Below are 114187 nucleotides of genomic sequence, written 5' to 3' on the forward strand. Positions count from 1 at the left end.
TCACCCAGGACGATTTCCTTGATCGAGCCTTTGAACTGGTTACGAACGTTGATGGCTTTGATAGTCATGATGTTGATTCCTGTCAGTTGGGATGAGGCGTGAGTTATTGCGCCCAACGCAATTGCGTAGGCAATGGTGAAACGGGTTCCGGTTCCGGTGGCTCGCCGGGGAGCGACAACACGCGGTTGAGTACTTCGGTTTCCAGCGCCGCCAGCCGATGCGAGCCGCGCACACGTGGGCGCGGCAGTTCGACGTGGAGGTCGAGGCCGACTTCGCCGTCCTCGATCAGGATTACCCGATCGGCAATCGCCACCGCTTCGCTGACGTCGTGGGTCACCAGCAACACGGTGAAACCGTGTTTTTGCCAGAGCCGTTCGATCAGTTGCTGCATCTCGATTCGGGTCAGCGCATCGAGGGCGCCCAGCGGTTCGTCCAGCAGCAGCAAGCGCGGTTGGTGGATCAGCGCGCGGGCCAGCGCCACACGTTGCTTCTGGCCACCGGACAGCGCCGCTGGCCACTCATTGGCGCGGTCCGCCAGGCCAACCGATTCCAGTGCTTCCAGGGCTTTTGGCCGCCAGTCGCCGCCGAGCCCGAGGCCGACGTTGTCGATGACTTTTTTCCACGGCAGCAAACGTGCTTCCTGGAACATCAATCGCGTGTCTTCGCGGGCGTCGCTGAGCGGCGCCGAACCGGCCAGCAAGTCGCCGCCGGTAGGTTTGTCGAGGCCGGCGAGCAAGCGCAGTAACGTACTTTTGCCGCAGCCGCTACGGCCGACTACAGCAACGAATTGCCCGGCCGGAATGTGCAGGTCAATCTCGCGCAGCACCTGCCGCGCGCCGAAAGTCTTTTGCAGCTTGCGCACCACCAGCGGAATCCCGCGCAGCAGGCGTGGGGGTTGTTGACCAGTGTGTTGCGCGGTGTGTTGAGCAGTCATGCGGCACCTCCCTTGGCGACTTGATACGCCGGATGCCAGCGCAGCCACACACGTTCAAGCCCACGGGCGGCGAGGTCGGCGAGTTTGCCGAGCACCGCGTAGAGCAGAATCGCCAGAACCACGACGTCGGTCTGCAGGAATTCGCGCGCATTCATCGCCAGATAACCGATGCCGGAACTCGCGGAAATGGTTTCCGCGACGATCAGCGTCAGCCACATGAAGCCCAGCGCGAAACGCACGCCGACCAGAATCGACGGCAACGCGCCCGGCAGAATCACCTGCCGGAACAGGCTGAAACCGCTCAAGCCATAACTGCGCGCCATCTCCACCAGCGCCGGATCGACGTTGCGGATGCCGTGATAAGTGTTGAGGTAAATCGGGAACAACGTGCCCAGCGCCACCAGAAAAATCTTCGCCGACTCGTCGATGCCGAACCACAGGATCACCAGTGGAATCAGCGCCAGGTGCGGCACGTTGCGGACCATTTGCACCGAACTGTCGAGCAAGCGTTCGCCCCACTTCGACAGGCCGGTGATGAAACCGAGCACCAGACCGATGCTGCCGCCGATGGTAAAACCGAGGGCCGCGCGCCAGCCGCTGATCGCCAGGTGCGTCCAGATTTCACCGCTGCGCACCAGACTGACGCCGGCCTCGATCACTGCAATCGGCGCCGGCAGAATCCGCGTCGACAACCAGCCCGCCGACACCGACAACTGCCACACCGCCAGCAGCAACACCGGCAACGCCCACGGCGCGAGGTTGTGGATAATTCTCTTCATGACGGCGCCTCAGCTCTGCGACGCGGCTTTGGGGAGAATGTCGTTGGCGACCATCTCGCCGAACGGGCTGACGAAATTGGCCCCTCGCGGCTGTTCCGGGCGCTGCACGTCGATGTGCGGGAACAGTAATTCGGCGACGCGGTAGGCCTCTTCGAGGTGTGGATAACCGGAAAAAATAAACGTGTCGATGCCCAGGTCGGCGTATTCCTGCATGCGCGCCGCGACGGTCGGACCGTCACCCACCAGCGCCGTCCCGGCACCGCCGCGCACCAGGCCGACACCGGCCCAGAGGTTGGGGCTGACTTCCAGGTTGTCGCGGCTGCCGCCATGCAGCGCGGCCATGCGTTGCTGGCCGACCGAATCGAAACGCGACAGTGAAGCCTGAGCGCGCGCGATGGTGTCGTCGTCGACGTGCGAGATCAGTCGATCCGCTGCGGCCCACGCTTCCTCGTTGGTTTCACGCACGATCACATGCAGACGAATGCCGAAGCGCACGGTGCGCCCGAGCTTCGCCGCTTTCGCCCGCACTTGTGCAATCTTCTCGGCCACCGCCGCTGGCGGTTCGCCCCAGGTCAGGACCATTTCCACTTGTTCAGCGGCCAAGTCCTGCGCCGCTTCCGACGAGCCGCCGAAGTACAGCGGCGGACGCGGTTGCTGGATCGGCGGATAAAGCAGTTTGGCGCCCTTCACGCTGATGTGCTGGCCGTCGTAATCGACGGTTTCGCCTTCGAGCACGCGGCGCCAGATGCGGGTGAATTCCACCGACGCCTGATAACGCTCCTCGTGGCTGAGAAACAAGCCATCGCCGGCCAATTCGTCCGGATCGCCGCCCGTGACCAGATTGAACAACGCCCGCCCGCCGGACAGCCGATCAAGCGTCGCAGCCTGCCGCGCGGCGACCGTCGGGGAAATGATCCCGGGGCGCAGCGCGACAAGGAATTTCAGGCGCTGGGTCACCGGGATCAGCGACGCGGCGACCAGCCACGAGTCTTCGCAGGAGCGCCCGGTGGGAATCAACACCCCGCCGAAACCGAGGCGATCGGCTGCTTGAGCGATTTGTTGCAGGTAACCGTGGTCAACGGCGCGAGCGCCTTCGGCGGTGCCAAGGTAATGGCCGTCGCCGTGGGTAGGCAGGAACCAGAAAATATTGAGGCTCATGGAGTGGTCTCCTTGGGGGTTCGAATTACTGCGCTTTGGCAACGGCTGCCGGTGGCGTCCAGATCACGTCTTTGATGCTCAACGGCTTGGGAATCAGCTTGAGCTGATAGAAGCTGTCGGCGATTTTCTGTTGCGCAGCGACCACTTCCGGGGTCAGGAACAGCGCCCCGTAGCCCTGGCGTTTGACCGAAGTCAGGGTGATATCCGCCGGCAAACCGAGCAGCGGCGCGACCTGTTTGGTCACGTCTTCAGGATTGGCTTTGGACCATTCACCGACCGCACGCACTTCTTCGACGAGGGTCTTGATCACCTCAGGATTTTTCTGCGCGTAAGGCTTGGTCGCGAGGTAGAACTGATGGTTGTCGACGATGCCCTGGCCATCGCGCAGGGTGTGCGCTTGCAGTTGTTGTTCGGCGGCGGCCTGGTACGGATCCCAGATCACCCACGCATCGACACTGCCGCGTTCGAACGCCGCGCGGGCATCGGCGGGTGGCAGGAAGACAGTCTGAATGTCGGTGTATTTGAGGCCGGCGTCTTCGAGTGCGCGCACCAGCAGGTAGTGGACGTTTGAGCCTTTGTTGAGGGCGACTTTTTTGCCCTTGAGGTCGGCCACCGATTTGATCGGCGAGTCCTTCGGCACCAGGATCGCTTCGCTGTGCGGCGCCGGTGGTTCGTAGGCAACGTAGAGCAGATCGGCACCAGCGGCCTGAGCGAATACCGGCGGCGTTTCGCCAGTCACGCCGAAGTCGATCGAGCCGACGTTGAGGCCCTCGAGCAACTGCGGGCCACCGGGGAATTCAGTCCATTGCACGTCCACGCCTTGCGCGGCGAGGCGTTTTTCCAAAGTGCCTTTGGCTTTGAGCAGCACCAGGGTGCCGTACTTTTGATAGCCGATTCGCAGAGTCTCGGCCTGTGCTTGAGTAATGGCGCCGAAGGTCACAGCCGCTGCAAACAGAGCGACCAGACCACGACGCAAAATGACAGTGCGCATGGCGCTCTCCTATTTGCTGTTGGGTTTTGGCTGCACCTGCTTGGCCGTTGGCGGCTGAGTAAGGTGAGTACTTCTAATTCTGGGTGAGGCTTATTCGGGGTGAGGCTTATTCGGGGTAAGGCTTAAATGCTCCAGCGAGCACTCAATAAACGTTCGTTGAGCAGGTTCGGGTCGATCGGTTTCGGTCGGCGCGCCATGGCGCTGAGAAACAGTTCCAGCGATTCATCCAGACGTTGTTCCAACTCCGGCGCCAGTTGCGCCTGGGCGCTGCCCTCGGCGTAAGCAATCTGGCTGTCGACGGCGAAAATCCCGTGAAGCATTTCCTGCGCCTTCAGCGCTGACAGCACCGGTTTGAGCGCGTAATCCACCGCCAGCATGTGCGCGATGCTGCCGCCGGTTGCCATTGGCAACACCACTTTGTGATCCAGCGCGCGTTCGGGCAGCAGATCGAGCACGGTTTTCAGTGCGCCGGAGAACGACGCTTTATAGACCGGCGTGGCGATCAGCAGGCCATCGGCGTTGGCAATCTGCTGCAACAGGTCGATCACCTTGGGGCTGTCGAAGCGTGCGTGCAGCAAGTCTTCGGCCGGGAAGTCCCGTACCTGATAACTCACCACTTCCACACCGCGTTCCTGCAACCAGCGTTGCGAGCGCTCCAGCAGCACCCCGGAACGGGAGCGTTGGCTGGGGCTGCCACCGAGTGAGACGACCAGCATTCAGATGATTCCTTGAACAATTCAGGCGATTCGCAATGTGCGATCTCGCTTCGATGGAAGTGACCTTAACAGGTGATTTATATATCCATAAATCATATTTATTCATTTGGTTATTCTTTAAAGAACTATGCAGGAAGACGATTTCCAGGCAAAAAAATAGGCCGTATAAACGGCCTGAAAATCCCCTGCGTTGTGGATACGTTTCACCGCCCTTGTAGGAGCGAGGCTTGCCCGCGAAGGCGTTGTCATGGCCAACATTGGCGTCAGACGTGATGGCCTCTTCGCGGGCAAGCCTCGCTCCTACAGGGGCGGTATTTCAAATCAACGGTTCGGTTGCGGCGTTAGGCGCAGGTACGGTTTGACCGCGCGATAACCCTTGGGAAAGCGTTTATTGATCTCATCTTCATCCTTGAGCGACGGCACGATCACCACTTCATCACCGTCCTGCCAGTTGGCCGGGGTCGCTACTTTGTAGTTGTCGGTGAGTTGCAGCGAGTCGATCACCCGCAGGATTTCATGAAAGTTGCGCCCGGTGCTCGCCGGGTAAGTAATGGTCAGCCGCACCTTCTTGTTCGGGTCGATGACGAACAGCGAGCGCACGGTCAGGGTGTCGTTGGCATTCGGGTGAATCAGGTCGTACAGGTCCGAGACCTTGCGATCAGCGTCAGCGAGGATCGGGAAGTTGACGATGGTGTTCTGGGTTTCGTTGATGTCTTCGATCCACTTGTGGTGCGAGTCCACCGGGTCGACCGACAGCGCAATCGCCTTGACGCCGCGCTGGGCGAATTCTTCTTTGAGCTTGGCGGTAAAGCCCAGTTCGGTGGTGCACACCGGGGTGAAGTCCGCCGGATGGGAAAACAGCACGCCCCAGCTATCGCCCAGCCACTCATGGAAACGAATGGTGCCGGCGCTGGAATCCTGTTCGAAATCGGGGGCGATATCGCCAAGTCTGAGGCTCATGGTGCTGCTCCTGGTGAGTGCGTAATGAGCCCAACTGTGCCTGCAATCGGAATGAATTAAAAAGAATAAATATCGATTTATTTAGACCGTAAAAGAATATTAAAAATCTGTTCACTGGACCTCATCCGCCATCGCCAGCAACATCGCCGACAAGGTTCGAGAAGGCCTTGAGTAGTTGCACATGCGATAACGTTTCGGGATGGGATTACGGGGGTGACTCCGCCCTGAAACGCAAAAGCCCCGCCAGGCGAGATGCCGGGCGGGGCTTTTTTTTACGGATGCTTTTACAGCTATTACAGCTATTACAGCAGTGGGATCGAGTAGCTGACGATCAGGCGGTTCTCGTCCTGGTCGCGTTGACCCGGGATGTCGTTGCGCCACATGGCGTTTTTCCACATTACGCCGAGGTTCTTCAGCGGACCTTCCGGCACTACGTAAGCCAGGGTCAGGTCGCGTTCCCACTCGGAACGGCCACTGCCCGAAACACCGCCACCGCCAGTCACGGTGTCAATGTTGTCGCCACGCAGGTAAACGATGCCAGCAGTTGCGCCTGGCAGGCCAACCTTGGCGAAGTCATACGAGTAGCGTGCTTGCCAGGTTTTCTCGCCGGCACGGCCGAACTTCTGGATCTGCATGTCGGTGATGGTGTAGTTCGACGAACCGTCGCCCTGGTTCAGCCAAGGGAAGTCGCTGCTGCCGTTGCTGTACTGCCAACCGCCACCGAAGGTGTGACCGGCAACGGTGTACAGGAACAGGCCGCTGTACAGGTTGTTGTCGACTTTACCGCGACCGCTTGCAGCGCCCGAGTAGTTACCGCTGCTGTAGTAGGCAGGCGTGTTGCCGTTGGCGCCGTCGTCGGAGCTGTTGAAGTAACGCAGGTCAGACTTCAATACGCCCGGACCGATTGCCCAGTTGTGCACCAGACCCAGGAAGTGTTGCTTGTAGAAGTCTTCCAGGTTGCCGTAGTAGTACTGTGCGGTCAGGTCTTTGGTGATTTTGTAGTCACCGCCGCCGTAGATGAACTTGTTGCTGTCGCGACCGGTGATGGTCGGGCTGTTCGCGCCGCCAATCGACAATTGCTCGGTGTTGCTGGAGTTACGACCTTTGACCGCTTCGATCTGACCGCCAACCAGCGTCAGGTCTTTGATGTCGCCGGAAGTGATCTGGCCACCCTGCCAGGTTTGCGGCAGCAGACGACCGTCGTTGGTCACGATCACTGGCAGTTTTGGCTGCAGGGTGCCCAATTTCAGTTCGGTCTGGGAAATCTTCGCTTTGGCAGTCAGGCCCAGGCTGGAGAAGTTATCCACCGCTTCGCCGTTGGACTTGCTTGGGAACACGGTGCCGCCGTAAGAAGTAGCGGTAGCGCCGTTAGTGCCGCCGCCCGAATCCAGACGCACGCCCAGCAGGCCGATGGCATCGATACCGAAGCCGACGGTGCCTTGGGTGTAACCGGAGATGAAGCGCAGGTCGAAACCCTGACCCCATTCTTCGTTTTTGTTCTGAACGCCGGCGTTGCGGTTGGCCGTGGTGCCAGCCGCGGAATCGCGGTTATCGGTGTTGATGTAGAAGTTACGCAGGCCCAGGGTAGCCTTGCTGTCTTCGATAAAACCGGCGGCGCCTGCCTGCTGCGCCAAAACCCCTACAGCCACAGCCAGGGCCAAGGTGGACTTGTTCATTGTTTCGCTCCTCTCGTTCTAATTCTTGTGTTCCTGGTCCGGGGTCGAATGCCCTGGATCCTAAGATGCGCGATTAGCGCCAGACCGTGACTGACAAGTCAATCGTAACTTTGTGCGTCTACGACCAAGGTCTAATCGCCGCAGATTGGGTCCGTGCAGGGTAATGAATTCTTCATAAACCCAAAAAGAATTATTTCATTCTTTTTCATGCTGCTTTGGAATATGGCCCGCCACCGAAAAACCGCGCCGGGATACCCGGTATCGGCACATAAGCTAATTACTAAATAGTATTTATTAGCCTTTTTTTAGATCGATTAGCTTTGACGCGCTCCAACCACGTCAAACCCTATCGAAAAGGCGACGCCATGATGGCCAAACGCGCACTATCCAGTCAAATTGTTACAGTTGGTGTGTCGGTATTAATTGCTTGTGGCGCGCAGGCGGCCAACCTTACGGTCGGTTATCAAACCGGCATCGACCCAAGCAAAGTCCCGCAAGCGGATGGCGTCTACGAGAAAACCCTCGGCGAGAAAATCGACTGGCGCCGTTTCAACAGCGGCCCGGAAGTGGTCACCGCAATTGCCTCCGGCGACGTGCAGATAGGCAACCTCGGTTCCAGCCCGCTCGCCGCCGCCGCTTCACGCAATTTACCGATCGTCGCGTTCATCGTTTCCGCGCAGATCAACGCCGCCGAAGCCTTGGTGGTGCGCAACGGCAGCGGCATCGATAAACCGCAAGATCTGATCGGCAAAACCATCGCCACGCCGTTCGTTTCCACTTCTCACTACAGCCTGCTTGGCGCGCTGAAGCACTGGGGCCTGGACACTTCGAAAGTCAAAGTGGTGAACCTGCAACCGGCAGAAATCGCCGCCGCGTGGAAACGTGGCGACATTGATGGCGCGTTTGTCTGGTCGCCGGCGCTGGGGGAAATTCGCAAGACTGGCAAGACCTTGACCGACGCCGCGCAAGTGGGCCAGTGGGGCGCTCCGACCTTCGAAGTGTGGGTCGCGCGCAAGGATTTCGCCGAGAAGCACCCGGACGTCGTGGCGAAATTCGCCAAGGTTACCCTGGACTCGTTTGCCGACTATGCCGCGCATAAAGACAGCTGGACCGCCGACTCGGTGCCGGTGCAGAAAATCGCCAAACTGACTGGTGCCAACGCGGCTGATGTGCCGGAGTTGCTCGCCGGCTCAACCTTCCCCGACGCCAAAGCGCAGCAAACCACCGCGTTGCTGGACGGCGGCACGGCGAAGGCGATTGGCGAAACGGCGAAGTTCTTGAAGGAACAGGGGAAGGTGGAGACGGTGCTGCCGGATTATTCGCCGTATGTGAGCGCGAAGTTCGTCACCGAATAGCATCATCTCCTGTAGGAGCGAGGCTTGCCCGCGAAAGCGTCGTCACAGCCACTATCAACGTCGGACGTGATGGCCTCTTCGCGGGCAAGCCTCGCTCCTACAGAGGGTAGCGCCACAGGTCACAGAGTTTTTTCGAAGATCTTCGAATTGCGCTGATAGTTGTACAGCGACGCTCGCGCCGATGGCAGGCGCTCGACGCTGCTGGGTTCAAAACCGCGCTCGCGGAACCAGTGCGCCGTGCGAGTCGTCAGTACGAACAAGGTTTTCAGGCCCTGCGCGCGAGCGCGGGTTTCGATGCGCTCGAGCAATTCATCGCCGCGACCGCCGTGGCGATACTCCGGATTGACCGCCAGACACGCCAGCTCGCCAGCATCCGAATCGGCAATCTGATACAGCGCCGCGCACGCGATGATCATGCCTTCGCGCTCAACCACGCTGAACTGCTCGATCTCGCGTTCCAGCACTTCACGCGAGCGCCGCACCAGAATCCCCTGCTCTTCCAGCGGGCTGATCAAATCGAGCAAACCGCCGACGTCTTCAATCGCCGCTTCGCGCACCAGTTCGAATTGTTCCTGGGCCACCAGCGTGCCGCCGCCGTCGCGGGTGAACAGCTCAGTCAGCAGTGCACCGTCCTCGGCATAACTGACGATGTGGCTGCGCGCCACCCCACCACGACAGGCTTCGGCTGCTGCATCGAGCAATTCGCCTTGATAGTTGTTGCCGAGGCGTTGCAGGTGCGCCGGCACTTGTTGCGGGCGTAATTCGCGCACCAGCCGGCCGTTTTCGTCGATCAAACCAAGGTCGGCGCCGAACAGCAGCAATTTGTCGGCGCCCAGATCGATGGCCGCGCGGGTCGCGACGTCTTCACACGCGAGGTTGAAAATTTCCCCGGTCGGCGAATAGCCCAGCGGCGACAGCAACACAATCGAGCGCTCGTCGAGCAGCCGATTGATGCCTTTGCGGTCGACCCGGCGGACTTCGCCGGTGTGGTGATAATCGACGCCTTCGAGCACGCCGATCGGCCGCGCCGTCACCAGGTTGCCGCTGGCCACCCGCAGGCGCGAGCCCTGCATCGGCGACGAGGCCATGTCCATAGACAACCGCGCTTCGATGGCGATGCGCAACTGGCCGACCGCATCGATCACGCACTCAAGCGTCGCAGCATCGGTGATGCGCATACCGTGGTGGTAATGCGGGATCAAGCCGCGTGCGGCGAGGCGGGTTTCGATTTGCGGACGCGAACCGTGGACCAATACCAGACGCACACCGAGGCTGTGCAGCAGCACCAGGTCGTGGACGATATTGCCGAAGTTCGGATGCTCGACGCCGTCGCCGGGCAGCATGACGACGAAGGTGCAATCGCGGTGGGCATTGATGTAAGGGGACGCGTGGCGAAGCCAATTAACGTATTCGGGCATGAACCTGGGCCTGTAATAAATAGCAGCCAAAAAATGGGCGAAACGGAAATGCACAGCGGGCTGGTGGTTATCGTCGGAACAGGCTTGGCGACACGCGCGCTCTCCTCATGAATACGGGTTGGGGTACCGGCAATTTATCTATTTCTGTAGGAGCAAAGCTTGCTCGCGACAGCGGTGTATCAGCCAACTGTGATGTTGGATTTAATGCCGTCATCGCGAGCAAGCTTTGCTCCTACAGGCGTTGCGTTTAATTGACCGACATTGGTGTTTGGGCCGGTGTCAGGCAGTAATGTTCAATCAGTTGCCGTAATAGATGCACGGTAGGCTGCAAACGTGACATTTCCAGGTATTCCCCCGGTTGGTGCGCGCAAGCGATGTCGCCCGGGCCCAGCACCAGTGTTTCGCAGCCAAGTTGCTGAAGATAAGGCGCTTCGGTGCCGAACGCTACCGCTTCGGCCCGATAGCCGGTGAGCTTTTCAGCAATGCGGACCAATTCGGCATCCTCGGCCTGCTCAAAGGGTGGCACGGCGGGGAACAGCGGCGCGTAATCGATCTTCACTTGATGACGCTCGGCAACCGGCTCGAGCTTCTGCAAAATCGCCGCGCGCAGGGCATTCGGGTCCATGCCCGGCAATGGCCGCAAATCGAATTCCAGCGAACATTGTCCGCAGATACGGTTGGGATTGTCGCCGCCATGAATGCAGCCGAAATTCATCGTCGGCACCGGCACGCCAAATTGCGCATTGCGGAATTCGCGCTGCCACAACAGGCGCAAACCGCGCAGTTCGCCGATCGCATCGTGCATCGCTTCGAGGGCGCTGTGGCCCAGGCGCGGGTCAGAGGAATGGCCGCTCTGACCGAGAATGTCGATGCGCTCCATCATGATGCCTTTGTGCATGCGGATCGGCTTGAGCCCGGTCGGCTCGCCAATCACTGCGGCACGCCCCAGCGGACGCCCGGCTTCGGCCAAGGCCCGCGCGCCGGACATCGAACTTTCCTCATCGCAGGTGGCGAGGATCAGCAGCGGTTGCTTGAACGGTTGATCGAGCAGCGGCAGCACCGCTTCGATGGCCAAGGCAAAAAAGCCCTTCATGTCGCAACTGCCGAGCCCGACCCAGCGGCCATCGACTTCGGTGAGTTTCAACGGATCGGTCTGCCACAACGCGCCGTCGAACGGCACCGTGTCGCTGTGCCCGGCCAGCACCAGGCCACCGGGGCCGGAGCCAAAACTGGCGAGCAAGTTGAATTTGCCGGGGCTGACCTGCTGGATGTCGCAGGCAAAACCCAAATCACCGAGCCACGTCGCGAGCAAGTCGATGACCGGACGATTGGTCTGATCGAGGCTCGCCTGCGTACAGCTGACGGACGGTGCGGCGATCAGCGCAGCGAACTGATCTTTCATGGACGGCAAAGGCATCGCTGACTCCAACTCCCGAATTGAGGCCCATCATAGAACCATCCGCCGACAGGAATAAACCGCCGCGGCACGTAGGAACGTTCACTCCTGTACACTGCACGACCTTGGCAGCCACACATTCCCCCGGCTGCGCTCCCGATCCTGGATTTTCCGGCCATGCAGAAAGAAACCGAAATCAAACTCCGCGTCAGCCGCGAAACCCTCGCCGCGCTGCGCGAGCACCCGCTACTGAAAAAACGCAACAAAAGTGGCTGGGAACGCCGTGAGTTGATGAACCAATACTTCGACACGCCTGAGCGCGACCTGGCCCGCGCCAAGGTTGCCCTGCGCCTGCGCCGCGATGGCGAAGAAGTGATTCAGACGCTCAAGACCCGTGGCCAGAGCGTCGCCGGCCTGTCCGAGCGTAACGAATACGACTGGAACTTGCCCAAAGCCAAGCTCGACGTGAAGAAACTCGACGGCGAATGCTGGCCCGAAGAGCTGGCCGAACTGGACAAGAAAACCCTGAAAGCCATTTTCACCACCGATTTCGTCCGCGAACGCGCGGAAATCGCCTGGGGCCGTGGCAAGACCAAAGTGGTTATCGAAGCCGCGCTGGACTTCGGCCATGTCGTGGTCGGCAAACAGAAAGAAGAGATCTGCGAACTGGAACTGGAATTGCGCGAAGGCGAGCCTGCCGCGCTGCTGGAACTGGCCGCCGAACTGGCCGCAACCCTGCCGTTGATGCCGTGTGACATCAGCAAAGCTGAGCGCGGTTACCGTTTGTACGACGCCAACAGCTACTCGCTGAGCCTGCCGGCGCCGCAAATCACGGCCGAAATGCCGCTCGACGACGCGTTCGCCGCGCTGAGCTGGCACTTGTTGGGCAGCAGCCAGCGTCTGGCCGAGCAATATCGTTTCAATGGCCACTGGCGTCTGTTGCAGGACTGGGTGGAAAACCTGGTCGAACTGCGCGCCTTGCTCAGCAGCCTCGGCCAAGCCGCACCGCGTCAATCGACGCACGATTTGCGCGTGGCGCTCGACGCTTTGCTGGAAGACTGGCGCCCGCTGGTGCAGGCCGGTCAGGACGACGAGGACGTGCGCAAAGCCGCGCCGGAGCAGTTCCTCGAAGAGTTGCAGGATCCGCGTTGGGGCCTGTTCTCGCTGAACACTTCACGCTGGTTGCTGGCCCGCACCTGGGCTGCCGATCGCAACGTTCGCGGCAATCGCCAAGGCGCTGCGCAACTGGCCAACTGGCTGCCGCGCCTGCTTGGCGAAGAAGCCACGTCCCTGCAATTGCAGCGTTATCAGCAGCAGCCGGAAGATTTGGCCGAGCAACTGCCGCGCATCGAGCGCATCCAGTCGTGGCTGCACCATGCCCGTGGCGTGCTGGACATCCCGGAAATGGATCGCCTGTACGGCGAGCTGAACAAACTGGCGCAACTGGCCAACGAACCGATCACCGAAGAAGCGCTGGATGCGCGTAAGCAGCAGGCGATCGCCGTGTATCAGAACCGCGCGTGGAAAATGTTGCTGCGCATGTAATAACGCCTTCGCGGGCAAGCCTCGCTCCTACAAGGATCACCATCCCCCTGTAGGAGCGAGGCTTGCCCGCGAAGAGGCCTGCACGGTCACCGCAAAACCTCAGACCGGCAAACTCGTCGTGGACTTGATCTCCGACAACGCCACTATCGAGTTCACCTCCTGAATCCCCGGCACCATCGACAGCTTCTCAAAGAAAAACCGCTCATACGCCTCGATGTCTGCTGTAACAATCCGCAGCAAAAAATCCACCGACCCCATCAGCACATAACATTCCAGCACTTCGGGAAAACCGCGAATCGCCTCGGTGAACTCAGTGAAGTTCGACCGCCCGTGCGCATTGAGTTTGATCTCGGCAAAAATCTGCGTGTTCAGGCCGATTTTCTTGCGATCCAGCAACGTCACCTGCCCGCGAATGATCCCCTCCTCCTTCATCCGCTGAATCCGCCGCCAGCACGGCGACTGCGAAAGCCCGACCTGCTCGGCAATCTGCGCGCTGGAAAGCGAAGCGTCCTCTTGCAGCAACGCGAGGATCTTGCGGTCGTAGCCATCCAGCTCGGCATGCATAGAAAAACCCTCAGATGATCATTTGTTGAATCAAACGATTCGATAAATCGCCAATACGCCCGATCATAGCCAAGAAATGCCTGCCACCGAATGTAAAAATTTCTCCACTGATTTGGAGAACGACCCATGCCGCATCTGGAAGCCGTAAACACCCTCACGACCCGCGCCGATGTGTGGAACGTCAGCAACGCCCATTGCCGCGTGCAATATCAACTCTTGGCCGAGGCCGAACCGGATTTGCTCTGCCGCACACTCAATCTGTTCGCCCTGCAGTTTTTGACGCCGGAACAGGTCAACGTGCAGCGTCTGGACGATCTGCTGTCGGTCGACATCGTCATCGATGGATTGAGCTGGCACCGCGCCGAGGTCATCGCGGAAAAACTTCGTAACCTGATCAGCGTCTGCTCGGTGAACCTGCAAAGCGCCGATTCGGCGTGGCAGGCGCAGGCGCAAGCGGCCGGTTGAAAGACCTGGAAACGCCTTCGTCGGGTAGTGGCCCAACGGTCTGCGCCTGCGCGACTATCCTTTGCACACTGCGGTCTAGATCGCTGTTTGCAGGATTGTTCAAAAGGAAACCGCATGTCCGTTCAACTTGCCACTCAGGACCGTTGGCTGGATCTCAATGATTTGCTGCGAGAACTGGTCGCCCAAGGCTTCATCAACCAGGATTCGGCGGAACTCGCCCTCAATGCGCGACGGCGCAACGCCACCAGCGTGCAATTGCACCCGCTGGAGTTTATCGCCAGCCAGCACCTCGACGACCTCAGCCGTCCGGGCAAACACCTCGATCTCGAAAGCCTGACCCTGTGGCTGTCGCAACAGGCCGGCCAGCCTTATTTGCGCATCGATCCGCTGAAGATCAACGTCGCGGCGATCACCCCGCTGATGTCCTACGCCTTCGCCCAACGGCACAAGATTCTCGCCGTTTCCATCGACCGCGACGCCGTCACCGTGGCCAGCGCCCAGCCCTACGTCACCGCGTGGGAAGCCGACCTGACCCACGTTTTGAAGCTGCCGATCAAACGCGTAGTGGCCAACCCGGCAGACATCCAGCGCTTCAGCATCGAGTTTTTTCGCCTGGCCAAATCGGTCAGCGGCGCGACCAACGCCGATCAGCAGACCAATACCCTAGGTAACTTCGAACAGCTGCTCAACCTCGGCGCCAGCGATCAGGAGCCGGACGCCAACGACGCGCACATCGTCAATATCGTCGATTGGCTGTTCCAGTACGCGTTCCAGCAGCGCGCCAGTGATATCCACATCGAGCCGCGCCGCGAGCAGGGCACGGTGCGTTTTCGCATCGACGGCGTGTTGCACAACGTCTATCAATTCCCGCCGCAGGTGACCATGGCCATCGTCAGCCGCCTGAAAAGCCTGGGCCGGATGAACGTTGCGGAGAAACGCAAACCGCAGGACGGCCGGGTCAAAACCAAAACCCCGGACGGCGGCGAAGTCGAACTGCGGCTATCGACCTTGCCCACGGCGTTCGGCGAAAAAATGGTCATGCGAATCTTCGACCCGGAAGTGTTGCTCAAGGATTTTGATCAGCTGGGTTTTTCCGCCGATGATTTGCGGCGCTGGCAGGACATGACGCGTCAGCCCAACGGCATCATTCTGGTGACCGGGCCGACCGGTTCGGGCAAGACCACCACGCTCTACACCACCCTGAAAAAACTGGCGACACCGGAGGTCAACCTCTGCACCATCGAGGACCCGATCGAGATGGTCGAGCCGGCCTTCAACCAGATGCAGGTCCAGCACAACATCGACCTGAACTTCGCCGCCGGCGTGCGCGCATTGATGCGGCAAGACCCGGACATCATCATGATCGGCGAGATCCGCGACCTCGAAACCGCCGAAATGGCGATCCAGGCTGCGCTCACCGGCCACCTCGTACTCTCGACCCTGCACACCAACGACGCCCCGAGCGCAATCAGCCGTCTGCTGGAACTCGGCGTGCCGCATTACCTGATCAAAGCCACAGTCCTCGGCGTCATGGCCCAACGTCTGGTGCGAACCCTGTGCCCGCACTGCAAAGCGCCGCTGACCCTGGGCGAAGAAGACTGGCAAACCCTGACCCGCCCCTGGCAAGCACCGCTGCCGAACAACGCCCACCGCGCCATCGGCTGCCTCGAATGCCGCGACACCGGTTACCGCGGCCGCGCCGGGGTCTACGAAATCATGCAACTGAGCGACAGCGTCAAAGCCCTGATCACGCCAGATACAGACTTGCTGGCGATACGGCGTCAGGCGTTCAAGGAAGGCATGCGCAGCCTGCGCCTGTCCGGCGCCCAAAAAGTCGCGGCGGGGCTGACAACGATCGAGGAAGTGTTGCGGGTTACGCCGCAGAGTGAGCAGAAGTAGCGTTGCTGCCTAAAGCTTGTCCCAGATTGCCGACTTGAACCAGGCTGGAATTTGCTCCGTTCGCAATTCCAGTTCCTCGCCGTTCGTGACTTCTGCCAACCAAGTACTTTCGTGGCTGGAGTTATCGAAAATGTACGCGCGATCACTGTAGCGAATGGCCTCAAGGAGCAAATCCAAAGAGCGCCCGTATCGACTGACGATTTTGTCTTCCGGCACAGGATGCCCGCCGAGACGAACCCTGTTCTGTACGCGAGAAATATTGATCAGTGGGTCATCAGTTGCTACGAAATACAGATAGGTCCGAAAACCCCGTTCCTGAGCTTTACGCAACAGCTCCACTTTGTCGGGAGAGGACATGACTGTTTCAAAGGTAAAAGAGGTGCCGATATCCAATAGCTTATGGCGCAAGAAATCAGATATGACAGAAGCGTAATAGGAATTGACGGTAATTCCGGAAAAGTCCAAGACATTGTTTTTCAGTCGGACTTGTTGAGACTCGGCAACCAGGCCAGCCTTTCGCAGTAACGTCGATTGCTCGAAAAAACCCAGTGCTTCCTGGCCCGTATCGCTCACGCCGAATTCTTTAAGGTCTAGATAACCGGTAGCTCGAATATCTTTCTCGATCTCATCCGGATTGATGTAGATACCCAAAAGCTCCGAGCTGATAACCGACTTGATCGTGCTTTTACCAGAACCGTTCGGACCGGCAAACATCCGCATCCGGGGTACGGCAGTCATTTCAAACGCCGCTTTTCACCGCGAACCACCGCCGTTGGCGCGGCGATGTTTTTCAGTTTCTTGCGTGAGCCATCTGGTGAAATCTCATACAGCGCACCGTTCCTGCTTTCCAGCACCTTATTGCCGGAAGCCAGAGCCTGCCAGTACGCCTGAGTAACGGCGGACGCCGCCATTTCAGGAATGTGCGACTCCAGATAACTAAGCGTTTCTTCTTGCTTGATCATGCGTGCGCCCTCAATCAGGCAGTCAAAATAGCCGATACGCTCAGCTATATGCCAGACATGGTTACATTTTGCCGAAGATGAATTGCCCTCGCGCCATTCTTCCAGACATTCGCCCTATGCCGTCTGACTCAGCAGTCACGGAACTCGATCGGCTATATGACGATCCAACGCCGTAGTTAACCCCAGTGGAGTCACCCCTATGCGTCTCAAACTTGCTGTCGCTACCCTTGCCTTGCTGTCCCTTCCTGTTGGTTCAGCCATGGCCGACAGCTTTTGGCGTAACGTGCTGTCTTCCGGTGCAACCACCGGTTCGACTTACCTGACGTTCAAGGATCACAAGTTGATGGTTGCGGCTCAGGACGATGCCGGCAGTTTCGTCGCCAGTGACGGCGGCATCCGTGGCCCGTACCTGGAAGCGGCGATGCAGAAAGTTCGCGCAGACAATCCAGGCCTGCAGGCTACGGACATGGAGCTGGCAAACGCGATTCTGGCGAAGAATGCCGTTGCTTCTGAATAAGCCGTAACGTTGAACAAAATGCCGCTCCCATGAGCGGCATTTTTTTGCCTTCCACAACCTCTGTAGGAGCGAGGCTTGCCCGCGAAGGCGATCTGAGATTCAACATTTTCGTCGACGGATACAACGCTTTCGCGGGCAAGCCTCGCTCCTACAAGGGCTGGGGGTTTCAGCGGTAATCGTCTACCGGGACGCACGCGCAGAACAGGTTGCGGTCGCCGTAGACGTTATCGACGCGGTTCACCGCTGGCCAATATTTGTGCGCTTTGGTGTGCGCATCCGGGGTCACCGCTTGCTCGATGCTGTACGGCCGCTCCCACACTCCGGTGATGTCGGCGAGGGTGTGTGGCGCGCGTTTCAGCGGATTGTCTTCGGCGTCCCAATTGCCGTTTTGCACTTCGGTGATTTCTGCGCGAATGCTCAGCATGGCGCCGATAAAACGGTCCAGCTCGGCTTTCGATTCGCTCTCGGTCGGCTCGACCATCAACGTGCCGGGCACCGGGAACGACATGGTCGGCGCGTGAAAACCGTAATCCATCAAGCGCTTGGCGACGTCTTCTTCGCTGATCCCGGTCTGTGCCTTGAGCGGTCGCAAATCCAGAATGCACTCATGCGCGACCCGCCCGTTGCGCCCGGTGTAGAGCACCGGAAAGGCGCCAGACAGATGCTGCGCGAGGTAATTGGCGGCGAGGATCGCCACTTCGCTGGCATCGGCCAACTGCGGGCCCATCATCGCGATGTACATCCAACTGATCGGCAGAATGCTCGCGCTGCCCCACGGCGCGGCGCTGACCGCACCGTTCTGCGGTTGCGGGCCGTCGAGCGGCACCACCGGGTGATTGGCCACAAACGGCGCCAAATGTGCGCGCACACCAATCGGGCCCATGCCCGGACCGCCGCCACCGTGGGGAATGCAGAAGGTTTTGTGCAAGTTCATGTGCGATACGTCGGCGCCGATATCCGCCGGCCGGGTCAAGCCGACCTGCGCATTGAGGTTGGCGCCATCCATGTACACCTGGCCGCCGTGGCTGTGGATAACTTCGCAGATCTCGCTAATGCCTTCTTCATAAACGCCGTGAGTCGAGGGATAAGTCGCCATCAAACAGGCGAGTTTGTTGCCGGCCGTCGCGGCTTTGTCCTTGAGGTCAGCCAATTCGACGTTGCCCGCCTCGTCACACTCGACGATCACCACGCGCATCCCGGCCATTTGTGCCGAGGCCGGGTTGGTGCCGTGGGCCGAGGACGGAATCAGGCAAATATCCCGCGCACCTTCGTCGCGGCTCTCGTGGTATTTGCGGATCGCCAGCAGCCCGGCGTACTCGCCTTGGGCGCCGGAGTTGGGCTGCATGCAGATCGCATCAAACCCGGTGATCGCGCAGAGCCAGCGCTGCAGTTCTTCAATCATCAAGGTGTAACCGACCGCCTGTTCCCTCGGCACAAACGGGTGCAAATGGGCGAACTGCGCCCAGGTGATCGGGATCATTTCGCTGGTGGCGTTGAGTTTCATCGTGCAGGAGCCGAGCGGGATCATCGACTGGTTCAGCGCCAGGTCTTTGTTTTCCAATTGCTTGAGGTAACGCAGCATCTCGGTTTCGCTGTGATGAGCGCTGAACACCGGATGGCGCAGATACGGCGTGCTGCGCAACAAGCCGTCGGGAATGCCGGAGACGAGGGTTTGCGCGTCCAGTTGATCGACGTTCAAGCCATGATCGGCGCCGAGGAAAATATCCAGCAGCCGGGCCACCGTTGTTTCATCGCAGGTTTCATCAAGGCTCAGGCCCAAGCGCCCGCGCCCGAGAATGCGCAGATTGATTTGCGCTGCTTTGGCACTTTCGATGATCGCGGTTTGCGCGCCGCCGACCTCAAGCGTCAGCGTGTCGAAGAACTGCTGGTTGACCCGGACAATGCCGTTGCGCTCCAGGCCAGCGGCGAGAATGCAGGTCAGCCGATGCACGCGCTGGGCAATCCGTTTCAGCCCTTCCGGGCCGTGATACACCGCGTAGAAACTGGCGATATTTGCCAGCAGAACCTGCGCGGTGCAGATGTTTGAATTGGCCTTCTCGCGGCGAATATGTTGCTCGCGGGTCTGCAGCGCCATGCGCAGGGCCACGTTGCCACGGGCATCTTTCGAGACACCGATGATCCGCCCCGGAATCGCCCGTTTGTATTCATCACGACTGGCGAAGAACGCCGCGTGCGGGCCGCCGTAACCCATCGGCACACCAAAACGCTGCGACGAACCGAACACCACGTCCGCGCCCAATTCGCCCGGCGGCGTCAGCAATAACAGGCTGAGCAAATCCGTCGCAACGCAGGCCAATGCCTGCTGGGAATGCAGATGATCGATCAGCGGCCGCAGATCGCGGATCTCGCCGTGGGTGTCCGGGTACTGCAAAAGTGCGCCGAACACTTGATGCTGTTGCAAGTTATCCACAGCGTCGATGATCAGTTCGAAACCAAAGCCCTCGGCGCGGGTTTGAATCACCGAAATGGTCTGCGGATGGCAGTTCTCGTCGACGAAGAACAGATTGCTCTTGGACTTGGCGACCCGTTTGGCCAGGGCCATGGCTTCAGCGGCGGCGGTGGCTTCATCGAGCAGCGAGGCATTGGCCAGTTCGAGGCCCGTGAGGTCGATGGTCAGTTGCTGGAAATTCAGCAGCGCTTCGAGCCGGCCCTGGGCAATCTCCGGTTGATACGGCGTGTAAGCGGTGTACCAACCGGGATTTTCCAGGACGTTGCGCAAAATGACGGTCGGTGTCAGCGTGCCGTGGTAGCCCATGCCGATCAGGCTGGTCCAGACCTGGTTCTGTTCGGCATAACCGCGCAACTTGGCGAGCGCGGCTTGTTCGTCGAGGGCCGGCGGCAGGTCCAGTTCACGGTTGAGGCGAATGCCCGGCGGCACGGTCTGTTCGATCAGCTCGCTGCGGCTGCCCAGACCGAGGCTGTCGAGCATCGCCTGCTGCTCGGCGGCGTCGGGCCCCAAGTGGCGGCGCAGGAAGGCATTGGGGTCGCGTAACTGGCTCAGGGACGGCAATGGGGACATGACGGGCTCTCTCTTGACTGGCGCTCAACGTCGATGCAACACGGTCAAACCAGCATAGCAGCCGCTGCCGACCGCGAATTTCCGGGCATCGCCGCTGCTCCCTGTGGGAGCGAGCCTGCTCGCGATAGCGGTCTGCTATTCAACAACTATGGTGACTGATACACAGCTATCGCGAGCAGGCTCGCTCCTACAGGGGGTTTATCGTGGGCAATAAAAAGCCCCGACAGGTCGGGGCTTTGGGTAACGCGGGTGGCTTACTCGCCGATGGCAGCCTTGTACGCAGCAGCATCCAGCAACTTGTCCAGATCAGCCGCATTGCTTGGCTTGAGCTTGAAGATCCACGCGCCGTACGGGTCGGTGTTGAGCGCTTCGGGCGAGCCGCTCAAATCTTCATTGATCGCAATCACTTCACCGGCAACCGGCGAATAGATGTCGGAGGCGGCTTTAACCGATTCCACCACGCCCGATTGATCGCCGGCAGCAAACACTTTGCCGACTTCGGTCAGCTCAACGAACACCACGTCGCCCAAGGCTTCCTGAGCGTGATCGCTGATGCCGACGGTAACGGTGCCATCGGTTTCCAGACGCGCCCATTCGTGACTTTCGGCAAAACGCAGGTCGGCAGGGATATCGCTCATGTTCTGTGTCCTCAAAAAAGAATGTCAGCGGTCGATGCCCGCCAGAAAAGTTTTAAATCAAGGTTTTGCCATGGCGTACGAAGGTCGGTTTGACCACTCGGACCGGGTACCACTTGCCACGGATTTCCACTTCTGCGCGGTCGGCAGTCGCCATCGGCACGCGCGCCAGTGCAATCGACTTGCTTAGCGTAGGAGAGAAACTACCACTGGTGATCTCCCCTTCGCCAACATTGGCGATCCGTACCACTTGATGCGCGCGCAAAACGCCGCGCTCTTCAAGCACCAGACCGACCAGTTTGTGCTGCACACCGTTGGCTTTTTCCGCCTGCAGAGCCTCGCGCCCGATGAATTGGCGGGTGGCCGGTTCCCAGGCAATGCTCCAGGCCATGTTGGAGGCCAACGGTGAAATATCTTGATGAATGTCCTGGCCGTAGAGGTTCATGCCAGCCTCGACGCGCAAGGTATCGCGAGCGCCGAGGCCGATTGGCGAGATACCGGCGCCGACCAGATCGTTGAAAAAACCCGGCGCCTGCTCGGCTGGCAGAACGATCTCCAAGCCGTCTTCACCGGTATAACCGGTGCGCGCAATGAACCAGTCGCCATCGGACCGGCCTTCGAACGGTTTGAGCAATTGAATGAGGTTGCCGCGCGACTGGGTCACCAGTTCGGCGATCTTGTGCCGCGCCTGCGGACCTTGAATGGCCAGCATCGCCAGCTCGGAACGCTCCTTGAGCGCTACTTGGAAATCGCCAAGGTGCGCCTGCATCCACGCCAGGTCCTGGTTACGCGTCGAAGCGTTGACCACCAGCCGATAACCTTCGTCGAGACGGTAAACCAGCATGTCATCGACGATGCCGCCGCGCTCGTTGAGCATGGTGCTGTACAACGCACGGCCGGGGCTGTGCAGGCGTTCAACGTCATTGGCCAGCAAATGCTGGAGCCATTCCTTGGCCTGGGGGCCGTGAACATCGATTACGGTCATGTGGGACACATCAAACACCCCGCAATCACGGCGCACCTCATGGTGTTCCTCGACCTGCGAGCCGTAATGCAGTGGCATATCCCAACCGCCAAAATCGACCATCTTCGCGCCGAGGGCGAGATGAAGGTCATACAGAGGCGTACGCTGTCCCATGGGTTTCTCCTTCCGGGCGTGGCGAAGGTGCGGAACGGTGCTAACCAGTGAAAGCCTTGAAATACAAGGCTTGCAGCTGATTTCAGCTACCGGGTCTGTAGGACGGACCGCACCGAATGCCGCGCATTGTAGCCTCAAGGTGTAGGACTGACACCTAGGTGTTTCGATGCGCCGAACGTCGAATCAATCCGATGACCGGTAACAGCCCGACCAAAACCAGGGTCAGCGCCGGCAACGACGCCCTCGCCCATTCGCCTTCGCTGGTCATTTCGAAGATCCGCACCGCCAGCGTGTCCCAGCCAAACGGGCGCATCAGCAGGGTTGCGGGCATTTCCTTGAGCACATCGACAAACACCAGCAACGCCGCGCTCAACGTGCCGGGCAGCAACAACGGCAGATACACTTTGAAAAACAGTCGTGGCCCACTGACGCCAAGGCTACGTGCTGCTTCGGGCAATGAAGGCCGGATTCGCGCCAGGCTGCTTTCCAGTGGTCCATAAGCGACGGCGATAAAACGCACCAGATAAGCCACGATCAGCGCCGCCAGACTCCCCAGCAGCGCCGGTTTGCCCCACAGCGGTACGACCAATTCGCGGTCGAGGTAACTGAACGCGAGCATGATCGACACGGCCAGCACCGAGCCGGGTAACGCGTAACCGAGATTGGCCACGCTGACGCCGGAGCGGATCGCCCGGGTCGGCGCCAGGCGTCGGGCGAAAGCGAGCAGCAGGGCCACGCTGACGGTGATCAGCGCCGCCATGCCGCCCAGATACAAGGTGTGGATGATCAGCCCGGCGTAACGCTCATCCAGATCAAAACGCCCGCGCTGCCAGAACCACACCACCAGTTGCAGCATCGGAATCACGAACGCGCAGACAAACACCAAGCCGCACCAACTCATCGCCGCCAAGGCTTTGAAACCGCGCAAGTGATAAAGCGCCTTGACCCGTGGTCGCTCGTTGCTCGCGCGGTTGGCGCCACGGGCACGGCGCTCGCCGTACAGCACGACCATCACCACCAGCAGCAACAGGCTGGCGAGTTGCGCGGCGGTCGAGAGGCTGAAGAAGCCGTACCAGGTTTTGTAGATGGCGGTGGTGAAGGTGTCGAAGTTGAACACCGACACCGCGCCGAAATCCGCCAAGGTTTCCATCAACGCCAATGCCACGCCGGCGCCAATGGCCGGGCGCGCCATCGGCAGCGCCACGCGCCAGAAGGCCTGCCACGGCGATTGCCCGAGGACCCGCGCGGCTTCCATCAGGCCTTTGCCCTGCGCCAGAAACGCGGTGCGCGCCAGCAGGTAAACGTAGGGGTAAAACACCAGCACCAGCACCAGAATCACGCCGCCGGTGGAGCGCACACGCGGCAAACGCAAGCCGCTGCCGAACCAATCGCGCAGCAGCGTTTGCACCGGGCCGGCGAAGTCGAGCAGGCCGACGAAGACGAAGGCGAGCACGTAAGCGGGTATTGCGAATGGCAGCATCAGCGCCCAGTCGAGCCAGCGCCGGCCGGGGAATTCGCAGAGGCTGGTCAGCCAGGCAAGGCTCACGCCCAACAGCGTCACGCCAACCCCGACGCCGAGCACCAGTGTCAGGGTGTTGCCGAGCAGGCGCGGCATCTGCGTGTCCCAGAGGTGGGACCAGATTTGTTGATCGATGGTTTGCCACGAGAAAAACAGCACGCTCAGCGGCAGCAGGACCAGCGCGGCGATGGCGAAGACCAGTGGATACCAGCGGCGTTGGGCGGGGTGGGTCACGTTAAAGTCTCTGAGACGGTGGGCGTGGTGCATGGGTCAAGATCGCCCCCCTCACCCTAACCCTCTCCCCAAAGGGGCGAGGGGACTGACCGCGGCGTTTAAGTGAAAGGCTGCAACCTGACATTCCAAAGTCGAACTCTGGATTTGAAAAGCGTGAAGATCTGCTCCCTTTCCCCCTCTCCTCAAAGGGGCGAGGGGACTGACCGCGGCGTTTAAGTGAAAGGCTGCGACCTGACATTCCAAAGTCGAACTCAGGATTTGAAATACATGAAGATCTGCTCCTTTCCCCCTCTCCCCAAAGGGGCGAGGGGACTGACCGCGGTGCTTAAGTGAAAGGCTGCGACCTGACATTCCAAAGTCGAACTCAGGATTTGAAATAGATGACGATCTGCTCCCTTTCCCCCTCTCCCCACTGGGGAGAGGGCTGGGGTGAGGGGTGGATCTTCAAGCAAACATGGCAATACCGCCGAACTCAGTTCCAGCCAGCGCGGTCCATCATGCGGATGGCTTCAGCCTGGCGTCTGCCGGCGATTTCCACCGGCAAGGTGTCGGCGACAAACTTGCCCCAGCTCGCCACTTCAGCAGACGGCGGCACGGCAGGGTTGGCCGGGAACTCCTGGTTCACGTCGGCGAAAATCTTCTGCGCCTCAGGCGTGGTCATCCACTCGACCAGTGCCTTGGCCGCTTCCGGGTGCGGCGCGTGTTTGGTCAGGCCGATGCCCGACAGGTTGACGTGCACGCCACGGTCGCCCTGATTCGGCCAGAACAGCTTCACCGCCAGATCCGGTTTCTGCTTGTGCAGGCGCCCGTAGTAATACGTGTTGACGATGCCGACGTCGCATTGGCCGGCGTTGATCGCTTCCAGCACCGCGATGTCATCGGAGAACACGTCGGTGGACAGGTTGTTGACCCAGCCCTTGAGGATTTCCTCGGTTTTAGCCGCGCCGTGGACTTCGATCATGGTCGCAGTCAGCGACTGGTTGTAGACCTTCTTCGCCGTGCGCAGGCACAGGCGACCTTCCCAATTCTTGTCGGCCAGACCTTCGTAAGTGGTCAGCTCGCCGGGCTTCACCCGCGCCGTCGAGTAGGCGATGGTCCGCGCGCGCAGGCTCAAACCGGTCCAGGCGTGGGCCGACGAGCGATATTGCAGCGGGATGTTACTGTCGATGGTTTTCGAGGTGAACGGCTGAAGAATGCCCATTTGCTCGGCTTGCCAGAGGTTGCCGGCATCGACGGTCAGCAGCAGGTCGGCAGTGGCGTTTTCGCCTTCAGCCTTGATCCGCTGCATCAGCGGCGCTTCCTTGTCGGTGATGAATTTCACCTGCACGCCGGTTTTTGCGGTGTAGGCATCGAAGACCGGTTTGATCAGTTCGTCGATGCGCGAGGAGTAAACCACGACCTCGTCGGCGGCCTGGGCGGCGGTGCTGCCGATCAGGGTCAGGGCCAGCGCGGTCAACAGACGCTTGGGTGCCAACATGGTCGTGGTCTCTCGATTGCAAAATGAGGCCAAATGATAAGGACTCACATTTGCCAGCTCAATCGAACAGTTGGCGGAGGAGTTACCAGATGTTGCACAGCCAGAAATAGATGCTGGATTCGCTGGCCTCTTCGCGGGCAAGCCTCGCTCCTACAGGAGAATGCGGTCCCTTGTAGGAGCGAGGCTTGCCCGCGAAGGGGCCATCAGCCCCAGCGAAAATCTCAGGCCTTGGCCAGCGCTGGCAAGTCCCCGGTCAGCCCCAGCGCCTCGCGCACGAACAACGCCTTGGCTTCCGGCATCTGCTCGACCAGCTTCAACCCGGCATTACGCAACCAGCGCACCGGCAGCGGATCGGCCTGGAACAGCCGTTCAAAGCCTTCCATCGCTGCCATCAATGCCAGGTTATGCGGCATGCGCCGGCGCTCGTAGCGGCTGAGGACCTTCACGTCCGCCAGGCGCTCGCCGCGTTCAGCCGCTTGCAGCAACACTTCGGCCAGCACCGCCGCGTCGAGGAAACCCAGGTTGACGCCCTGCCCGGCCAACGGGTGAATGGTGTGCGCCGCGTCGCCGATCAGCGCCAGGCCTTCAGCCACGTAACGCTTGGCGTGGCGCTGACGCAGCGGCACGCACAGGCGCGGGTCGGCGCTGAGCACGGTGCCCAGCCGGCCTTCGAAAGCGCGCTCCAGCTCAGCGCAAAACGCCACGTCATCCAGCGCCATCAGGCGTTCGGCTTCGCTCGGTGTGGTCGACCAGACGATCGAACACCAATCCTGCTGACCGTCGCGTTCCAGCGGCAAAAAGGCCAGCGGGCCGTTATCAGTGAAGCGCTGCCATGCGGTCATTTGATGGGTTTTGGAACTGCGCACGCTGGTGACGATGGCGTGATGCAGATAATCCCATTCGCGCGTGGCCACGCCCGTCAGTCGACGCACCGCCGAGTTGGCGCCGTCCGCCGCGATCACCAACGGCGCGCGCAGCGTGCGGCCATCGGCGAGGGTCAGCAGCCAATCGTCACCGGAGCGGCGCATCTGTTCCAGGCGCGCATTGGCCAGCAGGCCGAGGTCGCATTCGTGCAGACGGTCGAGCAACGCGTCCTGGACCACACGGTTTTCGACGATATGCCCAAGCACGTCAGCGTGCACACTCGCCGCCGAAAAGTGGATTTGCCCGGTGCCGCTGCCGTCCCACACATGCATGTCGGTGTACGGGCTGCTGCGCCGGTTGGCGATGCCGTCCCACACGCCAAGACGTTCGAGAATGCGTTGGCTGGCCGCCGACAAGGCGCTGACTCGCGGCTCGAACGGTGCGGCAGCGTCGAAAGGTTTGACGCTCATCGGGCTGCCGTCCAGCAGCAACACTTCCAGGCCGCTGTCCTGCAACGCCAGCGCCAAGGCACTGCCGACCATTCCGGCCCCGACTATCAGCAGATCTGCGCGCATTTCCATGCTTTAAGCCTGTCTCGCTTGCGGCTTGAGCCGCACGTAAAGGGTTTTTTCGACCCGCGCCACCAAGGTGCCCGCGCCGTCGTGAATATCGACCTGCAACTTCGGCAGGTACTTTGCGCCGCTCGCCGTTTGCCGACGAATCTCGTCGAGCAAGGTCTCGTCGATGTTGAAACGGGCGAACACCGGACCTTTGCCCGGCGCGATGAAATCGATGTCGGCGGCCTTGTCCCAGACGATGTATTGGCGTCCGAGGTTTTCCATCAGCATCAACATGTAGAACGGATCGACCATCGAATACAGGCTGCCGCCGAACTGCGTGCCGACGTAATTGCGGTTGTACCAGCCCAGGCCCATCGACACTTTGATGTCGCGAAAGTCATCGCTGATGTGCCGCACCCGCACGCCCGCGCCGAGGTACGGCGGATAGAGGGTCATGGCCCAGCGCATCAAGCGCGCCTTGCCGAGTTTTGCTGTCAGCCACTTAAGCATCCGGGCGAGTACCCAAACCCATCGCCTGCCGGGCGAACCAGCGTTTGGCCGGCGGCAACAGATCGAGGCCGAGCAGACCGATGTTGCGGCCCAGCGACACCAACGGCTGCGTGCTGCCGAACAGACGCGTGACCTGATCGGAGAAACCGACGGTGAGGTTCTGATCCATGCGCTGGCGTTCGCGATACGCCTGCAACGTGGCGAAGTCGCCGGGGCCGGTTTCGCTGGCGAGCAACGCATCAGCCAAGGCCTGGGCATCGCGCAGGGACAGGTTGAAACCCTGCCCGGCAATCGGATGCAGGCTGTGCGCGGCGTTGCCGAGAATCGCCAAATGTGGACGCACTTGCTCTTCGGCCTCGATCAAGGTCAGCGGATACAGATGCCGCGCGCCGACTTGTTTCAAAGTGCCGAGGCGGTAGCCGAACACGCCTTGCAACTCGCTGAGGAAACTCTTTTCATCGAGCGCCGCGAGCCGTTGCGCGTCCATGCCCAAACGGGTCCAGACCAAGGCGCAACGGTTGTCCGGCAGCGGCAGCAAAGCCATCGGGCCTTCGTCGGTGAAACGCTCGAACGCCATGCCGTTGTGCGCTTCGCTCGGGGTGATGTTGGCGATCAGCGCGCTCTGGTTGTACGGGCGCGTCTTGATGCCGATACCCAGTTGCTCGCGCAGACCGGAACGGCCGCCATCGGCCAGCACCGCGAGGTCGCATTCCAGCGTGGTTTCGTCGTTGAGGGTCAGGCGATAGCCATCGGCCAGCGGCTCCATGCGCGTGACTTCCGCCGGGCAGCGCCAACTGACCACGTCCTTGTCCAGACCTTGCCACAGGCATTGGCCGAGCCAGGCGTTCTCGACGACATAACCGAGCGCCGGCACGCCCTCTTCCATCGCCGACAGCCGCGCCGTGGAAAAACGCCCACGGTCGGACACGTGAATCTGCTTGATCGGCTCGGCGCGGCGGGAGATTTCCTGCCACACGCCCAGCCGTTGATAAATCTGTTTGGCGCCATAGGACAGCGCCGAAGAACGCGCGTCGTAGCTCGGTTGATAAGTGTCGCCGGGGGCGAACGGTTCAATCAGGACGATTTTCCAGCCACGCGCCTTGGCACCGGCCTGCAGGGCCAACGCCAGGCTGGCGCCGACCAGACCGCCACCGATGATTGCCAGATTGACTCGACTCATGCCGCTTGTGTCCGCGCTTGGGCCATCAAAGCCTCGATTTCAGCGACCGTTTTCGGCACGCCTTTGGTCAGGATTTCACAACCGGTCTTCGTCACCACTACGTCGTCCTCGATGCGTACGCCAATGCCGCGCCATTTTTTCGCAACGCTCGTATTGTTCGGGGCAATGTAAATGCCCGGCTCGACCGTCAGCGCCATGCCGACTTCGAGCACGCGCCATTCGCCACCAACCTTGTACTCGCCGACATCATGCACATCCATGCCCAGCCAATGGCCAGCGCGGTGCATATAAAAAGCCTTGTACGCTTCGCTGACGATCAATTCGTCAACGTCGCCCTGCAACAAGCCCAACTCGACCAGCCCGCTGGTTATCACCCGGACCGTGGCTTCGTGCGCCTGATTCCAGTGTTTGTTCGGGGCGATTTGCGCGAACGCGGCTTCCTGTGAAACCAGCACCAGTTCGTAAATCGCTTTCTGTTCCACTGAATACTTGCCGTTGACCGGCCAGGTGCGGGTGATGTCGCTGGCGTAGCAATCGATCTCGCAACCGGCGTCGATCAGCACCAGGTCACCGTCCTTGAGCACCGCGTCATTCTGCTGGTAATGCAGGATGCAGCTGTTGCGCCCGGCGGCGACGATCGAGCCATAGGCCGGCATCTTCGCCCCGCCCTTGCGGAATTCGTAGTCGAGTTCGGCCTCGAGGCTGAACTCATGCAGCCCGACACGGCTGGCCTGCATCGCGCGGATATGCGCCTGGGCGGAAATCCGTGCGGCTTCGCGCATCACCTTCACTTCTGCCGCCGATTTATACAGACGCATGTCGTGCAGCAGATGATCCAACGCAACAAACTCGTTCGGTGGCTGCGCGCCGAGGTGCGCTTTGGAGCGGATCACGTTGATCCAGTCCATCAAATGCCGATCGAATTCGGGGTTGCTGCCCATCGCCGAATACACGCGGTCGCGCCCTTCGATCAGGCCCGGCAGGATGTCGTCGATGTCGGTGATAGGGAAAGCGTCGTCGGCGCCGAAGTCGCGAATCGCGCCTTCCTGGCCGGCGCGCAGGCCGTCCCACAATTCCCGTTCGGCATTGCGCTCGCGGCAGAACAGCAGGTATTCGCCATGCTCACGGCCGGGCATCAGGACGATTACGGCTTGTGGCTCGGGGAAACCGCTGAGGTACTGGAAGTCGCTGTCCTGGCGGTAGACGTGCTCGACGTCGCGGTTGCGAATGGCCACCGCGGCGGCGGGCAGGATGGCGATGCTGTTGGGTTCCATCTGCGCCATCAAGGCCTTGCGGCGACGACTGTATTCCGATTTCGGGATATGAATCATGGGCAGATGGTTATTCCTGGCACGCGATTAATGCAACGACGGCTTGGCCGCAGCTTCGTCGGTTTTCTTGGTTTCGGTGAACAGCAGCAACGGCGCCACGCGCAGGTACTCCATGACTTCCATGTAGTCGCTTTCGCCGTCGTCGGACTCTTCCAGCGCGTCCTGAACCTGAGCGATGGCGGCCAGATCCTGGAGCACTTCGGTGGCTTCAGTGGTCAGCGCGTATTCGCGGCGGGTCAAACCGAAACCGCTGAGGAAGCCCTGGCACCATTGGCCCAGTGCGGCGGCGCGGTCGGCCAGCGGTGCATCGTCGGTGGGCAGCAGCAGGACGACAGTCATGTCGTCGCCGGTCAGTTCGCCTTTGACCATCTCTTGCAGGCCGATCAGGGCATTGCGAACGTTGTCTTGTGGCTCGCCTTCGAGCAGCTCGGCGGCGTCGGCCAGCCAGCTGTCGGCGTCAAAACCGGCGCCGGCGCAACTGCGACCGAGCAGCAGGCCGTGCAGTTCGGCAGGCGAGACGTTATGGCCGCTGGAAGTCAGCAGCGTGGCGAAGGCTTGGTACGGGGAATTCTGAATGGGCATGGGCAGCTAGGCGCCAGACGGCGCTATGTCTAGAATGAAGCCCTGTATCCTACATCGACAGACTCGCCAAGACTATTAAAGGCTGTCCGCCCGTTATTACCCATCAGACATTCTCAGTGGACCCAATGGAAGACACCGATCTGCAAGCGCTGATGGCGAGACTCGAGTTGCTAATTAATCGAGTCGAGCAACTAAAAAGCCAAAATGGACTCCTATTAGCTCAGGAAAAAACCTGGCGCGAGGAACGCGCTCACCTCATTGAAAAAAACGAAATCGCCCGGCGTAAGGTCGAATCGATGATTTCGCGCCTCAAGGCCCTGGAGCAAGACTCATGAGTTCAAGCAATAGCGTTACCGTGCAGATCCTCGACAAAGAATATTCGATCATTTGCCCCCAGGAAGAGCGCAGCAACCTGGTGAGCGCCGCCCGTTACCTGGACGGCAAGATGCGCGAAATCCGCAGCAGCGGCAAAGTCATCGGCGCCGATCGCATCGCCGTAATGGCCGCGCTGAACATTACTCACGACCTGCTGCACAAGGAAGATCGCCCGGACGTAAACGCCAGTGGCTCTACCCGCGAGCAGGTTCGCGACCTGCTGGATCGTGTCGATCTGGTGCTCGCAACCGATCCGGACGTCACCAAGGGCTGAAACGCGAAACCGCTTGGGGTATACTCGCGTCACTCCCTGGGGTGCTTGCCAGTTGACGATGTCCCTGAGCCGATTCGCACTACCCTGGAAGTTGCACGTTGGGCTGGTGTGCATGTCCGCTAGACGGAAAGCCTTAAAGCCTACTGCTTCTTCCACCTTGAACTTTCGGGTTCAAGGGCTAAGTCAGCAGCGGTTCATCCGGGGAGCCTGATTCTTGTCCGATGCCGGTTTAATTACCGGCATCGGCTTTTTTACGGGTAGGCTTTGTGCACCCGACCTGTTGAAGCCCTATTTCATGACCGAACCTGCGCTGCTTCCCCGCCCGCAACTTCGACGCATGCTGCGCAAGGCCCGCCGCGCACTGACACCCAGTCAGCAGCGCCAGGCCGCTCGCGGGTTGTATCAGCAATTGGCTCAGCACCCGCTGTTTCGCCGCGCAAAACACATCTCTCTTTATCTGCCCACCGACGGTGAAATCGACCCGCGTCTGTTGCTGCGCGCCGCACAACGCCGGGGCAAAGCCACCTATCTGCCGGTGCTCAGCGCCTGGCCGCGAACCAAAATGGTGTTCCAGCGGATTCGCCCCGGCGAGAAACTCAAACCCAACCGCTTCCGCATTCTGGAACCGCGCCACAACCTCGCCCGCCAACGCAAAGTCTGGGCACTGGATCTGGTGTTGCTGCCATTGGTCGGGTTTGACGATCTCGGCGGACGCCTGGGAATGGGCGGTGGATTTTACGACCGCAGCCTCGCCTATCTGGCTCGCCGGAAAAATTGGCGGCAGCCGACGTTATTGGGGCTGGCCCATGAATGTCAGAAGGTTGGACGCTTGGCGCAAGCGAGCTGGGATGTGCCGTTGCACGGAACGGTGACAGACAAGGCGTGGTATTTCGCAGGATCCGCACCGTAGGAGCAAAGCTTGCTCGCGATGGCGGCCCTGCAGGTACATAGATGTTGAATGCGACGCCGTCATCGCGAGCAAGCTTTGCTCCTACGGGTGCGGCGTCCGAAGAACAGGATCAGCGCTTGAAGGCCGAAGGCTGTTGTTGCTGGGCGATCTCGATCGGTGCGTCAGTCTTGTTGTTCCACAAGCTTTGGGCATAACCGGTGGTCACGACGCCGAGGCCGAACAAAATAACCAAAATCCATAGTAAATCCGGTTTGCGTTTCATCGATTGCCCCCCAAAGGCACATCAACACGATGACAGCAGCGGTTTCCGTTGTAGGCCGTGCAGCAGCGTCAAGCTAAGAAGGCCGGCATTTTGCGACAACGTGAACCGACACGCAAACGCTGGCGTCAACCGACTGTCGGTTTGTCATAAAATTGCCCGACAACTTGCCCACTCACCCCGCAAGGAGCAAAAAAATGGCCTATTGGCTGATGAAATCCGAGCCCGACGAATTCTCGATCAAAGACCTTGAGAAGCTTGGCAAAGCGCGCTGGGACGGGGTTCGCAACTATCAGGCACGTAACTTTTTGCGGGCGATGGCGGTCGGTGACAAGTTCTTCTTTTACCACTCCAGTTGCCCGGAGCCGGGGATCGCCGGGATCGGCCAGATCGCCCAAGCGGCGTATCCCGACCCGACGGCGCTCGATCCCCAGAGCCATTACTTCGACCCGAAAGCCACGCCGGAGAAAAACGCCTGGAGTGCGATTGATGTCGCGCATGTCGAGACGTTTGCCAAGGTGCTGAAGCTGGATTATCTGAAGCAGCAAACCGCGCTGGCCGAGATGCCGCTGGTGCAGAAAGGTTCGCGGTTGTCGGTGATGCCGGTGACAGCGGAGCAATGGACGGCGATTATCGCGTTGAAGCCTTGATTGATTTGTCGCCTGGAAGGAAGCCTTCGCGAGCAGGCTCACTCCTACAGGGAAATGCGTTCCAATGTAGGAGTGAGCCTGCTCGCGATGAGGCCAGAGCAGGCACCAGAAGTCTTATTGAATGATCAGGTTGTTAAACAACAGATCCTCAACCACTGGTTTACCCGTTTCATCATTCATCACTTGCTGCGTCTGCTTCAGCGCTTCCTGACGCAGTTTTTCCTTGCCCTCGACACTCGCCATCGCATCGCTGGTCTGCTGACTGAACAGCGCCACCAACTGGTTGCGAATCAACGGTTCATTGGCCTTGACCGCTTTGGTCGCCTCTTCACCGGTAACGCGCAACGCCACGTCAGCCTTGAACACCTTCAATTTCGGCGTGCCATCCAGCCCGTAGTTGCCCACGAACGGTGGGTTCAGGGAGATGTAATTGACCTTCGGCGCCTCGCCTTCTTTCGCTTCTTTGGCTTCTTCGGCCATCGCTGCCATCGGCAGAGACAGGGCCAGCAACAACATGATCCACGCTTTCACAATTCGCTCCTTATCCGGTTTGCGGCCTAGCATAACCACCCGCCGCGCAAGCACAAGCTTATGGCTGGCTATCAGGGCCGGGCATGCTCGTTGACCCAACGACTCACACACCTACACTTATCGGCCATCACTCCCAAAGGAATAGCCCTGATGAAAGCCGTGCTGTGCAAAGCCTTCGGCCCTGCCGAATCGCTGGTGCTGGAAGACGTCGCCAGTCCTGTCGCGAAGAAGAACGAAATCCTCCTGGACGTGCACGCCGCCGGGGTCAACTTCCCGGACACGCTGATCATCGAGGGCAAATACCAATTCAAGCCGCCCTTCCCGTTCTCCCCGGGCGGTGAAGCAGCGGGTGTGGTCAGCGCAGTCGGCGAAAAGGTCAGCCACCTCAAGGTCGGTGACCGGGTCATGGCCCTGACCGGTTGGGGCAGCTTCGCCGAACAGGTCGCCGTGCCGGGCTACAACGTGCTGCCGATCCCGCCGTCGATGGACTTCAACACCGCCGCTGCATTCAGCATGACCTACGGCACTTCAATGCACGCGCTCAAGCAACGGGCCCATCTGCAACCGGGTGAAACTCTGTTGGTGCTCGGCGCGTCCGGCGGGGTCGGCCTGGCTGCCGTGGAAATCGGCAAAGCCATGGGCGCCAGGGTGATCGCCGCCGCCAGCAGCGCGGAAAAACTCGCCGTGGCCAAGGCTGCCGGCGCCGATGAACTGATCAACTACAGCGAAACCAGCCTCAAGGATGAAATCAAACGCCTGACCGATGGCCAGGGCGCCGACGTCATTTACGACCCGGTCGGCGGCGATCTGTTTGACCAGGCCGTGCGCGCCATCGCCTGGAACGGCCGCCTGCTGGTGGTCGGTTTCGCCAGCGGCCGCATCCCCGAATTCCCGGTCAACCTCGCCTTGCTCAAAGGCGCCTCCGTGGTCGGCGTGTTCTGGGGCTCCTTCGCCCAGCGCCAACCTCAGGACAACGCGGCGAACTTCCAGCAATTGTTCGGCTGGTTTGCCGAGGGCAAGTTGAAGCCACTGGTGTCGCAGCTTTATCCGCTGAGTGAAGCGGCGCAGGCGATCAATGATCTGGGCCAGCGCAAAGCGGTCGGCAAGGTGGTTGTGCAGGTTCGCTGATCCTGACGAAGCGGTCTGGGCCTGTCTCTGCGGCTATAAAGAAATGCGCAGACCGCCTGCTGACGTCAAACCTAAAGCAGCTTGCGGATATCCGCAGGCAAATGCCTGGAGAACTTGGAAATTGGCGAATTACGGCACTCGCGAACGATATCTGACGCCCGCCTGTTGAGTTTGCTGATCAAATCCAGCCGTTGTTCATTCGGCATGTGCGCGGTCGAATCCGCACTCAACAGATAACCGCGGGTTTTGTAGAACACATCCGAATCGACCCAGGCGTAGTCAGCAATGTCCCGCAGAGACTCGGTAATCTCTCGGCACTTCACCGTTTTAAGCCATTCATTCAAGCCTTCCGGCAAATCCGAATAGAGACGGAAAGCCATTGGCGCCACCACTTCCACTTCGGCCGGTGTGTCGTCGCTGACGCTCCACGGTTGGTATCGCCATTGACGCACGGCGTCAGTGGATGCCCGCGCCAGTTCGGGATGATCGCTTTGCCGAACTCGCACCTTGCTGACCGAGCCATCCGAGTGGGCCGTGAACGCGACTACGACATTGCCGGTTATGCCTGCCCGGACCAAGACCTTGGAGTAAACCGGCTTGGGATTCTTTTGCGCAATCGGGAAACCCTCTGACGCCCAACCCATCGTCGAAAAAACCACTGAAACCACTAACGCAAACCATTGCATGCACTCATCCCTAGGCGATTGAAATTCCAGACCCGACAGCGATCTCAGATTAAGTCACGCTCGCCGTGCACTGGAATGGGATGGCTTCCTGTTTGGTTGAAGGACGTTTCCTAGAAATTTGTCTTACGTTGGACTGACCCGCCGCACAAAGGCTTACCACGCGACATTTCCCACAACGTCCTCCACTTACACCAGAGCGACATGTTCATAAAAGAACACCCCATCTCCAATATTTCCGCTGTTTGGTCAATGCGAACCGGTGCTATTTTCGGTAACGAAACTGTAACATTCGCATCCGCAGTCAAAACAAGAAAACTGGAGCTCTTGAATGTTTGCTTTCTTTCGACCAGCCGCACATCAGGCTGCCTTGCCTGAAGAAAAAATAGACAGCACCTATCGACGCCTTCGCTGGCAGATCTTCGCCGGTATTTTCATTGGCTATGCGGGTTATTACCTGCTGCGCAAGAACTTCTCTCTGGCCATGCCGTACCTGATAGACGAGGGTTACACCCGTGGTCAGCTGGGCCTGGCGATGTCGGCGATCGCGATTGCCTACGGTTTGTCGAAGTTCCTGATGGGCCTGGTCTCGGACCGTTCCAACCCGCGCTACTTTCTGCCCTTCGGCCTGCTGGTGTCGGCCGGGGTGATGTTCATTTTCGGTTTCGCGCCATGGGCGACGTCCAGCGTGACGATGATGTTCATCCTGTTGTTCATCAACGGTTGGGCACAAGGCATGGGCTGGCCGCCGAGTGGCCGGACGATGGTGCACTGGTGGTCGCAGAAAGAACGCGGCGGCGTGGTATCGGTGTGGAACGTGGCGCACAACGTCGGTGGCGGTTTGATCGGCCCGTTGTTCCTGCTCGGCATGGGCCTGTTCAATGACTGGCACGCGGCATTCTACGTGCCGGCAGCGGTAGCGTTGGCCGTGGCGGTGTTTGCCTTTATTACCATGCGCGACACTCCGCAATCGGTTGGCCTGCCGCCGATCGAGCAATACAAAAACGATTACCCGCAAGGCTACGATTCCAGCCACGAAGACGAATTCAGCGCCAAGGAAATCTTCGTCAAGTACGTGCTGCGCAACAAAATGCTCTGGTACATCGCCCTCGCCAACGTCTTCGTTTACCTGCTGCGCTACGGCGTGCTGGACTGGGCGCCGACCTACCTCAAGGAAGCCAAGGGCTTCAACGTGGATAAAACCTCGTGGGCGTACTTCCTTTATGAGTGGGCGGGGATTCCGGGCACGCTGCTGTGCGGCTGGATGTCGGACAAGATCTTCCGTGGCAACCGTGGCCTGACCGGCATGGTGTTCATGGGCCTGGTGACCGTGGCAACGCTGGTCTACTGGTTGAACCCGGCTGGCCACCCGACCATCGACATGATCGCGCTGGTGTCGATCGGCTTCCTGATCTACGGCCCGGTGATGCTGATCGGTCTGCAAGCACTGGAACTGGTGCCGAAGAAAGCCGCCGGTACCGCAGCGGGCTTCACCGGGTTGTTTGGTTATCTCGGTGGTTCGGTCGCGGCCAGTGCAGCGATGGGCTACACCGTGGACCATTTCGGCTGGGACGGCGGATTTGTCCTGCTGATCGGCGCGTGCATCCTGGCGATGATTTGCCTCGCACCGACGCTATGGCACAAACAAATCGCCAGTCAGACTCGCGAAGAAGCTGTCGCCTGATCAGCCTGTGATTGGCAACGCTTGAGCCGCGCCTCCAGATTTCGGTCTGGCATGGCGTGGCTGCGCAGGGCGTTGGCGGTCTGCTCGACATAATCGCGAGTGGTGCCGTAACGCCCGCAAGCGCTCTCGAAGACTTGGCTGAGCACGTGATCCGGCAAGTTGCCGGCGTAGCTCGGCAGGTGCCGCTCCAGGACAAATCCCAACGCCTGAACCTGACTTCCGTCTTCGAGACGGCAGTTGAGCCAATGTGGGCGATAAGACGGGAATGGCATTTCGCGCTGCCACAAGGCATACAGCGACGCTTCGAGTTGCTCTTCCGGCAACCGATAGGCAAACCCGCTGCAAGAACCGCCGCGATCGAGGCCAAACACCAACCCCGGCACTTCCGGCGTGCCGCGATGTTCGTGGGACCACAAATACAAGCCGCGATGGTAACCGTGCACTCGGCCACGAACGCGTTCGACGGCGGCGCATTCCGGGCGCCAGATCAGCGAGCCATAGGCGAACAACCAGACCGGCCCACCCTTGTGGCGCGCCATGGTCGATTGCATCGAGCTGAGCAATTGTTCGTGAGTAAGCTGCGGCCCCAGATCGAGTCGCGGAGGGTAAGGCAAATTCAGCAAAGCAGATTCAATGGCACTCATGGCGAATAGCGTTCAGCTCCCCGCGAATAAAGAATTACTTAATAGAACGCACCGCTGAAACAATAAGGCACATATGTTTTAAGGCAATTTAAGTGCCATGGCACAGTTGTTAATTAATTGCCCGATTGGGATATAACCTACCGGCATTTATATAAATCTATAAATACCGATCGGCTATATGGGGAGTTATAACGATCAAGAACGTGGAGCGTACGCAAACACATCTGCGCGCATCTGATGCGCATCCATTCCCGCGTCGACCAGAGCATCCAGCGTGCCATAGACCATTGCCGGTGAGCCGCTGGCGTAAACGTGCAACGCCTTCAGATCGCTGAAGTCCTCACAGACCGCCGCGTGCAGCATGCCGCAACGGCCTTCCCAGCCGCATTGGTCGCTGACCACTTTGTGCAGGAACAGATTGGGCAACTTCAGCCATTCGTCCCAATGCTCGATTTCGTAGAAATCTTCAGGACGGCGCACACCCCAATACAGATGCACCGGGTGCTTGAAGCCCTGCGCGCGGCAATGTTCGATCAGGCTGTGGATCTGGCCCATGCCGGTGCCAGCGGCGATCAGCACCAGCGGACCGTCCGGCAACTCGGCCAGGTGGGTGTCGCCGAACGGCATCTCGATGCGCACCATCGGATTGCGTTGCAGCTGTTCGATCAGGCTCAGCGCACTGCTTTCGCGCGCCAGCACGTGGATTTCCAGATCGCGCCCGGCGTGTGGCGCCGAGGCCAGGGAGAACGCCGATTTCTCGCCGTTCTCGCGTCCGATCATCAAATACTGCCCGGCGTGATAGCGCGGCGGCTTGCCGGCCGGCGCGCGCAGGTGCACGCGAAACGTGTCGCCGCCGACCTCACGGCATTCAATGACCTGACACGACAAGCTGCGCACCGGCAGTTCTCCCAGCGCGAGCACGCCATCCCACAGCACGATGCAGTCTTCCAGCGGCTCTGCTATGCAAGTGTAGAACTCGCCATGATCGCGCACCGCGCCGGCCTGTTCGACCCGGCCTTCCACCAGCAATGCCGCGCACACGTGGCAATTGCCATTGCGGCAGCTCTGCGGGCATTCATAGCCCAGCCGCCGCGCGCCATCGAGAATCCGCTCGCCGGGCAGAATCTCAAGCACTGCTCCGGAGGGCTGCAAGGTTACGCGCATCAATCTATTCCTAACTGATTCCATATGTCATCGATCCGCTTGGTCACGGCTTCATCCTTGACGATCACCCGACCCCACTCGCGAGTGGTTTCGCCGGGCCATTTGTGCGTGGCATCGAGGCCCATCTTCGACCCCAGGCCGGAGACCGGCGAGGCGAAGTCGAGGTAATCGATCGGCGTGTTCTCGATCATCACCGTGTCGCGCTTGGGGTCCATGCGCGTGGTGATGGCCCAGACCACGTCGTTCCAGTCTCGCGCGTTGATATCGTCATCACAGACGATAACGAACTTGGTGTACATGAACTGTCGCAGAAACGACCAGACACCGAGCATTACCCGCTTGGCGTGGCCCGGATACGACTTCTTCATCGTCACGATGGCCATGCGGTACGAGCAGCCTTCGGGCGGCAGGTAGAAATCGGTGATTTCCGGGAACTGCTTCTGCAGGATCGGCACGAACACCTCGTTCAGCGCCACACCGAGAATCGCCGGCTCATCCGGTGGACGGCCGGTGTAGGTGCTGTGGTAGATCGGTTTGATCCGATGGGTGATGCGTTCGACGGTGAACACCGGGAAGCTGTCGACTTCGTTGTAGTAACCGGTGTGGTCGCCGTAAGGGCCTTCGTCGGCCATCTCGCCGGGATGGATCACGCCTTCGAGGATGATCTCGGCGGTGGCCGGCACTTGCAGGTCGTTGCCACGGCACTTCACCAGTTCGGTGCGGTTGCCGCGCAGCAGACCAGCAAACGCGTATTCGGAAAGGCTGTCGGGCACCGGCGTCACGGCGCCAAGAATGGTCGCCGGGTCAGCGCCCAACGCCACGGACACCGGGAACGGCTTGCCGGGATGCTTCTCGCACCATTCGCGATAATCCAGCGCGCCACCACGGTGGCTGAGCCAACGCATGATCACCTTGTTGCGGCCGATCACTTGCTGACGGTAGATGCCGAGGTTCTGCCGGTCCTTGTTCGGACCTTTGGTGACGGTCAGGCCCCAGGTGATCAGCGGGCCGACGTCGCCGGGCCAGCAGGTCTGCACCGGCAGCATGGCCAGATCGACGTCGTCGCCCTCGATCACCACTTCCTGGCACACCGCGTCTTTGACGACTTTCGGCGCCATGGAAATGATCTTGCGGAAGATCGGCAGTTTCGACCAAGCGTCTTTCAAGCCCTTCGGCGGCTCGGGTTCCTTGAGGAACGCCAGCAGTTTGCCGATTTCGCGCAGCTCGCTGACCGCCTCGGCGCCCATGCCCATGGCCACCCGCTCGGGAGTACCGAACAGGTTACCGAGCACCGGAATGTCATAGCCGGTGGGGTTTTCGAACAGCAGCGCCGGGCCTTTGGCCCGCAGCGTGCGATCGCAGACCTCGGTCATCTCCAGCACTGGAGAGACAGGGATCTGGATGCGTTTCAACTCTCCGCGCTGCTCAAGCTGCTGCACGAAATCCCGAAGATCCTTGAATTTCATTGATGTTGGCACCCGTAAAATAGGCGTACATCCTACCTGCTCTGACGCCCGAACAGCAGCCTGTCAGCGCATGCCAGCGATCAATTGTGCGCCGTACCCAACAGCACCGGCGCAAACAACGGGCTCAAACGCGCACTGCCGACGTCGGACAAATGGTCTTCGTCCTTGTACTGCGAATGGCCGTTGACCTCGATGCTGCAGACCTTGTCGGCACACATCAGCGGCGTCGGGTCGATGACATGCACGCCGGGGTCGGCGGCGCTCATCGAATCAAACAGCGAACTGAGGAAATGCTGACGCGCCAGGTGCTCTTCGAGCGGACGCCCCAGACCCTCGGCCGAACGCCCGACGCGCGCCAGACTGGTCAAGCGGCCAATGGCGCCCTTGCGTTGCAGCGGCACTTCCTTGAACAGCCAGACCTGCGCGCCCGCCGCCCGAATCGCCGCCACACGCGCTTCGATCGCGGCAGCCATGCGTGCTTCCGATTGCGCAATGTTGTCGTGGGAGTTGAGCAGCACTTTTTTATCGCCGTCCTCACGCCCGTAAACGTAGAGACTCCAGTTGGACGCCAGCACCACATCCTTGATCTGCAAGCGGCGCACCTGCTCCATGGTCTGTTCGTTGAAATCCCTGCAGCGCTCGCGCGGGTCATCGCTGAGGATCGGCGGGCAGGCGCTCATGCTGTAGAGCCAGACCGGCCGGCCTTCGCGGGCGGCGTTGGTTTTGATCGCCGGCAACAACGCGGCGGCGTGGCTGTCGCCCCAGACCAGTTGCGTCGCGGGCTCGGTCTGGTTGTCGCCGACCAGACACGCCTTGTCGAACTTCTTGTCCGACGTCACCAGCATGCATTTCATCTGCCCGGCGCGCCATTCACGTGCCTGCGCATATTCCAGCGCTTTGCCGGTCAGGCGTTGCGGAAAACCATCGGAGGAGCGCACCACTGAACCGGTGACGGCCAGCGCCGCCATGGCCAGCAAACCGCCAACCAGCACCGGTTTTCGCCCGGCCAGCAAGCGCTTCTCACGGAACGGCAATTCGACGAAACGCCAGCTCAACCACGCCAGGCCCAGCGCCAAGAGAATCCAGCCAGCCGCTTCCCACGGTTGAATACCGTCGATGGAAATGGCATTGGCGTAGACAAAAACCGGCCAGTGCCACAGGTAAAAGGAATAGGACAGCAAACCGATCCAGACGAACACCCGTGCGCTCAACAGGCGCCCGGCGATTGTCGAACCGTGCGCGCCGGACCAGATCAGCGCGGTCGCGCCCAGCACCGGAAGCAATGCCGCCCAGCCTGGAAACACGGTGCCGCGGTCAAAGGTGAACACCGCCACCAGCACCGCGACCAACCCGGCAACCCCGACCAACTGATAGAGCCACGGCCGAATCGGTTGTTTTGGCGCCGGGACCACGGCGAGCATTGCACCGCAGAGCAATTCCCAGGCACGAGTCGGCAACGAGAAAAACGCGAAGTCGGGTTTGCGCTCGATGTAAGCGATGTTCAAACCGAACGACACCAACAGCACCGCAAAGAGCATCCAGCGCCAATGCCGGACATAGCGCATCAACAACACCATCAGCAGCGGGAAGAAGATGTAGTACTGCTCTTCAACGGCCAGCGACCAAGTGTGCAGCAACGGTTTCAGATCCGACGCGGGTTGAAAGTAACCGTCTTCGCGCATGAACAGAATGTTGGAAATGAACAGCGCCTGATACCGCACCGTCCGGCCCAATTCGGAGAAGTCCTTGGCGGTCAGCAACAGCCAGCCCAGCGCCAACGTCGCCAGCAGCACCACGCTCAGCGCTGGAATGATCCGCCGTGCGCGGCGCGCCCAGAAGTCGACGAAGCTGAACCGTTGCGCGCTGATCTCGCGGAACAGGATGCTGGTGATGAGGAATCCGGAAATGACGAAGAACACGTCAACCCCGACAAAACCGCCGCTGAACGTGCTGAAACCGAAGTGAAACAGCACCACCGGAATAACCGCCAGGGCGCGCAAGCCGTCAATATCGCGGCGATTGCCAAAAGTGTGCATAACGTCCCTTGTCGTTCCCGATACAAATCAGATTGAAATTGCTTTGAAACAGGAACGACCGGACCTCGCGCAACACACGATTGATCCCCCACAAACTGTCTGCAGGATAATAAATACGCGGTTGGCGGGTGGTGGCACCCGAATAATGGGCGCCAGTTTACAGCACAGTAATTTTCAATCCAGATACAAAATCGTCGGCATAAAAAAAGAGCGCCCGTTGCGGGGCGCTCTTTTTTGCAGCGAGCTGCGTGTTACTTGCGCTTCATCGACAAGAAGAACTCGTCGTTGGTCTTGGTCGTCTTCAACTTGTCGACCAGGAACTCGATGGCAGCGATTTCGTCCATCGGGTGCAGCAGCTTGCGCAGGATCCACATACGCTGCAGTTCGTCGTCGGCGGTCAGCAACTCTTCGCGGCGGGTGCCGGAACGGTTGATGTTGATGGCCGGGAACACGCGTTTTTCAGCGATGCGGCGATCCAGAGGCAGTTCCATGTTGCCCGTGCCTTTGAATTCCTCGTAGATCACTTCGTCCATTTTCGAGCCGGTTTCAACCAGCGCGGTGGCGATAATGGTCAGCGAGCCGCCTTCTTCGATGTTCCGCGCGGCGCCGAAGAAACGTTTCGGTTTCTCCAGGGCGTGGGCATCGACACCACCGGTGAGCACTTTGCCGGAGCTCGGGATCACGGTGTTGTAGGCGCGAGCCAGACGGGTGATGGAGTCGAGCAGGATCACTACGTCTTTCTTGTGTTCGACCAGGCGCTTGGCCTTCTCGATCACCATTTCGGCAACCTGCACGTGGCGGGTTGGCGGCTCATCGAACGTCGAGGCAACCACTTCGCCGCGCACGGTGCGCTGCATTTCGGTTACTTCTTCCGGACGCTCATCGATCAGCAGCACGATCAGGTGAACTTCAGGGTTGTTACGCGCGATGTTTGCGGCAATGTTCTGCAGCATGATCGTCTTACCGGCTTTCGGCGGTGCAACGATCAGACCGCGCTGGCCTTTGCCGATCGGGGCGCACAGGTCGATGACACGACCGGTCAAGTCTTCGGTGGAACCGTTGCCGGCTTCCATCTTCATGCGCACGGTCGGGAACAGCGGGGTCAGGTTCTCGAAGAGAATCTTGTTTTTCGCGTTTTCGGGACGGTCGTAGTTGATCGTGTCAACTTTGAGCAGCGCGAAATAACGCTCGCCTTCCTTTGGAGGGCGGATCTTGCCAACGATGGTGTCACCGGTGCGCAAGTTGAAGCGACGGATCTGGCTCGGCGAGACGTAGATATCGTCTGGGCCGGCGAGATAGGAAGCGTCAGCAGAGCGGAGGAAGCCGAAGCCGTCCTGGAGAATCTCCAGCACGCCATCACCGGAGATTTCCTCGCCGCTTTTCGCGTGCTTTTTGAGCAGGGAGAAAATCACGTCCTGCTTGCGCGAACGGGCCATATTTTCTATGCCCATCTGTTCGGCCAATTCGAGCAGTTCGGTAATCGGCTTTTGCTTGAGTTCAGTCAGATTCATATAGGAATGACGTAATCATTTATGGAGGGGGGGAAATTAAGCTTTTGGCTTAATGAGGCCGCGCCGCAGAGAAGGCGACAGGATCGCGTACTTATTCGAAAAGGAGTGCGTCGGCGACGGCTAGCAGGGGGCAGTGGAGAAACCAGTGCGGGGCCGAATGTACCACCTGAGTTTCGGAGCGTCTAGCCCTGAATATGCAAAAAGCCCCGCAATATGCGGGGCTTTTCATACAACGTCGCCGACTCAGATGTTGGCGTCGAGGAATGCAGCCAATTGCGACTTGGACAGCGCGCCAACCTTGGTCGCTTCCACGTTGCCGTTCTTGAACAGCATCAGGGTAGGAATGCCACGAACGCCGTGCTTGGCCGGGGTTTCCTGGTTTTCGTCGATGTTCAGTTTGGCAACGGTCAGCTTGCCTTTGTAGGTTTCAGCAATTTCGTCCAGAACAGGAGCGATCATTTTGCAAGGGCCGCACCATTCAGCCCAGTAGTCGACCAGTACAGCGCCTTCGGCCTTGAGTACATCGGCCTCGAAGCTAGCGTCGCTAACGTGTTTGATAAGATCGCTGCTCATGGAAGTCTCCAGGTTGTAAGCAAAAAAACGTGGCCCATCATAGCCGCCCTTCCCCCGTTCAGGAAGCCGCAGATGATTGACTCTCGCTATGGTGGCGCATGAGTTTGGGTATAGCTCAATTCGCGCACCGGCGGCACTCGCATTGTAAAAATGCACTATCGCAGTGCACGAACCGCTGATTTATCCGGCGTTCACTTCCCCGATCAATCCCTGCGCAACCACGCCGGCGTGCGCCAAACGTTGTTGGCATGGCCCGTGCTCTATCGAATCGCATTGCCTTCAAGCCGATTCGGAGTTTCCCATGACCCAGCGTTACCGCGCCCTCCTCGCCGCCCTGTTCGCCAGCCTGTTGCTGACCCAGGCACCCGCCCACGCCGACAGCCTCGAAGATGTGGTCAAACGCGGCACGCTCAAAGTCGCCGTGCCGCAGGACTTCCCGCCGTTCGGCTCGGTCGGCCCGGACATGAAACCGCGCGGCCTCGACATCGACACCGCCAAACTGCTGGCCGACCAGCTCAAGGTCAAACTCGAACTGACCCCGGTAAACAGCACCAACCGCATTCCCTTCCTGACCACCGGCAAGGTCGATCTGGTGATCTCCAGCCTAGGTAAAAACGCCGAGCGCGAAAAAGTCATCGATTTCTCCAGCGCCTACGCGCCCTTCTACCTCGCCGTGTTCGGCCCGCCAGACGCCGAGATCAAAAGCCTCGATGACCTCAAGGGCAAAACCATCAGCGTCACCCGTGGCGCCATCGAAGACATCGAACTGAGCAAAGTCGCCCCCGAAGGCGTGACCATCAAGCGCTTCGAGGACAACAATTCGACCATCGCCGCGTACCTCGCCGGCCAGGTTGACCTGATCGCCAGCGGCAACGTGGTGATGGTCGCGATCAGCGAGAAAAACCCGAAACGCGTGCCGGCGCTGAAAGTGAAGCTCAAGGATTCGCCGGTCTACGTGGGCGTGAACAAGAACGAGCCGGCGCTGCTGGACAAGGTCAACCAGATCCTGGCCACCGCCAAAACCGACGGTTCGCTGGAAAAGAACGCCATGATCTGGCTCAAAGAGCCGCTGCCGGCCGATCTCTGATCACCCGCCGGGAGACGCGACATGGCTTATCAGTTTGATTTTCTGCCGGTGGTGCAAAACACCGATCTGTTGCTGCGCGGTGCGCTGTTCACTCTGGAACTGACGGCCATCGGCGCGGTGCTCGGGGTCAGCCTGGGGATCGTCGGCGCGTTGGTGCGGGCGTGGAACATCCGGCCGTTCTCGGCAATCTTCGGCGTGTATGTCGAGTTGATCCGCAACACGCCGTTTCTGGTGCAGCTGTTTTTCATCTTCTTCGGTTTGCCCTCGCTGGGCCTGCAGATTTCCGAATGGCAGGCGGCGGTGCTGGCGATGGTGATCAACCTCGGCGCCTATTCGACCGAGATCATTCGCGCCGGCATTCAGGCGATACCGCGCGGGCAACTGGAAGCCGCTGCCGCATTGGCGATGACCCGTTTCGAAGCGTTTCGCCATGTGGTTTTGCTGCCGGCGCTGGGCAAGGTCTGGCCGGCGCTGAGCAGCCAGATCATCATCGTCATGCTCGGTTCGGCCGTGTGTTCGCAGATCGCCACCGAAGAGTTGAGCTTCGCCGCCAACTTCATTCAGTCGCGCAACTTCCGCGCCTTCGAAACCTACGCCCTGACCACCCTGGTTTACCTGTGCATGGCGCTGATGATCCGCCAATTGCTGAACTGGATCGGTCGACGCTACATCGCAAGGAGCGGCCAATGAGCGATTTCACCTTTTGGGACATCGTCCGCAACCTGCTGACCGGCCTGCAATGGACGCTGGCGCTGTCGCTGGTGGCGTTTATTGGCGGTGGCGTGATCGGTTTGCTGGTGATGGTCATGCGCATTTCCAGGAAGACCTTCCCGCGCAGTTTCGCCCGCACTTACATCGAACTGTTTCAGGGCACGCCGCTGTTGATGCAGCTGTTCCTGGTGTTCTTCGGCGTGGCGCTGGCCGGCGTGGAGATTTCGCCGTGGATGGCGGCGGCGGTGGCGTTGACGCTGTTTACCAGCGCGTACCTCGCGGAGATCTGGCGCGGGTGCGTCGAATCGATCCCCCACGGCCAGTGGGAAGCCTCGTCGAGTCTGGCGCTCAATCCGCTGGAGCAATTGCGCTACGTGATCTTGCCGCAAGCCTTGCGCATTGCGGTGGCGCCGACCGTGGGGTTTTCGGTGCAAGTGGTCAAAGGCACCGCTGTCACCTCGATCATCGGTTTCACCGAACTGACCAAAACCGGCGGCATGTTGGCCAACGCCACGTTCGAGCCATTCATGGTCTACGGCCTCGTCGCACTTGGTTACTTTTTGCTCTGTTATCCCTTGTCCCTCAGTGCGCGCTACCTGGAAAGGAGACTGCATGCCCCTGCTTAGAATTTCCGCCCTGCATAAATATTACGGCGATCACCATGTGCTCAAAGGCATCGACCTCAGCGTCGAGGAAGGCCAGGTGGTGGCGATCATCGGCCGCAGCGGCTCGGGCAAATCGACGTTATTGCGCACGTTGAACGGTCTGGAATCGATCAATGACGGCGTCATCGAAGTCGACGGCGAATACCTCGACGCCGCCCGCGCCGACCTGCGCAGTTTGCGGCAGAAGGTCGGCATGGTGTTTCAGCAGTTCAACCTGTTCCCGCACCTGACCGTGGGCGAAAACGTGATGCTCGCGCCGCAAGTGGTGCAGAAAGTACCGAAGAAAATTGCCTCGGACCTGGCCCGGCAGATGCTTGAACGGGTCGGTTTGGGCGAAAAGTTTGATGCGTTCCCGGACCGCTTGTCCGGCGGCCAGCAACAGCGCGTGGCGATTGCCCGGGCGCTGGCGATGTCGCCGAAGGTGTTGCTGTGCGACGAGATTACCTCGGCGCTGGACCCGGAATTAGTCAATGAAGTGCTGAGCGTGGTCCGGCAATTGGCCAAGGAAGGCATGACGCTGATCATGGTCACCCACGAAATGCGCTTCGCCCGCGAGGTGGGGGACAAGTTGGTGTTCATGCATCAGGGCAAGGTGCACGAGGTCGGCGCACCGAAAGATTTGTTCGCCCGGCCGCAGACGGCGGAGTTGGCGAATTTCATCGGCACGGTGGAGGCGGCCGGCTGAAAGATCTTTAGTGCCCGTCAGGACGCCTTCGCGGGCAAGCCTCGCTCCTACGGATCCGGGGTGTTCGCGGACCTTTCACACGCCGCCAATCTGTAGGAGCGAGGCTTGCCCGCGAAGGCGTCCGTGAGAACACTGATCTTTTCTGCGCAGGATCAAGGCTTTGAACACTGCGCGTTGGCGCGAGCGTTTGATCGTGGCACGATGTCGAGGTTATCGACCGAGACCCCCAGACCATGCCGCAATCCCAAGCCAAGAATCTGTCCCTGATCGCCGCAATCGACCTGGGCTCCAACAGCTTTCACATGGTCGTGGCCAAGGCCCAGAACGGCGAAATCCGCATTCTTGAGCGCCTCGGCGAAAAGGTCCAACTGGCCGCCGGCATCGACGATGAGCGCCAGCTCAACGAAGAATCGATGCAGCGCGGGCTCGATTGCCTCAAGCGCTTCGCCCAACTGATCAACGGTATGCCGCTGGGCGCCGTGCGCATCGTCGGCACCAACGCCCTGCGCGAAGCCCGCAACCGTGGCGAGTTCATCCGCCGCGCCGAAGAAATCCTCGGCCACCCGGTGGAAGTCATCTCCGGCCGTGAAGAAGCACGGCTGATCTACCTCGGCGTCTCGCACACCCTCGCCGACACCCCGGGCAAACGCCTGGTCGCCGACATCGGCGGCGGCAGTACCGAATTCATCATCGGCCAACGCTTCGAGCCGTTGCTGCGCGAAAGCCTGCAAATGGGTTGCGTCAGTTATACCCAGCGTTATTTCAAGGACGGCAAGGTCACGCCGGCCCGCTACGCCCAGGCTTATACGGCGGCGCGGCTGGAGATCATGAGCATCGAGCACGCTTTGCATCGGCTGACCTGGGATGAAGCCATCGGCTCCTCGGGCACCATCCGCGCCATCGGCCTGGCGCTGAAGGCCGGCGGCCACGGCAGCGGCGAAGTGAATGCCGAAGGCCTGGCCTGGCTCAAGCGCAAGGTGTTCAAACTCGGTGACGCCGAGAAAATCGATTTCGAAGGCATCAAGCCTGACCGCCGCGCGATTTTCCCGGCCGGTCTGGCGATTCTCGAAGCGATTTTCGATGCGCTCGAACTGCAACGCATGGATCACTGCGAAGGCGCGCTGCGTGAAGGCGTGCTCTACGACTTGCTGGGCCGTCATCATCACGAAGACGTCCGCGAGCGCACGCTCAGCTCGCTGATGGAGCGTTACCACGTCGATCTGGAACAAGCGGCGCGGGTTGAACGCAAAGCGCTGCACGCGTTTGATCAGGTGGCCGAGGATTGGGATCTGGACGACGGTGTCTGGCGCGAATTGCTCGGCTGGGCCGCCAAGGTGCATGAAGTGGGTCTGGACATCGCCCACTATCACTATCACAAGCACGGCGCCTACCTGATCGAGCACTCGGACCTCGCCGGTTTCTCCCGCGAAGACCAGTTGATGCTCGCGCTGCTGGTGCGCGGGCATCGGCGCAATATTCCCAAGGACAAGTTTGCCGACTTCGGCAAGGACGGCATCAAGCTGATCCGCCTGTGTGCGCTGCTGCGATTTGCGATCCTGTTCCACCACATCCGTGGCACCCAGGAAATGCCGCAAGTCACCCTGCGCGCCAACGGCGACAGCCTCGACGTGCTATTCCCGGCCAATTGGCTGGATGAAAACCAGCTGACCCAGGCCGACTTCGCCCTCGAAGCGGAATGGCTGACACGCGTGGGTTTCACCCTCAACGTGCGCTAACACACCTGCCGCACACAAACCTGTAGCAGCAAAGCTTGCTCGCGATAGCGATCCCACTGACGCCATCGCCAGCAAGCTGTGCTCCCACAGGTAATCCCCTCAACGCGATCCAGCAAACACCACATACCAATGTAGGAGTGAGCCTGCTCGCGATAGCAGTGGTTCAGTCATGATCAATATCGACTGACACTCCGCCATCGCGAGCAAGCCCGCTCCCACAGGGATTTTGTGGGTTATCGCACGGCCAGGATCGGGCTACCCAACCGTTCCAGCAGGGTGGCCTGGGCGCTGCGGGGGTTCTGGTTGCCGGTCGGGGTGTTGCGGATGTAGCGACCGTCCGACTGCAGGCTCCAACTGTGGGTGTTGTCAGTCAGGTACAGCTCCAGCTCCTTCTTGACCCGCATGATCAGCTTCTTGCCTTCCACCGGGAAGCAAGTCTCAACGCGCTTGTCGAGGTTGCGCTCCATCCAGTCGGCGCTGGAGAGGAACATCTGCTCCTCGCCGCCATTGAGGAAGTAGAACACCCGCGTGTGCTCGAGGAAGCGGCCGATGATCGAGCGCACATGGATGTTGTGCGAAACCCCGGCAATCCCCGGACGCAGGCAGCACATGCCGCGCACCACCAGATCGATACGCACGCCGGACTGGCTGGCCTTGTACAACGCGCGAATGACTTTCGGGTCAGTCAGCGAGTTGAACTTGGCGATGATGTGCGCCGGTTTGCCGTCGAGGGCGAACTGGGTTTCGCGGGCAATCATGTCGAGCATGCCCTTCTTCAGCGTGAACGGCGCGTGCAGCAACTTCTTCATGCGCAGCGTCTTGCCCATGCCGATCAACTGGCTGAACAGTTTGCCGACGTCCTCGCACAAAGCGTCGTCGGACGTCAGCAAGCTGTAGTCGGTGTACAACCGGGCGTTGGCCGCGTGGTAGTTGCCGGTGCCCAAGTGCGCGTAACGGACGATTTCGCCAGCCTCGCGGCGCAGGATCAGCATCATCTTGGCGTGGGTCTTGAAGCCGACCACGCCATAAATCACCACCGCACCGGCCGCTTGCAGACGGCTGGCCAGTTGCAGGTTGGACTCTTCGTCGAACCGCGCACGCAACTCGATCACCGCCGTGACTTCCTTGCCGTTTCTCGCCGCATCGACCAGCGCATCGACGATTTCCGAGTTGGCGCCCGAGCGGTACAAGGTCTGGCGCACCGCCAACACGTGCGGGTCTTTCGCCGCTTGGCGCAGCAGGTCGACCACTGGCGTAAACGACTCGAACGGGTGCAGCAGCAGAATGTCCTGCTTGCTGATCACGCTGAAAATGTTCTCGCTGTTCTGCAGCAGTTTCGGAATCTGCGGCGTGAACGGCAGGTATTGCAGCGCGCGCTGACTGTCGAGGCCGGTGATGCTGAACAGGCGAGTCAGGTTGACGGGCCCGTTGACCTGATACAGCTCGGTCTCGTGCAGGTTGAACTGCTTGAGCAGGTAATCGGACAAGTGTTTCGGGCAGGTATCGGCCACTTCCAGACGCACCGCATCGCCGTAACGACGCGAGAACAGTTCGCCGCGCAGCGCACGGGCCAAGTCTTCGACGTCTTCGGTATCGACCGCCAGATCGGCGTTTCGGGTCAGGCGGAACTGGTAGCAGCCCTTGACCTTCATGCCCTGGAACAGGTCATCGGCGTGCGCGTGGATCATCGACGACAGGAACACATAGTTGTCGCCCGAACCGCCGACCTCTTCCGGCACCTTGATCACGCGCGGCAGCAGACGCGGCGCCGGGATGATCGCCAAGCCGGAGTCGCGGCCGAAGGCGTCGATGCCTTCGAGCTCGACGATGAAGTTCAGGCTCTTGTTCACCAGCAACGGGAAAGGGTGCGTCGGGTCGAGGCCGATCGGGGTGATGATCGGCGCGATCTCGTCGCGGAAATAACGGCGAACCCAGGTTTTGATCTTGGTGGTCCAGTGCCGACGACGGATGAAGCGGACCTGATGTTTCTCCAGTTCCGGCAACAGAATGTCGTTGAGGATTGCGTATTGGCGATCGACGTGGCCGTGCACCAGCTCGCTGATCCGCGCCAGCGCCTGATGCGGCTGCAAGCCATCGGCGCCCGCCTGTTCGCGGGCGAAGGTGATCTGCTTCTTCAGGCCGGCGACGCGAATCTCGAAGAACTCGTCGAGGTTGCTGGAGAAAATCAGCAGAAACTTCAGCCGCTCGAGCAACGGGTAGGACTCATCCAGCGCCTGTTCCAGCACGCGAATGTTGAACTGCAGTTGCGAGAGCTCGCGATGGATGTACAGGCTGCTGTCATCCAGGCCGGGAATGGCAATCGCCGGGGCGGCATGCGCCTCGGTTGGCACCGCAGGTGCAGAAGGCTCCAGCTCCGGTGGGGTTTCGGCGATTTGCTCGACCACGGGTTGAGCCTCTTTTACAGCAACTTCAGTAAGTCCTTCGGTATTCATGGAATGTTCCTGGGAGGGCTATTGTTGCTCTCGTAACAATTGGGCAGCGCGCACGGCAAAATAAGTCAGGATGCCATCTGCGCCTGCGCGTTTAAAAGCGGTCAGGGATTCGAGAATCACCCCTTCGCTCAACCAGCCATTCTGGATTGCCGCCATGTGCATGGCGTATTCGCCGCTGACTTGATAGACGAACGTCGGCACTTTGAATTCTTCTTTGACCCGGTAAAGGATGTCCAGATACGGCATGCCTGGCTTGACCATGACCATGTCCGCGCCTTCTGACAAGTCCGCCGCCACTTCGTGCAGGGCTTCGTTGCTGTTGGCCGGGTCCATTTGGTAGGACGCCTTGTTCGCTTTGCCGAGGTTCAGCGCCGAACCCACTGCATCGCGGAATGGGCCGTAATAGGCGCTGGCGTACTTCGCCGAGTAAGCCATGATCCGCACATTGACGTGATCGGCCAGCTCCAGCGCTTCGCGGATTGCCTGGATGCGACCGTCCATCATGTCCGACGGCGCGACGACTTGCGCGCCGGCAGCGGCGTGGGACAAGGCCTGCTTGACCAGCGCATCGACGGTGATGTCGTTCTGCACGTAGCCTTCTTCGTCGAGAATGCCGTCCTGGCCGTGCGTGGTGAACGGGTCCAGCGCCACGTCGGTGATCACTCCCAGTTCCGGGAAGCGCTCACGCAGGGCGCGGGTGGCGCGCTGGGCGATGCCGTCCGGGTTCCAGGCTTCGGCGGCGTCCAGCGATTTCAGTTCTGCCGGGGTCACCGGAAACAGTGCCAGCGCCGGAATCCCCAGCTCGACCCATTTGGCCGCTTCTTCGAGCAACAGATCGATGGTCAGACGTTCAACGCCGGGCATCGAGGCGACTGCTTCGCGACGGTTTTCACCGTCCAGCACGAACACCGGCAGGATCAGGTCATCGACGCTCAATACGTTTTCACGCACCAGTCGACGCGAGAAATCATCACGACGGTTGCGACGCAGGCGAGTTGCAGGAAACAAGCGATTGGCGGGGGTAAAGCTCACGGCAGACTCCTGAGCCCGCGCTGGCAGGCGAGCGTGACAGTTATAAGCGGCCATTATGACGAACAGATGACGGTTGTGCTTATCCCTGTGACGCGTAGCCGCATTCCATTGTCCGTGTAGGATTTGTTCACGTCGAGACACATTTGGACACTTTCATGAATGTGCACGAAGGGTTAGGCTGCGCGTTCATTTCGCCAGCACCCAGACAATGCTCCAACAATTTCTGCATGACTTCGGCTACTTTGCCCTTTTTCTCGGCACGTTCTTCGAAGGCGAAACCATCCTGGTGCTCGCGGGCTTCCTCGCGTTTCGCGGATACATGGACATCAACCTGGTGGTTGTCGTGGCGTTCTGCGGCAGTTATGCCGGCGATCAGCTGTGGTACTTCCTGGGGCGCAAACACGGGCGCAAATTACTTGCGCGCAAACCGCGCTGGCAATTGATGGGCGACCGCGCGCTGGAACACATCCGCCGCCACCCCGACATCTGGGTGCTGAGCTTCCGGTTTGTCTATGGTTTGCGCACAGTGATGCCGGTGGCGATCGGCCTGTCGGGTTATCCGCCGGGACGTTATCTGCTGCTGAACGGGATTGGCGCGGCAATCTGGGCCAGCGCCCTCGCCGCCGCGGCTTATCACTTTGGCGCGGTGCTTGAGGGCATGCTCGGCAGCGTCAAGAAGTACGAGCTATGGGTGCTCGGCGCGCTGCTGGTGCTGGGCCTGGGCCTGTGGATCCGTCGGCGCTTCAAGAATGCGCGTCTGGCGAAGAAGATCTACGCCGAAGAACAAGCGCAAAAAGCCGAACAGGCGCGCATCGACGAGACTAAGACGCCAGCCGAGTGAAGCGGTTTCTGCAGCAGTAGAGACCGATTGCGCTGAGCAAGCTGTAGCTGAGCAGTGCGACCCAACTCACCGCGCTGGCCGGCCACAGCCCGACCAGCGGCGCCAGCCACACCAGCGGCACGTTCGATGCCAGGCGCAACAGCTCCAGTTTCCACGCCCACGGGCGATTCTCCAGGGCCACGCCCAAGGTAAACAGCCCCAGCGCCACGGCACTCCAGCCGAGCACCAGCGCGGCGGTCGGCAGGCTCGGTTCCAGGTTCATCAAATAGCTGCCCAGCGCGATGTAGACGCAAAACTGCAGCGCCACGTAGATTTGCTGGCGCGCGTCCAGCGGCACTTCGAATTTGCGGAACTGGCTCAGGTCGGGTTTGCTCATCGGGTACTTCGCGGCGACATCGGCCGGGCGCCAACCGGTGCGCATGAACCAGATGCGCAGCTTGTCCCACTTGCTCTCGGCGCGTTTCGCGTCCTCCCACAACTGCGCATAAAACTGCACGTTGGCCCACAGCGGATTCCAGCTCGCCAGCGGCGTGGTCACGCCGAAAATCACCGGTTCGTTATCGTCCTCTTCCTGGAACGAGCCAAATAGACGGTCCCAAATAATGAACACCCCGCCGTAGTTGCGATCCATGTAGAGAGCGTTCTGTGCATGGTGGGCCCGATGATTGGATGGCGTGACGAAGAACCATTCGAACCAGCCGAGCTTGGGAATGTGTTTGGTGTGCACCCAGAATTGGTACAGCAGGTTCAGCGCCGCGACGCTGACGAACACCAGCAGTGGCACGCCGAGCACGGCCATCGGCAGGTAGAAGATCCAGCTCAGGAGAAATCCGGTGCTGGTCTGGCGCAGCGCGGTGGAGAGGTTGTAGTCCTCGCTCTGGTGATGCACCGAGTGCGCGGCCCAGAGGATGTTGCGCTCGTGGCCCATGCGGTGCAGCCAGTAGTAGCAGAAGTCGTACAGGACAAAGGCAAACAGCCAGACCCAGACGCTGTCGCCGTCGAGTTTGAACAGCGCCAGATGCTCGAGCGCAAAAGCATACGTCAGCAGCCCCACGCCTTTGGTCAGCAGGCCGGTAGTGGTCGACAACACGCCGGTGCTGATGCTGTTGATCGCATCGGCGAGGCGATAATTGCGCGTGCCGCGCCAACGGTCGGCCAGCAGTTCGACGGCAATCAGCACAAAGAAAAACGGCACCGCGTACAGAATGAAGTTCATGACGTGCCCTGAACAGAATCCGGATCACAGATCCTAGGTGTAGCCGCGAATTAACCCTATGGCAACGAGTGACAAATTAGTGGACATTTAACGCCATGAATCTGGAGAAAAACCCATGAGCAAAAAAATTGCAGTGATCCTTTCCGGCTGTGGCGTTTACGACGGCGCCGAGATCCACGAAAGCGTGATCACCTTGCTGCGCCTCGACCAGCGCGGCGCTCAGGTGCAGTGCTTTGCGCCAAACATCGCGCAACTGCACGTGATCAACCACCTGACCGGCGAAGAAATGCCGGAGTCGCGCAACGTGCTGGTGGAATCGGCGCGCATCGCTCGCGGCCAGGTCAAGGACTTGCGCGAGGCCAGCGTCGAGGACTTCGATGCGTTGATCGTGCCCGGTGGTTTTGGCGCAGCGAAAAACCTCTCCAACTTCGCTGTCGAAGGAGCAGCGTGCACGGTGCAACCGGACGTGCTGGCGTTGGCCGAGGCCTTCGCCGAAGCGGCGAAACCGGTGGGTCTGATCTGCATTTCGCCAGCGCTGGCAGCGAAAATCTACGGGCCGGGCGTGACGTGCACGATTGGCAATGATGAAGAGACCGCGGCGGCGATGAACAAGATGGGCGCCACGCACACTGAATGCGCGGTGGGCGATATCGTCGAGGACAAGGCCCGCCGCTTGGTCAGTACACCGGCGTACATGCTCGGCCAGTCGATCAGCGAAGTGGCGACGGGGATCAACAAACTGGTCGACCGCGTGCTCGAACTGACCCACGAAAACGACGCCTGACCCCGCTCACCTGTGAGAGCGAGCTTGCTCGCGATAGCGGACTTTCAGCCAACATTATGTCGACTGATGCGACGCCATCGCGAGCAAGCTCGCTCCCACAGGGTTCTTGGTATGGATCAGGGTTTGCGGGTCAAGCGGGTAAGGATCCGGTCCAGCGCATTCGCAAACGCCTGTTTTTCGCGCTCGCCGAACGGCGCCGGGCCGCCGCTCATCTGGCCTTGTTCACGCAGGTCGGTGAACAGATTGCGCACCGCCAGCCGGTCGCCCATGTTCTGCGCGTCGAACTCCTTGCCGCGCGGGTCGAGCGCCGAAACGCCCTTCTTCACCAGCCGATCCGCCAACGGCACATCGCTGCAGATCACCAGCTCACCGGGCACCGCGTGCTCCACCAGATAATCGTCGGCCGCGTCCGGGCCGCTCGGCACCACGATCAATTTCACCAGCGCCAGCGCCGGTTTGATCTGCGGCTGACCGGCGACCATCACCACTTCGAACTGGCGCTTCAAAGCGAACTTCACCACCAGATCCTTGGCCGCCCGAGGGCAAGCGTCGGCATCGATCCAGACACGCATTGTGTTTTTCCTCTTTTTAAAAGCTTCGCGGGCAAGCCTCGCTCCTACAGGTTATACGCGACCGCAAATGGTGCGCGAATTCTGTAGGAGCGAGGCTTGCCCGCGAATGGGGACGACGCGGACTTAAGACGTTTGCACCCGGCGCTTCTCAGCCATCCGACTGCGACCATACAACACCACAATCGCAATAATCGCCACGGCCTGCGCACTCAACGAATACGCATCGGCGTGAATCCCCAGCCAATCGAAATCGAAGAACGGCACCGGCCGTGTGCCAAACACCCCGGCCTCCTGCAAGGCCTTGACTCCATGCCCGGCGAACACCACCGACAACGCGCAGAGCAACCCGGCGTTGATCCCGAAAAACAACGCCAGCGGCAGTTTCGCCGAGCCGCGCAGGATCACCCAAGCCAACCCGATCAGCAACACCAGCGCCGTCGCCCCGCCCGCCAACACCGCGTCATGCCCGGCGGGACCGGCCTGCAGCCACAGGGTTTCGTAAAACAGGATCACTTCGAACAATTCGCGATACACCGAGAAAAACGCCAGGATCGCAAACCCGAAACGCCCGCCGCCGCCAACCAGGCTGCTCTTGATGTAATCCTGCCACGCCGCCGCGTGCCGCCGATCGTGCATCCACACGCCCAGCCACAGCACCATGACGCTGGCGAACAACGCGGTGCAACCCTCGAGCAATTCACGCTGGGCGCCGCTGACGTCAATCACATACGCCGCCAGCGCCCAGGTCGCCAGACCGGCCACCAGCGCCAGCCCCCAACCGACGTTGACGCTGCGCACCGCCGACTGCTGGCCGGTATTGCGCAGGAACGCGAGGATCGCCGCCAGCACCAGAATCGCTTCCAGACCTTCACGCAGCAGAATCAACAGACCGGAAATGTAGCTCAGCGACCAACTCAAACCATCGCTGCCCAACAGCCCGGCGGATTCTTTCAATTTGCCTTTGGCCGCCTCCAGGCGCTGCTCGACCTGGGCGATCGGCAAGCCGTCCTGCAACGATTGCCGGTAGGCCATCAGCGATTTTTCGGTGTCTTTGCGCACGTTGGCATCGACGTTATCCAGCGAACTTTCAACCAGTTCAAAGCCTTCCAGATACGCCGCCACCGATAGGTCATACGCCTGATCGTGTTCGCCGCCACGGTAAGCGGCGATGCTTTTATCCAAGGTCGCTGCGGTGTAATCGAGCAACTGCGCCGGGCCACGCTTGACCTGCGGCGGTTGCGCACGTTGCGCGCGGAACGTTGCCAGTGCTTGCGGGCCTTCAGCGGCGAGCACTTCGGCCGGCGTCTGCCGCGCCAGATCGGCGATGTTGTAAGTCTTCGCGGATTTCGCTGCCGCCGGATCGGCGCTGAAACCAGCGATGTAAGTCGCCAGATCCCAGCGCTGACGGTCATCCAGTTGATCGGCGAAGGACGGCATATCCGTGCCTTCGACGCCTTGGACCAAGGTGTTGTAGATCGCGTACAGGCTCAAGCGATCCAGCCGCGCCGTATCGCGCAGATTGGCTGGCGGCGGGGTCATGCCGACGCCCGCCGGGCCATCGCCCGCGCCTGCATCGCCGTGGCACACCGAACATTGCTGGGCATACAGCGGCGCGCCGCGCGTCGGGTCCGGGGTGATGATCGGGGCCTGGCTGACTTCATACGCCACCGCCAATTTCGCCCCGAGCTGCCGCGCCTGGCGCGCAACGTTGGCGCCGTCCTGGTACGCGGCGATGGCTGCGCGCAAATTGCTAACGCCTTGCTGCAGATCGGCGCGCTCCGGTTTGTCCGGCAATTCGGCGATCAAGCCTTGCAGCACACCGAGAAATTCCTGCTGCTCGCGGTATTCAGACTCATCGATCACCTTGCCCGCCGCGACCGTCGCCGGGTAATCGGCGCCAATGTAGTCGAGCATATGCAGGGCTTTCGGCGCGCCCTCAGCGGTCTCGGCCGAGGCGTTGAGGCTGCAAAACGCAATAACCGGCAACACGAGCCACGCCAGCAAACGGGAAGAGGCAATCATGAATGAGTCTCAAGGGGAAATACGAAGTTACATATTGTTCACTTCGAATGCCTTTCACTCAAGCTTTGTTGGTCGTCAAGCGAACTTCATCGAGCGTTGGCGGACAATGCGCGGTAATGCTCAGCCATGAAATCCACGAACACCCGGACCTTGGGCGCCAGATGACGGGTTTGCGGATAGAGGGCGTAATAGTGCCGCTGCGCCAGCGTGTAGCTGGGCAAGATGTGCACCAGATGACCGTGCGCCAAGTCGCTCTGCACCGTGGCCCGGGTGAATGCCGCGATGCCGACCCCGGCCAGCGCCGCCGCGTGCAGGCTGGTGATCGAGTTCACCGTGAAACGCCCGCGTGGCGCGATGCGCACCGGCTCGCCCCGCAACGGCGTCAGCAGCCATTCTTCGGCACCGGCAAAACACAGCATCTGGTGCGCCGGCAATTCATCCACCTGACGAACCAGGCCGTGGCGCGCAACATACCCCGGCGATGCCACCAGCACTTGCTCGGAAACGGTGAGTTGCCGCGCGACCAATGAAGAGTCGGCGAGTGGCCCGCTGATTCGCAAAGCGACATCGAAGCCTTCGGTGACCAGGTCGACAAAGCGGTCACTGCACGACAAATCGATGTGTATCTGCGGGTATCGCTGCTGAAACGCGGGCAGCCAGCTGGCCAGTTCCAGCGTCCCGATCACCATCGGCACACTGATGCGCAACAAGCCTGCTGGACGCTGCGCATCCTCGGCCACGGCGAGTGCAGCCTGCTCGACACGGTCGAGGATATCGACGGCGGCGGCGTAGTACGTTTCCCCCGCCGCCGTCAGACTGAAACGCCGGGTGTTGCGATTGATCAGCCGCGTGCCCAGATCGGTTTCGAGTTGTTGCAACTGCCGGGAAATCGTCGAGTGCGTGGTGTCCAGCCGCTCGGCCGCCGCAGAGAAACCTCGACATTCAACGATGCAGCGGAATGCCCGCATGGCCAGCAGTTGGTTCATCGATCCCTCGAAAGCGTCAGTTGAGTGGCAGGCGGGTAATCTCTTGCGTGGTCATGACGTCGCCGAAGGTGTCTTCGATTTCGGCCAGCGCGGCGCGGTGCAGGCTGTCCTTGTCGACGGTCTGGCCATTCAGGCGCGTGATCGCGCGGGTCGCGGAGGCGTCGGATGCTACCACGACCTGATAACCCAACGGCGCGGCGTCACGGGCGCCACCGGCGACACAGGCGTGGGTCATCAGCCCGGCGAAAATCACGGTTTTTATCCCGGCCTGTTTCAGCTGTTTATCCAGATCGGTCGAGGCGAACACGCTGACGGTGTTTTTCTGAACCACTTGATCGTGAGCGCGCGGCTGCATCAATGGATGAAACTTCACAGTCTCCCCGCCCAGCGCAAACACCGCGGAGCCGGCCGGGGCAACATGTTGTACGTGATAGACCGGGATCTTGGCCGTGTCGGCAAACTTGATCAGCGCCCGCGCATTGTTCATGGCGGCGACGCCATCGGGAATCGGCATGCGACCGGTGAAATATTCATTCTGGAAATCGATCACGACCAGCGCGGTGGTCTTCGGGTCGAGGCGCTCAATCTGAGTCGCGCCGGACATTGCGCGGATGGTTGGATGGGCGGCACCGTCGACAACAGGGCTGGCGCTGGCACTGCCAGCAGCGGCGAGGCTCAGACTGGCAAACACGGTGCGGATCAGAGAAACAAAACGCGGGATAGAGGACATTGTGCGATTCCTGCAGATGGGCGAGTAAGTGAGGCGCAGTCTAGAAATCCGCAACCTCAGCCACAACGGCACTTTCAGCACATAGTCTGTGCAGTTTTCGCACAGACCAGCTTAATCCTTTGTATGCCTTCACTCGCCTTCGCCAGGCATGAAGATTGAATTGCCATAACGAAAAAAGGCGACCTGAAGAGGTCGCCTTATTTTGTCACCGGACGTTTACACCACCGCTTTGCGCAACGTCGCCATGAACGCGGCGGCGCCGATGAACAGCCCGGCGAAGGTTCGGTTCATGCGTTTCTGCTGTTGCGGCGTGCGCAGCATGCGCAGGACTTTGGACGCGAGCCCGGTGTAACCGGCCATGACGATCAGGTCGACGCAGACCATGGTCACGCCGATGATCAGGTACTGCGCCAGCAGCGGCGCATGCGGATCAATGAATTGCGGCAGCACCGCGAGCATGAACACCAGCGCCTTGGGGTTGCTGATGTTGACCAGAAAACCACGGAACATCAGCGCCAACGGTTTGCCGATCTGCCGCACCGCCGCGTCGTCGCTCATGTCGCTGGGCAACGCGCGCCACTGTTTGACCGCCAGGTAAACCAGGTACGCCACGCCGAACCATTTGATCGCATAGAACGCTGTGGCCGATGCCGTGAGCACCGCGCCGACACCGGCGCCGACAATCGCAATCTGCACCGCCAGACCGATTTGCAGTCCCAGGGCATTCCAATAGCCGCGCCAGAAACCGTAGCGCAGACCGCTGGACATCGACGCAATCGCGCCGGCACCGGGCGACAGGCTGATGACCCAGCAAGCGGCGAAAAACGCCAGCCATGTTTGAAGCCCCATTACACACCTCGACTCAGACTCGTGACAGACGTCTAAGCTAATGCGGGATTTGGCGGATGACTACCGATTTTTTGCGGGATAAGCCAATGAACAGGGCGGGCGGCGCCATCGCGAGCAAGCTCGCTCCCACATTGGATCTTCAGTGCACCGCTTTTTTGTGAACAACTGAAAACCACTGTGGGAGCGAGCTTGCTCGCGATAGCGGCCTGTCAGATAACCACAGACCTACTTCTCAAACCCGCTCGAAGGCAACACATCCGTCCCCCGCCAGCGCCGAACCGAGCGCTGGAAGAACAGGCTGTTAGGCACTTGCACCATCACGCTGCCGGTCCCGGCCGCTTCGACTTCGATCAGCGTGGTGAACAGCAGATTGATCGCCACCACCCGGCCCTTGACGCCCGGTTTGTCGAGGGTGTCCACCAACTCGACGACATCACCGATACGGAACGGGCCGACGGTGAAGATCAGAATCGCGCACAGCAGATTGGAGAGCACGCTCCACATCGCGAAGAATGCCACTGCCGCGACCGCGACGAACCCGGACAACGCGGTCCACAGCACCGTCGCCGAAACGCCGAGACGGCCGAGCACGAATATCAGCGCGCTGCCCATGATCAACCAGCGCAACACCCCGCGCAGCGGCAGCAGCAATTGCGGCGGAAACGGGTAGCGCTCGCCGAGGCGCGTGAGGCAGCGGGCGACGAAGCGCTGGGCGAAATAACCGGCCAGCAGAATCAGCAGGATTTGCACGACGAGCCAGATCGGTTCGACCCACATTGCCGGCAGCGGCAGCGTGAAAGCCTCCATCAGGACAACGCCTCCAGCTCCGATTGCATGCTTTCGAGCAATTCCAGCGCTTCCATCCACGACTCTTCAAGCTCGCCTTCACGCACCTTGAGTCGGGCTTGTTCGGCGAGCAGATCGCGCAATTCGTTCTTGCGCGCCGGCTCATAGATATCGCTGTCGCCGAGGCTGACATCGATTTTCGCCAGTTTCTCGTGCAGCTTGCCCAGCTCGGCTTCGAGCTTGTCGGCCTCGCGCTTGTGCGGCGCCAGTTGCTGACGCAACGCAGCAGCGGCCTGGCGCTGGGCTTTCTTGTCGGTCTTGTCCGGGTTGACCGGGGTGTTGCTGACCGGCGCATTGCGTTGGCGATAGTCGACTAGCCAGCGCGTGTAGTCTTCCAGATCGCCGTCGAACTCTTCGACCTTGCCGTCGGCCACCAGATAAAAATTATCGGTGGTGCTTTTGAGCAGATGACGATCGTGAGACACCACCAACACCGCACCGCTGAATTCCTGCAGCGCCATGGTCAGCGCCAGGCGCATTTCCAGGTCGAGGTGGTTGGTCGGTTCGTCGAGCAGCAACAGGTTCGGCCGGCCCCAGGCGATCAACGCCAGCGCCAGTCGAGCCTTTTCGCCACCGGAGAAGTTCAGCACCGGCTCATCGATGCGCGCGCCACGGAAGTCGAAACCGCCGAGGAAATCGCGCAAGGTCTGCTCACGCTCGGTCGGCGCCAGCCGCTGCATGTGCAGCAACGGGCTGGCCTTGGAGTCGAGCGAATCCAGCTGATGCTGGGCAAAGTAGCCAACCACGGTGTTCTCGCCACGGGTCAGGCGCCCGGACAACGGCGAGAGTTCACCGGCAAGGTTTTTGATCAGGGTCGATTTACCGGCGCCGTTCGGGCCGAGCAAACCGATGCGCGCGCCGGGGGTCAGCTGCAATTTGACCTTTTCCAGCACCGCGCGCTCGCCGTAACCCAGTCGGGCGTCGGAGATGTCGATCAGCGGGCTGGAGATCTTGTGCGATTCGCGAAAGACGAAGTCGAATGGCGAATCGACGTGGGCGGCGGACAGTTCTTCCATCCGCTCCAACGCCTTGATCCGGCTCTGCGCCTGACGGGCCTTGGTGGCTTGGGCCTTGAAGCGGGCGATGTAGCTTTCCATGTGCGCACGTTGCGCTTGCTGCTTCTCGTAGGCCTGTTGCTGCTGGGCCAGACGCTCGGCACGCGCACGTTCGAAGGCGCTGTAGCCGCCGCGATACAAGGTGATTTTGCGTTGATCGACGTGGGCCACGTGATCGACCACGGCATCAAGAAAATCCCGGTCGTGGGAAATCAGCATCAGCGTGCCGGGGTAGCTTTTCAGCCACTCTTCGAGCCAGATGATGGCGTCGAGGTCCAAGTGGTTGGTCGGTTCGTCGAGCAGCAGCAGGTCCGATGGACACATCAATGCCTGCGCCAGATTCAGACGCATCCGCCAGCCACCGGAGAAATCTCCTACCTGACGATCCATCTGATCGTTGGTGAACCCCAGTCCCGCGAGCAACTTGCGCGCCCGCGCATCGGCGGTGTAACCGTCGGCGCTGTCGAGTTCGGAGTGCAGGCGCGCCTGAGCGGCACCGTCCTGCGCCGCTTCGGCGGCGGCGAGGTCACGTTGTACCTCGCGCAGGCGCAGGTCGCCATCGAGCACGTAGTCGACCGCGATCCGGTCGAGCGTGTCGATCTCTTGGCGCATGTGGGCGATGCGCCAGTCGCCCGGCAGCAAGCAGTCACCCGAGTCGGGGTGCAGGTCGCCGAGCAGCAAGGCGAACAGGCTCGATTTGCCGGCGCCGTTGGCACCGATAAGGCCGGCTTTGTGGCCGGCGTGCAGGGTCAGCTCGGCGTCTTCTAGCAGACGTTGCGGGCCACGCTGTAAAGTCAGGTTCTGAAGTCGAATCATAATGGCGGCGGAGTCTACCAGCTTCGCTCGCAACTGGCGCGAGTAGCACTATGTCCTCTGACCTGTGGAGCTTTTCCCTGAACACTTACGCCCGTCCCGGCGTGGAAGGCCTGTGCCTGCAATGGCAGGCGGCGGGGGCAAATGTTTGCCTGTTGCTGTGCGGGTTGTGGCTGGAACAACGCGGCGTGGCCTGCACGGCGCAACGTTTGCGGCAACTTTCAGAGATCGTCGGGCCGTGGGAGGCGACGGTCGTGCGGCCGCTTCGCGCGTTGCGCACGCAATGGAAAACCGCTGCCGCTGACGACATCGACCTCGCGGCGTTGCGCGAACACATCAAGACGTTGGAGTTGCAGGCCGAACGGCATTTGCTGGTGCGACTGGAACGAACAGCCGAGAACTGGCCGCGAGATCAGCTGACCGAACCATCGGCCTGGCTGGAAGGTGTGGCGGCGGGCGCCGCCAACCTGGACCGCGACGCGCTGCAGCAGCTGCGCGTCGCGGTGACCGGCGCTTAGGAAGCGCTGGTTGGGTTGGTGCCGGTGCTCGACGATGCTGCCGGCGTTGGCGCGGCAGTTGTGGTCGAGGTGCTGGCGGCTGGCGCAGGCGCGGCGGCCGGCGCCGGGGCTGGAGTAGCAGGCTTGGCGACTGGCGCGGTGGCCGGTTTGGCGGCAGCAGGTTTCGCAGCAGCTGGTTTGGCGGCAGCTGGTTTTTTCACTGCGGGTTTGGCTGCAGGCTTGGCGGCTGGTTTTGCAGCAGTCGTTTTGGCCGCAGGTTTGGCAGCGGCTGGTTTTGCAGCGCTGGCGGTAGCTGGCTTGGCAGCAGCAGTTTTCGCAGCAGGTTTGGCGGCGGCGGTTTTAGCAGCAGGTTTTGCAGCAGCTCGTTTGGCCGGTGCTTTTGCGGCAACAGGTTTGGCAGCGGTTTTCGCAGCGGCGGGTTTGGCGGCCGACTTGGCAGCAGGTTTCGCTGCGGCAGTTTTGGCAGCTGGTTTCGCAGCAGGTTTAGCGGCTGCGGTTTTTGCTGGTGTCGACTTCGCGGCTGTCGACTTGGCAGCAGTCGATTTCGCAGCGGTGGTTTTAGCAGCGGTGGTTTTCGCCACAGCAGGCTTGGCAGCAGCAGGTTTTGCAGCTGTCGTTTTAGCTGTGGATTTCGCGGCGCTGGCGGCGACGGGTTTTTTCGCTACAGCTTTCGAAGCAGTTTTGGCAGCCGGTTTCGACGCTGCTTTGCTCGATGCTTTGGCAGCCGGTTTGACCACAGTCTTGGACGCCGCTTTTTCAGTCACAGGTTTGGCCGAAGTTTTCTTCGCCGGTGCTGCAGCAGGTTTCGCCGAACGCTGGGACAACGCTTTGCCGACAGCCTCTTGAACGCGACCGATACCCTGGGCCAGTTTCAGGCTTTCCTGAGCATCGCGCTTGAGTTGCAGAATGTAGCTGCGAGTCTCGGACTGGCGATCTTTCAACGCATCGAGCAAGTCTTCGAGTTGCTTGACGCCGTCCTTTGCCTTGGCCTGTGCCTTGGCTTTGCCGGCGCTTGCCGCGTCTTGCAATTTGGTACGGGATTTGTGCAGTTTTTCTTGTGCTTTGCCGCGCTGTTTTTCCAGTTTGGCGAGCAGTTTTTCAGCATCAGCCAAGGCTTGCGAACAAGCGGTTTCCAAATGTTCGAGCAGGCTGCCCGACAGTTGTTGAAGTAAGTGCAACGGAGTATTTACAGGCTTCTTGGTGGCCGACATGGTTTACCTCCTGGCTGACGTGAGTGCGGCTCATACTAGACTTCTGCTGACGCCGCTGCTAGGTCATGTTGACAGTAAGCACAGCGCTGCGTTGCACGGGATCGAAAATGTTCTGCGTTGGCGCAAAAGCAGTTCACCGTTCGACGCATTCGCACTGGCATAATCCCCCGCATCTGAGGTCGGAGAGTGCCCATGTCGCGTTACGTTTTTTTATCCTTGCTGGTGTGTTTTTCCGCAGTTCAAGCGGCGGAAAAAACCGCGGCAAATGATGCTCACGATCTCGCTTACAGCCTCGGCGCCAGCCTCGGTGAACGCTTGCGCCAAGAGGTTCCGGACCTGCAATTGCAGGCGCTGATCGAAGGTTTGCAGCAAGCCTATCAAGGCAAGCCGTTGGCATTGAAAGACGCGCAGATCGAACAGATCCTCGCCGAGCACGAAGCGCAGATTGCCGAGCAACCGGCGGTGTCGCAGACCGAAGAAGCGCTGGAAAAAGAGCAGCGTTTTCTCACTCAGGAAAAAGCCCGGCCCGGCGTTCGTCAATTGGATGAAGGGATTTTGCTGACCGAGTTGACGCCTGGCACTGGCGCCAAGGCTGGCCCCACCGGCAAGGTCCAGGTGTTGTATATCGGTCGCTTGCCCGATGGCACCGTGTTCGACCAGAACAGCCAACCGCAATGGTTCAGCCTCGACAGCGTGATCACCGGTTGGCGGATCGCTCTGCAAAATATGCCGGTCGGCGCGAAGTGGCGGTTGGTGATTCCATCGGCCCAGGCTTATGGCGCCGACGGTGCCGGCGACCTGATCGCGCCGTTCACCCCGCTGGTGTTCGAAGTTGAATTGCGCGGCGCCAGCAGCTGAATCGCGCAAACGAAAAACGGCGCGCATAGCGCACCGTTTTCTTGTGTTGCCGGAAAGGGTTCAGGCCTGAACCGAATCCTCTTCCTTGTGCGCCGTGTGCAGCACTTCGATCAGGCAATCTTCCAGTTCGAAACGTTCGTGCAACAGGCCACCCAATTCCTTGAATTTTTCGGCGACGCATTTGCCGGCATCGCACAGGTCGTTGAACGCGAGCAGCTTCTCGGTGATGACGTCGATGCGCGGATAAATCGTCTCGGCCAGCTCCAGACCGCGCGTGTCACCAAAGGCCTTGGCTTCACCGGTGAGCTGTTCGTAGATTTCGAAGTGACCCGCCGACACGTAATCGACCAGCACACCGCAAAATTCCTGCAGCAGTTTAGCGTTCTCGCCCAGCGCTTCGGGCTTGGCGCCGAGAGCATCATAGGCCCGAACCAGTTCGTGACGCTCCTGCAACCAGCGGTCGATCAGCAGATGCACTCCACCCCAGCGTTCCTGAGCATTCTGACAACTTTCGAGCATGGTGATCTCTCTTCCCTTGTGGGTCATGCTGCCCTACACCTGTCGCACCCTTGAAGGTCAAGAATCGGCCAGGCAGAGCGTCATCGAGCAACATAATTCCAATGACACGTGCGGGCCAGATTATGCCCGCACGACAATGGCTTCAAGGTACGCAGGAGATAAAGTTCATACAAGTGTTTAATCACCTGCTATGGCCGGGTGCGACGACTCGCCGCTGAGCGGCCGCAGACAGGCGACCCAGACGTGGCGCAGCAATTGATAGGCACCGAGGATAAGCATCGCGACGAAGAACAGCAGGCTCCATTCCGGGATGCTCAGATCGAACAGCGTCCAGGAAATCTCCGCGCAATCGGCATCACCCTCGAACAGTCGCCGCAGCGCGCAGGTCCAAGGCATGGAGCCAAACAGGTTGTCGAAGGTCGGCGAACACACCGCGAATTGCTGCGGATCACTTTGCAGCAGCACTTGGCGCCACGCCGTGATGGTCCCGCCGAGACTGGCGCCAACACCCGCCAGCCAATAGACGAATGAGCCGAAACGGCGCGGCCCGTGAACCGACGCGATCAGGTAGACAATCATCAGCAGCGCGAGGCAGCCCCGCTGCAACAGACACAACCCGCAAGGTTTGAGTCCGACCACGTATTCCAGGTGAAAGGAAACGCCAAGGGCCAATGCAGCCGCGGTGAATGCCATGAAAAACAATGAGCGTGAGCAGGCCAAAGACATGGCTAATCCGTACCAATAGAGACAGAGGGTTACGGTAGAGGAAAGCGCAGCAGGCTTTCAAGACGGCCCGGCACGGACAGTTCACCAGAGGTGTAGGGAATTCCCGACAGGAACGAGAGGAATCGGCGTAGTCCCTTGTAGGACTAAGCCGATCGGGGACCACAGAGCTCGACATCCAGCCAATTAATCAGCCGATCCAACGCCCAAAAACGCTCCCGACGCACACGGAACTTGTAGCAGCGGCTTAGCCCACACATCACCACTTTATGTAGCAGCTGCCGAGCCTGCGAGGCTGCGTCCGGCTGCGCAGCAGTCGTGATTCAGGCACTGCGGTGTTTCAGGAAAATCGCGTGCGCAGGTTTGGCGACTGCTTCGCAGCCGAACGCAGCCTCGCGGGCTCGGCAGCTGCTACAACGAGCAAATTGCGGTCGTGAGTCAGACCCGAGCAGGGACCGGCAGTGGCGCGGCCAGCAAGCGTTCATCCAGCAAACCCAAGCCTTCCTGAAACAACTGGTTACTGCGCTCGGTATCGCCCAGTTGCGCCAGCAACCGCGCCAGTTCGGCGCAAGCTTCCGGATTACGCTGCACGCGCAGGCTGCTTTCCAGATAATCGCGCGCCTTGCCCCACAAACTGCTTTGCAGGCACAAACGGCCCAGCGTCAGCAGCAGGCTCGCATCGCCCGGATGATCCTTGAGCCAGCCTTCGGCCGTCTGCAGTTGCCGCGACGGATCGCTGCCACGCACCAAGCCGTAAAGCCGCGCCAGATGGCTGTCGTAATTGCGCTTGAGCGCCGTGCGCAGCACTTCTTCGGCCTCGACCTGCGCGCCCAACTGGCGCAATTGCTCGGCGTAGGCCAAAACCAGTTGTGGCTCTTGCCGCTGAGCATTGGTCAGTTGCTGCCAGGCGCGGGTCAGCGACTGCAAGCCGACTGTTCCGTCCTCCTCACTGTGCGCCGCCAGACTGAGGTTTTCGCCCCACGCGCGACGCTCCAGCTCAGCCAGTTCCGCCGCAGGCAAAACCTTGTCCTTGCGCAGCTCCGGGAGCAAACGAATCACCGCCGACCAATCACCGCGCTGTTGATGCAATCGCTGCAACTGACGCAACGTCTGCGCATTGTGCGGATGGCGTTCGTGCATGGTTTGCAGGGTTGCCAGCGCACCGTCGGTGTCGCCGCGATCGGTCTGCAATTGCGCGTGGCTCAAGGCAATCGCCAACTCGGCTTGCGGTTGGCGCTCCAGAGCGCGCTCAAGCAAGCTGTCGCTCTCGTCGTAATGACCCAATTCGTTAGCCGCGCGCGCTGCGCCGAGGTAGTACAACAGCGGTTGACGCTCGGCTTCGGCGGCACGATGCAGGTGACGCTGAGCACTCGCCCAGCGGCCCTCGGCGAGGTCCATCTGCCCATGTTCGATCGCCACTTGCACCCGACGGCTGCGGTTGCGCCGCGACCATGGATTGACCACTCCACCCGAGGTCGTCACCAGTCCGATCAACACCTTGATACCCCAGAACACCAGCCACAGCACCGCGACCAACGCCAGGGTCGCCCACAGGCTCGATTCGAAGCGAAAGCTCTTGTAGGCGATCAGCACGTAACCGGAGTGTTCGGCAATCGCCAGCCCCAGCGCCGCAGCGGCCGCGATCACCAGAAACAGGATCACATAAAGGCGTTTCATGGCGTCGCCTCCTGCGCGGCGCTCGCGTCAGGTTTGGCCAGCGGTTTGATCGATTCCTCGGCATTCACATTGCGCCGCTCCAGATAACCCTGAACGGCGCTGAGCGTGCCCGCCAGGTCTGGCGTGACCACAGTGACCGGCTCTTTGCTCAACTCGCCAACCTGCTCAAGCATGACTTTGCTTTGCGGGTTGTCCGGGTTGAAATTACCCTTGAGCACATCGCGCGCCTCGGCCAGCGCCTGGGTATACACCGGCGCCTGACCATTGAGCGCGGCCCACTGCGCCTGCTCCAGCGCCAGGCTCAGGGCCAGACGCACCTGGCTCAGGCTCTGCCCGGCCAGCAGCGGACGGACATTTTTGTCAGCGTTGAAATCGATGCGAATGTAATGCGAAATCTGATCCCACCACTGCGCCCAACGACTCGAACCATCCGCATCGGCGGTCAGGCCCAGCAGCGATTCGCCACGGTCCTTGTACTCCGGCGCGAGCTCGGTGAGGTTGATCACTTGATCGCGCAACGCGCCCAATCGCAGAAACAGCCCGGTGCGGTCCGGCTGCTCGGTGCTGCGCAACGCCACCAGGGTTTTCGCCACTTGCTCGCGAGCGGCAAAGGAACCTGGATCGTTTTGTTCACGGAGGATTTCGTCCGCGCCCTGCACCAGCGCCTGAGCGCTGCTGATGTCCTGCAACGCAGACAGACGCAGGCTCGCCAGACGCAGCAAATGCTCGGCCTCAGCCAAGCGCCAATCCTTGCGGCTGGCGCCGAGGACGGTTTCCAGGCGTTGATTCAAGCGCTGCTGATCGCCCTGAAGTTGCGCCACCAGACGGTTGCGCGCATCCAGTTCTTCGGCGGCGGGCAACTGTTCGAGACGCGAGGTCAGGCGCTGATCATTGAGCTTGAGGCTTTGCGCCGTATCGTTCAGCGCCTGGACCTGGCTGAGCTGCTGTTGATTATTGGCTTGCAGGTGACGCACCTGCCAGACTCCCCAACCGCCCACGGCGACCCCGGCGGCACCGAGCAACAGGGCGACGATGGCCAATCCATTGCCTCGGCGCTGCACGGCAGCAGGCGGGCCAGTTTCAACTGGCGGTTCAACCGGCTTGTTAAGCACGGGTTGCACATCATCTTTAGGCAAGGCTGTTTCGCTCACGTATCCATCCTTTGCATTAGAGAACGGGTACGGGTTGCTCCCGTAACGCCGTCAGCAAAGCCGTGGCATTCGCGCCACGACAATCCACAACTGTTTGGGCCCCGGCGGCACGTGCCAGCTCGGCGACCCTTGGGCTTGGAACAAACAACGGCAACTGCGCCAATTGCGGCCAGGCAGCGCCCGCCAATTGCTGCAGGTGCGCAAAACCCTGTCCACTGCTGACCACCAGCCCGTTCAAGCGTTCCGCTTCGATACGCGCGGGCAGCTCGGCCGGCGCATAGTGCGGCAAGCAGCGGCGGTACAACTCCAGATATTCGACACTAGCACCAAGCTCGCGCAAACGCTCAGCGAGCAACTCGCGCCCGCCCTCCCCGCGCATGATCAACACGCGCGGATCAGGCCGGGCGACAGCCTCGCGCAACTCGGGAAGATCAAGCAAGGCTTCGCTGTCATCGCCATCCACCGGGAAGCTCACATCGAGCCCGAAATCCTCGAGGATTTGCGCAGTCGCGGCGCCCACAGTGAACCATTTCAACGACGGTGGCTGCGGCCATTGCTGGCTGAGCAGATCAACGCCGATTCGCGCGGCAGGTTTGCTGACCACGATCACCGCACAGAAGTGATCGAGCTCGCCGATCACCGCGCGCATTGTGGCAGAGGCAGCAATCGGCTCGATCTCCAAAAGCGGCAGGCAACTGCTGAAAATCCCCTGCTCGGCCAACACGCTGCGCAGCACCGCCGACTCATCGGCGGGGCGCGTCAGCAGCAGGCGCCAGCCGCTCACTCGTGACCTGCCTCGCCGTAAACTGCCTTGAGAATGTCGCCGGCGCCTTGGTTGAGCAGGTCTTCGGCAACCTGCACACCCAGCGATTCGGCAGAGCCGCGCGGCGCCCGGGCCTCGGCGCTGAGCAGCAGGCCGCCGCTCGGATCACCGACCAGACCACGCAACCAGATCTGCTCGCCTTCAAGCACGGCGTAGCAAGCGATCGGCACTTGGCAGCCGCCATTCAGGTGTTTATTGAGGGCGCGTTCAGCGATGACTCGGGTGGCGGTGTCGTGGTGATGCAGCGGCGCCAGCAAGGCGTGGATTCGCGTGTCGGCGCTGCGGCATTCGATGCCCACCGCGCCTTGGCCACCGGCCGGCAGGCTGTCGTCGACGCTGATCGCCGAGGTGATGCGGTCTTCGAAACCGAGACGGATCAAACCGGCGGCGGCGAGAATGATCGCGTCGTACTCGCCAGCATCCAGCTTGGCCAGGCGGGTGTTGACGTTGCCGCGCAGGAAGCGGATTTCCAGGTCTGGCCGACGTGTCAGCAACTGAGCCTGACGGCGCAGGCTCGAGGTGCCGACGATGCTGCCTTCAGGCAATTCTTCGAGGCTGGCGTAAGTGTTGGAAACGAAGGCGTCGCGCGGGTCTTCGCGCTCGCAGATGCAGAACAGACCGAGGCCTTCAGGGAAGTCCATCGGCACGTCTTTCATCGAGTGCACGGCGATGTCGGCCTGATCCTCCAGCAGCGCGGTTTCCAGTTCCTTGACGAACAGGCCCTTGCCGCCGATTTTCGACAGTGGCGAGTCGAGCAGCTTGTCGCCGCGACTGACCATGGGCACCAGCGTCACCAGCAAACCTGGATGAGCTTGTTCGAGGCGAGCTTTGACGTATTCGGCCTGCCAGAGGGCCAGCGCACTTTTACGGGTGGCGATGCGGATTTCGCGAGAGGACATGGATCAATCCGTACTGAAAAGATACGGCGGATAATAACAGCTCAGCCAAATCCACTTTGACTTGTATCAGGAACTGCATGGCCTCCCTGGCCCTCAACGTCCGGCAATCTTCTGTGAATCCGCCTGAGACTGGCGGACTAAAGCTGTTGCATCATTTTGCGCACACCGGCCACATGACGCCGGCTGACGATCAACGCATCACCGTTCAGACCTTTGAGGAACAGCTGAAAATGCCCCAATGGAGTGCGTTGCAGGCGTTCGATGCGCTCGCGAGCGACCAACGCGTTGCGGTGGATGCGCACGAAGCGGTCGCCGAATTCGTCTTCCAGAGCCTTCAGCGGTTCATCCAGCAGCACTTCGCCGCCCTCGTGGCGCAAGGTCACGTATTTGTGGTCGGCAATGAAGTAAACCACCTGACCCAGCGGGATCAGCTCGATGCCTTTGCGGGTACGGGCACTGATGTGGCTGCGTGGGCCGCTACCGGTTTCGGCGGCTGGGCGCGTTAGGGCGGCAAGTTGCACGCGGTTGGGGCGCTCGGCCTTCTTCAAGGCTTCGAGCAACGCTTCGGCGCGCACCGGTTTGACCAGGTAAACCACGCCGCTGGCTTGCATCGCCTCTTCGGCAAAATCGTCAGGGCCGGTGCAAAAAACCACGGCTGGCGGGGTTTCGCGTTCGCACAATCGGGCAGCCACTTGCAGGCCGTCGAGGCCCGGCATACGGATATCGAGCAGCACGATATCCGGTTTATGGCTGTCGATCAGCGCCAACGCCTCTTCGCCGTTCGTGGCTCCGGGTTCCATGACACTGTATCCCTCGAGTTCACCGACCATTCGGCTCAGGCGCTCGCGGGCTAGGGGTTCGTCATCAACGATCAGGACATTCATATTGCGCTGGATTCCTGCGTGAGTCTCGCACAAGGATAGCGTAGACAGGTGAAGTGACATCCGTCACCGCGATCCACGCTAAGACTGGCGCGAGGGCTAAAAAGTGCCGCGAGACCGGCGGCTAAATTTTCAACTGCCGGGCGTTTGGCGGCCCAGGCCCGCGCTGGCAAGGCACTGCCGCAAGAGCTGGCCGAGGCATCGCCGTAGGGTTTGCTGATACACACCATGAACACCCCCTTTTTTTATAGGCAGCGCCAGCGCACAGAAGTGCGCTGTTCCTACTGTCCAACTGTAGACGGTTGCCGGCGCGATATTGCTCAATTGAAAAATATCGTTGCGCATTAACCGCCGGCATTGCCCGAGTATGGCCCCGCACATGAGAAAAAAACGTCGCGACCAGCGTCAACGACAGGATTGGCAACCCTGTTATTATCCGCCCCAGCGTAAAACGCCAACTTTCTTCAAGCCGATACGAGCGAATTCATGAGCACTGACAAGACCAATCAGTCCTGGGGCGGCCGCTTCAGTGAACCCGTCGACGCCTTCGTCGCCCGCTTCACCGCCTCCGTCACTTTCGACCAGCGCCTGTATCGCCACGACATCATGGGCTCGATCGCCCACGCCACCATGCTGGCCAAGGTCGGCGTGCTGACCGATGCCGAGCGCGACAGCATCAGCGACGGCCTGAAAACCATTCAGGGCGAAATCGAAGCCGGCCAGTTCGACTGGCGCATCGACCTCGAAGATGTGCACATGAACATCGAGGCACGCCTGACTGATCGCATCGGCGTGACCGGCAAAAAACTCCACACTGGGCGCAGCCGTAACGACCAGGTCGCTACCGACATTCGCCTGTGGCTGCGTGACGAGATTGACCTGATCCTCGCTGAAATCACCCGCCTGCAAAAAGGCTTGCTGGAGCAGGCCGAGCGCGAGGCTGGCAGCATCATGCCCGGCTTCACTCACCTGCAAACCGCGCAACCGGTGACCTTCGGCCATCACATGTTGGCCTGGTTCGAAATGCTCAGCCGCGACTACGAGCGCCTGGTCGATTGCCGCAAGCGCACCAACCGCATGCCACTGGGCAGCGCCGCGCTGGCGGGCACCACCTATCCGATCGACCGCGAATACACCGCGCAACTGCTGGGCTTCGATGCCGTCGGCGGCAACTCGCTGGATAACGTCTCGGATCGTGACTTTGCTATCGAATTCTGCTCGGCCGCGAGCATCGCGATGATGCACTTGTCGCGCTTCTCCGAAGAGCTGGTGCTGTGGACCAGTGCGCAATTCCAGTTCATCGATCTGCCGGACCGTTTCTGCACCGGCAGCTCGATCATGCCGCAAAAGAAAAACCCCGACGTGCCAGAGCTGGTGCGTGGCAAGACCGGCCGCGTTTTCGGCGCGCTGATGGGCCTGCTGACCTTGATGAAGGGCCAGCCATTGGCCTACAACAAGGACAATCAGGAAGACAAGGAACCGCTGTTCGACGCCGCCGACACTTTGCGCGACTCGCTGCGCGCGTTTGCCGACATGATCCCGGCGATCAAACCCAAGCACGCGATGATGCGCGAAGCGGCGCTGCGTGGTTTCTCCACCGCCACCGACCTCGCCGACTATCTGGTGCGCCGTGGTCTGCCCTTCCGCGATTGCCACGAGATCGTCGGCCACGCGGTGAAGTACGGCGTGGAAAGCGGCAAGGACCTGGCGGAAATGAGCCTGGAAGAGCTGCGCAAATTCAGCGATCAGATCGATCAGGACGTGTTTGCGGTGCTGACGCTGGAAGGCTCGGTGAATGCCCGTGACCACATCGGCGGGACTGCGCCGGCGCAGGTCAAGCAGGCTGTGGCGCGCGGTCAGGCGTTGCTCGCCAGCCGTTAAAAGCTTCGCGGGCAAGCCTCGCTCCTACAGGGATTGCGTAAACCCTGTGGGAGCAAGGCTTGCCCGCGATGACATCCGCAGAAGCGCTACCAAACCCTTACTTCTTGGCCGCAATCATCGCCATAAACCCTGGCATGGCTGCGTCCTTGTCCGCCGCAATCCGCTGCACATGCGGGTTCTGCTCCAGCCTTTCCAGCAGCGCCTTCGCCGCCGGCATCTCGGCCAACAGATCAATCCCGAACAGCTTCTGCCCGACCGCGCAGGCCAGCGGCACGCTGTAGAGAAAGTACAAATCGGCAATGCTCAGCCGGTCGCCCGCCACATACGGGGCGAATTTGCCGTGCCTGCCCAACGAGGCAAAACCCAGCAGCAACTCGGATTTGCTCTTGTCCTTGATCGCGTCCGGCACTGGCGAGCCGAAAAATGCTTCGCCATAACAGGCGCGGCCCGGCAGTTCGATGTACAGCTCGATTTCCTTGGCCAGCGCCAGGGCCTGCGCGCGCTCGAAGGGATCGCTGGGCAGCAGCGGCGTGCCTTTCTGGCTGTGTTCGAGGTATTCGAGGATCACGCTGGTTTCGTTGACAAAACCCTGATCGACGCCGAGCACCGGTACTTTGCCGCGCGGGCTGATGGCCAGTGCCTCCGGGGTTGCGGTCGGGTAAAACAGCACTTCTTCGAACGGCAGTCCCTTCTCCAGCAGCGCCAGTTTGACCATGTTGTAGTAGTTGCTGACGGAAAATCCATAAAGCTTGAGCATCACGAAGCCTCCAGGCCGTGCGGGGTGGGCAGTGCCTGTTTATAGATCGCCGAGGCGTTTCTTGCCAGCAGCATCACAGCGCTGAATGCAGGTAAACTGCCCGCCTTACCTTGAGGAGCCTGCCATGAGCGAGCCGACTGACATCGATAGCGACGAAGAAGAATTCACCGAGAACACGCTGATCGAAGCGATTGAAAACCAGATCGAAAGCGACAACCCGCCAGCGGCCAAAGCGACCTTCAACAAGCTGACCCTGGTGGGTTACGAGCGTGAAGAAATCCTCAGCCTGATGGCCCACGTGCTGGCAGTGGAAATCGACGCGATCCTCGAAGAAGACCGCGCGTTCAATACCGAATGGTACGAAACAGCCCTGCGCGCGCTGCCAGAATTGCCGCCAGAGAAGCAGTAAACACGCCCGCCTCCTGTAGGAGCGAGGCTTGCCCGCGAAGGCGTCCTCGATAACGCCAAAAGCTTCGCGGGCAAGCCTCGCTCCTACAAGTAACATCTGCTCCGTTCTTCCAGACCCTGTCTACACTGGTACGCACCCCGCTGCCGGGATTGCTTCCCAAGGCGAAAAAACCCTGATGCAAGCACTGGACATGCCGCACGAGTGGGCTCACCTTAGGGGCGCTGTCGTCCAATTCCTAGAAAGTCTGGAGTCCTTATGTCGCTTACCCCTGAGTTGGTTGCCGAACTGGAAGTCCTTGCCCTCTTCAACCTGGACAGTTCCCAGGAAGGTTTGAAAATTCATCAGACCGCTGCCCCGAAACACATTGCCGCCGCCAAACGCCTGCACGAAAAAGAACTGATCGACCAGCCCGACGGCGGTTACCTGACCAGCCTGGGTCGTGACGCTGCGCAAAATGTGCAAACCGTCCTGACCATTCTGAGCGTCGAAGAAACAGCCTGAGCCTCAGCGTTTCGCCCACGGGAACCCCTGCCACGGGATTTCCGCGGGCCAACTGACGCCGCTCGCTGGAAATCTGGCGTCAAAAATCAAATTCAGCTTAAAACTCCCGGGGCCGAGGCGCTAAACTGCCCCTCATCCGCTGACCCCACGTCCGAGCTTCGCGAGCCGGTTTGAGCTGACATGACCCGCACCCATGAAATCCGCCCCGATCTGGACGAGGGAATCGACCGCAAGGTTCTCAGCCAGCTGCGCGCACGTTTTCTCAAACTCAACGAATGCCGGATGGCTCGGGCGATGGAAGGTTTGTCGACGCGCCAGCAAGCCGTGGTGACCCTGCTGCCGCTGTTTTTCCACGTCAACCACCCGCTGCTGCCGGGTTATGTGTCCGGCAGCACGCCCGCCGGGCTGTCGAATTATGAGCCTGACGCCAACACCCTCACCGAAGCCCAGCGCCTGACCCGCTCGTTTTCCTACAAGACGCGCCACGGCAGCAATCCGCCGCGACCGATTCTCGGACTGTTCCTGATGGGCAGCCTCGGCACCCTCGCGCAGGCGGACCAGAGCGACATGGACGTGTGGGTGTGCCACGGCCCGGACCTGAGCGAAAGCGAACTCGCCGAGCTGCGCAAAAAATGTCAGTTGCTCGAAGTCTGGGCCGCCAGCCAGGGTGCCGAGGCGCACTTCTTCCTGATTGACCCAAGCCGCTTTGTTCGCGGTGAACGCGATACGCAGTTGAGCTCGGAAGACTGCGGCACCACTCAGCATTATCTGCTGCTCGATGAGTTCTACCGCACCGCCATCTGGCTCGCCGGACGCACGCCGATCTGGTGGCTGGTGCCGGTCTACGAAGAGGCGAGCTACAACGAGTACACGCACACGCTGGTGTCCAAACGCTTTATCCGCGCCGACGAAACCCTCGACCTGGGCAATCTGGCGCACATTCCGCCGGGAGAATTCATCGGTGCCGGGCTATGGCAGTTGTTCAAGGGCATCGAATCACCGTACAAATCCGTGCTCAAACTGCTGCTGATCGAGGCCTACGCCAGCGAACATCCGCAGGTCCAGTGCCTGAGCCTGCGCTTCAAACAAGCGGTGTTTGCCAACCAGCTCGACCTCGACGAGCTGGACCCGTACATCGTGGTTTACCGGCGCATCGAGGAATACCTGACTGCGCGTAACGAGCCCGAGCGCCTCGAAGTCGTGCGCCGCGCGTTGTACCTGAAGGTCAATCGCAAACTCACCGCCGGCAGCAGCCGCACCCAGAGCTGGCAACGTTTATTGCTCGAACGCCTGGCCAACGAATGGCAGTGGGACCAGCGGCACCTGGCGTTGCTCGATAGCCGCAGTCAGTGGAAAGTCCGTCAGGTCGGCAGCGAACGCCGGGCGCTGGTCAGCGAACTGAATTACAGCTACCGCTTCCTGACCCAATTCGCTCGCACCGAACAAACCGTTAGCTTGATCAACAAACGCGACCTCAACGTGCTCGGTCGGCGCCTGTACGCGGCGTTCGAGCGCAAGGCCGACAAGGTCGAATTCATCAACCCGGGCATCGCCCCGGATCTGGCCGAAGACACCTTGACGCTGGTGCAGGCGCCGAACAAGAAAGAACCGGGCCAGACGCAATGGGGTTTGTACAACGGCAGCCTGACCGCGCATGAGTGGGAGCATTTCGCGCCGATCAAACGCAGCCGCGAATTGCTCGAACTGCTGACGTGGTGCCACCGCAACGGCGTGATCGACAGCAGCACCCGTCTGGCGCTGCACCCCGGCACCAGCGATTTGAGCGAATTCGAACTGTTCAACCTGCTCGGCAGCCTGCAACAAACCATCGCTCTGCCCCTGACCAGCGTCGCCGAAGACGCGCTGTTACGCCCCAGCGTGCCGAGCGAAGTGCTGATTCTGGTGAACGTCGGCGTCGATCCGCTCAAGCATCATCGCGACCTCAACATCCTGATGACCACCGAACGCACCGATTCGCTGAGCTACGCCGGCGTGCGCGAAAATCTGGTGCTGACGCTCGATCAAGTCACCCTCAATAGCTGGAACGAAGTGCTGGTCAGCCGTTACGACGGCGCCCATGCGTTGCTCGATTGCGTCCGCGATTACCTCAACAACCTGCCGAAAAGTCCGCTGCAGCAACGCTCGCAGGTGCGTTTACAGGTGCGCTGCTTCTGCCACAACCGCGCGCAATTCATTGCCCGCCGCGTCGAGGAAATTCTCGATACCGCGCAGAACCTGCTGCTGAGCAAACTCAATCATCGCTATCTGATTCAGGTGCAGCAGCATTACCACGTGCTCGAATTGATCCCCGGCCAGGTCAACCACATCGCCCTCGCCACCCTGCCGGCGCTGTTCGATTACCTTGGCGAAGAACTGGCGAGCTACAGCCCGCTGCACCTCGACCCGATGGCCCTCGAAGAACAGGACATCGCGCTGCTGCTGCCGATGGGCCAGCCCGAATGCATTCAGGTGTTCTACCGGATCACCGAGCAACAGGCCGATGTTTACGTGCTGGATGAATTCAACGCGCTGTGGCAACAACGCTTGCCGTACCACGACGAACAAAGCCTGTTGGTGCCGCTGCAACGCTTCCTGCAATCGATCCTCTATCGCCGCGAAGCCCTGCTGCCGATGGACGCCGCCCAGCCGTTGAGCCTCGACACTTTGTATTACCAGTTATTACCCTCCGGCCCCGGCCGCGCCCGCCGCGTCGAACCGCGCCCCGCGCCGCAGACCGCATCCGACAAAGCGTTCTACGACGTCCAGGCAATCATCGGCAAAGCCGCACCGGGACAGGTGCAGGTGACGTTGTATTGCAATCAACGGGAGTTTTCGGAACTGGAGTTTGGCGATCAGGTGTTTACGGTGGTCGCGCGGGAAATCATCGAACAACGCCGCGAAACGGAACGTTACCGCTGCTACATCACCGACCTCGACTTGTCGGGGCTGCTCGGTGATGGGCAGAGTTCGAGCAATTTGTATCTACGCTACAAGGCCGACCTGGAGCGCGCCCTGAACGAGGCACTCGAGCAGGTCTGAGCGCTTACTCCGGAAAATCGCCGCCATTGGCCGGCTGCGATTCAACTTCCAGCAGGGTGAGTTTCAACGTCTTGCCACCCGGTGCTGGCCAGTCAATGTGCTGGCCGACTTTCAGCCCGAGCAACGCACTGCCGACCGGCGCCAGAATGGAAATCTTGCCTTCGTCGGCATTGGCATCCTTGGGATAAACCAGAGTCAGGTGGTAATCCTTGCCACTGCCTTCTTCGCGGCAGTGCACACGGGAATTCATGGTCACGACATCCGCGGGCACTTCATCGTGACCGACCAGAGTATCGGCGCGATCCAACTCGGTTTGCAGCGCGATAACGCCCGGCAGCGTGTCATCCAGGCTGTCAATCAGGCGCTCCAGACGTTGCACGTCCAGACGGGTAAGGGTGATGGAAGGTACGGTCATGATCCAGGCAGACTCCTTTCTTCTGCACAAAAAAAGCAAAACCCCGCCAGAAAAAGGCGGGGTTTTCACGAGCCTCGATGAGTTGAGGCGTTTCCGGACACTATCACAGCACAATAAATAAACAAGTGAGGCCGACCAAGCCCCCGACGCAGACTATTGTGGCGAGGGAGCTCGCCCCGCTGGGGTGCGAAGCGGTCCCGCAAAAAGCGACGACTGCTGCGCAGCCGAACGGGAGCAAGCTCCCTCGCCACAGTCAGCGCTCAGATCGCAGATTTGCGTTGAGTAGCCTGGGCACAAATCACCCGCCGCCGCTCATCATCCGCCGAACGCCATTCACGAATGTCTTCGACATGGCGAAAACACCCCTGGCAAACCTTCTGTTCATCGAGCCGGCACACGCCGCTGCACGGCGAAGGCACCGCCGGGCTGACATTGCTGTAGAGCGGCTTGGGCGGACGAACAGCTACCGGCTCAGTCACAGAATCACAAACCTTCAAAATCAAATTCAGCACCCGCCTGCTGCTTGACGATCCGCTCAAGCATCTCGCCCAACTGCTCCTCACTCTTGTCACACATCCAGCGCTCACTTTCCTCGTCATAGTCGAAGTGGAACCCGCCGGACACCGCCGCCAGCCACAACTGCCGCAACGGCTCCTGCCGACTGAAAATCAACTGACTGCCATTCTCGAACTTCACCGTCAACACACCGGCTGAACTCTCCAGATCAATATCCAGATCACTCTCATCGAAAATATCCTCCAACGACTGCTGGGTGGCATCGACCAGATCGTGGAAACGGGCTTCGGTCAAACTCATTGCAGGAACCTCAAAAAGTGTCTGATCACGCTCAAGCGCCGCAAGATACGGGCGAGCCCCAGTGAATGCAAAGGATAACGACCAAGGGCAACCACGAAACCTGTGGCAGCGAGCCTGCTCGCGAAGTGGCCATCATATTCAACATCAATGGTGCCCGACACTACGCCATCGCAAGCAAGCTCGCCCCCACCGGGATTGCACTTGGCTGGCCTGCATTGTCACAAGGCCCGCCGGACGGGAGCGGCGTTACATAGGCAAGCTGCCGGGTGGCCGGTATACTCCGGCGCAATTAACGCATTTTCAAGGATTTCGCCATGAAGCGCCTGATCTCTTCCCTTGCTGCGCTCGTCGCGGTTGCTTGCCTTGTGTCGGCCTGTGGTCAAAAAGGCCCGCTGTACCTGCCCGATGACGACCAGGACCCTGTCGAACAGGCCAAATCGTCACAACAACAGCCTGCTTCCAAAGCACACAAGCACGACGTCTACCAATAATAAGGGAACGCCATGGACGCTTTTAACTACCGTGACGGTGAGCTGTTCGCGGAAGGCGTGGCCCTGTCCGCCATCGCCGAACGCTTTGGCACGCCGACCTACGTCTACTCGCGCGCCCACATCGAAGCCCAGTACCTGGCCTACGCCGATGCGCTGGCCGGCGTGCCGCACCTGGTGTGTTTTGCGGTCAAGGCCAACTCCAACCTTGGCGTGCTGAATGTCCTGGCCCGCCTCGGCGCCGGCTTCGACATCGTCTCGCGTGGTGAACTGGAACGCGTCCTGGCGGCTGGCGGCAGCGCCGACAAAATCGTCTTCTCCGGCGTCGGCAAGTCTCGTGAAGACATGCGCCGCGCCCTCGAAGTCGGCGTGCACTGCTTCAACGTCGAATCCACCGACGAGCTCGAACGCCTGCAAGTGGTCGCCGCCGAACTCGGCGTTCGCGCGCCGATCTCGCTGCGCGTCAACCCGGACGTCGATGCCGGCACCCACCCGTACATTTCCACCGGCCTCAAAGAGAACAAGTTCGGCATCGCCATTGCCGACGCCGAAGACGTGTACATCCGCGCCGCGCAACTGCCGAACCTGGAAGTGCTGGGCGTCGATTGCCACATCGGCTCGCAACTGACCACCCTGCCACCCTTCCTCGATGCGCTTGATCGCCTGCTCGGATTGATCGATCGTCTTGGCGAATGCGGCATTTACCTGCGCCACATCGACCTCGGCGGCGGCGTCGGCGTGCGTTATCGCGATGAAGAGCCGCCGCTGGTGGCCGACTACATCAAAGCCGTGCGCGAGCGCTGCGACGGTCGCGACCTGACGCTGCTGTTCGAACCGGGCCGCTTCATTGTCGCCAACGCCGGCGTGCTGCTGACCCAGGTCGAATACCTCAAGCACACCGAATACAAAGACTTCGCCATCGTCGATGCGGCCATGAACGACCTGATCCGCCCGGCTCTTTACCAGGCCTGGATGGACGTCACGCCAGTGCGCCCGCGCGACAGCGCCGCGCGCCCATACGACATCGTCGGGCCGATCTGCGAAACCGGCGACTTCCTGGCCAAGGAACGTGAGTTGGCGCTGGAAGAAGGCGATCTGCTGGCGATTCATTCGGCCGGCGCCTACGGGTTTGTCATGAGTTCCAACTACAACACGCGCGGGCGTACCGCCGAGGTGTTGGTGGACGGTGATCAGGCATTTGAAGTGCGTCGCCGTGAGACGGTAGCCGAGTTGTTCGCTGGCGAAAGCCTGCTGCCGGAGTAAAACCATGCTGCTGCGTTTTACCAAGATGCACGGCCTGGGCAATGACTTCATGGTCCTCGACCTGGTCAGCCAGCACGCGCACATCCTGCCCAAACACGCCAAACAATGGGGCGATCGGCACACCGGCATCGGTTTCGACCAGTTGCTGATCGTCGAAGCACCGAGCAACCCGGACGTGGATTTCCGTTACCGGATCTTCAACTCCGACGGTTCCGAAGTGGAGCAGTGCGGCAACGGTGCGCGCTGCTTCGCCCGCTTCGTGCTCGACAAGCGCCTGACCGCAAAACGGCAGATCCGCGTCGAGACCAAAAGCGGCATTATCGAACTGGATATCCGCAGCGATGGCCAGATCAGCGTCGACATGGGCGCACCGCGTCTGGTGCCGGCCGATATCCCGTTCGAAGCCGAAGGCCAGGCCTTGAGCTATCAGCTCGAAGTCGACGGCAACGTGGTCGAACTGGCTGCCGTGTCGATGGGCAACCCGCACGCGGTCTTGCGGGTCAGCGACATCAACAACGCGCCAGTGCATGAACTGGGGCGCAAAATCGAACACCATCCGCGCTTCCCGGCGCGGGTCAATGTCGGTTTCCTCCAGGTCATCGACCGTAACCGTGCGCAGTTGCGCGTTTGGGAACGCGGGGCCGGGGAAACCCAGGCCTGCGGCACCGGCGCCTGCGCTGCAGCAGTGGCTGCGATCAGCCAGGGGTGGATGGATTCGCCGCTTTTGATCGACCTGCCCGGCGGGCGTCTGTCCATTGAATGGGCAGGCCCTGGCCACCCGGTCGTGATGACCGGGCCGGCAGTGCGTGTATACGAAGGACAAGTACGTCTTTGAGAGAGCCAAATCCATGAAAGATAAGCCCCAGGTCCCCGCCCCGCAGCCCGACGAATCCCCTTCCGAAAGCCTTGAGGCGGCGGCGATTGCCGCGTACCTGGAGGCTCATCCGGATTTCTTCGTCGAGCACGAAGAATTGCTCCCGGCGTTGCGCATCCCCCACCAGCGCGGCGACACCGTGTCGCTGGTGGAACGCCAGATGACCATCCTGCGCGATCGCAATATCGAACTGCGCCATCGTCTTTCGCACCTGATGGACGTCGCGCGCGACAACGACCGCCTCTTCGACAAAACCCGGCGCCTGATCCTTTCGCTGATGGACGCCGCCAGCCTCGAAGACGTGGTGATCAGCGTCGAAGACAGCTTGCGCCAGGACTTCCAGGTGCCTTTTGTCAGCCTGATTCTGCTCGGCGACAACCCGATGCCGGTCGGCCGCTGGGTCACCCACGCCGAAGCGCAAACCGCGATCGGCGGACTGCTCTCGGAAGACAAAAGCGTCAGCGGCAGCCTGCGCGAGCATGAACTGGACTTTTTGTTCGGCGAAGAACAGCGCAAGCAGATCGGTTCGACCGCCGTGGTCGCGATCAGCCATCAAGGCATCCACGGCATCCTGGCCATCGCCAGCCGCGATCCGCAGCACTACAAAAGCTCGGTCGGCACGCTGTTTTTGAGCTACATCGCCGAAGTCATGGGCCGCGTGCTGCCACGGGTCAACAACTCGTTACGCTCGGTACGCTGATCGTGGAACGACAACTGGACGCTTACTGCGAACACTTGCGCAGTGAGCGGCAGGTGTCGCCGCACACGCTTTACGCCTACCGCCGCGACCTCGACAAAGTGCTCGGCTGGTGCGTCAAACAGAACATCGACAGTTGGGCCGCGCTGGACATTCAACGCCTGCGCAGCCTGATCGCGCGCCTGCATTCCCAAGGGCAATCGTCGCGTAGCCTGGCGCGGTTGTTGTCGGCGGTGCGCGGGCTCTATCACTACCTGAACCGCGAAGGCCTGTGCGATCACGACCCGGCCAATGGCCTGGCGCCGCCGAAAGGCGAACGGCGCTTGCCGAAAACCCTCGACACTGACCGCGCGCTGCAACTGCTGGAAGGCGCGGTCGAGGATGATTTTCTGGCCCGTCGCGATCAGGCAATTCTCGAGTTGTTCTATTCCTCGGGATTGCGCCTTTCCGAGCTGACCGGGCTTAATCTTGATCAGCTGGACTTGGCCGATGGCATGGTTCAAGTGCTCGGCAAGGGCAGCAAAACGCGTTTGTTGCCGGTCGGCAAAAAGGCCCGCGAAGCATTGGAACTGTGGTTGCCGCTGCGGGCGCTGACCAACCCGGCGGACGATGCGGTGTTTGTCAGCCAGCAGGGCCGGCGCCTCGGTCCACGGGCGATTCAGGTGCGGGTCAAGGCTGCCGGCGAACGTGAATTGGGGCAGAACCTGCACCCGCACATGCTGCGACATTCCTTCGCCAGCCACCTGCTGGAATCCTCGCAAGACCTGCGCGCCGTCCAGGAATTACTCGGCCACTCGGACATTAAAACCACGCAGATTTATACCCACCTGGACTTCCAGCATCTGGCGACGGTTTACGACAGCGCCCATCCACGGGCCAAACGAATCAAGGGCGATGAGTCATGACAATCCAGTTGATCACTTTCGACCTCGACGACACTTTGTGGGACACCGCCCCGGTGATCGCCAGCGCCGAAGCCGTGTTGCGTGAATGGCTGGCCGAGCACGCACCGAACCTCGGCGCGGTGCCGGTCGAGCATTTGTGGGCGATTCGTGAGCGCGTGTTGAGCAATGAGCCGGGCCTGAAACACCGCATCAGCGCCCTGCGCCGCCGCGTGCTGTTTCACGCCATGGAAGAAGCCGGTTACGCCCACGACGAGGCGTCGACATTGGCCGACAAGGGTTTCGAAGTGTTTCTGCATGCGCGGCATCAGATTGAAGTGTTTCCCGAAGTCGAGCCGACGCTGGAGATTCTGGCCAACCATTACGCCCTCGGCGTGGTCACCAACGGCAACGCCGACGTGCGCCGATTGGGGCTGGCGGATTACTTCAAATTCGCGCTGTGCGCCGAAGACATCGGCATCGCCAAACCAGACGCGCGCCTGTTTCACGAAGCGTTGCAGCGCGGCGGTGCGGTGGCCGAAACCGCGGTGCACATTGGCGATCATCCCGGCGACGACATCGCCGGCGCCCAACAGGCAGGGTTGCGCGCAATCTGGTTCAACCCGACCGGCAAGCCATGGGAAGCGGATCGTTTGCCCGACGCAGAAATCCGCCGCCTCAGCGACTTGCCAGCGCTGCTGGCACGCTGGAACGCAGCTTCGGCCTGACCCAAAGCCCGTAGGAGCAAAGCTTGCTCGCGATAGCGGTAGGTCAGCCCCATCCATTTTGAAGGTGAAGGCCTCTTCGCGGGCAAGCCTCGCTCCTACGGATTTGTGTCGTACGCCAATCGCATGAACGCCATCAACCCTGTAGGAGCGAGGCTTGCCCGCGAAGGGGCCCTGTCAGCCAACACAGATATCAACTGACCCACCGCTATCGCGAGCAAGCTTTGCTCCTACGGGGGTGGTGCCACGCCTTTTGTAGCGCCCATGAAAAAGCCCGCAGCGACGGCGGGCTTTTTCAGCAAGCAAGCAGGTGACAGGCGTTTAGATAGGCCGGCTGCCGTACTTGTTGTCAGGCTTTTTGGGCGGATCGGCGACCACGTTGGCCTCCACTTCCTGCACCTTGCCACCTTTGGCCAGGAACTCTTCCATGGCTTTGGCCAGGGCGTCGCGTTCCTTGTTTTTGGCTTCGACGCTTGGCAACTCATCGACCGAAACCGCAGCCTTGGCTTTGCCTTTGGCGGTCGGGGCCGGCGCTTCGCCGCCATCGTCTTCAGCAACGTCTTCCGCCGCTGCTTCCAGGCCTTCTTCGGCCTCGTCTTCGTCGCCTACTTCGAGGTCGTCGTTTTCCAGATCATCGTCGCTCATGTTCTACCTCATGACTTGCGAAAAGCAGATTAGTTATAGCCCAGCCACGCCGTCTGTCGAAGGCTGCCGGAAAAAATTCTACAACCGCTTGTAACCAGCGGTTACGCCCCTTCACCGTGCAGGGTGGCGAGGACTTTACGGGCACCGCCGAAATCGCGGTGCTCGCCCAGATAAACGCCTTGCCAGGTGCCCAACGCCAACCGACCTGCCGCAATCGGCAGACTGATCTGACAGCCAAGTACGCTGGCCTTGAAGTGCGCCGGGAGGTCGTCCAGGCCTTCGTCGTTATGCTCAAAGCCGTCTGTTCCTTGTGGGATCAGCCGATTGAAAAATCGTTCGAAGTCGCGACGTACCGCCGGATCGGCGTTCTCGTTGATGGTCAACGACGCCGAGGTATGCTGCAGCCACAAGTGCAACAGACCGACCCGGCACGCCTTGAGTTCAGGCAGGCCGGCGAGTAACTCGTCCGTTACCAGATGAAAGCCCCGGGGCCGCGCCCGCAGGGTAATCAGAGTCTGTTGCCACATACAGTTCTCCGCACGTTCGGGGCGCATTCTAGCGCGCTCTGGGAAAAAACAAAGGCCCTAATATTCCCGCATTGCTGTAAGTTTTTCGCTTGTAAAAAACCCTCGTCGTAAACACGACATAAGGCGTAGGAAAAAACCTTTCAGCAGCCTCTTAAATGACAAATCCCGGACAAAAAAATGCCCGGCGAACCGGGCAAGTTTTTTTCTGCGCGTCTTACAAGTTGTAGCCGCGTTCGTTGTGTTGTGCCAGATCGAGGCCGACCGCTTCTTCTTCCTCGGTAACCCGCAGGCCCATGACCGCGTCCAGTACCTTGAGAATGATGAAGGTGACGATCGCGGTGTAGATCACCGTGAAGCCCACGCCTTTGCATTGAATCCACACTTGAGCGGCGATGTCGGTGACGGTGCCGAAGCCACCCAGCGACGGTGCAGCGAATACACCAGTGAGGATCGCGCCGAGAATACCGCCGATGCCGTGCACGCCGAAGGCATCCAGGGAATCGTCATAACCGAGTTTGCGTTTCAGCGTCGTGGCGCAGAAGAAGCACACCACGCCAGCGGCCAAGCCGATCACCAGCGCGCCCATCGGGCCGACGGTGCCAGCGGCCGGAGTAATTGCCACCAGACCGGCGACTACACCCGAAGCGATACCCAGCGCACTTGGTTTGCCGTGCGTGACCCACTCGGCGAACATCCAGCCCAGTGCGGCAGCAGCGGTGGCGATCTGCGTGACCAGCATCGCCATGCCGGCAGTGCCGTTGGCAGCGGCGGCGGAACCGGCGTTGAAGCCGAACCAGCCAACCCACAGCATGGCCGCGCCCATCAGCGTGTAACCGAGGTTATGCGGCGCCATCGGGGTGGTCGGGAAGCCTTTGCGCTTGCCCAAAACCAGGCAGCAGATCAGACCGGCAACACCGGCGTTGATGTGCACCACGGTGCCGCCGGCGAAGTCGAGCACACCCCAATCCCACATCAGGCCGCCGTTGCCGGACCAGACCATGTGCGCAATCGGTGCGTAAACCAGGGTGAACCAGATGCCCATGAAGATCAGCATCGCGGAGAACTTCATCCGCTCGGCGAACGCACCGACGATCAGCGCCGGGGTGATGATCGCGAAGGTCATCTGGAAAGTGACGAACACCGCTTCCGGGAACAACGCCGCAGGACCGGTGATGCTCGCTGGCGTGATGCCGGCGAGGAACGCCTTGCCCATGCCGCCGAAGAACGAGTTGAAGTTGACGACGCCCTGCTCCATGCCGGTGGTGTCGAACGCAATGCTGTAGCCATAAATGACCCACAGAATGCTGATCAGACCGGTAATGGCGAAGCACTGCATCATCACGGAAAGAATGTTTTTGGAGCGAACCATGCCGCCGTAGAACAGTGCGAGGCCGGGAATGGTCATGAACAGCACGAGGGCTGTCGAGGTCAGCATCCAGGCGGTATCGCCGGAATTGAGGACTGGGGCCGCCACTTCGTCTGCCGCCATAGCCAGGCTGGGCATTACGAGGGACAACAGGGCTCCTAGCCCTGCGAATTTACGCAGAGTCATATTGTTTTCTCCTGGGGCGTTGGGTTTGTGGCGGCTTAGATCGCGTCGGTATCGGTTTCGCCGGTACGGATGCGAATCGCCTGTTCCAGATTGACCACGAAAATCTTGCCGTCACCGATCTTGCCGGTGTTGGCTGCCTTGGTTATCGCCTCGATAACCCGGTCAAGATCCTTGTCGTCAATGGCGACATCGATCTTCACCTTTGGCAGGAAATCGACCACGTACTCCGCGCCGCGATACAGCTCGGTGTGACCCTTCTGCCGACCGAAGCCTTTGACCTCAGTAACGGTAATGCCCTGCACGCCGATCTCGGACAACGACTCGCGTACATCGTCCAGCTTGAACGGCTTGATGATGGCAGTGACTAGCTTCATGAAAACTCTCTCCCGAATTGGTGGACTTGCCCCAGGAAAACAAACCCGTCTCAAGTCTAAGCGCAGTGCCTGGCTTTGTAACGCATCGTCGGCCCAACCTGCCCGTCCGACGCCAGCTAACCACTCCGTGCAGAACTTCCCCGTTCTACGTGGCGCACTGCATTCGTCACAGCGACTGCATCAGTGCATGGGTCATTAGCGACTAAGCAGAAAGCTTGCCATCTCGCCAAAAACCCCTGAATTCAATCCCTTGGTCGCTGCTGCAAGCCGCTTCCCGTCAACGCCGCAGAGATAACGCACAACAACGGTGCGCTGCCGTCCGTCCGCTTGCGCGAAAAGCGTGCATCCGTGCCTGCGGATTTGACTATAGACACTGCGTGATACACTGCCCGCCATTGTTTCCAGGACCTTTCCCATGCTCGCGCCCAAAGATTTCCTCGACGCCCTGAGCGGCACCGCCTCCCGCCTCTTCAGCGGCGACACCCCTTTGCCGAAAAGCGAAATCGAAAGCCAGTTCAAGGCTTTGTTGCAGAGCGGTTTCAGCAAACTGGACCTGGTCAGCCGGGAAGAGTTTGATAGCCAGATGGTTGTGTTGGCGCGCACGCGGGCACGGCTGGAAAGCCTGGAAGCGAAAGTCGCGGAGCTCGAAGCAAAGCTCAACCCGCCGACCGAGTAACGTCGCTGACAATGCGTTCCCCTGTAGGAGCAAGGCTTGCCCGCGAAAGAGTCGCCTCGGTCACCCAGCCCTCCCGCACTGTACCGACTACTCCCCTGTAGGAGCTGCCGTAGGCTGCGATCTTTTGATCTTGCGCCTCGCAACAATCTCGGCAACGTCCTACAAAGAATGTCCCCGCCGTCCGATAGCGTCGTAGTGCTCCAACTCCTAAGCTCCCAGCAGCTGATTATTCAGCACCGGGTTTGGCGACCTGGAAGCTTAAGGAGACTACCGCTGTTCGATGGCGGCTAGATTGAGCCACATCGAGTCATGGTGGCTGTGCGTGGGAGACCTTCGGGTCTGCCGGGTTCCTTTTGCTCCGGTTCGCCAACCCGCGCACAGCTGCCACCAATTGTTTGGCGACGATTGAGGGCAGCCCTTCAAGCAAAAGGAGCTGTATCAATGAATACCGTCGACAACTATCTAGTCCCCCACGTCTTCACCCGCCACAAACTCCACCTCCACGCCCTGCTCATCCAGAATCAACCCTGGTTCAGCGCCCGCGACCTCGGGCGCCTGCTACGTCTGTTCCTCGACGAACGCGCCGTCCGAAAACTAGACCCCGACCAACATCAAAATCTGCGAATACTCAGCCAAGGCAGCGTCGAAAACACCCTGCTCATCAGCGAATCCGGCGTCTACGCACTACTGATCTACCACTACTGCCCCGAACACCGAAGCCTGCGCGAATGGCTGACACACGACGTGGTGCCCGCCCTCAGAGACGCGCAACAACCCACCTCAACCGAACGCCCGATATTGAGCCTGCTGAGCTGGCCAGACATGTCATTGAGCTTGCTGCACTGGAATAACCAGCCGTGGATTCGGTTGCAGGATGTTCCACACATGCTCCCGGAGGGTGAACGGCCACAGCGGGCGGGGAATGCGCCGTGGTGGAAGCGTGCATCGCGAATGCTTCAGGCATTCTGAACGACAAAGAAAAACCCCACGTTTGCAGCGTGGGGTTCGTTCTTAAATTAGAGAATCAAGCGCAGTGCGCAAGACGCTCAACCTGATCACGGATCGCAGCCCCTCGTTCAATCTCGGCTTTACGCAAATCGTAAGTCGATTGCAGGTTCAGCCAAAACTCAGGGGTTGTGTCCAGGCAGATAGACAGCCTGAGGGCCATATCAGCACTGACACCACGACGCTGGAGCACGATGTCATTCACCGTAGGCGTCGAAACGCTCAATGCCCTGGCCAAAGCCGCAGCTGTAAGGTTCAGAGGCTCCAGGTATTCCTCTTTGAGGATCTCGCCGGGGTGAACCGGGCGCATACCGTTTTTAGTCATTACTCACCTCAGTGATAATCGACGATTTCAACATTCTCTGGTCCGTTAGGACCCCAAACAAAGCAAATTCGCCATTGAGCGTTGATGCGGATGCTGTATTGCCCTTTTCGATTTCCCTCCAACGTCTCCAAACGATTGCCCGGTGGTGATCGAAGGTCCATCAGAACGGCAGCAGCATCAAGCATCGTCAGCTTCCGTTCCACGACACTCAGAATGGCTGACCACATACGGGTCTTACCGTTGCGAAACAGGTACTCGGTCTCAGAACACTTAAAGCTAACGATCATAATTTAAAGCTTAACGTTATGCATTAAGCTTGAGTGTATGACCTGAATTCACTTATGCAAAGGCGCCAGGGTTGTTCCTGTTAGTCCCCTCAGAACTTTAGGAAAGAGACTACACAGGCCTTCAGAGCACCTTTGAAATACAGCCGTTTCCTACGAATAGACGCTCCAATTCTCATTGCGCCACTACCTCGCTCTTCACTTCAACTGCCCGATCTGGATAACACTCTGACTAGCTCCCGTTGACGAGACGTAGGACTCGGCCTCACCGAAGCCTGCAAATAAAAAACCGCCAACTCAAGGCGGTTTTTTTTTCGCCTCCAATTCGCCTTTCGCCGACATCCTTCATCGATCCAGGCAACGTCCTACAACAACCTCGTCCCGCGACTGATTACGTCAGCGAACTGGCACGCTTAAGCTGCGAGCTGCAAAAGAAAGCTCGCAACATCCTGCGAAAGTTTGGCACCTGCGACGTCACGCTACCCGACTACCCTTCTGAAACCGCAGGAAGCGGTTCCCGAAAAGCTCAAGGAACGATCATGGCCCTCTCCATCGTCCACAGCCGCGCCCAGATTGGCGTGGATGCGCCCGCCGTTACCGTAGAAGTGCATTTGGCCAACGGCTTGCCGTCGCTGACGATGGTCGGTTTGCCGGAAGCGGCGGTGAAGGAAAGCAAGGATCGGGTGCGCAGCGCGATCATCAATTCCGGGCTGCAATTTCCAGCGCGACGGATCACCCTGAATCTCGCGCCGGCGGACTTGCCCAAGGACGGTGGGCGCTTTGATCTGGCGATTGCCCTGGGGATTTTATCCGCCAGCGTGCAGGTGCCGACATTGACCCTGGACGATGTCGAGTGTTTGGGCGAACTGGCACTTTCCGGCGCCGTGCGCGCGGTTCGTGGTGTGCTGCCGGCGGCGCTGGCAGCGCGCAAGGCCGGGCGAACGCTGGTGGTGCCGCGCGCGAATGCCGAAGAGGCGTGTCTGGCCTCGGGGTTGAAGGTGATTGCGGTGGACCATTTGCTGCAAGCAGTGGCGCACTTCAACGGGCACACGCCGATTGAGCCTTATGTCTCCAACGGTTTGCTCTACGCCAGCATGCCTTATCCCGATTTGAATGAGGTGCAGGGCCAAATGTCAGCCAAGCGTGCGCTGCTGATTGCGGCGGCAGGCGCGCATAACTTGTTGTTCAGCGGACCGCCAGGCACGGGCAAAACCCTGCTCGCCAGTCGTCTGCCGGGCCTGTTGCCACCGCTGGCCGAGCACGAAGCGCTGGAGGTGGCAGCGATTCAATCGGTCTCCAGTTGCGTGCCGCTTAGCCACTGGCCGCAACGACCGTTTCGCCAACCCCACCACTCTGCATCCGGTCCGGCGCTGGTCGGCGGCGGCTCAAAACCGCAACCCGGCGAGATCACCCTCGCCCATCACGGCGTGCTGTTTCTGGATGAATTGCCGGAGTTTGATCGCAAAGTGCTCGAGGTATTACGCGAGCCGATGGAGTCCGGCCACATTGTGATTTCCCGCGCCAAGGACCGTGTTCGCTTCCCGGCCCGCTTTCAGTTGGTGGCGGCGATGAACCCGTGTCCCTGTGGATATCTTGGCGAACCGAGTGGGCGTTGCAGTTGCTCCTCGGACATGGTCCAGCGTTATCGCAACAAACTCTCGGGACCGCTGCTGGATCGCATCGACCTGCACCTGACCGTCGCCCGCGAAGCCACGGCACTCAATCCATCGCCCAAACCCGGAGACGACACCGCCACCGCTGCCGCACTGGTCGCCTACGCCAGAGAGCGCCAACACAAACGCCAGGGTTGCGCCAACGCCTTCCTCGATCTGCCGGGCCTGCGCCGCCACTGCAAGTTATCCACAGCTGACGAGAACTGGCTGGAATCCGCTTGCGAACGGCTGACCTTGTCACTTCGCGCAGCACACCGATTGCTCAAGGTTGCGCGAACATTGGCGGATCTTGAGCAGGTTGAAGGGATTACCCGCGAGCACTTGGCGGAAGCGTTGCAATATCGACCTGCTTCAGCGTAACCGAGGGCAATCGCAAGTCATTCAGGCAGATAAACTTTCAGAGAGAGCGTCAGAAATACATGGAGCAACTAAAAAGTCACTGGATCAGATTTGTTTATTGCCTGATAAGCATTGCTATCGTATGGACGGCATTGTTGCAGCAGGAAATCGTCGTCGGCTCACCGGCTTCACTGAATAACTTTTCCTACATTGGCACGGTGATAACCATCGTCGCACTCATCATTTCAATATCCGAAGTTCTGCACAGCGTGCGCTACTCACGAAGCATCAGCGCAGAAGCCAGCAGAGTGCTCAAGGACGCCAAGGCTGTAGAAGCCGCTTCAGCCGTCAGCGAATGTCTTGCGACGCTCAATGAAGCAGCAGGTTATGTGGATACCGAAAACTATCCATTAGCGCTGAAGTGCTATCAGCATTTCAGAATTCTGTTTGCCAAAATACCCGGCACAGGTCAGGCGTTCGACAGGATTGACAACATTCTTGGCGAGACTGAAATCGCCATCAGAAAAGGCATTTTCGCGACCGCTAACGCGCCGCTTGAGAAGCCTTTCAGAGTCCTTATTCACCACAATCTTGAAAACATCAAAGTGAACCTTGAAAAGGTTAATCCGGCCAGAGGGCGCAAATATGCTACCGCCTAGATTTCTCGACTTTGTCAAAGCGCTCACCGCGAGAACGGAGCAAGGCGAATTCTCATGGAATTTTGACGACAATAACTCGCTGGTGAAATTGAAAGAAAACAGCTTCTCTCTTTCATTGCGCTACAGCTTTAACGCGGATGAGAAATACGCGGAGTACGTCATTTATTACGTGGATGAAGTAGGGAATAAGGAATACCGCTTTTATACCAACCAAACCTGGAATGACTTTGATTTCATCCGGCGGTTATTTGATGCTGCACAAGCCTCAAAAATGAGACTGCCTTTTTAGTCCGGCCATGAGCAGTGAACACCAACTTCACTGCTCATCTTGTCAGGGCGTTTATTCCTTGGACAAATCCACCAACGGCACCTGCCGCACCTCCGTCTCGCGCCCAGCCTGAATATCACTCACCTGCTTCAGCGCCTTATCCACCGCGCCTTTATCCGCCAACAAACTGTAGTGAATCTGGAACTGTTTCTGCTCTTTAACCCCAATCATCGGCACCAACCCAAGTGGCCGTTGATACCGACGGTTGTAGGAAAAACTTGTCCCAGGCTCCAGCCCGGTGACGTAGCCCTGCCCTTGCGTATCGGTGTTTTTCCACAGTGAGAAAACCGGCAGTTGCTGAGTATTGAAACCAACGGAAACACCGAGGCTGCCGGCCTTGTTGTGCAGCACGGTCAACGTATCGCCCTTGGCGTCGGCATAGGGCACGACGTTGTAGACGGTTTCGTCGTAATCCTTGGTTGGCGCGCGGTAGGTCTGCCAGTCCGGCAGATCGGCTTTGGCCTTGTCGTTGAACGGTGAAACCTGTTTCACCGGCGCTGCAAAACGGGCGCCCTGCTCGAGGAACGGCGTGCTGAAATTGCTGTGGTACAGCGCCTGGTATTCCTTCGGGTAATCACCGTTATTGGTCAGCGTGTCGTTGAGCGCAAACGCGACGCTGCCGGGCTCGGTGACCAGCTCAGTGAGTACCGAGAAGTCGACTTTCTTGAACGCCTGCTCTTTCAGCTCGCCGCGCAGGCTGATGGCGTAAGGCGGTTTTTCGTCGATGTGCAAGGTGACTTTGCTGGCCGGGATGTTGGCGGCGCGACCGTGCAGGGTCAGCAGTTCGCCGTTGTCGATGCCGGGGTGGCCGACCCATTCATAGCCGCAACGGGCGACGAGTTCGTTGAAACCTTCGAGCCAGCCCAGCCCGCCGCGACCGTTGAGCTCTATAAAGGACGGATTGACCACATCTTTGACCGGCGAATCCCAGCCCATGCGCACGTCGCCGACCGAGGCTTGCAACACGTTCATGCCGCGGGTCGGCACCACCGAGAGTTTCAGCGTGCCGTTATCGATGTCGACGATGCTCACGCCTTCCTGCCGGCCGCCGTGCAAGGCGCGCAGGGTCACGGAGAAGGGTTTGGCGGTTTTCACGCCCAGTTGCTGGCTGGTGATCTGCCAGTTCTGCGCGGCTTTGTCGGTGTCGAGCAACACGTAATCCCAAGCCATGGCGTGGGAGGCAGCGGTGAGTGCGCCGAGGGTGATGGCGAATTTTAGCGGGGTCATGAGGCAAGCCTTTCTTGGATTTGTGCATTTTTTATAGCGCTGATGAATCGATTCAGCAAGATTAAAAAATTCAGCCGTCCAGGCCGTCCTCAACAAATACCGAAACAGCATGAGCAGCGCGCTTCGTCTTGCGCTAGTCTCATACGGTTTTGAACCAACGGCTGATTGACGGCGACATCATAATGACATTAAGGTCGCCAGCTAATTGCAGGAGCAAGCACAGACACTTTTGTCTGTCATTTGCGCAACGGATCATATGGAGTTTGGATGCGCGGGGCACTATTACGCAGCGGCAAGAGCGGGTCATTCACTGCCCTGGGCGAAACAGGCCAACCGGTCTACCGGGCGGCGCTGCAATTGCGCGAAGCGATTCGGCGCAAGAATCCCGAGATGGTCGATCACCTGGCCATCCCTCAAAGCGATGAACTCGGCAACCAGATCGACTGGTACAGCGGCCTCGACGGCGATGTGATCCCGTGGAGCAGCGCCACCGAAGAAGAACGCGCGCCGGCCCGCCAGCAACTTGAAGCGCTGAGAACTGCGCTCAACGAATTGAGCCAGCGCTTCCTCGGCAGCGACCCGACCGAGCAGCAACAGGGCGACAAAGCCGTGTTCGGCAAGTTGCTCAAGCGCGTCATTCATTTCCCCGACGAAAATTTCGTTTACCTGGTGCAAGGCAAACCGGTGCTGACCTTTTGGGGTTTCGAGCATGCCGGCGCCGACCGCAATCGCGACCCTTTGCATTGCCTTTATTCCGCGCCGCTGGTGTTTACGTTGCCGCCAGTGGTTGCAGAACCAGTAATTGCGCCAGTCGCGCCGGTGGTGCCTGTGGTCGTTCGCCCATGGTGGCGTCGCTGGTGGTGGTGGCTGTTGCTGCTGCCATTTTTGTTGCTGCTGCTGTGGCTGTTGCTCGGGATGCGTGGCTGCGTGCCGATCCCGCTGGTCGCGGTTGATCTGCTGCCAAGCGGCGTCGTGCCGATCGACCACCAAACCGAAGAACCACAACTGACCGGCAACGCCGCGACGCTCAACGGTGTGCCGGTCACCGGCACGGTGCCGGCCGCCGCCAATGAGCCTGCCGTGGAAGGCACACACGCCGTGGAAGCGCCCGCCGTTGAAGGCCCCGAGGCCGACGCTGCGCCCGCCGACATAACGCAGGACCCGGCCGTCGAAGCGCCGACTGCGCCAACGCAAACCCCGACCGCGCCGAACGCGCCACCCGCCGTCACGCCGCCCGACGCGGAAAAAGCCGCCGCTGCCAAACCGGGCCCGGCGCTGAGCATTCCAGCGGACGCCGCCGACGGCGCCGCTGATTTCCTCGACGGCCAGTACCGCGCGGGCGCCGGCATTCAGGATCGGCGCACCGGCAAACCGCTGCGTCTGGAATACCAGTTCAAGGATGGCAAGGGCGAAGTCACCGTGCACCAGGCCGACGGCTCGAAATGCAGCGGCCCGGTCACCGCCGCCATGAAGGGCGGCAGCCTCGCCATCGACAGTCAGGGCCAAGCGGTGTGCGGCGATGGCAGCACTTACGACATGCCCAAGGTCAACTGCCGCAAAGGCGCGACCACCGTCGCGGACTGCACCGGTGGTTACGGAAAAGATCAATTCCCCATGTCCATGCGGCAGACGGGCGAATAAACACGGAATAACCTGACATGTTGCCTGAAGTCACCCAATTCGAAGATACCGTCACGCTCGTCAGCGACACCGGTATCCAGTTCATGGATTTCGCCCTGCGCCTGGATCCGCGCAAGGAACCGGCGGGCGAGTTCGCGCCGATGATCAGCGGGCTGATCTGCCGCTTGCAGTACAACGAAGAGAAAGACTTCTACTTCTACGAGCCTGAACCGGAAAAAATCGAGAAAGCCAAACCGGCGTTCAGCGTCGACATGAAAAGCAGCCTCGACCTGCTTAATGGCGTCTGGCTGCCGATCCCGTTTTTCCGCTTCATGCCGCCGTATCGTTTCGACGAAGGCCCGAGCAACTGGTCGCGCATGCGCTTGGTGAAACTGGCCACGCCGGACATCGACGGCAACACCCATCGCCTGACGATGGCTTTCGACAGCCGCGTCATGCCCAAGCGTGACGGCACCGCGTACCTGGCGCCGAACGAAGAAGACATCAGCTCCGGCGTGTCTTTCAAACTGGCGACCAAGGCCAGCGAAACCCGCTGGTTCCTGGCGCAGTCGTGGGTCAACGAATGGCTGCTGGAAGTGTTCAACGAAGGCAATTCGCACCGCTCGCGCGAAGAGCTGGACATCGACATTCGCGCCAACCATCACCTGGCGCACTTCCTCAACCTGCTGAGCCTGTTGAGCACGCCGTCGGTGGCAACGCAGTCGACGGCGCGGCCTAAAGTCGATATCCCGGAACTGAAAGTCGTTGCCAATGACAGCAACGCCCTGGTCAAACCGATCCTCGTGGACCTGGTGCTGGACGTCGGCAACTCGCGTACCTGCGGCATCCTCATCGAGAACCACGGTCAGGCCGGCTCCGGGCTGAAACACAATTACGTGCTCGAACTGCGCGACCTGATCACCCCGGAACACACCTACAACCTGCCGTTCGAAAGCCGCGTGGAATTTGCCCAGGCGAATTTCGGCAAGGACCATTGCTCGGTCAAAAGTGGCCGCCACGACGCGTTCCAGTGGGCGACCATCGCCCGCGTCGGCAACGAAGCCAGTCGCTTGGCCAGCCGTCGGCGCGGCACCGAAGGCTCGACCGGCCTGTCCAGTCCAAAACGGTATCTGTGGGACGAAAACGCCTACGGCCACGGCTGGCGTTTCAACTGTTCATACATCAAGACCGACAACGAGCCGTACGCCACCGCTGCGCCGTTCTCGCACCTGATCAACGAAACCGGCGAGGCGCTTTACAGCCTCGAAGAAGACGATCGTCTGCCGGTGTTCATGCCGCGTTATTCGCGCAGCTCGCTGATGACTTTCATGCTCGCCGAAGTGCTGGCCCAGGCGCTGTCGCAAATCAACAGCCCGGCCCAGCGCTCGCGCCAGGGCCACACCCGCGTGCCGCGCCAGCTCAACAGCATCACGTTGACCGTGCCGCCGGGCATGCCGCAAGCCGAGCGCAGCATTCTCAACGAACGCATGTTGCAAGCCATCGGCCTGGTGTGGAAAAGCCTCGGTTGGCACGCCGGCGAAGAAGATCCGCATCAGGATCAGGCCGTCAGCCCGCGCACGCCGATCCCGAGCATTCGCGTGGAATGGGACGAAGCTTCCTGCGGCCAATTGGTCTACCTGTACACCGAGGTCAACGAGAACTTCGCCGGTCACCCGGAAGAGTTCTTCGACACCATCGCCCGCCCGGACAAGACCGACCGCGAACGCATTACGCTGGCGACCATCGACATTGGCGGCGGCACCACTGACCTGGTGATCACCGACTATCGCCTCGACCGCGCCGGCAACACCGGCAGTGGCAGCAACGTGCACATTGTCCCGGAACAGCGTTTCCGCGACGGATTCAAAGTGGCCGGCGATGACATCCTGCTCGACGTGATCCAGGACTTCATCCTGCCAAGCTTCGACAAAGCCTTGCAGAACGCTGGCGTCAGAGCACCGGATTCATTGATGTCGCGCTTGTGCGGCGACGAGTCCGTCAGCGCCCAGGACATGATCCTGCGTCAGCAATTGAACCTGCAGGTGTTCTCACCGCTGGGCCTGGCGCTGCTCAAGGCCTACGAACATTACGACCCGCAAGAGCCGCAGGAAGTGACGCCGCAGAGTTACCGGCAGTTGCTCGGCGACAACGCCATCAGCCAGACCGTGCTCGATTACGTCAACGCGGCGGTGCGCCGCGATGTCGGTGGCCAGAGCGCGTTCGACCTGTATGAAGCGCTGATCAGCTTCGACCTGCAAAAGCTCCACGCCGCGTTCCTCAACGACCAGATCAACATCACCAAGATCCTCGGCGCGCTGTGTGAAGTGGTGTCGCATTACCCCTGCGATGTGCTGTTGCTGACCGGCCGTCCTTCGCGCCTGCCGGGGATTCAGGCGTTTATTCGCAAGGTCCTGCCGCTGCCGCCGGGGCGCATTCTGGCGCTGCAAAACTACCGCACCGGTGGTTGGTATCCGTTCCACAAGAATGGCCGCATCGACGACCCGAAAAGTACCGCTTCGGTCGGCGCCATGCTGTGTCTGCTGTGCGCCAACCACAGCGTGCCGAACTTCTATTTCCGCTCTTCGGCGCTCAAGCCGTATTCGACGGTCAAGCACATCGGCGTCATCGACCTGAACAATGTGATCAAGGATGCCGACGTGCTGTACCGCGACATCCAGTCCGAAGACTACAAAATCAAGCTGCCGGAAATCGGCGTCGGCGATGCGGCCGACACGCCGCAACTGGAAATGCGCGGCGATCTGCGCCTCGGCTTCCGCCAGTTGGCGGCCGAACGCTGGGCCGCGTCGCCGCTGTACACCCTGCGCTTCACCAAGGCTGGCCGCGAGAAATTCTCGCGTGCGGTCGGTGAGAACGGCAGCGCGCCGTTGCTCAAAGTGCGGTTCGAGGTGAAAGCTGCGGACAAGTACACGAAAAAACAGGATCTGGTCAGCGACCGCCTCTCGGTTCGCGACATCGAATCCAACAGCAACAACGTCAACTTCAACCCGCGCAGCGACCTCGAGCTGGAACTCAACACCATGCTCGACGCCGGCCTGAGCGAGACCAAGTACTGGCTCGACAGTGGAAGTGTGAAACGCAAATGAATGATCTGACCCCCGATCAACATCAGCTCGCTGCCAGTTGGGCCGCTGTTTATGAAGGTGCCGGTCAGGCGCTGGAATGGATTGGCCAGACGCGCGTCAACGCCCCGCGCCTGGACAGCGAAGCCGATAACCTCAACATCCGCCTGCACCGCGCCCGCAACCTGGCGCACAGCCTCGGTCGCGTGGCCTGCACGCCGATGACCATCGGCTTCTTCGGTCTGTCCCAGGCTGGCAAGTCGTACCTGATTTCGGCGCTCGCGGCCGGACACAACGGCAAGCTCGAAACCAACTACGGCGGCCAGCGCCTGGACTTCATCAAGCACATCAATCCGGTGGGTGGCGGCAAGGAAGCCACCGGCCTGGTGACGCGCTTCAGCCGCCGCGCGACGCCGAGCCCGGACGATCAATTTCCGGTCGAGCTGACGCTGTTCAAGGAAATCGAACTGGCGAAGATTCTCGCCAACTCGTGGTTCAAGGATTTCGACCTCGAGCGCATCTCCTACGAGATCGACGAAGAGCGTATCCAGCGTGTGTTGAAACCGTTCGAGGGCCGCGAGAATGGGCCGATCCAACCGGGCGTGACCGCCGATGATCTGGTGTCGCTGTGGGATTACCTGCGCGACAACTTCCGCAATTCGGTGAAAAAACTTGAACACCTGTACTGGCCGAAAGCGCTGCAACTGGCGCCACGCCTGAACTTCCAGGAACGCGCCGAGCTGTTTGCGATTCTCTGGGGCGAGCAAGGCGAACTGACGCGCGTCTACCAGCAACTGGCCGGCGCCCTGCACAAGCTCGGCTTACCCGAAACCGTGTTCGCGCCGTTGAAAGCTCTGGTGAGTTTCGAAAACGACACTTACAGCCAGCGCGACAGCATCATGAACGTCGACATCCTCGAACGTTTCGGCAGCCCGCGCGACTTGCCGATCGACGTGCGCCCCAAGGTCGATGGCCGCCTGCAGAACAGTCAGGGCATTGCCGTGGCGCAACTCGCCGCGCTGACCGCCGAAATGACTTTTTGCCTGATCGAAGCGCCGGCCGATGACATCGTCAATCAGGTCGATTTGCTCGACTTCCCCGGCTACCGCGGACGCAAGAAGCTCCACGAAATCGCCGATTCCAGCGACCCGGAATCCGCGACCAAGGACAACTCCGTCTCGCAGTTGATCCTGCGTGGCAAAGTCGCTTACCTGTTCGAACGCTACACCGACAATCAGGAAATGAACGCGCTGGTGGTCTGCACCGGCTCGACCAAACAGAGCGACGTCAACGACGTCGGCCCGGTGCTGACGCGCTGGATCGAAAAAACCCAGGGCGCCGACGCCGCCGCGCGCAGCAAGCGCGATACCGGCCTGATCTGGGCGCTGACCATGCTCGACCTGCGCATCACCAACTCCCTGAGCCTGACCGCCGATCAGTACGACGAGAGCTGGAACGGCATGGTCAAGCTGACCATGCTCGAACGCTTCGGCAGCCTCAGCTGGATGAACGACTGGGCCGGCACGCCGTTCCAGAACACCTTCCTGGTGCGCAAACCGCGCATGGACGCGGCGTTTATCGGCCAGGACGCCAGCGGCGCCGAAACCGGGATCAATAGCGCTTACCAAGAACGTATCGACGCGCTGGGCAGCAGTTTTGCCGCCAACGCGCTGGTGTGCAAACACATCAACAACCCGGCCAACACCTGGAAAGAAATGCTGCGCAACGATGACGGTGGCATCAGCCACTTCAGCGGCAGTTTCAAAGGTGTGGCGAACATCGAATTCAAACTGCAGCGGATCCGCGAGCAGTTGGGCGAATGCCTCGAAGGCTTGACCACGCATGGTTTGAGCACTTGGTATCACGCCGATGGTGATGGCGCCGCTGCCGCCAAGAAAGCCCAGGCGCAGATGATTTTGTCGGGGCTGGGCAAGCGTCCGGCAGTGCTGGGCGAGTTTATCGACCAGCTCGACATGCCCAGCGAAGAGGTGCGCGACCTGTACCTCAGCGGCGTTTACGAAACTGACGACGAGCCCGCCGAGAACGAGGCGCCCGTCGCCGCGACGGCGAGCCACAGCCTGTACGGCAACGACGCCGGTTTTGACTTCGATTTTGGCGACGATTTGAGCCACGACACGCCGTCCAGCAGCAAGACCGCTGCCCCGGCGCCGGAACTGCAAAGCAACGAGCATCGTTTTGCCAAAGCCGCATTCAAAGCGTGGATCGCGCACCTGCGTGAATTGACGACGCGGCAAAGCCTGCTCAACCTGCTGGGCCTGGAGAAATCCCTGCTCGAAGCGGTGGTCGACGAATTGATCACCGCCGGTTATCGCCAGGACCTGCCGGGCCAGTTGAGCCGCGCGGTGCTCAAACGTGCGCAAAGCGGCGCGCGGCGCGATCAACTGGTCGAGCGCCAAGTGCTGGAAGTGCAACGCGTGCTGCGCGATTTCGTCTCATGGTTCGGCTACATCCAGAAACCCGTCAGCGAGCGCCCGAACAGCCGCGCCGGGGCCAAGGCGCCGCTGTTTGCCTTCTACACCGACATCGGTCCGGGGCAAGTGCCGGAACTGCCGGCGCAACCGGCGAACCAGGCGCAGCGTTTCCTCGGCGACTGGCTCTCGGGCCTGGCCTACATCACGATGGACAACGCCGGCCATGGTGCCGGTCGCGAAATCACCCCTGAACAGAACGAACGGCTGGGCCACGTGCTCACAGCCTTCGCAGCGAGATAAGCAATGCCAATTCGTGTCGACCTGCTCGCGTTAGAGCCCAATGTGCCTGGCCGGGCGTGCCTCACTGTGAAGAAATGGCAGGGTGGAGAAGAACAGCTGGAATTCTCCATCCAGCGCAACCAGGACGGTTTTTACCTCCAGGACCAAAAGGCCTGGAGCAATAATCCGTTCTGGTTCAAGGTCTCGCGTTTTGCCCTCGCGGCCAGCGGCGAAGCACTTGAGGCGCAGGTCGGCCCGGAAGTGGTCGACCCGCTGCTGGAGGGCGGCGCCAACTCGCAATTCCAGATCGAACTGCGCGAACAGAACCTCGGTCACGCCGACAAAGGCGTAGTGCGTCCGGGCGTCGGTTTGCTGCCCTCGACGGCGGGCGGCCAGACGCGTTCGACGTACGGCGGCGCCGACCTGAGCGCGCCAGTGGTGCCGGAGCCGGAAGCGGAAATCCCGGAACTGCCCGAGCTGTTCCTGCCGGTCGCCGAGCCGGAACCAGAACCGGCCCCCGCCGAACCGGTCTACACGCCGCCCCCGGCGCCGGTGAAAAAAAGCAAAAAAGGTCTGATCGCGCTGTTGATCGTGGTGCTGTTGCTGCTGGCCGCCGGCCTCGGCTATTGGTTCTATCAGCGCACGCCAGCGCCGGCACCGACAGTCGCCGCCCCCGCACCGGCCGCGACGAACGCTGAAGCCTGCACCCTCGACAGCATGAACAGCGTGCCCGAGCTGACCTTCGTCCAGACCTGCATCAAAGCTGCGCCGGACAGCGCCAAATTGCTCGAAATCATCAATCAGGCCAAGGCCAGCAAACACTGCGGCGTCGCTCAGCGTCTGTACGCCAACCGCGCGCAGGCCGGTGATCCGCTGATCGCCAATGCCTACGCCCGCGAGTACGACCCCAAATACCTCAAGGCCAGCGAGTGCTTTCCGACCGCCGATAACGCCACTGCGGCTTATTGGTACGAAACCATCCTCGCTCAGGACCCGAACAACGCCGAAGCCAAACAGCGCTTCGAGGAGTTGCAGAAGTGATGCGCTCGCCCGTGAGTCGATTCCTGTTGAGCGGCGCTGCGTTGCTGGCGCTGTGCATCAGCCCGTGGTCCCAGGCCGATGACAAACCGCTGATCCAGGCCGGTAAAAAAACCTTGTTCCAACGCGTACTGACCACGCCGGGCTGCCAGATCAGCCCGACGGCGGGCGGCGCTGCCGGCGAAGCGCAACCGACCTTCAGCCGTTTCTACGTGTATGAGCGCGCCCAGGCCGCCAATGCCGAATGGCTGAAAGTCGGCCCGGACAGCTACGGCAAAACCATCGGCTGGTTGCCCGCCAGTTGCACCACCGAGTGGAAAATGCAACTGACCCTGGCCTTCACCAATCCGGCCAACCGCGACCGTTTGCTGTTCTTCAAGGAACGCGCCACGGTCGAAGGCATCCTCGATGCGCCGGACCCGGTGAGCAAAGTCGCACCGTTGCGCGCGACCCTGAAAAAAGGCCAGCAAGCCCCCGGCGTGCTGGCCGAAGAACCTGAATATTTCGTCGACCTGCAAAAGCAGTTCTACTTGCTGCCGGTGCTCAGCGGCGAAGAAGTGATGACTGAAGGCGGCTTCCGCACGCGCCTGCTGAACGTCGCTTCGGTGAGCAAACCCGATGACAAGGACGCCAAGGGTGGCGCGGCCAAAACCGGCGCCGCTGCTGGCAAGGCAGCCGACGACCAGGCTGCCAGCCAGTTGAAGGAATTCAGCGCGGCGGTGGTGTTTGTCATCGACTCGACGATTTCCATGGACCCGTACATCGACCGCACCCGCGAAGCGATCCGCAAGGTCTATCAACAGATCGAATCGCAGAACCTCGGCAAGCAGGTCAAGTTCGGCCTCGTCGCGTTCCGTTCCAGCACGCAAGCGGTGCCGGGCCTGGAATACACCACGAAAATGTACGCTGACCCGACCCAGGTGAAGGACAGCTCCGACTTCCTCGCCAAGGTCGCTGACCTAAAGCAGGCCAAAGTCTCTAGCAGCAGTTTTGATGAAGACGCGTTTGCCGGTGTGATGCACAGCATCGACAAGGTCGACTGGACCCAATTCGGTGCGCGCTACGTGGTGCTGATCACCGATGCCGGCGCCATCGAAGGTGACGACAAACTCTCGCAGACCGGTTTGAGTGCCTCGCAGGTTCGCCTCGAAGCCACCAACCCCGGCGTGGCGATTTACACCTTGCACCTGAAAACCCCGGCGGGCATCAAGGACCACAGCAAGGCTGAAGCGCAGTACCAGAACCTGTCGACCTATCCGGGCACCAATACTTCGCTGTATTACCCGGTGAACGCCGGCGATGTTCAGGAGTTCGGGCGCAAGGTCGACGCGCTCGCCACCGCCATCACCTCGCAGGTGAAAGCCGCTTACCTGGGTGAAGATGCGATCGGCAGCGCGATCAACGCCAAGCAGGATCCGGCCGAGAAGAAAATGCTCGAAGACGCCGCGCTGATCGGCCACGCCATGCAACTCGCCTATCTCGGCGAGAAGACCAACAGCAAGGCGCCGCCGGTGTTCAAGGCGTGGATCACCGACCGTGACCTGATCAAGCAGAACATCCCCACCACCGACGTGCGGGTGTTGCTGACCAAGTCCCAGCTCAGTGACTTGAGCGACGTCATGAAGCAGATTCTCGACGCCGCCAACGAAGGACTGATCTCGCCGACGGAGATGTTCGAACGCCTGCGCTCGGTGGCCGCGACCATGGGCGCCGATCCCAACCAGCTCAAGCAGAACAGCAACGCCAAACTGGCGGACATGGGCGTGCTCGGCGAGTACCTCGAAGACCTGCCCTACCAGAGCGAAGTGCTGAACCTCGACGAAGAAACCTGGAAGAGCTGGGACGGCCTGGCGCAGGAGAAATTCATCCGCACGCTCAACACCAAACTGCGGCACTACCAGCGTTACAACGCTGACGTCGACCGTTGGGTGGCTTTGGCCAAGGACAGCGATGCACGGGACAACGTTTACCCCGTGCCCCTGGAAATGATGCCTTAACGAGACACCGATGCTCGATATCAAAAACCTGCTGGTGCGCCGGGGTGAAGGCGCGCTGGCCCATCACGTGCGCCTGCCGCACTTGCAGGTGCGCGCCGGGGAAATCCTCGCGATCACGGGCGAGAGTGGCAGCGGCAAAAGCACCTTGCTCGAAGCCATCGGCCTGTTGCTCGCGCCGGTCGAGCTCGAACGTTTTCAATTAGGCCCTGGACGCCAAGCGCCCCCAGGGCGCACAGGTGCGCTAGCTGCGCAGGACATCGCGCGGTTGCTCGCCAGCGATGACCAACCGGCGCTGGCGGCGGTGCGTTCGCAGCACTTGGGGTTTATTTTGCAGAGCGGCGGGTTGCTGCCGTTCTTGAGCGTGCGCGACAACATCAGCCTGCCCCGGCGCTTGCTCGGCATGTCGACGCACAGTGCGCACATCGACCACGCGGTCGAGGTGTTGCGTCTGCAGGGTTTGCTCGACAAGCACCCGCAAGCGCTGTCGATCGGCGAACGCCAGCGGGTTGCCTGCGTGCGCGCGATTGCCCATGAACCGCTGCTGTTGCTGGCCGACGAACCGACCGCCGCGCTCGATCCGCACAGTGCCCGGCGCTTGTTCGAATTGCTCCTGAGTCTGGTGTCGAGCATGGGCCTGAGCGCGTTGGTGGTGTCACACGATTGGGCGTTGCTGAAAGATTTTGGCTTGCCGCGCCTCGGTGCGGTCAGCCGTCAGGGAGAGACTCTGTTTGAACCGATGGACTGACCGCTTGCGCCTGCTCGGCTCACTGGCGCTGCAAGACCTCTGGCACGACCGCAAAGTGTCGTTGTGCATCGCCGCCTCGCTGGTGGCGGTGATCGCGCCGCTGTTGCTGCTGTTCGGGCTCAAGCACGGCGTGGTCAGCCAGTTGCAGGACGAATTGCTGCGCGACCCGCGCAACCTCGAAGTGAAAATGCTCAGCAACGGCAACTACGACAGCGCCTGGATCGAGCGTTTGCGCCTGCGCCCGGAAACAGGTTTTGCCCTCGGCCAGACCCGTTCGCTGAACACTCAGGCGGATTTGTTGATCGGCATGACGCGGTTTGTCGAAAGTGCCGAGATCATCGCCACCGAACCCGGCGATCCGCAGTTGAACCTGGCGCATTTCAATCCCGTCGGCCAGCAAGTGATCCTCAGCGCCCGCGCCGCGCAACGCTTGCAAGCCAAGGTTGGCGACACTGTGCAAATGCGCGTGCTGCGCCGGCTCGAAGGGGTCAATGAACGCGGCGAACTGAACCTGACCGTGCTGGCGATCCTCGACGGCGCCCGGTTCGGCCGCGCGGCAGGGTTTGTCGCGCCGCCGCTGTTGCTGGATCTGGAACGCTTTCGCGACGGTTATCAGGTCGCTGCGTTCGGCGTCACCACCGGCAAACCGCTCGGCGACCTGCAACCGCTGTACGCGCGCGCCCGTGTCTACGCGCGCGACATCGACCAAGTCGCGCCGCTGGAGCGCTGGCTCAACGAACAACACATTGAAACTTCAAGCCAACTGGCCGATATCGATAACGTCAAAGCGATCAATCATGTGCTGGGGCTGATCTTCGGCGTTATTGCCCTGGCGGCGTTGATCGGTTGCGTGGCGTCGATGGTCGGCGCGTTCCTGGCCAACATCGACCGCAAACGCAAAAGCCTCGCGGTCCTGCGTCTGCTCGGTTTCGAGCGTACGGCGGTTGGCGGTTTTGTGGTGCTGCAAGCGCTGCTGCTGAGCCTCGCCGGTTACCTCGGCGGGCTGGCGTTTTACGCGGTCGGCAGCCATTTGTTCGACTACTTGCTCGGCAGCAGCCAGGCCACCGGCACTTTTGTTTGCCACATCACTATCTGGCATGGCCTCGCCGCCCTGCTCCTGACCTTTCTGGTCGCGGCACTGGTCGCCGTGATCGGCGCCGTGCGCGCCATCAGCATCCAACCTGCGGAGAGTCTGCGTGAGCTATAAACGTTTTGGCTTGCTGTTGCCCCTGAGCCTGGGCTACTTGCTCGACGCCTCGGCGGCGGGCTGGGAAGAGAAGTATTACAACCCGATGCCCGAGGCCAGCGATGTCGTGCTGCCGATGCCGTGCGAAGGCTCGATGGTGTTTCGCAAGGTGTTCATTCCGGTCGCCGGACCGCTCGACGATTACCCGATCAACATCGGCCAGGACGGCGCCGAATACGGCTACGTCGAGCAGACTCGACCGACGTTTATCGCCGGCAGTTTCACCGGCGCGAAAAACGACAAATCGCGTTATTACCTGATGGCCAAATACGAGATGAGCCAGCTGCAATACGCCGCGCTCACCGAAGAAACCTGCCCAACCGCCGCGACCAAAATGCGCTTGCCGCAAGTCTCGGTGAGCTGGGTGCAAGCCGTCGACGCGGCGGACAAATACAACCTGTGGTTGCGCAAGAACGCCGCCGCCAAGTTGCCGAAAGAAGACGGCGCGCTGGGCTTCCTGCGCTTGCCGACTGAAGTCGAGTGGGAGTTCGCCGCGCGCGGTGGCCTGGAAGTCGGTGCCGCGGAATTCCGCGATACGCGTTATCCGATGGCCGACGGCATCAACGCCTACGAATGGTTTGCCGGGGCGCAGTCGTCCAACGGCAAACTGCAATTGTCCGGGCTGCAAAAACCCAATCCGCTGGGCCTGCACGACATGCTCGGTAACGCCGACGAAATGATGTTCGAACCGTTTCGCCTGAACAAACTCGACCGCCAGCACGGTCAGGCCGGCGGCTACGTGGTGCGCGGCGGCAATTACCTGACGGCCCAGGCCGACCTGCGCACCGCGTTGCGCAAGGAAGAGCCGTATTACAACGCCGACGGCCAGGTGAAAAACAAAACCACCGGCCTGCGTCTGGTGCTGGTCTCGCCGACCCTGACTTCGCGCGAGCGCGTGGCCGGGATCGAAAGCAGCTGGAAGAAACTCGGCACTGGCGCCAAGGAAACCGAATCGGCGGACAAAGGCACCGTGCAATCGCTGAACAGCCTGGCGTCCGGCGTCGAAGACAAAGCGCTCAAGGAAAAACTCCAGGCGCTGGAAAACCAGTTGCGCGCCAGCAATCAGCAGCAGGAAGAAACCCGCGATCAGGCGATCCGCGCCAGCCTCAATCTCGGTGCGTTCCTGTGCACCAAGATGCTCGACGACGGCCAGTACGTGGATTTCCTGCAGAAGAACTACAAGCTCAATTGCGAAGGCACCGACAAGGACGCCAGTTGCGACATGCGCAAAGGCAAGCTCGACGAGCAAAAGGATCGCCTGCACAAACTCAGCCGCTACTACGCCAGCAGCCTGGTGGAATCGGCGACGTTGTACGGTCAGCCGCTGCTGGAAACGCAAGTGCCGGTGATGGAAGAAATCATCACCCGCAACAAACAGCTGCAAGACCTCAAACCGTATTTGCGCACTCACTGGGCCAATCAGAAGACCTTCCTGCAAAAGCAGAAAATCGACACTGAGGCCTGGCTGACCAGTTGCAAAACCGTCACGCAGTAACGCAATCGGCTAGCTGATCAGCTACTCAATCAAAAGAACGCCACGCCAACATCGTCACCAAGGAGTTTCACCATGTCGCGCAGCCTTTGGACTCGCTTCAAGCTACAGATCGCTTTCGTCCTCACCGGCAGTTTGCTGCTGAGCGGTTGCGCCAACACCGGCAGTTCGATGCTCGGCGGCAGCGACGGCGCCGACCCACGCCTGACCCAGGGCAGCGACGCGCAATTCTTCAGCAAATCCGGTTACCAGGCCTGCGCCGTCGGCGCCGGGGTCGGCATCCTCGGTTGCGCGTTGTCCAACAGCAGCAACAAGGCTGTGTGCGCGATTGCCGCCGGGATTACCGCGTGTGGCGTGGCGATGGGCGCCAACTATTATCTGGATCAGCGTCGCAGCGAATACTCCGACACCACCACGCGTCTGGCGAAGATGAACAGCGATGTCGAACAAGACACGCAAAAAGTCATCGCGCGTACTGCCACCGCGCAACAGGTGATCAACGACGATCAGGCGCGCATCGCCCAGATCAAAAAAGACATCGCCAACAAGAAAGTCGACAAGGCCAAGGCGCAAACCGACATCGCCGAGATTGACCAGAACATCGCGCGCCTGCGCAAAGACCTCGGCAACATGCGCACCAAGGTCACCGAATACACCAAAGTGGCGAATGCCGAGCGCGCTCAGGGCAGCAACGCCGAGATCAAGCAAGTGGACGTGAGCATCCTGAAAATGAACGAGAAAGTCGCCGCCCTGCAAAAGGAAGTCGACGGTCTGTACAGCCAACGCTCCGCGATCACTCTGGGTTAAGCACATGACGCTAAGACAACTGGCGATTCTCGCTGCCGTGCTGGCCCTGAGCGGTTGCGCGACCAAACCCGGCGAGTGCGATGCGACCAATCGCGACAGCAGCATGCTGACCAAAATGAACTGCGACTACTCCGGCGGTTACAGCGATCAGGTCAAGCAGAAGGAAACCGCGCTGGCGGCGTCCCGTCAGGAAAACGCCATGTTCCGTCAGGTCTACGAAAACATTCAGGCACAGCAACTGAGCACCAAAGCCGACCTCGCCAGCCAGCAGAAATCCCAGGCTGCGCTGAACCAGTCGCTGAGCCAGTTGCTGAGCTCGCTCAAGGCCCGTCACGGTAATCAGAGCCAGGTGCAAAAGCAGATTGCCGGTTTGGAACAACAACTCAAGGCGTCCCAGACGAGCCCTGCCACCAAGGCTTCGCCGGCAACCCTGGCAGCCAAGCAGGAACAGCTGAAAACCCTGCAGAAGAAAGTCAATCAGCTGCAATTCAGCCTCGGTTACGAAGAGTAACTTTTCACCCGGCAGGCTTCCGTTGGAGGCCTGCACCTTTTTCCAGGAATCGTCGTCATGCAGCGGGTTATCAGGGATGCGCAAGCCACACCGGAGGGGATGAGTGCGCTGCAAGCGAAAGTCGCCCTTATCCAGAAACACTTTCCGCCGAACGTCGCCAGCCTCTTCGCCATCCCGCGCATGGGCAGCGGCGACGTGCTGGAATGGTGGACCGAACTGGGTGGCCAACCGACGCCCTACGCCGAGCTCAACGAAGACGCGCAACGACGATTGCTGCAAACCTGGGATGCGCGTCAGGCGTCCCTCGAACTGCTGGCGGACGAACTGCAAAAACGCGGTCAGCCGAGCGTCGCCGATGAGCTGCGCAGCCTGTTGGGCGCGCCGGAACTGGACAAGCTCTACAGCCTGAATGGCGAGCCCTTGGCGGTGCGCTGGAACCAGCGGCCACCGCGACCGATTCCGCCGCCAGTGATTGCTGCTGCGCCGGTGATTGCGCCAGTCGTTGCGCCGGTGGTTGCGCGGCAATCGCGCCTTGGCTGGTGGGTCGCGGCGGCATTGCTGGCGTTGCTGTTGTTGCTGTTGGCGCTGTGGTTGTACTGGTTCCTGCACCGCGAGCCGGTGGTGCCGATCGTCCCGGTGGCGCCAGTCGCGCCTGTGGTGGTGCCGGTCGAGAAGCCAGTCGAGCCGGTCGTCGAACCTGTGCCTGTGCCCGAACCAGAACCAGAGCCCGTGCCAGAACCAGAACCTGTCCCGGTACCCGCGCCGAAACCCGTGCCGCCGCCAAAACCGGTGGTGGTCGCCCCGCCACCGGCGCCGACGCTGGACAACTTTGCCTGCCGCAAGAAATCCCCGGACACCAAGATTCCGCAATTCGTCGTGGTGCTCGACACGTCAGGCTCGATGGACATGAACATCAAGTCAGTGAAGGCCGACGAAGACTGGTTCTTCAGCAACGAGTACAACCGCTACCTCGACGCCAATCGCACGATGCAAATCTTCGCCAAACCGACGCGCATGGACGTCGCCAAGGATTCGCTGGCCGGCATGATCAACGGCCTCGACCCGAAGATCGACACCCGGCTGATCACCTACGAAGGCTGCAACAGCACGCCGGATCAAGGGGTTTTCAAGTTCGGCGATCGTCAGCGACTGATCAATGGCATTCGCGGCTTGCGCCCCAACGACGGCACGCCGCTGGCCGACAGCCTGGCCAAAGCCGCCAGCACCGTCGATGGGCGCAACAACGACGCGGTGATCGTGATGTTCGTCGACGGCGAGGACAACTGCCAGAAAGACGTCTGCGCCGTCTCCCGCCAAATCGCCCAGAGCCAGCCGCGCCTGCGGGTCAACGTGGTCAACATCGGCACCGGCGGCCCCTCGCGCTGCATCGCCGAAAACACCGGCGGCCGCGTCTACTCCAGCAACAACGCTGCGGAGTTGGGCAAACAGCTGAAATTGGCGAGCAAGGAAGTGGCGAGTAATGCCAAGTGTGATTAGGCATCGCCAGGAAACACCCGCAGGACCCGGCCGCGGTCCTGCGCTGACGGCGGGCTCGTGTCGCCGGTATCGCTTTGTTTGGTGTTGTCGCGGTTTGAATTAGTATGCTGTTCCAGCCGCGACGCAAAGTTGTGTTCCCATGCGTGGCCAGATAACGAAAACGGAGAGAACCCTGTGAGGCTCGACAAGTTGCGCGTACAGAACTATCGATGCTTTGGAGCGTTCGAGATCGACTTCGACCCGCATCTGACTATTCTGATTGCCTCCAACGGCGGTGGGAAAACCACGATTCTGGATGCTGCCCGCGTGGCTTTATGGCCCTTTGTCAAAGGGTTCGACCTCGGCAGCCAGACCGGTAAATCAGCCACGATCCAGAACGAGGACGTGCGGCTGGCAAGGTTGAGCAGCGGCAACATGGAAGCCAAAACCCCGTGCGAAATTGAAGCCAGCGGTCCCTGGGCTGCCGAACAGCAGCATGAAAGCTGGTTGCAGCAGCGCGTCAGCCTGAATAAATCGACCAATACCATCGGCGACGCCGGGTCAAAAGCCCTCACCTCATTCAGCAAATCACTTCAGGAACAGGTGCGCGCCGATGCGCAGGTAACGTTGCCGATGGTGACTTACCTGGGGACGTCACGCCTTTGGTTTGAGGGACGCTTTACATCGGTGGCGGCAAAAACGGCGCTCGATATCAGCGAATATTCCCGAACGTCCGGCTACTTGAATTGCCTGTCCTACTCGTCCAGTTTCAAAACCTTCACTGCCTGGTATGGCTGGCTATATCGCAGCTACCGGGAACAACAACTGATCGCCTTGGAGAACAGCACAAAGCTGTCCGATGAGGGCCAGCGGTTTGAACGTGTCATCGGCGCGATCAAGAACGCCATCGACCTGCTGACGAAAGCGCCTACTGGCTGGCATAGCCTTGAATACAGCGAGACCCGTCACCAGCAATTAGTCATGCATCATCCCGAGCAGGGCGTGATGCCGGTGGACATGCTCAGCGATGGCCTGCGCAACACCATTGCGATGGTCGCCGACCTGGCATTTCGGGCCTGCAAACTCAATCCGCACCTGGGTGAACGAGCCGCATTGGAAACGCCGGGCATTGCCTTGATCGATGAAGTCGACATGTTCCTTCACCCCTATTGGCAGCAAACGATCATTGGCGCATTGCGCGCGGCTTTTCCGGCCATGCAATTTATCGTCACCACGCATAGTCCTCAGGTGCTCAGCACGGTGCGCCGGGAGAATATCCGGGTGATTGGCAAAAACGCCCAAGGCCAACTCGTTGCCTCGCAACCGCTGGCCATGACCTACGGCGAGCCAAGCAACAGCGTGCTGCACAGCGTGATGCAAGTTGACCCGCAGCCACCCGTCAGTGAAAAAACGGGCTTGCTGCAACTCACTGAATGGGTGGACAAAGGTCGCTATGACGAGCCCTCGACAATTAAGTTGATGCAGCAGTTGACCGAGTCGCTAGGCGAGCAGCACCCACAGTTGCAACGTCTGCAGCGCAGCATCAGGCGCCAGCAGGTCTTGAAGGGATGAGGTTTGTTCGCAAGCGTGGTGCAGGCCCATTCGAATTAGGCAAGGCCCATCTGAACCCGCCCACCACAGATTCCGCCGCCACCAGTCGCTGGGGACGCTTTCCTTTCGCCACGCAGGTGCAGGGTTATTTGCTCGAAGAGCAATTCAACTTGTGCTGCTACAGCGAAATTCGCCCTGATCTTGTCGGCGTCGGCATGCACATCGAGCATGTCGAGAACAAAAGCCAGCACCCTCAACGTACCTTCGATTACAGCAATCTCGCGGCTTGCGCGCTGGACAGCAGAACGGATTTGAAAAAGTTCGCAGCGCAGGAAGCCGAAGTCTTTGGTGGGCATGCGCTCGGCAAGTCGCGCGGAGTCGACTTCAACCGTTTTGTAGCGTGCCATCAGCCTGACTGTGCGCGTTTCTTCACTTATGTGTCAGACGGTCGGGTATTACCTGCTGACGGGCTGTCAGCGCAGGAAGAAGATCGCGCCAGATACACCATTGAGTTGCTTAACCTCAACAGCACTTACTTGAAAGATCTGCGGTTCCAGTGGTGGGGCGAGCTCGAAAAGCTCGTCGCACAGCACATTGATCAGGATATGAGTCTGGACTGCCTGGCCGGGATTGATCTGGTGCCGATCAACGGCAACTTGAGTCCGTTTTTCAGTATGACTCGCCAGATTTTTGCAAGCGTCGCCGAGCGGGTACTTGAACGCGACGCTCCTGATTTGCGCTGACCGATTTAACCGCTCGAGCGATATCTCAGGAACAAACAACGGGTGTTCGCCTGAGCGAGCACCCGTCTGCTCTTCAACGAAACCGATCAACCTCTTGGCGCAAGTCTGCCGCCAGGCTTTCCAGTTCCTTGGCGGTGATCGCCAGGTTTGACACCACTTCACGCTGCTCGCTAT

110 protein-coding genes and 1 other RNA gene (2 of these 111 only partly in view) are annotated in these 114187 nt (G+C 60.4%); 49 read left to right on the top strand and 62 right to left on the bottom strand.

The window, feature by feature from the left end; genetic code table 11:
- From FBY12_RS15765 to FBY12_RS15800, 8 genes are all read right to left on the bottom strand, one after another.
- Window positions 1-68, bottom strand: partial view of a molybdopterin-binding protein gene (locus FBY12_RS15765; RefSeq protein ID WP_003229256.1) — the start only. It extends 148 nt beyond the left edge of the window; 68 of the gene's 216 nt are visible here — the first part of the coding sequence; its start codon is at window positions 66-68; the stop codon falls past the left edge of the window.
- Between the two features lie 35 nt (window positions 69-103).
- Window positions 104-934, bottom strand: a complete 831-nt coding sequence (ssuB, locus tag FBY12_RS15770) for an aliphatic sulfonates ABC transporter ATP-binding protein (RefSeq protein WP_145253803.1) — start codon at window positions 932-934, stop codon at window positions 104-106.
- Entirely contained in the window at window positions 931-1713 is a 783-nt protein-coding gene (gene ssuC / locus FBY12_RS15775; protein ID WP_092276539.1) for an aliphatic sulfonate ABC transporter permease SsuC, read from the bottom strand. The genes ssuB and ssuC overlap by 4 nt, the downstream gene beginning before the upstream one ends.
- 9 nt (window positions 1714-1722) lie before the next feature.
- Window positions 1723-2871 (bottom strand): FMNH2-dependent alkanesulfonate monooxygenase, encoded by a 1149-nt coding sequence (ssuD, locus tag FBY12_RS15780; RefSeq protein WP_145253806.1) that lies wholly within the window; start codon window positions 2869-2871, stop codon window positions 1723-1725.
- 25 nt (window positions 2872-2896) lie between these two features.
- Window positions 2897-3862, bottom strand: coding sequence for a sulfonate ABC transporter substrate-binding protein (locus FBY12_RS15785; RefSeq protein WP_145253809.1), 966 nt, complete (start codon window positions 3860-3862; stop codon window positions 2897-2899).
- 122 nt (window positions 3863-3984) lie between these two features.
- On the bottom strand, window positions 3985-4578 hold the full coding sequence (gene ssuE / locus FBY12_RS15790) for an NADPH-dependent FMN reductase (protein ID WP_092276530.1): 594 nt from the start codon (window positions 4576-4578) through the stop codon (window positions 3985-3987).
- Between the two features lie 321 nt (window positions 4579-4899).
- Complete coding sequence (locus FBY12_RS15795) at window positions 4900-5538, bottom strand: peroxiredoxin (RefSeq protein ID WP_121733336.1); 639 nt, start codon at window positions 5536-5538, stop codon at window positions 4900-4902.
- A gap of 302 nt (window positions 5539-5840) precedes the next feature.
- A complete protein-coding gene (locus FBY12_RS15800) occupies window positions 5841-7214 on the bottom strand; it encodes an OprD family porin (protein ID WP_145253812.1) in 1374 nt (457 codons plus the stop codon).
- Between the two features lie 368 nt (window positions 7215-7582).
- Here FBY12_RS15800 and tauA point away from each other — a divergent pair, with 368 nt between their 5' ends.
- On the top strand, window positions 7583-8569 hold the full coding sequence (tauA, locus tag FBY12_RS15805) for a taurine ABC transporter substrate-binding protein (protein WP_371927462.1): 987 nt from the start codon (window positions 7583-7585) through the stop codon (window positions 8567-8569).
- Between the two features lie 119 nt (window positions 8570-8688).
- Here tauA and argA read toward each other — a convergent pair whose 3' ends face one another.
- Together argA and argE are read right to left on the bottom strand one after the other, a co-directional pair.
- Window positions 8689-9987, bottom strand: coding sequence for an amino-acid N-acetyltransferase (argA, locus tag FBY12_RS15810; RefSeq protein WP_092276518.1), 1299 nt, complete (start codon window positions 9985-9987; stop codon window positions 8689-8691).
- Window positions 9988-10234: 247 nt separating this feature from the next.
- The gene (argE, locus tag FBY12_RS15815; RefSeq protein ID WP_145253818.1) at window positions 10235-11404 is read right to left on the bottom strand and encodes an acetylornithine deacetylase; all 1170 of its coding nucleotides are present in this window, start codon (window positions 11402-11404) and stop codon (window positions 10235-10237) included.
- Window positions 11405-11560: 156 nt separating this feature from the next.
- Between argE and FBY12_RS15820 the strand changes: the two genes are divergently transcribed.
- On the top strand, window positions 11561-12928 hold the full coding sequence (locus FBY12_RS15820) for an inorganic triphosphatase (protein ID WP_121733341.1): 1368 nt from the start codon (window positions 11561-11563) through the stop codon (window positions 12926-12928).
- Between the two features lie 99 nt (window positions 12929-13027).
- Here FBY12_RS15820 and FBY12_RS15825 read toward each other — a convergent pair whose 3' ends face one another.
- On the bottom strand, window positions 13028-13492 hold the full coding sequence (locus FBY12_RS15825; RefSeq protein WP_121733342.1) for an Lrp/AsnC family transcriptional regulator: 465 nt from the start codon (window positions 13490-13492) through the stop codon (window positions 13028-13030).
- 126 nt (window positions 13493-13618) lie between these two features.
- On the opposite strand from FBY12_RS15825, the gene FBY12_RS15830 reads away from it, so the two are divergent.
- Window positions 13619-13957 carry a hypothetical protein gene (locus FBY12_RS15830; protein ID WP_145253821.1) on the top strand — a complete coding sequence of 113 codons (339 nt, stop codon included), beginning with the start codon at window positions 13619-13621 and terminating at the stop codon, window positions 13955-13957.
- 114 nt (window positions 13958-14071) lie between these two features.
- A complete protein-coding gene (locus tag FBY12_RS15835; RefSeq protein ID WP_145253824.1) occupies window positions 14072-15856 on the top strand; it encodes a GspE/PulE family protein in 1785 nt (594 codons plus the stop codon).
- 9 nt (window positions 15857-15865) lie between these two features.
- Here the strand turns inward: FBY12_RS15835 and FBY12_RS15840 are convergent, their stop codons facing one another.
- Entirely contained in the window at window positions 15866-16594 is a 729-nt protein-coding gene (locus FBY12_RS15840; protein ID WP_145253827.1) for a zeta toxin family protein, read from the bottom strand.
- Entirely contained in the window at window positions 16591-16818 is a 228-nt protein-coding gene (locus tag FBY12_RS15845) for a hypothetical protein (protein WP_109520740.1), read from the bottom strand. Before FBY12_RS15845 ends, FBY12_RS15840 begins: the two co-directional genes overlap by 4 nt.
- Window positions 16819-17017: 199 nt before the next feature.
- Between FBY12_RS15845 and FBY12_RS15850 the strand changes: the two genes are divergently transcribed.
- Window positions 17018-17335 (top strand): DUF2388 domain-containing protein, encoded by a 318-nt coding sequence (locus FBY12_RS15850; RefSeq protein ID WP_145253830.1) that lies wholly within the window; start codon window positions 17018-17020, stop codon window positions 17333-17335.
- 166 nt (window positions 17336-17501) lie between these two features.
- Here the strand turns inward: FBY12_RS15850 and gcvP are convergent, their stop codons facing one another.
- The 10 genes from gcvP to FBY12_RS15900 all read right to left on the bottom strand — a co-directional run bounded on the left by gcvP (window position 17502) and on the right by FBY12_RS15900 (window position 30405).
- A complete protein-coding gene (gcvP, locus tag FBY12_RS15855) occupies window positions 17502-20375 on the bottom strand; it encodes an aminomethyl-transferring glycine dehydrogenase (RefSeq protein WP_145253833.1) in 2874 nt (957 codons plus the stop codon).
- Window positions 20376-20629: 254 nt separating this feature from the next.
- A complete protein-coding gene (gcvH, locus tag FBY12_RS15860; RefSeq protein WP_121733348.1) occupies window positions 20630-21013 on the bottom strand; it encodes a glycine cleavage system protein GcvH in 384 nt (127 codons plus the stop codon).
- A 52-nt stretch (window positions 21014-21065) separates the two neighbouring features.
- The gene (gcvT, locus tag FBY12_RS15865; RefSeq protein ID WP_145253836.1) at window positions 21066-22148 is read right to left on the bottom strand and encodes a glycine cleavage system aminomethyltransferase GcvT; all 1083 of its coding nucleotides are present in this window, start codon (window positions 22146-22148) and stop codon (window positions 21066-21068) included.
- Window positions 22149-22302: 154 nt separating this feature from the next.
- Window positions 22303-23901 carry an iron ABC transporter permease gene (locus tag FBY12_RS15870; RefSeq protein ID WP_145253839.1) on the bottom strand — a complete coding sequence of 533 codons (1599 nt, stop codon included), beginning with the start codon at window positions 23899-23901 and terminating at the stop codon, window positions 22303-22305.
- A gap of 472 nt (window positions 23902-24373) precedes the next feature.
- Entirely contained in the window at window positions 24374-25378 is a 1005-nt protein-coding gene (locus FBY12_RS15875) for an extracellular solute-binding protein (protein ID WP_145253842.1), read from the bottom strand.
- Window positions 25379-25599: 221 nt separating this feature from the next.
- Complete coding sequence (locus FBY12_RS15880) at window positions 25600-26817, bottom strand: 2-octaprenyl-3-methyl-6-methoxy-1,4-benzoquinol hydroxylase (protein ID WP_178111774.1); 1218 nt, start codon at window positions 26815-26817, stop codon at window positions 25600-25602.
- A gap of 9 nt (window positions 26818-26826) precedes the next feature.
- Complete coding sequence (locus tag FBY12_RS15885; protein WP_145253847.1) at window positions 26827-27312, bottom strand: DUF4442 domain-containing protein; 486 nt, start codon at window positions 27310-27312, stop codon at window positions 26827-26829.
- Window positions 27305-28492: a 2-octaprenyl-6-methoxyphenyl hydroxylase gene (ubiH, locus tag FBY12_RS15890; RefSeq protein WP_145253850.1), complete on the bottom strand. Its 1188-nt coding sequence runs from the start codon at window positions 28490-28492 to the stop codon at window positions 27305-27307. Before ubiH ends, FBY12_RS15885 begins: the two co-directional genes overlap by 8 nt.
- On the bottom strand, window positions 28489-29823 hold the full coding sequence (gene pepP, locus FBY12_RS15895) for a Xaa-Pro aminopeptidase (protein ID WP_145253853.1): 1335 nt from the start codon (window positions 29821-29823) through the stop codon (window positions 28489-28491). Before pepP ends, ubiH begins: the two co-directional genes overlap by 4 nt.
- 27 nt (window positions 29824-29850) lie before the next feature.
- Window positions 29851-30405 carry a YecA family protein gene (locus FBY12_RS15900; RefSeq protein WP_121733355.1) on the bottom strand — a complete coding sequence of 185 codons (555 nt, stop codon included), beginning with the start codon at window positions 30403-30405 and terminating at the stop codon, window positions 29851-29853.
- 125 nt (window positions 30406-30530) lie between these two features.
- Here FBY12_RS15900 and FBY12_RS15905 point away from each other — a divergent pair, with 125 nt between their 5' ends.
- From FBY12_RS15905 to FBY12_RS15920, 4 genes are all read left to right on the top strand, one after another.
- On the top strand, window positions 30531-30740 hold the full coding sequence (locus FBY12_RS15905) for a TIGR02449 family protein (RefSeq protein ID WP_003213954.1): 210 nt from the start codon (window positions 30531-30533) through the stop codon (window positions 30738-30740).
- Window positions 30737-31054 (top strand): cell division protein ZapA, encoded by a 318-nt coding sequence (locus tag FBY12_RS15910; protein WP_092276463.1) that lies wholly within the window; start codon window positions 30737-30739, stop codon window positions 31052-31054. The genes FBY12_RS15905 and FBY12_RS15910 overlap by 4 nt, the downstream gene beginning before the upstream one ends.
- Before the next feature lie 30 nt (window positions 31055-31084).
- A non-coding RNA gene (gene ssrS / locus FBY12_RS15915) (6S RNA) lies at window positions 31085-31263 on the top strand.
- Between the two features lie 86 nt (window positions 31264-31349).
- Window positions 31350-31964, top strand: a complete 615-nt coding sequence (locus FBY12_RS15920) for a 5-formyltetrahydrofolate cyclo-ligase (RefSeq protein WP_145253856.1) — start codon at window positions 31350-31352, stop codon at window positions 31962-31964.
- Between the two features lie 109 nt (window positions 31965-32073).
- Here the strand turns inward: FBY12_RS15920 and FBY12_RS15925 are convergent, their stop codons facing one another.
- Entirely contained in the window at window positions 32074-32226 is a 153-nt protein-coding gene (locus FBY12_RS15925; protein WP_007942433.1) for a hypothetical protein, read from the bottom strand.
- A gap of 194 nt (window positions 32227-32420) precedes the next feature.
- Here FBY12_RS15925 and FBY12_RS15930 point away from each other — a divergent pair, with 194 nt between their 5' ends.
- Window positions 32421-32873: an EVE domain-containing protein gene (locus FBY12_RS15930; RefSeq protein WP_145253859.1), complete on the top strand. Its 453-nt coding sequence runs from the start codon at window positions 32421-32423 to the stop codon at window positions 32871-32873.
- Between the two features lie 114 nt (window positions 32874-32987).
- Here the strand turns inward: FBY12_RS15930 and FBY12_RS15935 are convergent, their stop codons facing one another.
- A complete protein-coding gene (locus FBY12_RS15935) occupies window positions 32988-33404 on the bottom strand; it encodes a flagellar basal body-associated protein FliL (protein ID WP_121733358.1) in 417 nt (138 codons plus the stop codon).
- 150 nt (window positions 33405-33554) lie between these two features.
- On the opposite strand from FBY12_RS15935, the gene FBY12_RS15940 reads away from it, so the two are divergent.
- Entirely contained in the window at window positions 33555-34532 is a 978-nt protein-coding gene (locus FBY12_RS15940) for an NADPH:quinone oxidoreductase family protein (RefSeq protein ID WP_145253862.1), read from the top strand.
- A gap of 71 nt (window positions 34533-34603) precedes the next feature.
- On the opposite strand, the gene FBY12_RS15945 is transcribed toward FBY12_RS15940, so the two are convergent.
- On the bottom strand, window positions 34604-35218 hold the full coding sequence (locus FBY12_RS15945) for an energy transducer TonB (protein ID WP_145253865.1): 615 nt from the start codon (window positions 35216-35218) through the stop codon (window positions 34604-34606).
- 328 nt (window positions 35219-35546) lie between these two features.
- Between FBY12_RS15945 and glpT the strand changes: the two genes are divergently transcribed.
- Window positions 35547-36899 carry a glycerol-3-phosphate transporter gene (gene glpT, locus FBY12_RS15950; RefSeq protein WP_092276448.1) on the top strand — a complete coding sequence of 451 codons (1353 nt, stop codon included), beginning with the start codon at window positions 35547-35549 and terminating at the stop codon, window positions 36897-36899.
- Here the strand turns inward: glpT and FBY12_RS15955 are convergent.
- The 6 genes from FBY12_RS15955 to trxA form a co-directional block, all read right to left on the bottom strand.
- Window positions 36872-37543, bottom strand: a complete 672-nt coding sequence (locus tag FBY12_RS15955) for a gamma-glutamylcyclotransferase (protein WP_101208210.1) — start codon at window positions 37541-37543, stop codon at window positions 36872-36874. The genes glpT and FBY12_RS15955 overlap by 28 nt on opposite strands.
- A gap of 195 nt (window positions 37544-37738) precedes the next feature.
- The gene (locus FBY12_RS15960) at window positions 37739-38707 is read right to left on the bottom strand and encodes a CDP-6-deoxy-delta-3,4-glucoseen reductase (RefSeq protein WP_145253868.1); all 969 of its coding nucleotides are present in this window, start codon (window positions 38705-38707) and stop codon (window positions 37739-37741) included.
- Window positions 38707-40173, bottom strand: coding sequence for a 4-hydroxy-3-polyprenylbenzoate decarboxylase (gene ubiD, locus FBY12_RS15965; RefSeq protein WP_092276439.1), 1467 nt, complete (start codon window positions 40171-40173; stop codon window positions 38707-38709). The genes FBY12_RS15960 and ubiD overlap by 1 nt, the downstream gene beginning before the upstream one ends.
- An 80-nt stretch (window positions 40174-40253) precedes the next feature.
- Window positions 40254-42209, bottom strand: a complete 1956-nt coding sequence (locus FBY12_RS15970; RefSeq protein WP_121733362.1) for an acyltransferase family protein — start codon at window positions 42207-42209, stop codon at window positions 40254-40256.
- A gap of 251 nt (window positions 42210-42460) precedes the next feature.
- The gene (gene rho, locus FBY12_RS15975; protein WP_007942421.1) at window positions 42461-43720 is read right to left on the bottom strand and encodes a transcription termination factor Rho; all 1260 of its coding nucleotides are present in this window, start codon (window positions 43718-43720) and stop codon (window positions 42461-42463) included.
- 243 nt (window positions 43721-43963) lie between these two features.
- Window positions 43964-44293 carry a thioredoxin TrxA gene (gene trxA, locus FBY12_RS15980; protein WP_003206727.1) on the bottom strand — a complete coding sequence of 110 codons (330 nt, stop codon included), beginning with the start codon at window positions 44291-44293 and terminating at the stop codon, window positions 43964-43966.
- 301 nt (window positions 44294-44594) lie between these two features.
- On the opposite strand from trxA, the gene FBY12_RS15985 reads away from it, so the two are divergent.
- The 5 genes from FBY12_RS15985 (at window position 44595) to ppx (ending at window position 49177) form a co-directional block, all read left to right on the top strand.
- On the top strand, window positions 44595-45380 hold the full coding sequence (locus tag FBY12_RS15985; RefSeq protein ID WP_145253871.1) for a transporter substrate-binding domain-containing protein: 786 nt from the start codon (window positions 44595-44597) through the stop codon (window positions 45378-45380).
- A gap of 21 nt (window positions 45381-45401) precedes the next feature.
- A complete protein-coding gene (locus FBY12_RS15990; protein WP_092276430.1) occupies window positions 45402-46070 on the top strand; it encodes an amino acid ABC transporter permease in 669 nt (222 codons plus the stop codon).
- The gene (locus FBY12_RS15995; RefSeq protein ID WP_121733365.1) at window positions 46067-46717 is read left to right on the top strand and encodes an amino acid ABC transporter permease; all 651 of its coding nucleotides are present in this window, start codon (window positions 46067-46069) and stop codon (window positions 46715-46717) included. Before FBY12_RS15990 ends, FBY12_RS15995 begins: the two co-directional genes overlap by 4 nt.
- Window positions 46704-47441, top strand: a complete 738-nt coding sequence (locus tag FBY12_RS16000; RefSeq protein WP_121733366.1) for an amino acid ABC transporter ATP-binding protein — start codon at window positions 46704-46706, stop codon at window positions 47439-47441. The genes FBY12_RS15995 and FBY12_RS16000 overlap by 14 nt, the downstream gene beginning before the upstream one ends.
- A gap of 233 nt (window positions 47442-47674) precedes the next feature.
- On the top strand, window positions 47675-49177 hold the full coding sequence (gene ppx, locus FBY12_RS16005; protein WP_121733367.1) for an exopolyphosphatase: 1503 nt from the start codon (window positions 47675-47677) through the stop codon (window positions 49175-49177).
- A gap of 233 nt (window positions 49178-49410) precedes the next feature.
- Here the strand turns inward: ppx and ppk1 are convergent, their stop codons facing one another.
- Both ppk1 and hemB read right to left on the bottom strand, forming a co-directional pair.
- Window positions 49411-51630, bottom strand: coding sequence for a polyphosphate kinase 1 (gene ppk1, locus FBY12_RS16010; protein WP_121733368.1), 2220 nt, complete (start codon window positions 51628-51630; stop codon window positions 49411-49413).
- A gap of 18 nt (window positions 51631-51648) precedes the next feature.
- Window positions 51649-52662 carry a porphobilinogen synthase gene (gene hemB / locus FBY12_RS16015; protein WP_121733369.1) on the bottom strand — a complete coding sequence of 338 codons (1014 nt, stop codon included), beginning with the start codon at window positions 52660-52662 and terminating at the stop codon, window positions 51649-51651.
- Between the two features lie 208 nt (window positions 52663-52870).
- Here hemB and FBY12_RS16020 point away from each other — a divergent pair, with 208 nt between their 5' ends.
- Complete coding sequence (locus FBY12_RS16020) at window positions 52871-53503, top strand: DedA family protein (RefSeq protein ID WP_121733370.1); 633 nt, start codon at window positions 52871-52873, stop codon at window positions 53501-53503.
- Here FBY12_RS16020 and FBY12_RS16025 read toward each other — a convergent pair.
- Window positions 53484-54719, bottom strand: a complete 1236-nt coding sequence (locus FBY12_RS16025) for a sterol desaturase family protein (protein WP_145253874.1) — start codon at window positions 54717-54719, stop codon at window positions 53484-53486. The genes FBY12_RS16020 and FBY12_RS16025 overlap by 20 nt on opposite strands.
- A gap of 115 nt (window positions 54720-54834) precedes the next feature.
- On the opposite strand from FBY12_RS16025, the gene elbB reads away from it, so the two are divergent.
- Window positions 54835-55503 carry an isoprenoid biosynthesis glyoxalase ElbB gene (elbB, locus tag FBY12_RS16030; RefSeq protein ID WP_145253877.1) on the top strand — a complete coding sequence of 223 codons (669 nt, stop codon included), beginning with the start codon at window positions 54835-54837 and terminating at the stop codon, window positions 55501-55503.
- 116 nt (window positions 55504-55619) lie between these two features.
- On the opposite strand, the gene FBY12_RS16035 is transcribed toward elbB, so the two are convergent.
- The 7 genes from FBY12_RS16035 to FBY12_RS16065 form a co-directional block, all read right to left on the bottom strand.
- Window positions 55620-56075: a YaiI/YqxD family protein gene (locus tag FBY12_RS16035; protein ID WP_092276402.1), complete on the bottom strand. Its 456-nt coding sequence runs from the start codon at window positions 56073-56075 to the stop codon at window positions 55620-55622.
- 123 nt (window positions 56076-56198) lie between these two features.
- Window positions 56199-58097, bottom strand: coding sequence for an FTR1 family protein (locus tag FBY12_RS16040; protein ID WP_145253880.1), 1899 nt, complete (start codon window positions 58095-58097; stop codon window positions 56199-56201).
- An 86-nt stretch (window positions 58098-58183) separates the two neighbouring features.
- A complete protein-coding gene (locus FBY12_RS16045) occupies window positions 58184-59083 on the bottom strand; it encodes a LysR family transcriptional regulator (protein WP_145253884.1) in 900 nt (299 codons plus the stop codon).
- Between the two features lie 16 nt (window positions 59084-59099).
- Window positions 59100-59813: a cysteine hydrolase family protein gene (locus FBY12_RS16050; protein WP_145253887.1), complete on the bottom strand. Its 714-nt coding sequence runs from the start codon at window positions 59811-59813 to the stop codon at window positions 59100-59102.
- 216 nt (window positions 59814-60029) lie between these two features.
- A complete protein-coding gene (locus FBY12_RS16055; RefSeq protein WP_092276396.1) occupies window positions 60030-60662 on the bottom strand; it encodes a LysE family transporter in 633 nt (210 codons plus the stop codon).
- 225 nt (window positions 60663-60887) lie between these two features.
- Window positions 60888-61469: a mechanosensitive ion channel family protein gene (locus FBY12_RS16060; RefSeq protein ID WP_109502969.1), complete on the bottom strand. Its 582-nt coding sequence runs from the start codon at window positions 61467-61469 to the stop codon at window positions 60888-60890.
- Window positions 61469-63379, bottom strand: coding sequence for an ATP-binding cassette domain-containing protein (locus tag FBY12_RS16065; protein ID WP_145253890.1), 1911 nt, complete (start codon window positions 63377-63379; stop codon window positions 61469-61471). Before FBY12_RS16065 ends, FBY12_RS16060 begins: the two co-directional genes overlap by 1 nt.
- Window positions 63380-63429: 50 nt before the next feature.
- Here FBY12_RS16065 and FBY12_RS16070 point away from each other — a divergent pair, with 50 nt between their 5' ends.
- Window positions 63430-63894 (top strand): TIGR02444 family protein, encoded by a 465-nt coding sequence (locus tag FBY12_RS16070; protein WP_145253893.1) that lies wholly within the window; start codon window positions 63430-63432, stop codon window positions 63892-63894.
- Here the strand turns inward: FBY12_RS16070 and FBY12_RS16075 are convergent.
- On the bottom strand, window positions 63891-65105 hold the full coding sequence (locus FBY12_RS16075) for an AlgP family protein (protein WP_145253895.1): 1215 nt from the start codon (window positions 65103-65105) through the stop codon (window positions 63891-63893). The two genes, FBY12_RS16070 and FBY12_RS16075, sit on opposite strands and share 4 nt — an antisense overlap.
- A 192-nt stretch (window positions 65106-65297) precedes the next feature.
- Between FBY12_RS16075 and FBY12_RS16080 the strand changes: the two genes are divergently transcribed.
- The gene (locus FBY12_RS16080; protein WP_145253899.1) at window positions 65298-65963 is read left to right on the top strand and encodes an FKBP-type peptidyl-prolyl cis-trans isomerase; all 666 of its coding nucleotides are present in this window, start codon (window positions 65298-65300) and stop codon (window positions 65961-65963) included.
- 60 nt (window positions 65964-66023) lie between these two features.
- Here the strand turns inward: FBY12_RS16080 and rsd are convergent, their stop codons facing one another.
- From rsd to FBY12_RS16115, 7 genes are all read right to left on the bottom strand, one after another.
- Window positions 66024-66482 carry a sigma D regulator gene (gene rsd, locus FBY12_RS16085; RefSeq protein WP_145254546.1) on the bottom strand — a complete coding sequence of 153 codons (459 nt, stop codon included), beginning with the start codon at window positions 66480-66482 and terminating at the stop codon, window positions 66024-66026.
- A gap of 177 nt (window positions 66483-66659) precedes the next feature.
- Complete coding sequence (locus tag FBY12_RS16090; protein WP_145253902.1) at window positions 66660-67208, bottom strand: disulfide bond formation protein B; 549 nt, start codon at window positions 67206-67208, stop codon at window positions 66660-66662.
- 435 nt (window positions 67209-67643) lie between these two features.
- On the bottom strand, window positions 67644-68882 hold the full coding sequence (locus FBY12_RS16095) for a heme biosynthesis protein HemY (RefSeq protein ID WP_145253904.1): 1239 nt from the start codon (window positions 68880-68882) through the stop codon (window positions 67644-67646).
- The gene (locus FBY12_RS16100; RefSeq protein ID WP_145253907.1) at window positions 68879-70033 is read right to left on the bottom strand and encodes a uroporphyrinogen-III C-methyltransferase; all 1155 of its coding nucleotides are present in this window, start codon (window positions 70031-70033) and stop codon (window positions 68879-68881) included. Before FBY12_RS16100 ends, FBY12_RS16095 begins: the two co-directional genes overlap by 4 nt.
- A 16-nt stretch (window positions 70034-70049) precedes the next feature.
- Entirely contained in the window at window positions 70050-70817 is a 768-nt protein-coding gene (locus FBY12_RS16105) for a uroporphyrinogen-III synthase (RefSeq protein ID WP_145253910.1), read from the bottom strand.
- Window positions 70814-71755 carry a hydroxymethylbilane synthase gene (hemC, locus tag FBY12_RS16110; RefSeq protein ID WP_145253913.1) on the bottom strand — a complete coding sequence of 314 codons (942 nt, stop codon included), beginning with the start codon at window positions 71753-71755 and terminating at the stop codon, window positions 70814-70816. Before hemC ends, FBY12_RS16105 begins: the two co-directional genes overlap by 4 nt.
- 137 nt (window positions 71756-71892) lie before the next feature.
- Window positions 71893-72639, bottom strand: coding sequence for a LytTR family DNA-binding domain-containing protein (locus tag FBY12_RS16115; protein WP_092276361.1), 747 nt, complete (start codon window positions 72637-72639; stop codon window positions 71893-71895).
- A 483-nt stretch (window positions 72640-73122) separates the two neighbouring features.
- Between FBY12_RS16115 and argH the strand changes: the two genes are divergently transcribed.
- Window positions 73123-74517 carry an argininosuccinate lyase gene (gene argH / locus FBY12_RS16120; protein WP_092276358.1) on the top strand — a complete coding sequence of 465 codons (1395 nt, stop codon included), beginning with the start codon at window positions 73123-73125 and terminating at the stop codon, window positions 74515-74517.
- A gap of 97 nt (window positions 74518-74614) precedes the next feature.
- Here the strand turns inward: argH and FBY12_RS16125 are convergent, their stop codons facing one another.
- Complete coding sequence (locus FBY12_RS16125) at window positions 74615-75274, bottom strand: glutathione S-transferase family protein (protein WP_145253916.1); 660 nt, start codon at window positions 75272-75274, stop codon at window positions 74615-74617.
- A gap of 124 nt (window positions 75275-75398) precedes the next feature.
- Between FBY12_RS16125 and FBY12_RS16130 the strand changes: the two genes are divergently transcribed.
- The 3 genes from FBY12_RS16130 (at window position 75399) to FBY12_RS16140 (ending at window position 79223) form a co-directional block, all read left to right on the top strand.
- The gene (locus FBY12_RS16130; RefSeq protein ID WP_121733385.1) at window positions 75399-75683 is read left to right on the top strand and encodes a hypothetical protein; all 285 of its coding nucleotides are present in this window, start codon (window positions 75399-75401) and stop codon (window positions 75681-75683) included.
- A gap of 255 nt (window positions 75684-75938) precedes the next feature.
- Window positions 75939-76184, top strand: a complete 246-nt coding sequence (locus tag FBY12_RS16135; protein WP_092276346.1) for a TIGR02647 family protein — start codon at window positions 75939-75941, stop codon at window positions 76182-76184.
- A 180-nt stretch (window positions 76185-76364) separates the two neighbouring features.
- Window positions 76365-79223: a class I adenylate cyclase gene (locus FBY12_RS16140; protein ID WP_145253918.1), complete on the top strand. Its 2859-nt coding sequence runs from the start codon at window positions 76365-76367 to the stop codon at window positions 79221-79223.
- Window positions 79224-79227: 4 nt separating this feature from the next.
- On the opposite strand, the gene rnk is transcribed toward FBY12_RS16140, so the two are convergent.
- The 3 genes from rnk to cyaY all read right to left on the bottom strand — a co-directional run bounded on the left by rnk (window position 79228) and on the right by cyaY (window position 80454).
- Complete coding sequence (gene rnk / locus FBY12_RS16145) at window positions 79228-79638, bottom strand: nucleoside diphosphate kinase regulator (RefSeq protein WP_092276339.1); 411 nt, start codon at window positions 79636-79638, stop codon at window positions 79228-79230.
- Window positions 79639-79898: 260 nt separating this feature from the next.
- Window positions 79899-80117 carry a DUF1289 domain-containing protein gene (locus FBY12_RS16150; RefSeq protein WP_145253921.1) on the bottom strand — a complete coding sequence of 73 codons (219 nt, stop codon included), beginning with the start codon at window positions 80115-80117 and terminating at the stop codon, window positions 79899-79901.
- Window positions 80118-80121: 4 nt separating this feature from the next.
- Window positions 80122-80454 (bottom strand): iron donor protein CyaY, encoded by a 333-nt coding sequence (cyaY, locus tag FBY12_RS16155; RefSeq protein WP_017341439.1) that lies wholly within the window; start codon window positions 80452-80454, stop codon window positions 80122-80124.
- Window positions 80455-80768: 314 nt separating this feature from the next.
- Between cyaY and FBY12_RS16160 the strand changes: the two genes are divergently transcribed.
- From FBY12_RS16160 to FBY12_RS16185, 6 genes are read left to right on the top strand one after another with little or no spacing between them, the layout of a single operon-like run.
- Window positions 80769-80945 carry a lipoprotein gene (locus FBY12_RS16160; RefSeq protein WP_121733388.1) on the top strand — a complete coding sequence of 59 codons (177 nt, stop codon included), beginning with the start codon at window positions 80769-80771 and terminating at the stop codon, window positions 80943-80945.
- Window positions 80946-80957: 12 nt separating this feature from the next.
- Window positions 80958-82205, top strand: a complete 1248-nt coding sequence (lysA, locus tag FBY12_RS16165; protein ID WP_145253924.1) for a diaminopimelate decarboxylase — start codon at window positions 80958-80960, stop codon at window positions 82203-82205.
- A 4-nt stretch (window positions 82206-82209) separates the two neighbouring features.
- Window positions 82210-83040, top strand: a complete 831-nt coding sequence (gene dapF, locus FBY12_RS16170) for a diaminopimelate epimerase (RefSeq protein WP_121733390.1) — start codon at window positions 82210-82212, stop codon at window positions 83038-83040.
- A gap of 13 nt (window positions 83041-83053) precedes the next feature.
- Window positions 83054-83779, top strand: coding sequence for a DUF484 family protein (locus tag FBY12_RS16175; protein ID WP_145253927.1), 726 nt, complete (start codon window positions 83054-83056; stop codon window positions 83777-83779).
- 2 nt (window positions 83780-83781) lie between these two features.
- Window positions 83782-84681 (top strand): tyrosine recombinase XerC, encoded by a 900-nt coding sequence (gene xerC / locus FBY12_RS16180; RefSeq protein WP_145253930.1) that lies wholly within the window; start codon window positions 83782-83784, stop codon window positions 84679-84681.
- Window positions 84678-85385: an HAD family hydrolase gene (locus FBY12_RS16185; protein WP_145253933.1), complete on the top strand. Its 708-nt coding sequence runs from the start codon at window positions 84678-84680 to the stop codon at window positions 85383-85385. Before xerC ends, FBY12_RS16185 begins: the two co-directional genes overlap by 4 nt.
- Window positions 85386-85703: 318 nt before the next feature.
- On the opposite strand, the gene sutA is transcribed toward FBY12_RS16185, so the two are convergent.
- The 4 genes from sutA to glnK all read right to left on the bottom strand — a co-directional run bounded on the left by sutA (window position 85704) and on the right by glnK (window position 88480).
- Window positions 85704-86027 (bottom strand): transcriptional regulator SutA, encoded by a 324-nt coding sequence (gene sutA / locus FBY12_RS16190; protein WP_101208236.1) that lies wholly within the window; start codon window positions 86025-86027, stop codon window positions 85704-85706.
- A 101-nt stretch (window positions 86028-86128) separates the two neighbouring features.
- Window positions 86129-86554: a secondary thiamine-phosphate synthase enzyme YjbQ gene (locus FBY12_RS16195; RefSeq protein ID WP_092276307.1), complete on the bottom strand. Its 426-nt coding sequence runs from the start codon at window positions 86552-86554 to the stop codon at window positions 86129-86131.
- A gap of 214 nt (window positions 86555-86768) precedes the next feature.
- Window positions 86769-88106, bottom strand: a complete 1338-nt coding sequence (locus FBY12_RS16200) for an ammonium transporter (protein WP_092276304.1) — start codon at window positions 88104-88106, stop codon at window positions 86769-86771.
- A 35-nt stretch (window positions 88107-88141) separates the two neighbouring features.
- Window positions 88142-88480, bottom strand: coding sequence for a P-II family nitrogen regulator (gene glnK / locus FBY12_RS16205; protein WP_002555808.1), 339 nt, complete (start codon window positions 88478-88480; stop codon window positions 88142-88144).
- Between the two features lie 415 nt (window positions 88481-88895).
- On the opposite strand from glnK, the gene FBY12_RS16210 reads away from it, so the two are divergent.
- Together FBY12_RS16210 and FBY12_RS16215 are read left to right on the top strand one after the other, a co-directional pair.
- The gene (locus tag FBY12_RS16210; RefSeq protein ID WP_008007559.1) at window positions 88896-89156 is read left to right on the top strand and encodes an accessory factor UbiK family protein; all 261 of its coding nucleotides are present in this window, start codon (window positions 88896-88898) and stop codon (window positions 89154-89156) included.
- Between the two features lie 441 nt (window positions 89157-89597).
- The gene (locus tag FBY12_RS16215) at window positions 89598-90125 is read left to right on the top strand and encodes a Bro-N domain-containing protein (RefSeq protein WP_145253936.1); all 528 of its coding nucleotides are present in this window, start codon (window positions 89598-89600) and stop codon (window positions 90123-90125) included.
- Window positions 90126-90180: 55 nt separating this feature from the next.
- Here the strand turns inward: FBY12_RS16215 and FBY12_RS16220 are convergent, their stop codons facing one another.
- Together FBY12_RS16220 and FBY12_RS16225 are read right to left on the bottom strand one after the other, a co-directional pair.
- Complete coding sequence (locus tag FBY12_RS16220; RefSeq protein WP_121733398.1) at window positions 90181-90486, bottom strand: HigA family addiction module antitoxin; 306 nt, start codon at window positions 90484-90486, stop codon at window positions 90181-90183.
- An 8-nt stretch (window positions 90487-90494) separates the two neighbouring features.
- Window positions 90495-90773, bottom strand: a complete 279-nt coding sequence (locus FBY12_RS16225) for a type II toxin-antitoxin system RelE/ParE family toxin (protein WP_101208240.1) — start codon at window positions 90771-90773, stop codon at window positions 90495-90497.
- A 536-nt stretch (window positions 90774-91309) separates the two neighbouring features.
- On the opposite strand from FBY12_RS16225, the gene FBY12_RS16230 reads away from it, so the two are divergent.
- Genes FBY12_RS16230 through FBY12_RS16240 form a run of 3 tightly spaced genes read left to right on the top strand, consistent with a single transcriptional unit; the run spans window position 91310 to window position 93730 of the window.
- On the top strand, window positions 91310-92803 hold the full coding sequence (locus FBY12_RS16230) for a YifB family Mg chelatase-like AAA ATPase (protein WP_121733400.1): 1494 nt from the start codon (window positions 91310-91312) through the stop codon (window positions 92801-92803).
- Between the two features lie 59 nt (window positions 92804-92862).
- The gene (locus FBY12_RS16235; protein ID WP_145253938.1) at window positions 92863-93441 is read left to right on the top strand and encodes a hypothetical protein; all 579 of its coding nucleotides are present in this window, start codon (window positions 92863-92865) and stop codon (window positions 93439-93441) included.
- Window positions 93428-93730: a hypothetical protein gene (locus tag FBY12_RS16240; RefSeq protein ID WP_092276289.1), complete on the top strand. Its 303-nt coding sequence runs from the start codon at window positions 93428-93430 to the stop codon at window positions 93728-93730. Before FBY12_RS16235 ends, FBY12_RS16240 begins: the two co-directional genes overlap by 14 nt.
- A gap of 51 nt (window positions 93731-93781) precedes the next feature.
- On the opposite strand, the gene FBY12_RS16245 is transcribed toward FBY12_RS16240, so the two are convergent.
- Window positions 93782-94996 carry an aldose 1-epimerase family protein gene (locus FBY12_RS16245; RefSeq protein ID WP_145253941.1) on the bottom strand — a complete coding sequence of 405 codons (1215 nt, stop codon included), beginning with the start codon at window positions 94994-94996 and terminating at the stop codon, window positions 93782-93784.
- Between the two features lie 267 nt (window positions 94997-95263).
- On the opposite strand from FBY12_RS16245, the gene FBY12_RS16250 reads away from it, so the two are divergent.
- The 13 genes from FBY12_RS16250 (at window position 95264) to FBY12_RS16310 (ending at window position 114013) form a co-directional block, all read left to right on the top strand.
- On the top strand, window positions 95264-96637 hold the full coding sequence (locus FBY12_RS16250) for an SrfA family protein (protein ID WP_145253944.1): 1374 nt from the start codon (window positions 95264-95266) through the stop codon (window positions 96635-96637).
- A gap of 17 nt (window positions 96638-96654) precedes the next feature.
- Window positions 96655-99720 (top strand): virulence factor SrfB, encoded by a 3066-nt coding sequence (locus tag FBY12_RS16255; protein ID WP_145253948.1) that lies wholly within the window; start codon window positions 96655-96657, stop codon window positions 99718-99720.
- Window positions 99717-102428, top strand: coding sequence for a putative virulence factor (locus tag FBY12_RS16260; protein ID WP_145253951.1), 2712 nt, complete (start codon window positions 99717-99719; stop codon window positions 102426-102428). The genes FBY12_RS16255 and FBY12_RS16260 overlap by 4 nt, the downstream gene beginning before the upstream one ends.
- Window positions 102429-102431: 3 nt before the next feature.
- Window positions 102432-103448, top strand: a complete 1017-nt coding sequence (locus FBY12_RS16265) for a hypothetical protein (RefSeq protein ID WP_145253954.1) — start codon at window positions 102432-102434, stop codon at window positions 103446-103448.
- Window positions 103448-105442, top strand: coding sequence for a vWA domain-containing protein (locus tag FBY12_RS16270; RefSeq protein ID WP_145253957.1), 1995 nt, complete (start codon window positions 103448-103450; stop codon window positions 105440-105442). Before FBY12_RS16265 ends, FBY12_RS16270 begins: the two co-directional genes overlap by 1 nt.
- Before the next feature lie 10 nt (window positions 105443-105452).
- The gene (locus FBY12_RS16275) at window positions 105453-106187 is read left to right on the top strand and encodes an ABC transporter ATP-binding protein (RefSeq protein ID WP_145253960.1); all 735 of its coding nucleotides are present in this window, start codon (window positions 105453-105455) and stop codon (window positions 106185-106187) included.
- The gene (locus FBY12_RS16280; RefSeq protein ID WP_145253963.1) at window positions 106171-107394 is read left to right on the top strand and encodes an ABC transporter permease; all 1224 of its coding nucleotides are present in this window, start codon (window positions 106171-106173) and stop codon (window positions 107392-107394) included. Before FBY12_RS16275 ends, FBY12_RS16280 begins: the two co-directional genes overlap by 17 nt.
- On the top strand, window positions 107384-108928 hold the full coding sequence (locus FBY12_RS16285; RefSeq protein WP_145253966.1) for an SUMF1/EgtB/PvdO family nonheme iron enzyme: 1545 nt from the start codon (window positions 107384-107386) through the stop codon (window positions 108926-108928). Before FBY12_RS16280 ends, FBY12_RS16285 begins: the two co-directional genes overlap by 11 nt.
- Before the next feature lie 72 nt (window positions 108929-109000).
- Window positions 109001-109732, top strand: coding sequence for a hypothetical protein (locus tag FBY12_RS16290; RefSeq protein WP_121733411.1), 732 nt, complete (start codon window positions 109001-109003; stop codon window positions 109730-109732).
- Window positions 109733-109736: 4 nt separating this feature from the next.
- Window positions 109737-110243: a hypothetical protein gene (locus tag FBY12_RS16295; protein ID WP_145253969.1), complete on the top strand. Its 507-nt coding sequence runs from the start codon at window positions 109737-109739 to the stop codon at window positions 110241-110243.
- Between the two features lie 57 nt (window positions 110244-110300).
- Window positions 110301-111740 carry a VWA domain-containing protein gene (locus FBY12_RS16300; RefSeq protein WP_145253972.1) on the top strand — a complete coding sequence of 480 codons (1440 nt, stop codon included), beginning with the start codon at window positions 110301-110303 and terminating at the stop codon, window positions 111738-111740.
- A 174-nt stretch (window positions 111741-111914) separates the two neighbouring features.
- Window positions 111915-113291, top strand: coding sequence for an AAA family ATPase (locus tag FBY12_RS16305; protein WP_145253974.1), 1377 nt, complete (start codon window positions 111915-111917; stop codon window positions 113289-113291).
- Entirely contained in the window at window positions 113288-114013 is a 726-nt protein-coding gene (locus FBY12_RS16310) for a retron system putative HNH endonuclease (RefSeq protein ID WP_145253977.1), read from the top strand. Before FBY12_RS16305 ends, FBY12_RS16310 begins: the two co-directional genes overlap by 4 nt.
- A gap of 73 nt (window positions 114014-114086) precedes the next feature.
- Here the strand turns inward: FBY12_RS16310 and FBY12_RS16315 are convergent, their stop codons facing one another.
- Window positions 114087-114187: the 3' portion of a methyl-accepting chemotaxis protein gene (locus FBY12_RS16315; RefSeq protein WP_121733414.1), read on the bottom strand. 1876 nt of this gene lie beyond the right edge of the window; only the last 101 of its 1977 coding nucleotides appear in the window; the start codon falls outside the window, past its right edge — the gene reads right to left on this strand; the stop codon is at window positions 114087-114089.

Origin of the sequence: Pseudomonas sp. SJZ131 (assembly GCF_007828705.1) — a bacterium.
GTDB lineage: Bacteria > Pseudomonadota > Gammaproteobacteria > Pseudomonadales > Pseudomonadaceae > Aquipseudomonas > Aquipseudomonas prosekii.

Coding starts and splice junctions, on each gene's coding strand:
- FBY12_RS15820 (WP_121733341.1), top strand. CDS start 11,561: ATGCAGAAAGAAACCGAAATCAAACTCCGCGTCAGCCGCGAAACCCTC.
- FBY12_RS16265 (WP_145253954.1), top strand. CDS start 102,432: ATGCCAATTCGTGTCGACCTGCTCGCGTTAGAGCCCAATGTGCCTGGC.
- gcvH (WP_121733348.1), bottom strand. CDS start 21,013: ATGAGCGATATCCCTGCCGACCTGCGTTTTGCCGAAAGTCACGAATGG.
- FBY12_RS15920 (WP_145253856.1), top strand. CDS start 31,350: ATGACCGAACCTGCGCTGCTTCCCCGCCCGCAACTTCGACGCATGCTG.
- FBY12_RS16260 (WP_145253951.1), top strand. CDS start 99,717: ATGAATGATCTGACCCCCGATCAACATCAGCTCGCTGCCAGTTGGGCC.
- FBY12_RS16310 (WP_145253977.1), top strand. CDS start 113,288: ATGAGGTTTGTTCGCAAGCGTGGTGCAGGCCCATTCGAATTAGGCAAG.
- rsd (WP_145254546.1), bottom strand. CDS start 66,482: ATGCTCGAAAGTTGTCAGAATGCTCAGGAACGCTGGGGTGGAGTGCAT.
- FBY12_RS15875 (WP_145253842.1), bottom strand. CDS start 25,378: ATGTTGGCACCCAAGCGTCTGTTGACCGCGCTGGCCCTGACCCTGATC.
- elbB (WP_145253877.1), top strand. CDS start 54,835: ATGAGCAAAAAAATTGCAGTGATCCTTTCCGGCTGTGGCGTTTACGAC.
- FBY12_RS15880 (WP_178111774.1), bottom strand. CDS start 26,817: ATGCGCGCAGATCTGCTGATAGTCGGGGCCGGAATGGTCGGCAGTGCC.
- FBY12_RS16195 (WP_092276307.1), bottom strand. CDS start 86,554: ATGTGGCAACAGACTCTGATTACCCTGCGGGCGCGGCCCCGGGGCTTT.
- FBY12_RS16130 (WP_121733385.1), top strand. CDS start 75,399: ATGAGCGAGCCGACTGACATCGATAGCGACGAAGAAGAATTCACCGAG.
- ppx (WP_121733367.1), top strand. CDS start 47,675: ATGCCGCAATCCCAAGCCAAGAATCTGTCCCTGATCGCCGCAATCGAC.
- FBY12_RS15940 (WP_145253862.1), top strand. CDS start 33,555: ATGAAAGCCGTGCTGTGCAAAGCCTTCGGCCCTGCCGAATCGCTGGTG.
- lysA (WP_145253924.1), top strand. CDS start 80,958: ATGGACGCTTTTAACTACCGTGACGGTGAGCTGTTCGCGGAAGGCGTG.
- FBY12_RS15800 (WP_145253812.1), bottom strand. CDS start 7,214: ATGAACAAGTCCACCTTGGCCCTGGCTGTGGCTGTAGGGGTTTTGGCG.
- FBY12_RS15785 (WP_145253809.1), bottom strand. CDS start 3,862: ATGCGCACTGTCATTTTGCGTCGTGGTCTGGTCGCTCTGTTTGCAGCG.
- ppk1 (WP_121733368.1), bottom strand. CDS start 51,630: ATGAATACCGAAGGACTTACTGAAGTTGCTGTAAAAGAGGCTCAACCC.
- FBY12_RS15840 (WP_145253827.1), bottom strand. CDS start 16,594: ATGACTGCCGTACCCCGGATGCGGATGTTTGCCGGTCCGAACGGTTCT.
- FBY12_RS16035 (WP_092276402.1), bottom strand. CDS start 56,075: ATGCGTGTCTGGATCGATGCCGACGCTTGCCCTCGGGCGGCCAAGGAT.
- pepP (WP_145253853.1), bottom strand. CDS start 29,823: ATGATTCATATCCCGAAATCGGAATACAGTCGTCGCCGCAAGGCCTTG.
- FBY12_RS15955 (WP_101208210.1), bottom strand. CDS start 37,543: ATGAGTGCCATTGAATCTGCTTTGCTGAATTTGCCTTACCCTCCGCGA.
- FBY12_RS15825 (WP_121733342.1), bottom strand. CDS start 13,492: ATGCATGCCGAGCTGGATGGCTACGACCGCAAGATCCTCGCGTTGCTG.
- argA (WP_092276518.1), bottom strand. CDS start 9,987: ATGCCCGAATACGTTAATTGGCTTCGCCACGCGTCCCCTTACATCAAT.
- FBY12_RS16275 (WP_145253960.1), top strand. CDS start 105,453: ATGCTCGATATCAAAAACCTGCTGGTGCGCCGGGGTGAAGGCGCGCTG.
- FBY12_RS16090 (WP_145253902.1), bottom strand. CDS start 67,208: ATGTCTTTGGCCTGCTCACGCTCATTGTTTTTCATGGCATTCACCGCG.
- FBY12_RS16055 (WP_092276396.1), bottom strand. CDS start 60,662: ATGGGGCTTCAAACATGGCTGGCGTTTTTCGCCGCTTGCTGGGTCATC.
- FBY12_RS16060 (WP_109502969.1), bottom strand. CDS start 61,469: ATGGAGGCTTTCACGCTGCCGCTGCCGGCAATGTGGGTCGAACCGATC.
- ssuD (WP_145253806.1), bottom strand. CDS start 2,871: ATGAGCCTCAATATTTTCTGGTTCCTGCCTACCCACGGCGACGGCCAT.
- FBY12_RS16240 (WP_092276289.1), top strand. CDS start 93,428: ATGCTACCGCCTAGATTTCTCGACTTTGTCAAAGCGCTCACCGCGAGA.
- FBY12_RS15945 (WP_145253865.1), bottom strand. CDS start 35,218: ATGCAATGGTTTGCGTTAGTGGTTTCAGTGGTTTTTTCGACGATGGGT.
- FBY12_RS15835 (WP_145253824.1), top strand. CDS start 14,072: ATGTCCGTTCAACTTGCCACTCAGGACCGTTGGCTGGATCTCAATGAT.
- FBY12_RS16095 (WP_145253904.1), bottom strand. CDS start 68,882: ATGAAACGCCTTTATGTGATCCTGTTTCTGGTGATCGCGGCCGCTGCG.
- ssuC (WP_092276539.1), bottom strand. CDS start 1,713: ATGAAGAGAATTATCCACAACCTCGCGCCGTGGGCGTTGCCGGTGTTG.
- FBY12_RS16300 (WP_145253972.1), top strand. CDS start 110,301: ATGCAGCGGGTTATCAGGGATGCGCAAGCCACACCGGAGGGGATGAGT.
- FBY12_RS15885 (WP_145253847.1), bottom strand. CDS start 27,312: ATGCTTAAGTGGCTGACAGCAAAACTCGGCAAGGCGCGCTTGATGCGC.
- FBY12_RS16040 (WP_145253880.1), bottom strand. CDS start 58,097: ATGATTGCCTCTTCCCGTTTGCTGGCGTGGCTCGTGTTGCCGGTTATT.
- hemC (WP_145253913.1), bottom strand. CDS start 71,755: ATGTCCTCTCGCGAAATCCGCATCGCCACCCGTAAAAGTGCGCTGGCC.
- FBY12_RS16140 (WP_145253918.1), top strand. CDS start 76,365: ATGACCCGCACCCATGAAATCCGCCCCGATCTGGACGAGGGAATCGAC.
- FBY12_RS15905 (WP_003213954.1), top strand. CDS start 30,531: ATGGAAGACACCGATCTGCAAGCGCTGATGGCGAGACTCGAGTTGCTA.
- argE (WP_145253818.1), bottom strand. CDS start 11,404: ATGCCTTTGCCGTCCATGAAAGATCAGTTCGCTGCGCTGATCGCCGCA.
- FBY12_RS16230 (WP_121733400.1), top strand. CDS start 91,310: ATGGCCCTCTCCATCGTCCACAGCCGCGCCCAGATTGGCGTGGATGCG.
- FBY12_RS16185 (WP_145253933.1), top strand. CDS start 84,678: ATGACAATCCAGTTGATCACTTTCGACCTCGACGACACTTTGTGGGAC.
- FBY12_RS16160 (WP_121733388.1), top strand. CDS start 80,769: ATGAAGCGCCTGATCTCTTCCCTTGCTGCGCTCGTCGCGGTTGCTTGC.
- FBY12_RS16000 (WP_121733366.1), top strand. CDS start 46,704: ATGCCCCTGCTTAGAATTTCCGCCCTGCATAAATATTACGGCGATCAC.
- FBY12_RS16175 (WP_145253927.1), top strand. CDS start 83,054: ATGAAAGATAAGCCCCAGGTCCCCGCCCCGCAGCCCGACGAATCCCCT.
- FBY12_RS16050 (WP_145253887.1), bottom strand. CDS start 59,813: ATGTCCTCTATCCCGCGTTTTGTTTCTCTGATCCGCACCGTGTTTGCC.
- FBY12_RS16045 (WP_145253884.1), bottom strand. CDS start 59,083: ATGAACCAACTGCTGGCCATGCGGGCATTCCGCTGCATCGTTGAATGT.
- FBY12_RS15960 (WP_145253868.1), bottom strand. CDS start 38,707: ATGCGCGTAACCTTGCAGCCCTCCGGAGCAGTGCTTGAGATTCTGCCC.
- ssuB (WP_145253803.1), bottom strand. CDS start 934: ATGACTGCTCAACACACCGCGCAACACACTGGTCAACAACCCCCACGC.
- FBY12_RS16065 (WP_145253890.1), bottom strand. CDS start 63,379: ATGATTCGACTTCAGAACCTGACTTTACAGCGTGGCCCGCAACGTCTG.
- glpT (WP_092276448.1), top strand. CDS start 35,547: ATGTTTGCTTTCTTTCGACCAGCCGCACATCAGGCTGCCTTGCCTGAA.
- FBY12_RS16295 (WP_145253969.1), top strand. CDS start 109,737: ATGACGCTAAGACAACTGGCGATTCTCGCTGCCGTGCTGGCCCTGAGC.
- ssuE (WP_092276530.1), bottom strand. CDS start 4,578: ATGCTGGTCGTCTCACTCGGTGGCAGCCCCAGCCAACGCTCCCGTTCC.
- FBY12_RS16125 (WP_145253916.1), bottom strand. CDS start 75,274: ATGCTCAAGCTTTATGGATTTTCCGTCAGCAACTACTACAACATGGTC.
- FBY12_RS16220 (WP_121733398.1), bottom strand. CDS start 90,486: ATGACTAAAAACGGTATGCGCCCGGTTCACCCCGGCGAGATCCTCAAA.
- ubiH (WP_145253850.1), bottom strand. CDS start 28,492: ATGAGTCGAGTCAATCTGGCAATCATCGGTGGCGGTCTGGTCGGCGCC.
- FBY12_RS16115 (WP_092276361.1), bottom strand. CDS start 72,639: ATGAATGTCCTGATCGTTGATGACGAACCCCTAGCCCGCGAGCGCCTG.
- FBY12_RS15990 (WP_092276430.1), top strand. CDS start 45,402: ATGGCTTATCAGTTTGATTTTCTGCCGGTGGTGCAAAACACCGATCTG.
- trxA (WP_003206727.1), bottom strand. CDS start 44,293: ATGAGCAGCGATCTTATCAAACACGTTAGCGACGCTAGCTTCGAGGCC.
- FBY12_RS16270 (WP_145253957.1), top strand. CDS start 103,448: ATGCGCTCGCCCGTGAGTCGATTCCTGTTGAGCGGCGCTGCGTTGCTG.
- FBY12_RS15995 (WP_121733365.1), top strand. CDS start 46,067: ATGAGCGATTTCACCTTTTGGGACATCGTCCGCAACCTGCTGACCGGC.
- dapF (WP_121733390.1), top strand. CDS start 82,210: ATGCTGCTGCGTTTTACCAAGATGCACGGCCTGGGCAATGACTTCATG.
- gcvT (WP_145253836.1), bottom strand. CDS start 22,148: ATGGGACAGCGTACGCCTCTGTATGACCTTCATCTCGCCCTCGGCGCG.
- FBY12_RS15970 (WP_121733362.1), bottom strand. CDS start 42,209: ATGCACACTTTTGGCAATCGCCGCGATATTGACGGCTTGCGCGCCCTG.
- FBY12_RS16025 (WP_145253874.1), bottom strand. CDS start 54,719: ATGAACTTCATTCTGTACGCGGTGCCGTTTTTCTTTGTGCTGATTGCC.
- FBY12_RS16255 (WP_145253948.1), top strand. CDS start 96,655: ATGTTGCCTGAAGTCACCCAATTCGAAGATACCGTCACGCTCGTCAGC.
- FBY12_RS16290 (WP_121733411.1), top strand. CDS start 109,001: ATGTCGCGCAGCCTTTGGACTCGCTTCAAGCTACAGATCGCTTTCGTC.
- FBY12_RS15925 (WP_007942433.1), bottom strand. CDS start 32,226: ATGAAACGCAAACCGGATTTACTATGGATTTTGGTTATTTTGTTCGGC.
- FBY12_RS15910 (WP_092276463.1), top strand. CDS start 30,737: ATGAGTTCAAGCAATAGCGTTACCGTGCAGATCCTCGACAAAGAATAT.
- FBY12_RS16200 (WP_092276304.1), bottom strand. CDS start 88,106: ATGACTCTGCGTAAATTCGCAGGGCTAGGAGCCCTGTTGTCCCTCGTA.
- FBY12_RS16135 (WP_092276346.1), top strand. CDS start 75,939: ATGTCGCTTACCCCTGAGTTGGTTGCCGAACTGGAAGTCCTTGCCCTC.
- FBY12_RS15830 (WP_145253821.1), top strand. CDS start 13,619: ATGCCGCATCTGGAAGCCGTAAACACCCTCACGACCCGCGCCGATGTG.
- FBY12_RS15795 (WP_121733336.1), bottom strand. CDS start 5,538: ATGAGCCTCAGACTTGGCGATATCGCCCCCGATTTCGAACAGGATTCC.
- FBY12_RS15900 (WP_121733355.1), bottom strand. CDS start 30,405: ATGCCCATTCAGAATTCCCCGTACCAAGCCTTCGCCACGCTGCTGACT.
- glnK (WP_002555808.1), bottom strand. CDS start 88,480: ATGAAGCTAGTCACTGCCATCATCAAGCCGTTCAAGCTGGACGATGTA.
- FBY12_RS16210 (WP_008007559.1), top strand. CDS start 88,896: ATGCTCGCGCCCAAAGATTTCCTCGACGCCCTGAGCGGCACCGCCTCC.
- argH (WP_092276358.1), top strand. CDS start 73,123: ATGAGCACTGACAAGACCAATCAGTCCTGGGGCGGCCGCTTCAGTGAA.
- FBY12_RS16070 (WP_145253893.1), top strand. CDS start 63,430: ATGTCCTCTGACCTGTGGAGCTTTTCCCTGAACACTTACGCCCGTCCC.
- FBY12_RS16215 (WP_145253936.1), top strand. CDS start 89,598: ATGAATACCGTCGACAACTATCTAGTCCCCCACGTCTTCACCCGCCAC.
- FBY12_RS15985 (WP_145253871.1), top strand. CDS start 44,595: ATGACCCAGCGTTACCGCGCCCTCCTCGCCGCCCTGTTCGCCAGCCTG.
- FBY12_RS16245 (WP_145253941.1), bottom strand. CDS start 94,996: ATGACCCCGCTAAAATTCGCCATCACCCTCGGCGCACTCACCGCTGCC.
- FBY12_RS15930 (WP_145253859.1), top strand. CDS start 32,421: ATGGCCTATTGGCTGATGAAATCCGAGCCCGACGAATTCTCGATCAAA.
- FBY12_RS16225 (WP_101208240.1), bottom strand. CDS start 90,773: ATGATCGTTAGCTTTAAGTGTTCTGAGACCGAGTACCTGTTTCGCAAC.
- rho (WP_007942421.1), bottom strand. CDS start 43,720: ATGAATCTGACTGAACTCAAGCAAAAGCCGATTACCGAACTGCTCGAA.
- FBY12_RS16075 (WP_145253895.1), bottom strand. CDS start 65,105: ATGTCGGCCACCAAGAAGCCTGTAAATACTCCGTTGCACTTACTTCAA.
- sutA (WP_101208236.1), bottom strand. CDS start 86,027: ATGAGCGACGATGATCTGGAAAACGACGACCTCGAAGTAGGCGACGAA.
- ubiD (WP_092276439.1), bottom strand. CDS start 40,173: ATGAAATTCAAGGATCTTCGGGATTTCGTGCAGCAGCTTGAGCAGCGC.
- cyaY (WP_017341439.1), bottom strand. CDS start 80,454: ATGAGTTTGACCGAAGCCCGTTTCCACGATCTGGTCGATGCCACCCAG.
- FBY12_RS15850 (WP_145253830.1), top strand. CDS start 17,018: ATGCGTCTCAAACTTGCTGTCGCTACCCTTGCCTTGCTGTCCCTTCCT.
- FBY12_RS16020 (WP_121733370.1), top strand. CDS start 52,871: ATGCTCCAACAATTTCTGCATGACTTCGGCTACTTTGCCCTTTTTCTC.
- FBY12_RS16250 (WP_145253944.1), top strand. CDS start 95,264: ATGCGCGGGGCACTATTACGCAGCGGCAAGAGCGGGTCATTCACTGCC.
- gcvP (WP_145253833.1), bottom strand. CDS start 20,375: ATGTCCCCATTGCCGTCCCTGAGCCAGTTACGCGACCCCAATGCCTTC.
- FBY12_RS16080 (WP_145253899.1), top strand. CDS start 65,298: ATGTCGCGTTACGTTTTTTTATCCTTGCTGGTGTGTTTTTCCGCAGTT.
- rnk (WP_092276339.1), bottom strand. CDS start 79,638: ATGACCGTACCTTCCATCACCCTTACCCGTCTGGACGTGCAACGTCTG.
- tauA (WP_371927462.1), top strand. CDS start 7,583: ATGGCCAAACGCGCACTATCCAGTCAAATTGTTACAGTTGGTGTGTCG.
- FBY12_RS15845 (WP_109520740.1), bottom strand. CDS start 16,818: ATGATCAAGCAAGAAGAAACGCTTAGTTATCTGGAGTCGCACATTCCT.
- FBY12_RS16235 (WP_145253938.1), top strand. CDS start 92,863: ATGGAGCAACTAAAAAGTCACTGGATCAGATTTGTTTATTGCCTGATA.